This window comes from Kitasatospora phosalacinea, from assembly GCF_000717185.1.
GTDB classification, from domain to species: Bacteria; Actinomycetota; Actinomycetes; order Streptomycetales; family Streptomycetaceae; genus Kitasatospora; species Kitasatospora phosalacinea_A.
Genome location: NZ_JNYE01000002.1, coordinates 109737 through 190915, shown reverse-complemented (window position 1 = coordinate 190915; position 81179 = coordinate 109737). Strand labels below are relative to the sequence as shown.

74 protein-coding genes and 2 tRNA genes (1 of these 76 only partly in view) are annotated in these 81179 nt (G+C 74.4%); 38 read left to right on the top strand and 38 right to left on the bottom strand.

Features of this window, described 5'->3' with window-relative positions:
- Positions 1-127, top strand: a 127-nt coding sequence (locus tag OO57_RS47300) for a hypothetical protein (RefSeq protein ID WP_158714996.1), incomplete at its 5' end; no start/stop codon positions are given.
- A gap of 116 nt (positions 128-243) precedes the next feature.
- On the opposite strand, the gene OO57_RS01930 is transcribed toward OO57_RS47300, so the two are convergent.
- From OO57_RS01930 to OO57_RS01900, 7 genes are all read right to left on the bottom strand, one after another.
- A complete protein-coding gene (locus OO57_RS01930) occupies positions 244-1014 on the bottom strand; it encodes a cyclase family protein (RefSeq protein ID WP_033250424.1) in 771 nt (256 codons plus the stop codon).
- Between the two features lie 18 nt (positions 1015-1032).
- Positions 1033-2256, bottom strand: coding sequence for an FAD-dependent monooxygenase (locus OO57_RS01925; protein ID WP_033250423.1), 1224 nt, complete (start codon positions 2254-2256; stop codon positions 1033-1035).
- Between the two features lie 132 nt (positions 2257-2388).
- On the bottom strand, positions 2389-3156 hold the full coding sequence (locus OO57_RS01920) for an SDR family NAD(P)-dependent oxidoreductase (protein WP_033250422.1): 768 nt from the start codon (positions 3154-3156) through the stop codon (positions 2389-2391).
- A 13-nt stretch (positions 3157-3169) separates the two neighbouring features.
- The gene (locus tag OO57_RS43470) at positions 3170-3472 is read right to left on the bottom strand and encodes an antibiotic biosynthesis monooxygenase family protein (protein WP_051776372.1); all 303 of its coding nucleotides are present in this window, start codon (positions 3470-3472) and stop codon (positions 3170-3172) included.
- A 38-nt stretch (positions 3473-3510) separates the two neighbouring features.
- Positions 3511-5103, bottom strand: coding sequence for a class I adenylate-forming enzyme family protein (locus OO57_RS01910; protein WP_051776369.1), 1593 nt, complete (start codon positions 5101-5103; stop codon positions 3511-3513).
- The gene (locus tag OO57_RS01905) at positions 5096-6070 is read right to left on the bottom strand and encodes an aromatase/cyclase (protein ID WP_051776367.1); all 975 of its coding nucleotides are present in this window, start codon (positions 6068-6070) and stop codon (positions 5096-5098) included. The genes OO57_RS01910 and OO57_RS01905 overlap by 8 nt, the downstream gene beginning before the upstream one ends.
- A 56-nt stretch (positions 6071-6126) precedes the next feature.
- The gene (locus OO57_RS01900; protein ID WP_033250421.1) at positions 6127-6909 is read right to left on the bottom strand and encodes an SDR family NAD(P)-dependent oxidoreductase; all 783 of its coding nucleotides are present in this window, start codon (positions 6907-6909) and stop codon (positions 6127-6129) included.
- A gap of 204 nt (positions 6910-7113) precedes the next feature.
- On the opposite strand from OO57_RS01900, the gene OO57_RS01895 reads away from it, so the two are divergent.
- Together OO57_RS01895 and OO57_RS39050 are read left to right on the top strand one after the other, a co-directional pair.
- Positions 7114-7563 carry a nuclear transport factor 2 family protein gene (locus tag OO57_RS01895; RefSeq protein ID WP_033250420.1) on the top strand — a complete coding sequence of 150 codons (450 nt, stop codon included), beginning with the start codon at positions 7114-7116 and terminating at the stop codon, positions 7561-7563.
- Positions 7547-8356 (top strand): 4'-phosphopantetheinyl transferase superfamily protein, encoded by an 810-nt coding sequence (locus OO57_RS39050; RefSeq protein ID WP_051776364.1) that lies wholly within the window; start codon positions 7547-7549, stop codon positions 8354-8356. Before OO57_RS01895 ends, OO57_RS39050 begins: the two co-directional genes overlap by 17 nt.
- Here the strand turns inward: OO57_RS39050 and OO57_RS01885 are convergent.
- Complete coding sequence (locus OO57_RS01885) at positions 8286-9779, bottom strand: MDR family MFS transporter (RefSeq protein ID WP_051776362.1); 1494 nt, start codon at positions 9777-9779, stop codon at positions 8286-8288. The two genes, OO57_RS39050 and OO57_RS01885, sit on opposite strands and share 71 nt — an antisense overlap.
- A 376-nt stretch (positions 9780-10155) precedes the next feature.
- Between OO57_RS01885 and OO57_RS01880 the strand changes: the two genes are divergently transcribed.
- From OO57_RS01880 to OO57_RS01865, 4 genes are all read left to right on the top strand, one after another.
- Positions 10156-11808 carry an FAD-dependent monooxygenase gene (locus OO57_RS01880; RefSeq protein ID WP_051776360.1) on the top strand — a complete coding sequence of 551 codons (1653 nt, stop codon included), beginning with the start codon at positions 10156-10158 and terminating at the stop codon, positions 11806-11808.
- Between the two features lie 13 nt (positions 11809-11821).
- Positions 11822-12583, top strand: a complete 762-nt coding sequence (locus OO57_RS01875) for an SDR family NAD(P)-dependent oxidoreductase (protein ID WP_033250418.1) — start codon at positions 11822-11824, stop codon at positions 12581-12583.
- A 22-nt stretch (positions 12584-12605) separates the two neighbouring features.
- The gene (locus OO57_RS01870) at positions 12606-12845 is read left to right on the top strand and encodes a DUF6059 family protein (RefSeq protein ID WP_033250417.1); all 240 of its coding nucleotides are present in this window, start codon (positions 12606-12608) and stop codon (positions 12843-12845) included.
- Between the two features lie 184 nt (positions 12846-13029).
- The gene (locus OO57_RS01865) at positions 13030-14088 is read left to right on the top strand and encodes a hypothetical protein (RefSeq protein WP_033250416.1); all 1059 of its coding nucleotides are present in this window, start codon (positions 13030-13032) and stop codon (positions 14086-14088) included.
- Positions 14089-14206: 118 nt separating this feature from the next.
- Here OO57_RS01865 and OO57_RS01860 read toward each other — a convergent pair whose 3' ends face one another.
- On the bottom strand, positions 14207-15433 hold the full coding sequence (locus OO57_RS01860) for an RNA-guided endonuclease InsQ/TnpB family protein (RefSeq protein ID WP_033250415.1): 1227 nt from the start codon (positions 15431-15433) through the stop codon (positions 14207-14209).
- A 157-nt stretch (positions 15434-15590) separates the two neighbouring features.
- Here OO57_RS01860 and OO57_RS01855 point away from each other — a divergent pair, with 157 nt between their 5' ends.
- The 3 genes from OO57_RS01855 (at position 15591) to OO57_RS01845 (ending at position 19487) form a co-directional block, all read left to right on the top strand.
- The gene (locus OO57_RS01855; protein WP_418909864.1) at positions 15591-16208 is read left to right on the top strand and encodes a bacterial proteasome activator family protein; all 618 of its coding nucleotides are present in this window, start codon (positions 15591-15593) and stop codon (positions 16206-16208) included.
- Between the two features lie 107 nt (positions 16209-16315).
- Positions 16316-17605, top strand: a complete 1290-nt coding sequence (locus OO57_RS01850) for a protein kinase domain-containing protein (protein ID WP_033250414.1) — start codon at positions 16316-16318, stop codon at positions 17603-17605.
- A gap of 178 nt (positions 17606-17783) precedes the next feature.
- Positions 17784-19487 (top strand): protein kinase domain-containing protein, encoded by a 1704-nt coding sequence (locus OO57_RS01845; protein WP_033250413.1) that lies wholly within the window; start codon positions 17784-17786, stop codon positions 19485-19487.
- A gap of 14 nt (positions 19488-19501) precedes the next feature.
- On the opposite strand, the gene OO57_RS01840 is transcribed toward OO57_RS01845, so the two are convergent.
- A complete protein-coding gene (locus OO57_RS01840) occupies positions 19502-20587 on the bottom strand; it encodes a phosphotransferase enzyme family protein (protein ID WP_033250412.1) in 1086 nt (361 codons plus the stop codon).
- Between the two features lie 58 nt (positions 20588-20645).
- Positions 20646-21305, bottom strand: a complete 660-nt coding sequence (locus OO57_RS01835) for a response regulator (protein ID WP_033250411.1) — start codon at positions 21303-21305, stop codon at positions 20646-20648.
- Positions 21306-21618: 313 nt separating this feature from the next.
- On the opposite strand from OO57_RS01835, the gene pdhA reads away from it, so the two are divergent.
- From pdhA to OO57_RS01820, 3 genes are read left to right on the top strand one after another with little or no spacing between them, the layout of a single operon-like run.
- Complete coding sequence (gene pdhA / locus OO57_RS01830; protein WP_033250410.1) at positions 21619-22770, top strand: pyruvate dehydrogenase (acetyl-transferring) E1 component subunit alpha; 1152 nt, start codon at positions 21619-21621, stop codon at positions 22768-22770.
- Complete coding sequence (locus tag OO57_RS01825; protein WP_033250409.1) at positions 22770-23744, top strand: alpha-ketoacid dehydrogenase subunit beta; 975 nt, start codon at positions 22770-22772, stop codon at positions 23742-23744. Before pdhA ends, OO57_RS01825 begins: the two co-directional genes overlap by 1 nt.
- 13 nt (positions 23745-23757) lie before the next feature.
- Positions 23758-25188 carry a dihydrolipoamide acetyltransferase family protein gene (locus OO57_RS01820; RefSeq protein WP_033250408.1) on the top strand — a complete coding sequence of 477 codons (1431 nt, stop codon included), beginning with the start codon at positions 23758-23760 and terminating at the stop codon, positions 25186-25188.
- A gap of 96 nt (positions 25189-25284) precedes the next feature.
- On the opposite strand, the gene OO57_RS01815 is transcribed toward OO57_RS01820, so the two are convergent.
- Positions 25285-25548, bottom strand: a complete 264-nt coding sequence (locus OO57_RS01815; protein WP_033250407.1) for a helix-turn-helix domain-containing protein — start codon at positions 25546-25548, stop codon at positions 25285-25287.
- A gap of 293 nt (positions 25549-25841) precedes the next feature.
- Here OO57_RS01815 and OO57_RS01810 point away from each other — a divergent pair, with 293 nt between their 5' ends.
- Both OO57_RS01810 and OO57_RS01805 read left to right on the top strand, forming a co-directional pair.
- A complete protein-coding gene (locus OO57_RS01810; RefSeq protein ID WP_033250466.1) occupies positions 25842-27038 on the top strand; it encodes a M64 family metallopeptidase in 1197 nt (398 codons plus the stop codon).
- A 64-nt stretch (positions 27039-27102) separates the two neighbouring features.
- Positions 27103-28446: an MFS transporter gene (locus OO57_RS01805; protein WP_033250406.1), complete on the top strand. Its 1344-nt coding sequence runs from the start codon at positions 27103-27105 to the stop codon at positions 28444-28446.
- A 4-nt stretch (positions 28447-28450) separates the two neighbouring features.
- Here OO57_RS01805 and OO57_RS01800 read toward each other — a convergent pair whose 3' ends face one another.
- Entirely contained in the window at positions 28451-29278 is an 828-nt protein-coding gene (locus tag OO57_RS01800; RefSeq protein WP_033250405.1) for a maleylpyruvate isomerase family mycothiol-dependent enzyme, read from the bottom strand.
- 158 nt (positions 29279-29436) lie between these two features.
- On the opposite strand from OO57_RS01800, the gene OO57_RS01795 reads away from it, so the two are divergent.
- The 3 genes from OO57_RS01795 (at position 29437) to OO57_RS01785 (ending at position 31974) form a co-directional block, all read left to right on the top strand.
- Entirely contained in the window at positions 29437-30234 is a 798-nt protein-coding gene (locus OO57_RS01795; RefSeq protein WP_033250404.1) for a carbon-nitrogen family hydrolase, read from the top strand.
- Positions 30235-30379: 145 nt separating this feature from the next.
- Positions 30380-31282 carry a GntR family transcriptional regulator gene (locus OO57_RS01790; protein WP_063737474.1) on the top strand — a complete coding sequence of 301 codons (903 nt, stop codon included), beginning with the start codon at positions 30380-30382 and terminating at the stop codon, positions 31280-31282.
- A 44-nt stretch (positions 31283-31326) separates the two neighbouring features.
- Positions 31327-31974, top strand: a complete 648-nt coding sequence (locus OO57_RS01785; RefSeq protein WP_033250403.1) for a hypothetical protein — start codon at positions 31327-31329, stop codon at positions 31972-31974.
- A 139-nt stretch (positions 31975-32113) separates the two neighbouring features.
- Here the strand turns inward: OO57_RS01785 and OO57_RS01780 are convergent, their stop codons facing one another.
- Positions 32114-32899 (bottom strand): SLATT domain-containing protein, encoded by a 786-nt coding sequence (locus OO57_RS01780; protein WP_033250402.1) that lies wholly within the window; start codon positions 32897-32899, stop codon positions 32114-32116.
- Positions 32900-33383: 484 nt separating this feature from the next.
- Here OO57_RS01780 and purD point away from each other — a divergent pair, with 484 nt between their 5' ends.
- The 4 genes from purD to OO57_RS01760 all read left to right on the top strand — a co-directional run bounded on the left by purD (position 33384) and on the right by OO57_RS01760 (position 39227).
- A complete protein-coding gene (gene purD / locus OO57_RS01775) occupies positions 33384-34628 on the top strand; it encodes a phosphoribosylamine--glycine ligase (RefSeq protein WP_033250401.1) in 1245 nt (414 codons plus the stop codon).
- Between the two features lie 449 nt (positions 34629-35077).
- Positions 35078-36565 (top strand): hypothetical protein, encoded by a 1488-nt coding sequence (locus tag OO57_RS01770; protein WP_033250400.1) that lies wholly within the window; start codon positions 35078-35080, stop codon positions 36563-36565.
- A 162-nt stretch (positions 36566-36727) separates the two neighbouring features.
- Positions 36728-38269, top strand: a complete 1542-nt coding sequence (locus OO57_RS01765; RefSeq protein ID WP_033250399.1) for a N,N-dimethylformamidase beta subunit family domain-containing protein — start codon at positions 36728-36730, stop codon at positions 38267-38269.
- A gap of 58 nt (positions 38270-38327) precedes the next feature.
- Positions 38328-39227 carry a phosphoribosylaminoimidazolesuccinocarboxamide synthase gene (locus OO57_RS01760; RefSeq protein ID WP_033250398.1) on the top strand — a complete coding sequence of 300 codons (900 nt, stop codon included), beginning with the start codon at positions 38328-38330 and terminating at the stop codon, positions 39225-39227.
- Positions 39228-39258: 31 nt separating this feature from the next.
- On the opposite strand, the gene OO57_RS01755 is transcribed toward OO57_RS01760, so the two are convergent.
- The 7 genes from OO57_RS01755 to OO57_RS01725 all read right to left on the bottom strand — a co-directional run bounded on the left by OO57_RS01755 (position 39259) and on the right by OO57_RS01725 (position 43844).
- On the bottom strand, positions 39259-39873 hold the full coding sequence (locus OO57_RS01755; RefSeq protein ID WP_033250397.1) for a response regulator transcription factor: 615 nt from the start codon (positions 39871-39873) through the stop codon (positions 39259-39261).
- Positions 39870-41111: a sensor histidine kinase gene (locus OO57_RS01750; RefSeq protein WP_051776353.1), complete on the bottom strand. Its 1242-nt coding sequence runs from the start codon at positions 41109-41111 to the stop codon at positions 39870-39872. The genes OO57_RS01755 and OO57_RS01750 overlap by 4 nt, the downstream gene beginning before the upstream one ends.
- A 46-nt stretch (positions 41112-41157) precedes the next feature.
- Complete coding sequence (locus OO57_RS01745; protein ID WP_033250396.1) at positions 41158-41991, bottom strand: ABC transporter permease; 834 nt, start codon at positions 41989-41991, stop codon at positions 41158-41160.
- Positions 41988-43010, bottom strand: coding sequence for an ABC transporter ATP-binding protein (locus OO57_RS01740; protein ID WP_033250395.1), 1023 nt, complete (start codon positions 43008-43010; stop codon positions 41988-41990). The genes OO57_RS01745 and OO57_RS01740 overlap by 4 nt, the downstream gene beginning before the upstream one ends.
- Positions 43011-43186: 176 nt before the next feature.
- Positions 43187-43259 (bottom strand) — tRNA-Gly (locus tag OO57_RS01735).
- Between the two features lie 42 nt (positions 43260-43301).
- A tRNA-Gly gene (locus tag OO57_RS01730) sits at positions 43302-43374 on the bottom strand.
- 152 nt (positions 43375-43526) lie between these two features.
- Positions 43527-43844 carry a histone-like nucleoid-structuring protein Lsr2 gene (locus OO57_RS01725; RefSeq protein WP_033250394.1) on the bottom strand — a complete coding sequence of 106 codons (318 nt, stop codon included), beginning with the start codon at positions 43842-43844 and terminating at the stop codon, positions 43527-43529.
- Positions 43845-44302: 458 nt separating this feature from the next.
- On the opposite strand from OO57_RS01725, the gene purS reads away from it, so the two are divergent.
- From purS to OO57_RS01705, 4 genes are all read left to right on the top strand, one after another.
- A complete protein-coding gene (gene purS / locus OO57_RS01720; protein WP_033250393.1) occupies positions 44303-44557 on the top strand; it encodes a phosphoribosylformylglycinamidine synthase subunit PurS in 255 nt (84 codons plus the stop codon).
- Positions 44554-45231 carry a phosphoribosylformylglycinamidine synthase subunit PurQ gene (gene purQ, locus OO57_RS01715; RefSeq protein WP_033250392.1) on the top strand — a complete coding sequence of 226 codons (678 nt, stop codon included), beginning with the start codon at positions 44554-44556 and terminating at the stop codon, positions 45229-45231. Before purS ends, purQ begins: the two co-directional genes overlap by 4 nt.
- Complete coding sequence (gene purL / locus OO57_RS01710) at positions 45231-47486, top strand: phosphoribosylformylglycinamidine synthase subunit PurL (protein WP_033250391.1); 2256 nt, start codon at positions 45231-45233, stop codon at positions 47484-47486. The genes purQ and purL overlap by 1 nt, the downstream gene beginning before the upstream one ends.
- A gap of 77 nt (positions 47487-47563) precedes the next feature.
- A complete protein-coding gene (locus tag OO57_RS01705) occupies positions 47564-48376 on the top strand; it encodes a maleylpyruvate isomerase family mycothiol-dependent enzyme (RefSeq protein ID WP_033250390.1) in 813 nt (270 codons plus the stop codon).
- A gap of 22 nt (positions 48377-48398) precedes the next feature.
- Here OO57_RS01705 and OO57_RS01700 read toward each other — a convergent pair whose 3' ends face one another.
- Positions 48399-49247 carry a DUF3152 domain-containing protein gene (locus tag OO57_RS01700; RefSeq protein WP_033250389.1) on the bottom strand — a complete coding sequence of 283 codons (849 nt, stop codon included), beginning with the start codon at positions 49245-49247 and terminating at the stop codon, positions 48399-48401.
- Positions 49248-49409: 162 nt separating this feature from the next.
- Positions 49410-50276, bottom strand: a complete 867-nt coding sequence (locus OO57_RS01695) for a nucleic acid/nucleotide deaminase domain-containing protein (protein WP_033250388.1) — start codon at positions 50274-50276, stop codon at positions 49410-49412.
- Positions 50277-50401: 125 nt separating this feature from the next.
- Between OO57_RS01695 and OO57_RS01690 the strand changes: the two genes are divergently transcribed.
- Together OO57_RS01690 and OO57_RS01685 are read left to right on the top strand one after the other, a co-directional pair.
- Positions 50402-51526, top strand: coding sequence for a nucleic acid/nucleotide deaminase domain-containing protein (locus OO57_RS01690; protein WP_033250387.1), 1125 nt, complete (start codon positions 50402-50404; stop codon positions 51524-51526).
- Between the two features lie 30 nt (positions 51527-51556).
- Positions 51557-52117: an SUKH-4 family immunity protein gene (locus OO57_RS01685; protein WP_033250386.1), complete on the top strand. Its 561-nt coding sequence runs from the start codon at positions 51557-51559 to the stop codon at positions 52115-52117.
- A 72-nt stretch (positions 52118-52189) separates the two neighbouring features.
- Here OO57_RS01685 and OO57_RS01680 read toward each other — a convergent pair whose 3' ends face one another.
- A complete protein-coding gene (locus tag OO57_RS01680; protein ID WP_063737473.1) occupies positions 52190-52975 on the bottom strand; it encodes a hypothetical protein in 786 nt (261 codons plus the stop codon).
- A 141-nt stretch (positions 52976-53116) separates the two neighbouring features.
- Here OO57_RS01680 and OO57_RS39045 point away from each other — a divergent pair, with 141 nt between their 5' ends.
- Positions 53117-54889 (top strand): WD40 repeat domain-containing protein, encoded by a 1773-nt coding sequence (locus OO57_RS39045; protein ID WP_051776351.1) that lies wholly within the window; start codon positions 53117-53119, stop codon positions 54887-54889.
- 68 nt (positions 54890-54957) lie between these two features.
- Here OO57_RS39045 and OO57_RS01670 read toward each other — a convergent pair whose 3' ends face one another.
- Together OO57_RS01670 and fbaA are read right to left on the bottom strand one after the other, a co-directional pair.
- Entirely contained in the window at positions 54958-55383 is a 426-nt protein-coding gene (locus tag OO57_RS01670; protein ID WP_033250384.1) for a DUF3151 domain-containing protein, read from the bottom strand.
- A gap of 127 nt (positions 55384-55510) precedes the next feature.
- Positions 55511-56533: a class II fructose-bisphosphate aldolase gene (gene fbaA, locus OO57_RS01665; RefSeq protein ID WP_033250383.1), complete on the bottom strand. Its 1023-nt coding sequence runs from the start codon at positions 56531-56533 to the stop codon at positions 55511-55513.
- Positions 56534-56801: 268 nt separating this feature from the next.
- On the opposite strand from fbaA, the gene OO57_RS01660 reads away from it, so the two are divergent.
- Positions 56802-57524, top strand: a complete 723-nt coding sequence (locus tag OO57_RS01660; protein ID WP_033250382.1) for a DedA family protein — start codon at positions 56802-56804, stop codon at positions 57522-57524.
- A 141-nt stretch (positions 57525-57665) separates the two neighbouring features.
- On the opposite strand, the gene pyrE is transcribed toward OO57_RS01660, so the two are convergent.
- The 8 genes from pyrE to OO57_RS01620 form a co-directional block, all read right to left on the bottom strand.
- Positions 57666-58202, bottom strand: a complete 537-nt coding sequence (pyrE, locus tag OO57_RS01655; RefSeq protein WP_030905690.1) for an orotate phosphoribosyltransferase — start codon at positions 58200-58202, stop codon at positions 57666-57668.
- A 34-nt stretch (positions 58203-58236) separates the two neighbouring features.
- Complete coding sequence (locus OO57_RS01650) at positions 58237-59118, bottom strand: CoxG family protein (RefSeq protein WP_081973394.1); 882 nt, start codon at positions 59116-59118, stop codon at positions 58237-58239.
- Between the two features lie 417 nt (positions 59119-59535).
- Positions 59536-61257 (bottom strand): hypothetical protein, encoded by a 1722-nt coding sequence (locus OO57_RS01645; RefSeq protein ID WP_081973393.1) that lies wholly within the window; start codon positions 61255-61257, stop codon positions 59536-59538.
- Positions 61258-61336: 79 nt separating this feature from the next.
- Complete coding sequence (locus OO57_RS01640) at positions 61337-61960, bottom strand: DUF2617 family protein (RefSeq protein ID WP_051776347.1); 624 nt, start codon at positions 61958-61960, stop codon at positions 61337-61339.
- Positions 61961-62422: 462 nt separating this feature from the next.
- On the bottom strand, positions 62423-63592 hold the full coding sequence (locus OO57_RS01635; protein ID WP_033250459.1) for a pyridoxal phosphate-dependent aminotransferase: 1170 nt from the start codon (positions 63590-63592) through the stop codon (positions 62423-62425).
- A gap of 219 nt (positions 63593-63811) precedes the next feature.
- Positions 63812-64375 (bottom strand): YbjN domain-containing protein, encoded by a 564-nt coding sequence (locus OO57_RS01630; protein WP_033250381.1) that lies wholly within the window; start codon positions 64373-64375, stop codon positions 63812-63814.
- 167 nt (positions 64376-64542) lie between these two features.
- Complete coding sequence (gene clpB / locus OO57_RS01625) at positions 64543-67146, bottom strand: ATP-dependent chaperone ClpB (RefSeq protein ID WP_033250380.1); 2604 nt, start codon at positions 67144-67146, stop codon at positions 64543-64545.
- A 101-nt stretch (positions 67147-67247) separates the two neighbouring features.
- Positions 67248-68171, bottom strand: a complete 924-nt coding sequence (locus OO57_RS01620) for a LysR family transcriptional regulator (protein WP_033250379.1) — start codon at positions 68169-68171, stop codon at positions 67248-67250.
- A gap of 70 nt (positions 68172-68241) precedes the next feature.
- On the opposite strand from OO57_RS01620, the gene OO57_RS01615 reads away from it, so the two are divergent.
- From OO57_RS01615 to OO57_RS01580, 8 genes are all read left to right on the top strand, one after another.
- Entirely contained in the window at positions 68242-69342 is a 1101-nt protein-coding gene (locus OO57_RS01615) for a C4-dicarboxylate ABC transporter (RefSeq protein WP_033250378.1), read from the top strand.
- A 655-nt stretch (positions 69343-69997) separates the two neighbouring features.
- The gene (locus tag OO57_RS01610) at positions 69998-71173 is read left to right on the top strand and encodes a hypothetical protein (RefSeq protein WP_033250377.1); all 1176 of its coding nucleotides are present in this window, start codon (positions 69998-70000) and stop codon (positions 71171-71173) included.
- Positions 71166-72224 carry a helix-turn-helix transcriptional regulator gene (locus tag OO57_RS46635; RefSeq protein ID WP_033250376.1) on the top strand — a complete coding sequence of 353 codons (1059 nt, stop codon included), beginning with the start codon at positions 71166-71168 and terminating at the stop codon, positions 72222-72224. The genes OO57_RS01610 and OO57_RS46635 overlap by 8 nt, the downstream gene beginning before the upstream one ends.
- On the top strand, positions 72217-73221 hold the full coding sequence (locus OO57_RS01600; protein WP_033250375.1) for a LuxR C-terminal-related transcriptional regulator: 1005 nt from the start codon (positions 72217-72219) through the stop codon (positions 73219-73221). Before OO57_RS46635 ends, OO57_RS01600 begins: the two co-directional genes overlap by 8 nt.
- On the top strand, positions 73214-74170 hold the full coding sequence (locus tag OO57_RS01595) for a LuxR C-terminal-related transcriptional regulator (protein ID WP_033250374.1): 957 nt from the start codon (positions 73214-73216) through the stop codon (positions 74168-74170). Before OO57_RS01600 ends, OO57_RS01595 begins: the two co-directional genes overlap by 8 nt.
- The gene (locus tag OO57_RS01590; RefSeq protein WP_033250373.1) at positions 74167-75120 is read left to right on the top strand and encodes a LuxR C-terminal-related transcriptional regulator; all 954 of its coding nucleotides are present in this window, start codon (positions 74167-74169) and stop codon (positions 75118-75120) included. The genes OO57_RS01595 and OO57_RS01590 overlap by 4 nt, the downstream gene beginning before the upstream one ends.
- Positions 75117-76127 carry a LuxR C-terminal-related transcriptional regulator gene (locus OO57_RS01585; protein WP_033250372.1) on the top strand — a complete coding sequence of 337 codons (1011 nt, stop codon included), beginning with the start codon at positions 75117-75119 and terminating at the stop codon, positions 76125-76127. The genes OO57_RS01590 and OO57_RS01585 overlap by 4 nt, the downstream gene beginning before the upstream one ends.
- Positions 76124-77107, top strand: coding sequence for a LuxR C-terminal-related transcriptional regulator (locus OO57_RS01580; RefSeq protein WP_033250371.1), 984 nt, complete (start codon positions 76124-76126; stop codon positions 77105-77107). The genes OO57_RS01585 and OO57_RS01580 overlap by 4 nt, the downstream gene beginning before the upstream one ends.
- Before the next feature lie 7 nt (positions 77108-77114).
- On the opposite strand, the gene OO57_RS01575 is transcribed toward OO57_RS01580, so the two are convergent.
- The 4 genes from OO57_RS01575 to dnaJ all read right to left on the bottom strand — a co-directional run.
- A complete protein-coding gene (locus OO57_RS01575) occupies positions 77115-77729 on the bottom strand; it encodes a hypothetical protein (protein ID WP_033250370.1) in 615 nt (204 codons plus the stop codon).
- A 591-nt stretch (positions 77730-78320) separates the two neighbouring features.
- Positions 78321-79346 (bottom strand): helix-turn-helix domain-containing protein, encoded by a 1026-nt coding sequence (locus OO57_RS39040; RefSeq protein WP_051776346.1) that lies wholly within the window; start codon positions 79344-79346, stop codon positions 78321-78323.
- Between the two features lie 207 nt (positions 79347-79553).
- Positions 79554-80093, bottom strand: a complete 540-nt coding sequence (locus OO57_RS01560) for a heat shock protein transcriptional repressor HspR (RefSeq protein ID WP_033250368.1) — start codon at positions 80091-80093, stop codon at positions 79554-79556.
- 7 nt (positions 80094-80100) lie between these two features.
- Positions 80101-81179, bottom strand: the 3' portion of a protein-coding gene (gene dnaJ / locus OO57_RS01555) for a molecular chaperone DnaJ (RefSeq protein WP_033250367.1). The gene runs 70 nt beyond the window's last position; the window shows 1079 of its 1149 coding nt (coding positions 71-1149); the start codon falls outside the window, past its right edge; the stop codon is at positions 80101-80103.

Here is an 81179-nt window from a genome sequence, read left to right as displayed (position 1 = left end):
CCGCACCGGCGGCAACGCCCGCCTGCGCCGCGTCGCCCGCCCCGCCTCCTCCGCCCCCGCCGTCGGCTCCGCCAAGCGCCACGCCGCCGAACAGCAGGCGGTCGTGGACGAGGTGTTCGCGTCCTGACCCGGTAGCAGCACCCCGGTGGCAGCACCCCGGTGGCAGCACCCCGGGAACGACGATCCCGCCCGGCCGAACGGCCGGGCGGGATCGCTGTTCTCCGGAACCCTCCGGAGGCGGTGTCAGTCCTCGATCATCGCCACGGCCCGGGCCCACCCGGCGCCGCCACCGGCGAGCTTGACGGGGAAGCAGGTGAGGTGGAAGCCGTGCGGGGCGGGCAGTTCGTCCAGGTGGGCGAGGCGCTCGATCTGGCAGTACTCGCGCTCCCGGCCGGCGAAGTGGGCGGGCCACAGCACGTCGCGGTCCCCCGTCCTGCGGTACGCGTCGATGATGTGGGTGAAGGGCGCGTCCAGGCTGAAGGCGTCGGTGCCGATCACCCGCACGCCGAGGTCCAGCAGGTAGGTGATGCCGGACCGGTCGAGGCCGGCGAACTCGGTGAAGTAGCGGGGCGTGCCGACGTACGCCGAGGCGCCGGTGTGCAGGATGACGATGTCGAGCTCCTCGGGCGTGCGCCCGATTCGGTCGAAGCCCTCCTTGAGGCGTTCGGCGCTGATGGTGCCGGTGCCGACGTCCCGGACGTCGACCACCAGCGCGGGCCGGTGGAACCACTCCAGCGGCATCTGGTCGATGTGCCGGGCCTGCCCGTAGGAGGCCGTGCCGTAGTGCGAGGGCGCGTCGACGTGGGTGCCGGTGTGGGTGGTGAGGGTGACGGTGTCGTTGGTGAGGAACTCGCCGCCCGGCAGGGTCTCCACCGGGAAGTCCAGGTCGAAGTGCTCCTTCATCTCGGACGCCATGTGCCGGGCCCCTTCGGCCGCCGACATCACGGTGTGGACGACCGGGTCGGGCTCCCAGAACCCGGCGTCGATCGGTGAGGACAGGTCCAGCAGGCGCATCTCGGGCCTCTCGTCAGGTCAGGTCGTGGTGAAGCGGTCGGTGTGCACCCGGACGGGCTGCCGGCCGTAGGCGATCCGGCGCAGCAGCGCGTGGTAGAGCGGGGTGCGGGAGACCGCCCGGGCGAGCACCGGGCGGACGGTGTCGGCGACGGGGTTGCTGGAGAGCATCGCCCGGCCCTGCAGGGCCTGCAGTTTGAGCGCCGCCACGATGTCCGGGCGGCGTTCCCGCTCGAACCGGGCGAGCCGGGCGGCGCCGGTGTCCCGGGCGTGCAGGGCGTCGAGCAGGACGGGGTGGAGCAGGGCGGCGTCCTGGACGGCGAGGTTGATGCCCTGGGCGCCGATCGGCCCGTGGGTGTGGGCGCTGTCGCCGATCAGCACGAGGCCGTCGGCGGCCCACGTCGTCGCCTGGCCGGAGAAGACGTCCAGCAGGCTGAGGTCGGAGAGCCGGGTGATCCGCTCGCGGACGGCGTCGGCGTACTGCGGCACGGCCAGCGCGATCTGGTCGCGGACGTGCTCGACGCCCCGTTCGGCGAGGGCGCGGTAGCCGCCGTGCGGCAGGGTCCAGCCGAACTGCACCTGGTTCGGGTGGGAGTGGTAGACGAGCATCGGGTTCCCGCCGGAGCGGTAGACCTGGACGGCGTCGGGCTGCGCCTCGGCCACCGGCAGCTTGAACCAGAGCACGTCCTGGGTGAAGGACTCCACCCGGGCCGCGTCGATGCCCGCCAGCCGGCGGACCTTGGAGTAGCGGCCGTCGGCGCCGACCACGCACTGTGCCCGGACCTCCTGCTCGCCGTCGGGGCCGCTGCCGCGGACGCCGCACACCGCGCCGTCCCGGGTGAGCAGTTCGGTGGCCCGGGTGCCGGGCAGGTGGCGGAAGCCCTCGTGGGCGAGGCAGGCGTCCAGCAGGGTGTCCAGCAGGTGCGGCTGGGGCAGGCTGAGCAGGCAGTTGTACGGGTCGGGCAGGCGGCGGTAGTCCACGTCGAGCAGCACCCGGTCGCGGCTGACGAGTTGGAAGCGCTCGTGCGGGTGGCAGCCGCGCTTGCGGGCGGCGTCCAGCACGCCGAGTTCGTCGAGGACGGCCATGCCGCCGGGCTGCAGGATCTCGCCCCGGTAACTGCGGTCCGTGGAGCGGGACTTCTCCAGCAGGGTGACGGAGACGCCGGATTTGAGCAGCAGGAGGGCCAGGGTGAGCCCGGCCGGGCCACCGCCCACCACGCAGATGTCCGCTGTGCTTGTGTGCACGGGTGCCTCTCTCGGGATGTCGCCGGTCGGCCGGGCCGGTCCCGTCCGGGGCGGGTGGAAGAGCGGCGCGGGGTCCCCGGTCGTGGACCGGGGACCCCGCGCCGCGGGACGGGGTGCCGTGCCCGGGGTGGTTCAGGGCATGAGGCCCAGGCCGCCGTCGACGGTGAGGGTCTGCCCGTGGATCCAGGCCGCCTCGTCCGCGCAGAGCAGGGCGACCGCGTCGGCGACGTCCGCCGGGGTGGTCAGCCGGCCCGCGGGGGTGCGTTCGGCGAGGACCTTCAGCATGGCGGGGTTGCCGGTCGACTCCCCCTTGTCGATCTTGGCGGTGGAGATCGCGTTCACGGTGATCCGGCGGCCCGCCAGCTCCGCCGCCAGGTAGCGCACCAGGCTCTCCAGCGCAGCCTTGGCGAGGCCCGCGTTCACGTAGCCGGGAACGGCGCTGCGCGCCCCCGAGCTGGAGATCGCGACCACCCGCCCGCCCCGCTCGCCCATCAGCCCGGGCAGCAGCGGGGCGGCGGCGAGCAGCGGGGCGAGCGCGGTGGTCAGGTCCTGGCGCAGCGGCCGGGCCGCCACCCCGAGGGCCGAACCGGGGTGCCAACTGGCCGCGTTGTGCACCAGCAGGTCGAGCCGGCCGTGCCGCTCGCCCGCGCGGGCGAGCAGCGCCCGGACCTCGGCGGGCCGGGTGAGGTCGGCCGGGGCCGGTTCGGCCGTGCCCGCCAGGCCCGCCAGGGCCGCGAGGGCGTCGTCCGCCGCGGACCGGGGCCCGCGATGGTTGACCAGCACGTGGCAGCCCGAGGCGCACAGCTTGCGGGCGATGGCCAGACCGAGGCCGCGGGTGGCCCCGGTCACCAGGGCCACCCTCCCCTCCAACCCGGGCATCGGCTTGATGTCCTGGTTCATCGGGGCCCCGGGATCAGTCGGCGGTCGGGGTGTGCGAGGCGATCTCGGTGTAGAGGTCGGCCGTCACCTCCACGTAGGGGCTCATCGCCCGGACGTGGCTGGTGAACTCGGGGGTGCTGACGGCGGCGCGGTGGGCGGCGCCGTCGGCCCACACGCCGACGTTGACGTAACTGCCCGGCTTGGAGAGCGACTTGAGCATCCGGAAGCCGAGGAAGCCGGGCTGCGCGGACATGAACTCGGTGTGCTCCTTGAAGAGCTGCTCGAAGGCCTCGGCGTCGTCGCCCCTGAGCGTGAAGGTGGTGATGAAGTTGATCACGGGGTACCTCCTGGGTGGATTCGGACGGGACGTGCGGTTCAGCGCTGCCGCAGCAGCTCTGCCATGCGGGCGCGCAGCTCCCTGCGCGGCACCTTTCCGTTGGGCGAGCGGGGGATCGACTCCACCGCCTCCAGGTGTTCGAGGTGCTGGTAGTACGGCATCGTGGCGTTGGCCTCGGCGGCCACGGCCTTGAGCGCGCGCTCCGGATCGGCGGCCGCCTGCTCGGTGAGGACGACGAACGCGGTGGCGACCGCCCCGCAGCTCGGGTCCGGGTGGTCCAGGACGACGCACTCGCGCACGTCGGGGTGGTTGCCGACGACCCGTTCCACGGCGGTCGGCGAGACCAGCCAGTTGTCCCGCTTGAAGACGTCCTTGAGCCGGTCGATCAGGGTGAGGCGGCCGTCGGCGCCGATCTGGCCGACGTCGCCGGTGGAGAACCAGCCCTGGTCGTCGATGCTGCTGGGCACCGACTCGCCGGCGTAGCCGAGCATCACCTGCGGCCCGCGGACCTGGACCTCGCCGGCGCAGCCGGTGTCCAGCACCGCCCGGGTGTCGACGTCGACGATCCGGCACTCGGTGTCGGCGACCGTGCGGCCGACCGTGCCCGGGAGCCAGTCCGACAGGTCGTCGGAGTGGGTGAGCGGCGAGGTCTCGGCCAGGCCGTAGCCCTGGATCACCGGGACGCCGAAGTGCTCGGCGAGGCGGTGGGCGGCCGCGGCGGGCAGTGCGGAGCCGCCGGAGGCGATCACCCGCACGGTCTCCAGCCGGAGCTCCGGCAGCCGGTCCGAACCGGCCAGCGCGGCCAGCCGCGGGGGCAGGCTGTAGTAGTGCGTGGCCCCGTACTCGTTGGCGAGCCCCACCGAGGCGGCGGGGTCGGGGGCGGCGCAGAGCAGCTGGGTGGCACCGGCGAGGATCGCCGAGTTCATGTGCATGGGGTGGAAGGTCGGCAGGTGGTTGAGGACCACCGACCCGCCGGAGATCCGGTGGGCCTGCGCGACCTGCGCCGCGTTGACGGTGACGTTGCGGTGGCTGAGCATCACCGTCTTCGGCGCCCCGGTGGTGCCGCTGGTGAAGTGCAGGCAGGCCAGGTCGTCCGGGCCGGCCGCGGACTTCGCCGGCCCGTCGCCGGGCGCGACCGTGCCGATCTCCGCGAGGACCTCGCGCAGGGTGCGGCCGATCCGCTCGGCGCCGGCCGGGCGCGGCCCGAGCACCACGATCTCCCGCAGCGCCGGGAGGCGGTCGCGGACGGCGTGGATGCGGGCGGCGGTGGCGGCGTCCACCAGGGCGATCTCGGTGCCCGAATCGCCCAGGACGTGCGCCAGTTGCTCCTCGCGCAGGAACGGGTTGATCGGGGCGGCGGTGTTGCCGCTGCGCAGCACGCCGTAGTAGCCGACGACGAAGTCGGGCGAGAGCAGCGAGGTCAGCGCCACCACGGTGCCGGGCCGGTCGACGTGGCCGCGCAGCAGGATGGCGCAGCGGCTGACCATGGTGTCGAGCACGCCGTAGGAGATCCGCCGGGCACCGGCCCGGATGGCGGTCCGGGCCGGGTGGTTGGCCGCGCTCGCGGCGAGCATGGCGTCCGCGGGCCCCTCGGGGAAGACGATGCTGGGCCGGCCGTTCGGGTCAGTCACGGGCGGTGCCCTCCGCGTGCGCCTTCGCGTGCATCAGGGTGGCGGTGCTGTTGGTGCCGAGGGCGGTGCGCACGTACGCCTTGGCGTCCGCGACGGTGGTGCCCTCGCCGAGCAGGGCGAGCCGCTCCGGGTTGATCCGGATCGTGTGCTCGGAGGTGGCGGCGACGGTGCCCTGCGGGGTGGGGGTGAGCGTCCAGCAGCCCAGGTGCAGGCTGAGCAGCGGCGGCAGCACGAGCTGCTTGTAGACCAGCCGGCCGTCGGCCAGGGCGACCCGGACGGAGGCCGTGGTGTGGGTGCTGCCGTCCTTGGCGGTGGTGTCCATCTCCAGGTGCTGCAGGCCCGGGGTGTCCTCGCGCAGCACGACTCGGGAGACGTGCGGCAGCCGCTTCTCCCACTCCTCGGCCCGGTACAGGAACTCGCGGACGGCCTCGGCCGGGCCGTCGATCTCCACCGTGTCGGCGAAGGTCAGTTCCAGGCCCTCCGGGTCGGCGGCGCCCGCCGCGCCCTCGGCGGCGCCGCGCAGGGCCGCGAGCTCGGCGTTGCTGTTGCGGTCGACGGCCTGCGCGATCCACTGCTCGGCGTCCGGGACGTCGTCCACGGCCGTGTAGTCGTGGGTCAGCAGGACGGAGGTGCGCCCGTCGGGCAGCGCTTCGAGGATCCACTCGCCGCCCATCGAGGCGACCGGCGACTGGGAGACCTCCTGGCGGAACGCGATGCGGTGCGCCCCGGGGTCGAGTTCGCGGCGGGACACCCAGGTCTTCACCGCGCCGTTGGCCGTGGCCCAGAGCCGGATGCGCTCGGTGCCGCCGTCCAGTTCCAGCTGCTCGGCGTGGACGGTGGGCCCGAAGACCCGGGGCCAGCCGGTGACGTCGGCGACGAGGGCGTACACGGTGTCCAGCGGTGCGGCCACCTCGATCCGGTGCTCGGTGTGGTGCGCCGCGGCGGTGCCGCCGGTCGATGGTTCCATGTCCGGCTCCTTCCTGGTGGGTGGGGGTGCCGCCGCCGGGCGGCGGCACGGGGGCATCAGTAGTTGCCGAGGCCGCCGCAGACGTTGATCGCCTGCGCGGTGATCGACGCCGCCGTCGGGGTGGCCAGGTACGCCACCATCCCGGCGACCTCCTGCGGGGTGCTGTAGCGGCCGAGCGGGATCTTCGCCTGGAAGCGCTGCAGGATGTCGTCGGTGGTGGTGTCCCAGGCGGCGGCGTAGCCCTGGCGGACCCGCTCCGCCATCGGGGTCTCGACGTAGCCGGGGCAGACCGCGTTCACGGTGATGCCGGACTTGGCGAGTTCGAGGCCCAGGGCCTTGGTGAAGCCGATCACGCCGTGCTTCGACGAGGAGTACGGGGCGGCCATCACGACGCCCTGCTTGCCGCCGGTGGACGCGATGTTGATGATCCGTCCGGAGCCCGCGGCGAGCATGCCCCCGGCGGTCAGGACCTCCCGGGTGAGCCGGAAGACGCTGGTCAGGTTGGTGGCGATGACGTCGTCCCAGAGCTCGTCGGCGAGTTCCGCGGTGGGGCCGCCGCCGCTGCGGCCGGCGTTGTTCACCAGGACGTCGACCGGGCCCCACTGGGCGACCGCCTGCTCCACCAGGGACCGCAGGTCCGCGAGCTCGCGGACGTCGCAGGCCGTTCCGGCCGCCTGGACGCCCGCGTCCCGGAGCTCCTTCACCGCACCGGCGACGTCCTCGGCGGAACGGGCGCACAGGAACACCCGCGCCCCCGACCGGCCGAACTCCTCGGCGACGGCGCGGCCGATGCCGCTGGTCGCCCCGGTGACCAGCACGTGCGGGCTGCTGTCGGCCATCGGATCCACCTCTCGGTCGTCAGACGCGGCACCCTGCCGCGTTCTCGCCGCAACCCTGGCGACCGCTCCTCAAGGCGCTCTCGAAGCGGGCTGGAGTCCGCGTCCACCAGCCGTACTCAAGGTGGTCTCTAGGCCGCGGCGGGAGCCTTGGGCCGGCGCGCCGACATCCGTCACCCGTGCCGTTCCGGCAGAGGGAGTTCCCACATGTCTTTCACCAGCAGCCCCGCGTCCTCCGCGGCCGACGCCGCCCTGCAGGCCGAGGTCCAGCAGTTCTACGCGTGGCAGATGCACCTGCTCGACGACGGCGAGGCCGACGCCTGGGCCGAGACCTTCACCGAGGACGGGGTGTTCGCGGCGAACGCCCACCCGGAGCCCGCCCGGGGCCGGGAGACCATCCGCACGGCCGCCGCCAAGGCCGCCGCGCAGCGCGCCGAGGAGGGCATCCAGGTCCGGCACTGGCTGGGCATGCTGGACGTCCGGCCGCAGGAGGACGGCTCCGTCGTCGCGCTGAGCTACGCCCTGATCGTCAACACCCCGCTGGGCGGCAGCCCGCAGGTCCACCTGAGCACCACCTGCCGGGACGTGCTGGTGCGCGGCGAGAACGGCGGCTGGCTGGTCCGCGACCGCCAGGTCAAGCGTGACGACCTGGCCTGACCCGTACGACCCCGTGTCGGCCGGAGCCCTCGCCGGGCTCTTCCGGCCCGCGCGGGTGGAGGTCGCCGCCGTGCGGGTGCGCGCGGCGGACCCGGCCCGGCTGCCGCCCGCCGTGCGGGCCCAGGCCCCGGCCGGGGCGCGACCCGGCCGGCTGCGCACCTGGACGGCGGGTCGGCTGGCGGCCTCGCTCGCCCTCGCCCGGCTCGGCCGGGACGGCTGGCCCGCCCCCGGCTCCCGGGGGCGTCCGTGCTGGCCCGCGGGGGTGCACGGCTCGATCGGCCACACCGGGGACCTCGCGGTGTGCGCGGTCGGCCCGGCGGACGGCCCGCTGCTCGGCGTCGACGTCGAACGGGCCGACCGGCGGCTGCGCCCCGAGGACCTGCTGACCTCGATCTGCCACCGGGCGGCCCGCGACCGCGTCCTCGCCGGACCCGATCCGCGGGCCGCCGCCCTGGCCCTGCTCTGCGCCAAGGAGGCCGTCTACAAGGCGCTGCCCGCGGAGCTCCAGCGGGGGCTGCCGCTCTCGGCGGTCCTGCTGCGCCCCGCGGGCCCCGGCCGGTTCACCGCGGCCGTCGCGGGCACCACCGCCCGGGTGGCCCTCACCAGGACGGACCTGCACCTGTTCGCCGCCGCGCGGACGGGAGGGGTCCGCGCTCCGGGAGCAGCACCGCGCGGGTCGGCGGACGGGAGACCGTCCGCCGACCCGCGCCGTCGTGCGCCCGTCAGTGGTGCGAGGCCGTCCCGGCGGGGCGCCTGGGCAGGGCCAGGGCCGGCAGCAGGGCCAGGGCGCTGAAGCCCAGCGTCCACCAGAACGCGCTGCCGAAGGCGGGCACCAGCTGCTCGGCGGCGTGCGTGCCCGCCTGCACCTCGGTCACCACGGCGCCCGGACCGGCCTGCTGCTGGTAGCTGCGCTGCAGCACCAGGGAGAGCAGCGCGGTGCCGATCGAACCGCCCACCCGCTGCGAGATGTTGACGATGCTGGTGGCGTTGGGGAACTGCGCCCGGTCGAGGCCGTGGTACGCGGCGACCAGGGTCGGGATGAAGGTGGCGCCGAGCCCGAGGCCGCGCACCAGCAGCACCCCGCCGAGCCACACCTCGGAGGTGTCGGACTCCACGAAGGCGTACGGCAGGGTGCCCAGCAGGGCCAGCACCATGCCGACCGGCACGACCTTGCCCGCGCCGTAGCGGTCGGTGAGCCGGCCCGCCCGGGGGGCGATCAGCACGGCGCCGAGGCCCTGCGGGGCGAGCAGCAGGCCGGCCGCCATGGCGTCCTGGCCGCGCAGCAGCTGCTGGTAGAGGGGGAAGAGGAAGAGCGCGCCGAACAGCGAGGCGCCGAGCAGGAAGGAGGTGGCCGCGGAGGCGGCCACCGCGCGGTGCCGGAACAGCCGCAGGTCGACCAGCGGCGCGGTGTTGCGGCGGCGCAGCGCGTGCAGCACGAAGGCGCCGAGCATCAGGGCGCCGACGGCGAGTTCGGCCTCGGCGCGGGTCGAGGAGAAGCCGCTCGGCCCGCCGGCGTCCAGGAAGCCGAGGGTGAGGACGGCGAGGCCGGGGGAGAGCAGCAGCACCGACAGCACGTCCAGCGGGGCGCGGGTGGTGGGCTCGCCGCGGGGCAGCAGCTTCGCCGCGAGGCCCAGCGCGACCGCGCCGAGCGGCAGGTTGACGTAGAACAGCCAGGACCAGTCGAGGTGGTCGACGATCAGCCCGCCGAGCAGCGGGCCGAACACCGGCGAGAGCATGCCCGGGACGGCGGCCATGCCCATCACCCGGCCCATCAGCTTCGGACCGGCGGCGCGCGCCAGGATGGTCTGCGAGAGCGGCAGCAGCATGCCGCCGCCGAGGCCCTGGAGGGCGCGGAAGGCGATCAGCGACTCGGCCGACCAGGCGAGGCCGCACAGCGCCGAGCCGACCACGAACACGGTCAGCGAGGAGAGCCACATCCGGCGCGCGCCGAAGCGGGACACCCCCCAGCCGACCAGGGGTATGACCATCGAGAAGGCGAGCAGGTAGCTGGTGGTCACCCACTGGACGGTGGACAGCGGGGCGGCCAGCTCCTCGCCCATCGACCGGAGCCCGACCGAGACGATGGTGGTGTCCAGGGTCGACATGACGACGCCGAGGCTGACGGCCGCGCCCAGCACGAGCAGGGAGCGCGGTAACGCCTCCGGCGCGGCCCCGGCGTCCTCGTCGTCGCCGGGTCCTGCCGGTTTCGGGTTCACGCGTGACTGATTGGCGGCCATGCGGTGCTCCGCTCCGTGACGGAAACGCGGCGAATTCCGTTCCGCCGCATTTACGGTGGTGTGCCCGGCTTATTCTGCGGAACGTCCGCCTGATAGCGGGCTGATGTCGCGTCACTGTAGCGCACCGGCCCTCCGGTTGAGGAGGGCCGCATTCCCCTCCCCGGGGAATCCGCGACGAATCCGGCCTTTTCCCGCCGGGCCCCGCCACCGCCCCCGCCGGGGCCCGGCGGAGGGGGGTTCCGGCCGGTCTGGAGGCGGTTTCGAGCGGACTTCTAGCGGCGCCCGGCAGGCTCGCCGCGGGTAGGTCGGAGAAGCCGTCGCGCACCGGTGCGGCGCCGCAGCGAGAAGGCGAGCGATGTCCACAGAACCAGTGCACGTCATGGTCGTCGGGGCCGGGCCGTCCGGGCTCACCCTGACTCACGAACTGCTGCGGCGCGGCGTCCCGGTGCGGCTGGTCGACGCCGCCGCGGGCCCGGCGCCGACCAGCCGGGCCCTGGCCACCCACGCCCGCACCCTCGAAATCTACGACCAGATGGGAATCCTTCCGGACCTGATGCCGAAAGGCCGGAAAGTCCAGAAGTTCACGCTCCACCAGAACGGCCGGAAACTCGCCGCGCTGGACGCGGACTACTCGCAGCTGACGACCCGTTACCCGATGACCGTGATGGTTGACCAAGCCATTACCGAACGGGTGCTGCGGGACGCGGTCTCCCGGCTCGGCGTCGAGGTGGAATGGGGCACCCGGCTGGAATCCCTGGAGCACGACGCCGACGGCGCCACCGCCGTCCTCGGCCGCGCCGACGGCACCCGGGAAACCGTGCGGGTGCCCTGGCTGGTCGGCTGCGACGGCGGCCACAGCACGGTGCGCAAACTGCTGGGCCTGACCCTGGTCGGCGACTCCAGCGAGACCTGGCTGATCGCCGACGCCGTGCTCGACACCGACTTGGACGACCGCTCCATTCACTGGCTGCGCACCCGCTACGGCTCGCTGATGGCCGTGCCCTTCCCGGAGCAGGGCAAGTGGCGCCTGCTGGACACCGCCGACGCCTCCTACGACGGGGACGCCGACGCGGTCGGCGAGCGCTTCGCCGAGCGGCTCTCGCTCGGCGTCGGCCGGCCGGTCCGGGTCGAGCGGCCGACCTGGGTGTCCGTCTTCACCATCCAGCAGCGGATGATCCGCTCGATGCGCTCCGGCCGCTGCCTGGTGGCCGGCGACGCGGCCCACGTGCACAGCCCGGCCTCCGGCCAGGGCATGAACACCGGCCTCCAGGACGCCTACAACCTCGCCTGGAAGCTCGCCGCGGTGACCCGCGGCGAGGCCGCCGAGGCGCTGCTGGACACCTACTCGCAGGAGCGGGTGCCGGTCGGCGCCGCCCTGCTCGGCTCCACCAACCGCGCGACCCAGCTGATCCAGCTCAAGCACCCGGTCGCGGCGATCGTGCTGCCGGTGATGTTCAAGGTGGTCACCACCTTCTCCGCGCTCCGCTCGAAGGTCTCCCGGAAGATCATGCGGGCGATGTCGGCGCTCGACCTCAGCTACGCCGACAGCGCGCTCAGCCACCCGGCGACCGCGCCCGGCGGCGACGGCCCGGCCCCCGGCCGCCGGCTCTCCGAACTGACCGAGGCGGACCTCGCCCGGCCCGGCTTCGCCGCACTGGCCGAGGACCTGCGCACGGTCGGCTGGAAGCTGCTGGTCGGCGGCGGCCGCTCCGCCCTCGACGGCACCCTCGCCGGGCTGGAGAAGCGCCTCGGCGACTGGCTCGCGGTGCGCACGGTCGACGACCCGGCCACCGGCCCGGCCGCACTGCCCGACCCGGACGGCGCGCTGCGCCGCCGCCTCGGCCTCACCACCGCGGGCGACTGGGTGCTCGTCCGGCCCGACGGCTACGTCTCGGCCCGCGGCCGGGCCGCGGAGACGGCCCTGCTCGCCACCGCGCTGACCGCGGCCACCGCCGGGCTGGTCACCGACCCGCTCTCCGACACCGGCGCCGACACCCGCGCCCACTGACCCAGGAGCAGAGATGGACTTCGGACTCGCCGGGCGCACCGTCCTCGTCACCGGTGCCACCCGCGGCATCGGCAACGCGACCGCCCGGGCCTTCGCCGCCGAGGGCGCCCGCGTCGCGATCGGCTACGGCAGCGACCGGGCCGCGGCGCAGGCGCTCGCCGAGGAGCTCGGCGCGGCGGACGACCGGGCCCTGGCCGTCCGCTACCGCCTCGGCGAGCCGGACTCGCCGGACCGGGCGGTCGCCGAGGTCGAGGAGCGCTGGGGCGGCGTGGACGTCCTGGTCGCCAACGCGATGATGCCGGGGGCGCTGCGCCCGCGCGGGGCCCGGTTCGAGGACCACGACCCGGCCGAGTGGGCCCCCTTCGTCGAGCAGAACACGGTCGGGACGCTGCGGACGGTGCAGCTGGTGCTGCCCGCGATGCGCCGCCGCGGCTGGGGCCGGGTCGTCCTGGTCTCCTCCGTGGTGGCCCGGCTCGGCAAGCCCGGACGCGAGTACTACGGCACCGTCAAGAGCGGCCTGCACGGCTTCGCCCGCAGCCTGGTCTGGGACCTGCACGGCACCGGCGTGCTGGTGAACCTGGTCAGCCCCGGCCTGACCCTGACCCCCGAGGTCCGGGCGGCCCTCCCCGAGGACCTCCGGGCGGGCGAGCGGGCCGTCACCCCGAGCGGCGCCCTCAACCGCCCGGAGGACGTCGCGGCCGCCGCCCTGTTCCTGGGCTCGGCGGCGAACGGCAACATCACCGGCGAGGAGCTCGTCGTCGCCGGTGGCCGCTGACGAGATGAGAGGAGTACGAGGGGTGTGGAGGATCCTGCGGGCGGTGCTGCGCCGCACGGTCGTCGCGCTGGGGTGGCTGGGCCTGTTCTTCAGCCCAACCCTGCACGCCGTCTGGCTGCCCGGGCAGGAGGTCTCCCCGGCGCCGGAGGAGGAGCCGCCGACCGGCCCGCCGCCGGGGCACCCCGACCGGCAGGGCGCGGTGCGGCTGAGCCGTGAGGAGAACCGGGTCTGGGCCGAGTTGAACGAGCGCCTGGTGAAGTGAGCGGCGAGCGGCGAGCGGCGGGCAGCGGCCGACGGGCAGCGGCCGACGGGCAGCTCCCGGCGGGCGGTGAGCAGTCGGGTCGGCGGTCGAAATGCCCGGAGTGTCCGAGTATGTGAGTCTGGTCACAAGCTGTTCCGCCTCCGCCCGCACCCTCCTGCGGCGGCCGTCGGGAGGACCTGCTTCCATGCTCGCTCGCCGCCGCTCCGTGCCCGCCGCCCGTCCGCTCGCGCTGCGCCGCTGGGCGGCGCTGACCGGCGCGGCGGTGCCGCTGCTCCTGGCCGTCCCGGCCCTGGCCGTCGATCCGGCGACCGCCGCCCGGCAGCAGGCCCAGACGCAGCTGGACACCGCCCGGCAGCAGGCGCGGGCCCAGCTGGACGCGGCGCGGCAGCAGGTGGCGGGGCTCGCGGCGGGGGCCACCGCACTACCGGGGAGCCCGCTGCCGACCGGCCCGCAGCCCGACGGCCCGCAGTCCGACGGCGCACTGTCCGACGGCGCACTGTCCGACGGCGCGATATCCGGGGCGGCGGTGCCGTCGGTCCCGGCCACCGCCACCGCCACCGCCACCCGGGCGGCCGCCTCGCCGGTCGCCCCGCCGCTCCCGTCCGCTCCGGCCGAGCCCGCGCAGTCCGCGCAACCCGCACAGCCCACGTCGTCGCCGGAGCCGTCGGAGTCACCGGAACCAGCTGAGTCGCCGGAGCCGTCGGAGACGCCGGAACCGTCCCCGTCTCCGTCTCCTTCTCCTTCCCCCTCCCCTTCCCCCGCGCCTTCGGCGTCCTCCGACCCGGCCGGGGAGCCGCCCGCAGGTCCCGGGCACGGGCGGCACCAGCAGCCGGTGGTGCCGCTGTTCCCGGCGGGGCCGTGGATGCCGGGTGCGGACGGCGCGGACGGGACGGACGGCGGGCAGCTCGGGGCGCCGGAGCCGGGGGCGCCCGGCTGGGGGACGGGCGAGGACGGGGGCGCGGCCACCGCCCCGCCGAGCACGGACGCGAGCCCGAGCACGGAAGCGGGCTCCGGCCCGGGCGTCGAGCCGGGCGGCCCGGCGGGTCCGGGCGCGGGCGCGGGCGCGGCCGCGGAGGAGTCCGCGGCGGCGGGCGAGGTGCTGGCGGTGGGCCCGGTGGTGCCGGTGGTGCCGCCGCTGCACCACTGGAGCGACCCGTCCGTCCGGCAGCTGCCGCTGGGCGTCGGCCTGGGGCTGATGGGCCTGGGCCTGGGCCTGATCGGGCTGAGGCTGCGCCGTCACTAGCGCGAGCCGGGCCCGGGCCGGGCGGGGCCGGATGGGACGATCGGCGGGTCGGCTTCGTTGGCCACCGTGGTGGACGAAGCATGTGGCTTCCTCCCGCCCGGAAAGAGCGGGGTTCCCCTCAGCCTCGCGGCTGAGCCGCTGCGCGCGTGCGCGGCGGCGGGACTTCTTCCTGCTTCGTCGACGACTGCCCGCCCGGAGTGCTCCGTCGAGGTCTTACACCGTCTCCACAGGCTGCTGCCGCCAGCCCGGCGGCCAGGATGTTGCGTGCCGCGTTGACGTCCCGGTCATGGGAAGCGCCGCAGTCGCAGGTCCACTCACGGACGTTCAGCGGCATCGTGCCGCGGACGGTTCCGCAGGCGGAGCAGAGCTTGGAGCTGGGGAACCACCGGTCGACGGTGATCAGATCACGTCCGTACCAGTCGGCCTTGTACTCCAGCATGGACCGCAGTTCGGTCCACGAGGCGTCCGAGATCGCCCGCGACAGCTTGCGGTTCTTGAGCATGTTGCGGACGGTCAGGTCCTCGATCACGACCGTTTGGTTCTCACGGACGAGTCGAGTGGTCAGTTTGTGCAGGAAGTCCTGCCGCCGGTCGGCGATTCGCGCGTGCACGCGGGCCGCCTTGATCCGGGCCTTCTCCCGGTTCTTCGACCCCTCGGCCTTGCGGGCGAGGTTCCGCTGGGCTCTGGCCAGGCGTTCGCGGTCGGCGCGCTCGAACTTCGGGTTGGTGACCTTCTCCCCAGTGGAGAGCGTCACCAGGCTGGTGAGCCCGGCATCGATTCCCACCGCCGCGTTCACGGCCTCGGGCATCGAGGGTCGGTCCTCGCACAGCAGAGAGACGAACCAGCGCCCCGAAGCGTCCTGCGACACGGTGACGGTGGACGGCTGCGCCCCGGCGGGCAGCGGACGTGACCACACGATGTCCAGCGGCTCCGCCATCTTCGCCAGCGTCAGGGCACCGTCCCGGTAGCGGAACGCGGAGGACGTGTACTCGGCACAGTCGCGAGACTTCTTGCGGGACTTGAACCTCGGGTACTTCGTACGCTTGCCGAAGAAGTTGGCGAACGCCCCCTGCAGGTGTCGAAGCGCCTGCTGCAGCGGAACCGACGAGACCTCGGAGAGGTAGGCCAGTTCCCCGGTTCTCTTCCACGTCGTCAGCATCGCGCTGGTGGCGTTGTAGTTGACCCGTTCCCGGCGCAGCGACCACGCCTCCGTACGTGCCTGCAACGCCATATTGTAGACCTTGCGCACACACCCGAAGGTGCGCGACAGCTCGGCCGCCTGCGCATCCGTCGGATAGAAGCGGAACTTGAACGCCCGCTTCACCGGGCAAGTGGTCACGCTCAAAATTTAGCGCGGCAGCATGTAAGGATGAAATCTCCTGGTCGGAGCACCGCGGCCCGCCCGACGGCGAAACGCAGCCCGCTGCCCCGCTCCACCAGAGGTCCAATTCCTCCCCGCCCTGAAGGACGGGGTTTCCTTGAAGGCACGGGATGAAGGAGCTATGACCAACCCGATGAACGAGCGGTCGCAGCAGGATTCCTACCAGGCGTCACAGGCGTCGGGCGGGAGGTCAGAGGACAGTCCGAAGGTGCTGATCGTCGGGCCGGACGGGATGGCGGTGGGCACCGCGCCGGCCGGCGGGCTCGGGCGGGGCGGCGAGGAGGACGAGCCGCGCGAGCTGCCGGTGACCGAGATGGTCGAGCAGCCGGCGAAGGTGATGCGGATCGGCAGCATGATCAAGCAGCTGCTGGAGGAGGTGCGGGCGGCGCCCCTCGACGAGGCGAGCCGGGCGCGGTTGAAGGACATCCACGCCAGCTCGATCAAGGAGCTGGAGCTGGGCCTGGCCCCGGAGCTGGTCGAGGAGCTGGAGCGGCTGTCGCTGCCGTTCGCCGACGACACCATCCCGACCGAGGCCGAACTGCGGATCGCCCAGGCGCAGTTGGTGGGCTGGCTGGAGGGCCTGTTCCACGGCATCCAGACCGCGCTGTTCGCCCAGCAGATGGCGGCGCGGGCCCAGTTGGAGCAGATGCGGCGGGCGCTGCCCCCCGGTCTGCACGGCGCGGAGGGCGACCTGGAGGAGGGCCCGGGCCGCGGGATCCGTTCCGGTCCGTACCTGTAGCCCTACCCACGGTGGCCTTGCGGGGGCCGCGTTTCGGCGCGGCCCCGAACCGCTACCCTGACCGGTGTCCGGAGTAGTACCGCGCGCGCCGAGGGGGAGCTGGGACGATGACAGAGGGCACCACCGAGGGGCACTCGCTCGGGAACGGCCGGTACGTGCTGCAGCGGCTGCTCGGGCAGGGCGGCATGGCGTCCGTCCACCTCGCCTACGACACGGTGCTGGACCGTCAGGTCGCGGTGAAGACGCTGCACACCGAGCTGGGCCGGGAGGCCTCGTTCAAGGAGCGGTTCCGGCGCGAGGCGCAGGCGGTGGCGCGGCTCCAGCACACCAACATCGTCTCGGTGTTCGACTCCGGCGAGGACGTCGCGCCGGACGGGTCGACCACGCCGTACATCGTGATGGAGTTCGTCGAGGGCCGTTCGCTCAAGGACGTGCTGGACGAGCAGGTCACCGCGCTCGGCGCGATGCCCAACGAGCAGGCGCTGAAGATCACCGGTGCGGTGCTGGCGGCCCTGGAGGCCTCGCACGACCAGGGGTTGGTGCACCGCGACATCAAGCCGGCCAACGTGATGGTGTCCGCCAAGGGCGTCGTCAAGGTGATGGACTTCGGCATCGCGCGCGCCCTGCAGTCCGGCGTCACCTCGATGACGCAGACCGGCATGGTGGTCGGCACCCCGCAGTACCTGTCGCCGGAGCAGGCGCTCGGCAAGAGCGTGGACGCCCGGTCCGACCTGTACTCGGTCGGCTGCATGCTGTTCGAACTGCTCAGCGGGCAGCTGCCGTTCGACGGCGACTCGGCGTTCTCGATCGCGTACAAGCACGTGCAGGAGACCCCGCCCGCGCCGTCCACGCTGAACCGGGCGGTCACCCCCGCGATCGACGCGCTGGTGGAGCGGGCGCTGCGGAAGGACCCGGCGCACCGGTTCCCGACCGCGGAGGCGATGCGCGAGGAGCTGGAGCGGGTCCTGGCGGGGGAGCAGGGCGGCGGCAACACGCCGTTGCAGGCGTCCACCCCGCTGGTGATCGGCGAGGGCCCGCGCTCGGTGCACGCCGCGCCGTCGCTGACCAACTTCCCGCCGGTGCAGCAGCCGTACCAGCCGGTGCCCGGCCCGCCGACCCCGCCGCCGTACGCGGCGCAGACGCCGCCGCCGTTCCCGCAGGTCGCGCAGACGCCGCCGCCGTTCCCGCAGCCGGGCTTCCAGCAGCCGTTCCCGCAGGCCACCACGGCGCCGTTCCCGGCGCAGGCGCACGCCCCGGCGCCGATGCCGTACCCGGCCCCGGCGGCGAGCGGGCGCAACGGCTGCTCGACCGCGGCGATCGTGATCTGCGTGATCGCGGGCGTGCTGCTGCTGGCGTTCATCATCCTGATCGTCGTGGTGGCCAGCGCGAACAACTGACGCCGGGCGCAGTCGCTCGACACGCTACTCGAACCCGCTTCCCCGGCGGGCGCGCAGCGCCCGATCCGACCCCCGCGCGCGTCCTCCCGTTCCACGCCGGAGGGCACGAGACGGTAGCGTGCTGGGGAAGAACCGACAGGGCGAGCGCGCGCCGAGCGGGTGCCCGGGGCGAGGAGCGATGGGTCAGAGCGAACGACCGGACGACGGCGGGGACCAGCGGCGGGACGTGCCGGGCGGGGACGCCCGGGGCGGGGACGCGGGGCGGCCCGAGGAGGCCACCGGACCCACCGAGGTCTTCCCGGCCGGGGCCCGAACTCCCGGACGCGGCAGCGCCGTTCCGTTCCCCACGGTCGGTGAGGGCCGCTACCGGCTGACCCGGCGGCTGGGCCGCGGCGGGATGGCCGAGGTGTTCGCCGCCCAGGACATCAGGCTGGGCCGCACCGTCGCCGTCAAGCTGCTGCGCTCGGAGCTCGCCGAGGACGACACCGCCCGGCTGCGCTTCACCCGCGAGGCGCACGCCGTCGCCGCGCTCAACCACCACTCGATCGTCGCGGTCTACGACACCGGCGAGGAGCAGCACGGCGGGGAGTCCACCCCGTACATCGTGATGGAGCTGGTCGAGGGCCGCACCGTGCGCGAGCTGCTGGTGGACGAGGAGGCGCCGCCGGTCGACCAGGCGCTGATCATCACCGCCGGGGTGCTGGAGGCGCTGGCCTACAGCCACCGGCACGGCATCGTGCACCGCGACATCAAGCCCGCCAACGTCATCATCACCACCACCGGCGCGGTCAAGGTGATGGACTTCGGCATCGCCCGGGCGCTGGCCGGCGGCGCCACCACCATGACGCAGACCGGCATGGTGATGGGCACCCCGCAGTACCTGTCGCCCGAGCAGGCCCTCGGCAAGGCCGTCGACCACCGCTCCGACCTGTACGCGGCCGGCTGCATGCTGTACGAACTCCTCACCCTGCGGCCGCCGTTCGTCGGCGAGACGCCGCTCTCGGTGGTCTACCAGCACGTCCAGGACGCGCCGGTGCCGCCGTCCCGGGTCAACGACCGGGTGCCGCCGCAGCTGGACGCGCTGGTGATGCGGGCGCTGGAGAAGAACCCGGACGACCGCTTCCAGAGCGCCGACGAGTTCCGCGCCCACGTGCAGCACGCGCTGCGGCAGATGCACGGCGCGGCCGGCGCGGGCTACCCGGCGGGCGCCGCGGGCCTGGCGGCCGCCGCCGCGGCCGGGGCCTGGGAGCAGACCCCGCCGGTCGGCTCCGCCTCGCTCACCGAGCCGCTGAACCCGGTGGCGGGCGGCGCCGACCCCACCGAGGCGATGCCGTACCAGGTCACCTCGGCGTACCGGACGCCCGGCCAGCCCTACCCGGCCGTGACCGGGGCGGGCGGCGGCGAGGACGGGGACGGCGGGGAGCCCGGGAAGCCGCACCGGCGCAACCCGTGGGGCTGGGTGCTGGGCGTGGTCGCGCTGGTGCTCGCCGCCACCATCGGGGTCGCGCTGGCGCTGACGGCCAACGACCACGGCCCGGACCCGAAGGACGAGAAGCCGACGGCGCCGGTGCAGACCGCCACCGCCCCGACCACCGACGAGCCGGTCGAGCGGCCCACCACGGCGGCGCCGACCCGCACCCCGAGCAGCACCCACCAGCCGGAGACGCCGAGCAGCACGCCCCCGCCGACCGCCTCCCGCTCGGCCAGCCCGTCCGCCTCGGCCTCGACCGGCACCTCGCGCTCGCCGTCGGCGAGCAGCTCGGCGTCGGGGACCGCGACCGCGAGTGCCAGCAACTCCGTGCCGGCCAGCCCGAGCGCCTCCACGGGCGGGGTGCCGCCCACCCAGGCGTCGCTTCCGGACAACCTGATCCACCGCCAGTAGCCGCCGCGGGCAGGTCAGTTCGCGAAGGCGTCCATGACCTGCTCGTACTCCTGGCACCACCAGGTCAGCTGCTCGGCCGCGGCCGGGAACAGCGGGTCGGCGCGGTGGTCGCGGCGCTGGTAGCGCCACTGCAGCATCCACAGGTCGTTCAGCCGTTCCCACCAGACCCGGTGGACGGCGCGGGCGACCTGTTCGGCGTCCGCGGCGCCGGTGGCGCGGTAGGCGCGGGCCCAGTGGCGGACCCGGGGCAGGTCGAGGACGCCGGTGGTGCGGTCGTTGAACAGCAGGGTGGCGGCCCGGACGGCCTCCTCGGCGACCGGGTGCGGGGCGAGCTTGTCCCAGTCCAGGACGGCGCTGACGGCGCCGTCGCGGTGCAGCAGGTTCAGGCCGTGGAAGTCGCCGTGGGTCCAGCCGGTGGGCGGGGCGTCGGCGGGGCCGGGGCGGCGGTGGCGGTGGGCGGCGAGCAGGTCCAGGCGCTGGGCGAGGTGCTCCTCGACGTGCCGGTCGAAGGCGTCGTAGGGGCGGTGGGCGCGGGCCAGGGCGCGGAGTTCGGCGACGATCAGCGCGGTCTCCGCGGCGTCGGCGCTGAGCACCCCGGCGGGCTGCCGCAGCGGGGCGCAGACCTCGGCCAGTGCGCCGTGCAGGGTGCCGAGCAGGGTGCCGAGCCCGCCGCACCGGGCGGGGTCGAGCTCGGTGCCGTGCCGGTGGTTTCCGGCCACCCACGGGTAGAGCGCGAACAGCCGTCCGCCGTGCGCGGTGACGGTGCGGCCGTCCCGGTCGGCGAGCGGGGCGGGCACCGGGAGGCCGCGGGCGGCCAGCGCGGCGGTGGCGCGGTGCTGGGCGGTGATCGCGGGCCGGTGGGCGGTGGCCGGGTCGACGTAGCACTTGAGGAAGTAGTCGCCGTCCCCGGTGGTGACCCGGTAGCCCCGGTTGAGCAGGCCCTCCGCGACCGGGACGACCACCGTGGGCGGTGGCGTGCGGTAGGCGCGCAGGACCCCGGCCACGGCGGCGTGCGCGACCGGGGGGCTGAGGGTTCCGACGGGGGGAGCGGTGGCGTCCGGGCGGGCCGGCGCGAGGGAGAGGGTCTGTCCGTCCGTCACGCACCGAGCGTATTACTCGGCGTGATGGCTGCTTGACACAGCGTGTGCGAATCTGCTCTCAGTGGTGCTGGTCGGCCTGGCGGCGGGCCACGTAGGCGGCGGCCTGGGTGCGGCGCTCCATGCCCATCTTGGCGAGCATGCTGCTGACGTAGTTCTTCACCGTCTTCTCGGCCAGGTGCAGCTCGTTGCCGATCTGCCGGTTGGTCATCCCCTCGCCGATCAGGTCGAGGATCCGGCGCTCCTGCTTCGTCAACTGCGCGGTCCGCTCGTCCTCCTTCTCGCCGCCGTCGCGCAGCCGGGCCAGCACCCGGCTGGTGGCCACCGGGTCGAGCAGGGATTTGCCGGCCGCGACATCGCGCACCGCGGAGAGCAGGTCGGTTCCGCGGATCGCTTTCAGGACATATCCGGAGGCCCCCGCCATGATCGAGTCGAAGAGCGCCTCGTCGTCGGAGAAGGAGGTGAGCATCAGGCATTTCACCGAGGGGTCCTGGGAACGGATCTCGCGGCACACCTCGACGCCGTTGCCGTCGGGCAACCGGACGTCGAGCACGGCCACGTCCGGGTGGACCGCGGGGATGCGGTTGAGCGCCTCGGCGGCCGTCCCGGCCTCGCCCACCACCTCGATGTCGCCCTCCATGGAGAGCAGGTCGTGCACGCCGCGCCGGACCACTTCGTGATCATCAAGGAGAAACACCCTGATATGTCCGTTATCAGTCATTTGCAAAGCGTCGCACAAATCGATGCCGGTTACCCCCTTTCGCAGCGGCCCGTGCCCGGATACCGTGCGCTGGTGTCCTGACCGGAACGGGTAAGCCGCGTCACACCGCCGGTTTCCCTACGGGAGAACAACTAGGACGTCCTAGCGCAAAGGCGCCGAGGGGCGTCGCTGGGTAACGTTCTCGTGAGGGACGCCGTCGGAAAGGGAACACCGCCCGCCCGCACTGGTGCGCACACCCAAGCGCGCCGGCCGGAAGGGCGATCCGGACCGGCCACCGGCGACCCCGGGCGGCCGGACAGACCGAGGAGTGAACGTGACCGTCAAAAGCACGTCGAGGGCGCGCAAGAAGGCCGCCCCCGGCGTCCCTGACCCCGCCCGGGCCGGCGTCGGCGCCGAGCCGGAGCTCGTCCAGCTGCTGACCCCCGAGGGCGACCGGGTCGAGCACCCGGAGTTCCCGCTGACCGTGACGCCCGAGGAGCTGCGCTCGCTCTACCGGGACCTCGTCCTGGTGCGGCGCTTCGACGCGGAGGCGACCTCGCTCCAGCGCCAGGGCGAACTCGGCCTGTGGGCCTCGCTGCTGGGGCAGGAGGCGGCCCAGGTCGGCTCCGGGCGCGCGATGCGCACCGGCGACCACGCCTTCCCCACCTACCGCGAGCACGGCGTGGCCTGGTGCCGCGACGTCGACCCGCTGAACCTGCTCGGCATGTTCCGCGGCGTGAACAACGGCGGCTGGGACCCGAACGAGAAGAACTTCCACCTCTACACCATCGTGATCGGCGCGCAGACCCTGCACGCCACCGGCTACGCGATGGGCATCACCAAGGACGGCGCGGACGACGCGGTGATCGCCTACTTCGGCGACGGCGCCTCCAGCCAGGGCGACGTCAACGAGGCCTTCACCTTCGCCTCGGTCTACAACTCGCCGGTGGTGTTCTTCTGCCAGAACAACCAGTGGGCGATCTCCGAGCCCACCACCCTGCAGACCCGCATCCCGCTGTACCGCCGCGCCTCCGGCTTCGGCTTCCCCGGCGTCCGGGTCGACGGCAACGACGTGCTCGCCGTCCTCGCGGTCACCCGCTGGGCGCTCGACCACGCCCGCACCGGCCAGGGCCCGGTCCTGGTCGAGGCGTTCACCTACCGGATGGGCGCGCACACCACCTCCGACGACCCGACCCGCTACCGGCAGACCGAGGAGACCGAGGCCTGGAAGGCCAAGGACCCGATCCTCCGGCTGAAGGCCCACCTGGAGAAGGAGGGCCTCGCCGACGAGGCGTTCTTCGCCGGGGTCGAGGCCGAGAGCGAGAAGCTGGGCCTGCGCGTGCGGGAGGGCGTCCGCTCGATGCCCGACCCGGACCCGACCCTGATCTTCGAGCACGCCTACAGCGAGCCGCACCCGCTGGTCGACGAGGAACGCGCCGAGTACGAGGCGTACGCCGCCTCCTTCGAGGGTGGGGAGCACCACTGATGGCAGGCCAGCTCAGCATCGCCAAGGCGCTCAACGAGGCGCTGCGCAAGTCGCTGGAGAGCGACCCGAAGACCGTCCTGATGGGCGAGGACATCGGGAAGCTCGGCGGCGTCTTCCGGATCACCGACGGCCTGCAGAAGGACTTCGGCGACGACCGGGTCATCGACACCCCGCTCGCCGAGTCCGGCATCGTCGGCACCGCGATCGGCCTCGCGCTGCGCGGCTACCGCCCGGTGGTGGAGATCCAGTTCGACGGCTTCGTCTACCCGGCCTTCGACCAGATCGTCTCCCAGCTCGCCAAGATGCACGCCCGGGCGCTCGGCCACGTCAAGATGCCGATCACCGTGCGCATCCCGTTCGGCGGCGGCATCGGCGCGGTCGAGCACCACAGCGAGTCGCACGAGGCGTACTTCGCGCACACCGCCGGCCTGCGGGTGGTCAGCCCGTCCAACCCGCACGACGCGCACTGGATGCTGCGCCAGGCCATCGAGTCGGACGACCCGGTGGTCTTCCTGGAGCCCAAGCGCCGCTACTGGGACAAGGGCGAGGTCGGCGAGGACCCGATGCTGCCGCTGCACTCGGCGCGCGTCGTCCGGCCCGGCACCGACGCCACGCTGATCGCGTACGGCCCGATGGTCAAGGTCTGCCAGGAGGCCGCCCAGGCCGCCGAGGAGGACGGCCGCCGACTGGAGGTGGTCGACCTGCGCTCGCTGTCGCCGGTCGACTTCGCCACCCTGGAGGAGTCCGTCAAGCGCACCGGCCGCGGCATCGTCGTGCACGAGGCCCCGGTCTTCCTCGGCCTCGGCGCCGAGCTCGCCGCCCGGCTCACCGAACGCTGCTTCTACCACCTGGAGGCGCCGATCCTGCGGGTCGGCGGCTACCACGCCCCGTACCCGCCGTCGCGCGTCGAGGAGACCTACCTCCCCGACCTGGACCGGGTGCTCGACGCCGTCGACCGCGCGCTCGCGTTCTGATCCGGGGGACGAGATGACCACTGACGTTCACTCGCTCCGCGAGTTCAAGATGCCCGACGTGGGCGAGGGCCTCACCGAGGCCGAGATCCTCACCTGGTACGTGAAGCCCGGCGACACCGTCACCGACGGGCAGGTGGTCTGCGAGGTGGAGACCGCCAAGGCCGCCGTCGAGCTGCCGATCCCGTTCACCGGCGTGGTCGAGGCGCTGCACTTCCCGGCGGGCGCCACCGTCGACGTCGGCACGTCGATCATCGCGGTGGCCGTCGCGGGCGCCGCGCCCGCCGCCGCCGCGCCTGCCGCCGCACCCGCCGCCGCTGCGCCCGCCGGGGCGGAGCCGGAGCGGCGCGAGGTGCTGGTCGGCTACGGGCCGCGCACCGGCTCGGTGCAGCGCCGGGCCCGCCGCACCAACGGGGCGGCGGCCGCCGTCGCACCGGCTGCGGCCGTACCTGCCGCGCCGGCGGCTCCCGCAGCCCCGGCGGCTCCGGTAGCCCCGGCGGCTCCGGTCGTTCCGGCCGGGGCGGGGGAGCGCCCGCTGGCCAAGCCGCCGGTGCGCAAGCTCGCCAAGGACCTCGGGATCGACCTGCACGCCGTGGTGCCGACCGGCCCGAACGGCGTGATCACCCGCGAGGACGTGCACGCCGCGGCGAGCACCGCCGCCGGGGCGGTCGTCGAGCCGGTGGCGGCGCCCGCCGCGGAGCCGGTCGTCGAGGCGGCGCCCGCGCTGCCGGTGCCGAACGCGGCCGGGGACGTCCGGGTGCCGGTGAAGGGCGTGCGCAAGGCCACCGCGCAGGCGATGGTCGCCTCCGCGTTCACCGCGCCGCACGTCACCGAGTTCGTCCAGGTCGACGTGACCCGGACGATGAAGCTGGTGCGCAGGCTCAAGGAGAGCGGCGAACTCGGCGCCGGGGTGCGGGTCAGCCCGCTGCTGCTGGTCGCCAAGGCGCTGCTCACCGCCGTCAAGCGGCACCCGGAGATCAACGCCAGCTGGGACGAGGCGGCCCAGGAGATCGTCCTGCGGGGCGCGGTCAACCTCGGCATCGCCGCGGCCACCCCGCGCGGCCTGATCGTCCCGAACATCAAGGACGCGGGCTCCCGCACCCTCTCCCAGCTGGCGGTCGCCCTCGGCGAGCTGGTGGAGACCGCGCGGCAGGGGAGGACCTCGCCGGCGGACATGTCGGGCGGCAGCATCACCATCACCAACGTCGGCGTGTTCGGCGTCGACACCGGCACCCCGATCCTCAACCCCGGCGAGGCCGCCATCCTGGCCTTCGGCGCGGTCCGGGAGCTGCCCTGGGTGCACAAGGGCAAGGTGGTGCCCCGCCAGGTCACCACGCTGGCGCTCTCCTTCGACCACCGGCTGGTCGACGGCGAGCTGGGCTCCAAGGTGCTGGCGGACACCGCCGCGATCCTGGAGCACCCGAAGCGCCTGATCACCTGGGGCTGACGCCGCCCCGCCCGCAGGACCCCGCCGGGCCCCGCTCCGCAGCACGCCGGAGCGGGGCCCCGGTGCGCCCGGGGCCGGGCGCGGCGGCCGACGGGCTCAGGGCCGGGCGGAGCGCCAGCTGGCGCCGGCCAGGGCGTGGAAGCCCTCGGCGGCGGGGCGGCCGAGGCCGAGGGCGGTGCAGAGCAGGGCGGCGGTGGCGGGGCGCGGCCCGGCCACGCCGCGTTCGAGGTCGGACAGGGTGCGGATGCCGAGCCCGGCCCGGGCGGCCAGCTCCTCCTGGGTCAGCCGGGCGCCCTGCCGGTGCGCGCGCAGCGCCCGGCCGAACGTCTCGCGCGGGTCGTTCTCCCGTCGGGTCTCCACGGCCTCGTCCCCCCTGTCGTTCCCCCGTTCGGCAGCGTATCCCGTCCGGCCGGGAGCCGTTCGGCGTTCCAACTCGGGTGAGAGCATGCGGAATTGGGAGTTCTGGCGGTGGTCCGGCCGGGGCCGTCCGGGCGTGTCCGGCATTGGGCCGCCCGAGGGAGTTTCGCGCCGCCCCCGCCCGGGCCGGGCCCGCGATGGGTACGTGTGTGCGACCAAGCCGCCCGCGCAGCCAGGCCGGGCGGCCGTCGCAGCGAGGACCCCCGCGTATGCCGACTGGTGCTCCCGGCCCCGTGATGCGTTCTGCGGCCGCCCTGCTCCTGGTGGCCGCCGCCGTGCTGCCCGCCGTGGTGGAACTGGTCTCGCCCGCGCCCTCGACGGCGATAGGGCCGCCGCCCGGCCCGGACCGGGCGGTGCCGCCGGTCTCCCACCCCGACCTGCGGGCCCCCGGCGCGCCCTCGGTCGACCTGCGGCTGACCGGCGACGCGTCCAACCGGATCACCCTGGTGCTGCTCGGCGACGGCTACACCGCGGCCCAGCAGCAGCTGTTCCACGAGCAGGCGGACCGGGCCTGGCGGGCGCTGCTGGAGATCGAGCCGTTCCGCACCTACCAGGGGTTCTTCAACATACGGCGGGTGGACGTGGTCTCCCCCGTCCCCGGCATCGCGGAGACCGAGGGCGCCGGGAAGGCCACCGCCACCCCGCTCGGGATGCACTTCTGGTGCGAGGGCACCGCCCGCCTGCTGTGCGCGGACGAGCAGGCCACCGCCCGCTGGGCCGGGCAGGGCGAGGGGCCGCAGTACCTGATCGCGCTGGCCAACTCCACCGAGTACGGCGGCGCGGGCGGCACCGGCGTCACCACCCTGGCGGGCGGCAGCCCGGACGCCGGGCGGATCATCCAGCACGAGATCGGGCACACCGTCGGCACCCTCGGCGACGAGTACGACTCGGCGCCGGACGACCCGGACTACCCGAACCTGTCCGCGGTGGACGCCGAGGAGATGCTGCGCGGGAAGACCAAGTGGTGGCACTGGCTGGGCGCCGAGTCGCCGGACGGCGGCGGGGTGATCGGCGCGTACCGCAGCGCCAACGGCCTGTACCGGCCGACCGCCGACTCGGTGATGCGCACCCTGGGCAGCGCGTACAACCTGCCCTCCCGGGAGGCGATCATCGAGCAGCTGTACCGCCGGGTGACGCCGGCCGACGCCCCCGAGCCGGCCCCCGGGCAGGTCGACGGGCGGCCCCGGCTGCACGTGCGGCCGCTGGCGCTGACCGGCCCGCGGCAGCTGCGGATCAGCTGGACGCTGGACGGGAAGCCGGTGGAGCCGAGCAGCGCGGACGGCACCTGGCTGGACACCGGGTCGCTGGCGCTGGAGCCGGGCGGGAAGCACACCGTCGCGGCGACCGTCCAGGACACCACCGACTGGGTGCGCGACGAGGCGTTCCGCGAGCACTACATGACCCGGACGGTGAACTGGACGCTCACCGGTTGAAACCGGACGTTCCGCCGACCCCGACCGAAAGGTCAGGTCATGGGATGACTAGCCTGGTTCCACTATGAGCGTGGACCCCGCCCCCACCGCACCGTCCCTGTCCGCCCCCGCTCCCCGCCGCCCGGCCGACGCCCCCGCCGCCGTACCGCCCGCGGCCGTCTCCCACCCGCCGGGCGGCCGGGCCGCCTGGTTCGCCTGGGCGGTCGGCGTCAGCGTCTACGTCCTCGCCGTGGTGCACCGCACCAGCCTCGGCGTGGCCGGGATGGACGCCGCCGCCCGGTTCGGCATCGGCGCCTCGGCCCTGTCCACCTTCTCGATCCTGCAGGTCCTGGTGTACGCCGGGATGCAGGTCCCGGTGGGCCTGCTGGTCGACCGGATCGGCCCGCGCCGGGTGCTGATGCTGGGCGTGGCGCTGATGAGCGCCGGGCAGCTGGCGTTCGCCTTCTCCACCGCGTTCGCGCCCGCGCTGGCCTCCCGGGCGGTGCTCGGCTGCGGCGACGCGATGACCTTCATCAGCGTGCTGCGGGTCGCCGCCCGCTGGTTCCCGGCCGCCCGCAACCCGTTCGTCGCCCAGCTCACCGGCCTGGTCGGCACCGGCGGCAACCTGTTCACCACCGTGGTGCTCGCGCAGGCGCTGCACACCGCCGGGTGGAGCACCACCTTCGGCGCGATCGCGCTGGCGGGCGCGGTGGTCTTCGTCGCCGTGCTGGCCCTGCTCAAGGAGACCCCGCCCGGGGCGCCCGAGCCGGTCCGGCACGAGAGCCTGCGGCTGCCGGTCGGGCAGCAGATCCGGGCGGCCTGGTCCGAGCCCGGCACCCGGCTCGGCATGTGGGTGCACTTCACCACGGCCTTCCCGGCGTCCGCGTTCGGCCTGCTGTGGGGGATGCCCTACCTGGTCGAGGGGCAGGGGATGTCCCGGGCCGGGGCGGGCGGCCTGCTCAGCCTGCTGGTGCTCAGCGGGATGGTCTTCGGCCTGCTGTTCGGCCGGATGGTCTCCCGGACGGCCGCCTCCCGGCTGCCGATCACCTTCACCGTGCTCGCCGTCACCGCGCTCTGCTGGACCGCCGCCCTGGCCTGGCCGCACGGTCACCCGCCGCTGTGGCTGCTGGTGGTGCTGATGCTGGTGATGGGCAGCAACGGCCCGGCCTCGCTGATCGGCCTCGACTACGCCCGCGCGTACAACCCCGCCGAGCGGATGGGCACCGCCTCGGGGATCGCCAACATGGGCGGCTTCATCGGCTCGATGACCACCCTGCTCGGCGTCGGCGTCCTGCTGGACGCGCTCGCCGACCCGGGCAGCGACGGCTACGGCGCGCACGCCTACCAGCTGGCGTTCTGCTTCCAGCTGCTGCCGCTGCTGCTCGGGACGACGATGATCCTGCGGCTGCGCCGCAAGCTCGACCGGTAGGCCCTCAGGGGGTGACCGTCAGGTGGGCGAGCACCCGGGCGCCGAGCTCCTGGTCGCCGATCACGTTGACGATCGCGGTCTCCGGGCGGACCCGGCCGCAGCACAGCCGCACGAAGGTCTGCCAGTCCATCGACAGCCGCACCTCGGGGGCCAGCACCACCGAGTCGTCCACGGTGCCGCGGCCGTCCGGGCCGATCCGCACGGTGCGGTGGAACGGCAGCGCGCCCGCGACGTCGAAGGCCACCGTGGTGCCGATCGGGGCGCCCGCCTGCTTGGCGACCTGCTTGGGCAGCGACTCGATCAGCAGGTCCCGGGTGACCGCCGCGGCCGGGGAGTCCAGGTTGCCCGGCGCCTGGAGCGCGCGCCGCAGGTCCTGCTCGTGCACCCACACGTCGAAGGCCCGCAGCCGCAGCAGCGTCGCGTACGGAACGTCCCGGGCCAGCGGGCCGGCCGGCCAGCGCACCAGGTCCTCCGGCTCGTGCCGGGCGTTGCGCAGCGCCCGGGAGCGGCGGATCACCGTGTACTCCAGCTCGCTGGTCACCTCCACCGGCGTCCAGCAGCGGCGCTTGTCGACCGGCAGCTCCATGTACCGGGTGAACTCGTTCGTCACGTGCCGCAGGTCGCGCGGCAGGGCGTGGATCGGCCGCGGGTCGCCCAGCAGCTCCGACTCGACGCCGATGATGTGCGAGACCACGTCCCGCACCGACCAGCCGGGGCACTCGGTGGCCCGGTTCCACGCGTCGGTCGGCAGTGGGGCGAGCAGCTCGGATATCGACTCGATCGACTGCGTCCACGCGTCGGTGTACGCCTGCACGCTCTGCTTGTCCGTCACGGGTATCTCCGGCCCCTCCGTCGGCTTGCGTCGTCCCACGTCGCCCGGGCTGCCGAGACCTCGCACGGACGCGCATACGGCACGTTACGCTGCCGGGTGAGAGCAGGGCAGCGCTTTCGGGTGACGATCGTAGGACTCTTGCCGTGGACGGTGGTACTGTGCGCGCTTCATTGATCCAACTCGCCGTGTCGGACGCCGAGCCGGCCGCCGAGCGCCGGGCCAGGGCCGCGGCGCTGGCCCGCGCCCAGGACGGCGCCGACCTGGTGGTGCTGCCCGAGCTGTGGCCGGTCGGCGGCTTCGCCTACGACGCCTGGCCGACCGGCGCCGAACCGCTGGACGGCCCCACCGCCGAGGCGATGTCCGCCGCGGCGAAGGCCGTGGGCTGCTGGCTGCACGCCGGTTCGATCGTCGAACGGGACCCGGACGGCCCGATCTACAACACCTCGCTGCTGTTCGCCCCCGACGGCGAACTCGTCCGCACCTACCGCAAGATCCACCGCTTCGGCTTCGACAGCGGCGAGGCCGTCGCGATGGGCGCCGGGCAGGAGATCGTCACCGCGGACGCCCCCTTCGCCGTGCTGGGCCTGGCCACCTGCTACGACCTGCGCTTCCCCGAGCTGTTCCGGGCCCTGCTGGACGGCGGCGCCGAGCTGCTGGTCGTCCCGGCCGCCTGGCCCGCCCGGCGCGCCGAGCACTGGAACCTGCTGGCCCGGGCCCGGGCCGTCGAGGAGCAGGCCTTCGTGCTGGCCTGCAACACCGCGGGCACCCACGGCGGGGTCGAGCAGGCCGGGCGCAGCATCGTCGTCGACCCCTGGGGCCGGGTGCTGGCCGAGGCCGGGCCGGACGAGCAGGTGCTCACCGTCGACTTCGACCCCGCCGAGGTCGCGAAGTGCCGGGCCGACTTCCCGGTCCACCGGGACCGGCTGCTCGGCATCCCCGCCCCCGTGCAGCGCTGACCCGGCGGCATCCGGCGGCATCCGTAGGCAAGGGCACGGATTTTTCCGTGCCCTTGGTCCGGATTGACCATTCCGGGGTACTCTGTGCGCGTTTTGTGAGCCGGGTCCCGGCCGTACGAGGGTGCGGCGCGGAGAGGGGGCGGCCATGACCGCTGCGGGAGCGGGGGGCGGGCGCGCCCTGATCCGGCGCAACAGCCTGCGCGAGCAGATCGCCGACGCCCTGCGCGACGAGATGATGGCCGGGCGGCTCCCGGCGGGGCGCAACTTCACCGTCAAGGAGATCGCCGACATCTACGGCGTCTCCGCCACCCCCGCCCGCGAGGCCCTGGTCGACCTCGCCGCCCAGGGGCTGCTGGTCAGCGAACCGCACCGCGGCTTCACTGTCCCCGAGTTCACCTGGGACGACTTCCTGGAGATCTTCGAGGCCCGCACCCTGCTCACCGACAACGCGATGCGCCACCTGGCCGCCCGCGCCGGGCACCGCTACGACTGGTCCCGGCTGTCCTCGCTGCGCCGCCGCGCCGACGCCGCGGCCCGGGCCGCCCGGGCCGGGCAGCTCGACGTCCTGGTCGGCTGCGACCTGCGGTTCTGGCAGGAGGCCGCCGCGGTGCTGGGCAACGAGCGGATCGCCGACCACCTCGGCTGGCTGCGGATCCAGTCCTGGATGTTCGCCGCCCCGCACCTGCGGGCCGCGGGCGGCGACCTGGCCGGCGTCTGCTGGGACCGGCACGGCGAGCTCGTCGACCGGATCGAGGCCCGCGACCGGTACGGCGCGCACCGGGTCGTCAACGACTACAACCTGTTCACCGTCGAGTTCCTCGCCCGGCGGCTCGGCCAGTCGCTGGAGGGCGTCGCCGTGCTCCGGCTGCTGCGCGAGCCGGTCGGCCCGCCGCCCGCCGCGACGGTGGCGCAGCCGCCCCCGGCCGGCCCCCGGCCCGCGTCCGCCTCCGTCGGGCTCGGCCGGGTGCCGATGCCCCGCTTCGTGCCGCCCGGGCGCTTCGCCCGGCCGTTCCGGCCGGGCAGCGGCGAGCCCGCCACGGGCCGGTAGGGTTGGGGCCCGTTGCCCCGTCACCCGAGAGGATGAGCCGGCCCATGGCCTGCGACCTCTGGCTCGTCCCGCTCGTGGACGTGCTCTCCCACAGCCCCGAGAACCCGTTCCGCGAGGACCTCGACCGCTACGACGCGGTGCTCGCCCAGCACGGACTGCCGCCCGTCCCGGTCCACCCGTACGTGCCGGGCTTCTCCGGGGACGTCGAGGCGATAGCCGCGTTCGACTACGACTCGCTCCACTTCCTGCGCCGCGCCTACCTGTTGGGGCTCACCGGGTTCGAGGTGACACCGGTGGACGCGCTCGGCAGCGACTACGAGCAGCTGCTGGAGATGTTCGAGGCCACCGCCGAACAGTCGCACCTGGTCTGGCACTTCGACCACGCCGGGGCGTACCTGCCGGTCGACTTCCACCTCCCGCTGGTCGCCGACGAACTCCTGTCCGCGGGCGGGCCGTTGGGCTCCTCCTACGGGCTGCTGCGCGAACTCCAGGCGGTCGCACCGCTGTTGGGCATCGACCCGCTCGACCCCCCGCAGCCCACCCGCCCGCTCGGCCCCACCCAGCTGGAGCAGCCCTTCGGGCCCCCGATCGACGACTTCCACCCCTACGCGAGGGAGCGCCACGCCTGGGCCGGGCTCTACACGGCGGCGACCCGGAGCGTCACCCAGGGCTCGATGATCGTCTTCGCCTGACGCGGAACCGGGGGCGCGGGGAACACGTCAGCAAGATCGCGGGGCGGTGCAAGCCCTCGTCCCGTGTCGCGGTCCGGCTGTGCGTGCTCGGCCGGCCGCGCAGTTCCTCGCGCCCCCGACTCCGCCTCCCGGCTCCGGCCTAGCGCAGCGGGCCCTCCGGGGGGCGCTGGCGGGGCATGGTGGGCCGGGTGCCCGGCGGGGGCAGGACGCGGACCTGGGCGCCGGAGCCGCCCTCGTTGCGGCCGCCCCAGGCGCCGGGGGCCTGGGTGGGGAGCTGGCTCATGCCGGCCCGGAACTCCAGCATCCACTCGGAGGTCTCGGTGCGGACCATGTCGGAGACGTCCTCGCAGAAGCGGCGCAGCACGCCGAGGCAGCGCTCGGCGGCCTCGCCCGCGGTGCCCTCGGTGGGGCCGAGGACCTCGCGGACGCACTCGGAGGCCCAGTCGAACTGGAAGGCCTCCAGGCGGCGCTGCAGGGCCTGCGAGGTGGAGACGTCGCGCATCCAGCCGGAGGTGAGCCCGAAGGCGCGGTCGGCGAGCACCGAGGCGGCGGCGAGGGCGAGGCCGGTGTAGCCCCACTCCATGGCGTGCGGGAACTCGCGGGCGAGGGAGACCAGCGGGGCGGTGACGCCGCCGACGGTGAAGACCGCGGCGGAGAAGCGCAGCAGGCGGGCCCAGCGGCGCTTCCAGACCCGGTCCCGGCGGTACCAGTCGATCGCCTCGACGGCCCGCTCCTCCGACCAGCGGTAGAGCTCCTCCAGGCGCTCGGCGGGCTCGCCCCAGTCGCCGAGCGGGAACTGACGCGCGCTCAGGTCGGCGCGGCGGCGGGTCGGGGTCCGGCCGCCGACACCCGGGACGGACTGGTCGTCGTCGGCGACCTCTTTGCCCCAGGGGCTCTCCTCGGGCTGCATTTCCGGCTGGCTCACCTGTGGCGCTCCCTGTGGCGGGGTGACTGCGGAGGCCCGGCGGGCACCGGGACTGAACGGTACGGGGGCCGGCCGTCCGGGGGGACGGGCGGTCGGCCTCGTGGATCTGGCGGTTCGTGGCACGGCGGTGCGGACCCGTGGCGCCGAGCGCGGGTCGCAGCCGCCCACGGTGCCGTGCCCGGCGGTGCGGCCGGGTCCTGGTCCAACAGCACTTCTTACCGCCAAATGGCTGACCGTGGGGGCGCTTCCGCAGTGATCGTTATGTGATTTCACCTCCGGAAGCCGAGGTGGGAGGGTTGCGGCGGCTGGCCGGATTTCACCCGTCCGAGCGAGGGCGGGCCGGGTCGTCGGCGTGACGGCACGGCTGTTCGGGGAAGTTCCTGTGTCTTCCTACGAACCCGGGAGGGGGGACGGCCGCCGGGTTCGGAGCTTCCGCCGGAGCCGCCGACGGCGCGGAACCGGCCACCGACTAGGCTTGGCAGGCGTGAAGGTCCTCGTCATCGGAACCGGCGCCCGCGAACACGCCCTGTGCCGCTCACTGTCCCAAGATCCCTCCGTCGGCGAGCTGCACTGCGCCCCGGGCAACGCCGGGATCGCGCGGGTCGCCACCCTGCACCCGGTCGACCAGCTGGACGGCGCCGCGGTCACCGCGCTCGCCCGACAGCTGGGCGCCGACCTGGTGGTGATCGGCCCGGAGGCCCCGCTGGTGGCCGGCGTGGCCGAGCCGCTGCGGGCGGCCGGCATCCCGGTGTTCGGCCCCGGCAAGGAGGCCGCCCAGCTGGAGGGCTCCAAGGCGTTCGCCAAGGACGTGATGGCCGCGGCCGGCGTCCCGACCGCCCGCTCCTACGTCTGCACCACCGAGCAGGAGGCCGCCGCGGCGCTCGACGCGTTCGGCGCCCCGTACGTGGTGAAGGACGACGGCCTGGCCGCCGGCAAGGGCGTCGTGGTGACCGGGGACCGGGCCGCCGCGCTGGAGCACGCCGTGGCGTGCGGCCGGGTGGTCATCGAGGAGTACCTGGACGGCCCGGAGGTGTCGCTGTTCGCGATCACCGACGGCACCACCGTGCTCCCGCTCGTCCCGGCGCAGGACTTCAAGCGCGCGCTGGACGGCGACCAGGGCCCCAACACCGGCGGCATGGGCGCGTACTCGCCGCTGCCCTGGGCCCCCGAGGGCCTGGTCGCGGAGGTGCTGGAGAGCGTCCTGCAGCCGACCGTGGACGAGCTGCGCCACCGCGGCACCCCGTTCTCCGGCCTGCTGTACGCGGGCCTGGCGCTGACCTCGCGCGGCACCCGGGTGATCGAGTTCAACGCCCGCTTCGGCGACCCGGAGACCCAGGTCGTGCTGGCCCGGCTGCGCACCCCGCTGGCCGGGGTGCTGCTGGCCGCCGCGAACGGCACGCTGGGCGGGCTGGAGCCGCTGCGCTGGTCCGACGAGGCCGCGGTCACCGTGGTGATGGCCTCCGAGGGCTACCCGGCGGACCCGCGCACCGGCGACCCGATCGCGGGCCTGGACGCGGCGGAGGCCGACGGCACCGCCTTCGTGCTGCACGCGGGCACCAGGCCCGGCCCGGACGGCGAGGTGCTGACCGCGGGCGGCCGGGTGCTGTCCGTCACCGCCGTCGGCGCGGACCTCGCCGAGGCCCGGGCCAAGGCCTACGCGGGCGTCGCGGAGATCTCCTTCAAGGGCGCCCAGCACCGCACCGACATCGCGGCCAAGGCCGCGCAGTAGGCGCGGCGGCAGCCCACTAGCAGACCGCTCCCGCGGGGCGCTGTGCCCGGACCGACCCGTCCGGACGCAGCGCCCCGCGGCGTTTCCCGAGGTCGCGCCGGTCAGCTCGGCGCCCGGAAAACCAACCCTTCGGGTGATGACCCGGGCATCCTGCTGACGGGGCGCGAGCGCGGGCCTTAGGGTGCGCTGCATCGCGCCGGGACGGGGGCCCGGGTGCGGACGCGGCTCGTCGACCCGGCGCGCCGGGGGGATGCTGGGAGCGGTGGCGCACCCCGCCGCGGTGTCACCAGGACGGGTGGAATCGCCGGAGTTCCGGAACACCCGCCCGCACCGGGGCGTCGAGACTGGCAGGAGAGCGCCACGCGAGTCGTACCACCGGGTTCGGCATCCGCCGCTTCCCGTACCGGAATTGATCGAGTCGAGTCGGCTGCGAAGGGGGTGCCGCGGCGATGACTGCAGTGGACACCGCACGCGCACGGGCCCAGGCCGTCCTGCGTCTGCGCGGACGGGCCGTGGCCGCCGCCGCGCTGCCCGCCGCCTGCGCGGCGGTGCTGCTGGCCGGGCGGTTCACCGGGCACATAGGCGCCCCCGGGGCGCCGGACGCCCCGCTCTGGGACGGCATCCGCTGGGCGGTCTGCGCGGTCGCCGCGCTGACCCTGGCACTGGCCGCCCTGGTGGCCCGGGCGCACCGCCTGGCGGTGCCGCCGGTCACCCCGGCGGTGGCGCTGGCCCGCACCGAGGCCCCCGAGCTGTACCGGCTGATCGAGGAGCTCGCCGAGCGCCTCGACGTCCCGGCGCCCGCCGCGATCGCGCTCACGCCCGACTGCGACAGCTGGCTGGAGGAACCGCACCGGCGCGGCCGCCCCGGCCCGGCCGCGCCGGTGCTGGTGATCGGCTCCCCCTTCCTGTGGTGGATGCGGGCCGGGGAGCTGCGCGCCCTGCTCGCCCCCGTGGTGGCCGGCACCGCCGCGGCCGCCGACCCGGACATCGCCGCCGCCCGCCGCTGGGTGCGCACCCTGGACGCCTCGCTGGCCGAGCGCCGCCGCGGCCCCGCCGCCCTGGTCGGCCTGGTCGACCGGCGGCTGCTGGGCGCCTGCCGCGAGTACTCCGCCGAACTGGAGCACGCCGTCGCCGCCCGGGCCTCCGAGCAGGCCAGGGCCGTCGACTACGGGCCGCGGATCGCCGCCCAGGCCCAGGTCGGCCTGGCCTACGCGGGCTGGGACCGCCTGCTCACCCGGGTCGCGCTGCCCGCCTGGCGGCTCGGCCTGCACCCCGCGCACCTGAACGCGGGCGTGGTCTCCGCGCTCACCGAGCTCTCCCGCCGCGACCGGCTCGCCGACGGCTACGAGAACCGGCTCGGCGACCGCCCCGCCTGCGACCTGCTGGAGGAGCCCGGCCTGGTCGACACCCGGGTCTCCCGGCTGGCCGCCGAGCTGCTGCACGAGGAACCGGCCGCCGGCTGGCAGCCGCTCGACTGGGAGGACTACCCGCAGCAGGTCGTCGACCGCGGCTGGCGCGCCCAGGCCGCCGCCCTGCAGGCCGCGCTGGGCGACGAGCACCCGCACACCGGCCCGGCCCTGGACAAGCTGCTGGCCCGGCTGGCCGCGGGCGAGGCCGAGGAGCTGGCCGCCGCGCTGGCCGGCCGGGTGGCGCGCGCCGCCGAGGTCGCGCCCCCGCTGCCCCCCGTGCGCAGCGGCCGTGACCTGCTGGTCGAGCACCTGGTCGCCACCGTCTGCTGCGCCGCGGTGGACGCCGGGACGGCCACCGCGGGCCTGGACTGGCTGGACGGCCCGGTGCTGCTCTGCCCGGCCGCGCCCCGGGCCGAACTGGCCCCCGCGGTGGCGATGGCGGTCGAGGACGGGCAGGACGGCCCGCTGCGCGGCTGGCTGGAGCGGGCCGGTGTCCGGGTCGAGCGTCCGGTGCGCCTTTCGGGCTGAACCGGGACGGTTTCGGACTGTCCCGGGAAACCCGGTTTCATTCGTACCAATTGCTACGGTGGGGTGACGCTTCGTCGTCCAACTGTGGTGTGCTGGTCCGCACGCACATCCGCATGGCAAATGCCAACCCTCGGTGGATGGGCGAAGGGTGGGGAGGGGCGTGTGAGGACGGAGTCCAACCGCCGGTGGGAGTCCGGCACGTTGGCGCACGGGGTGTCCGACCCGTTCGGGCAGGGCCCGCTGCCCTGGCTGCGCAGCCCCGACCACTACCTGGCCGACGCCGAGGGCGTGGTCCCCTGGTACGTGAGCGTGGACGCCCCCGGCCAGCGGCCGCTCGACGGCCAGTCCCGGCCGCGCCCCGCGGTCAGCGGCCCGCGCAACGCGGACGACGTGCGCCGGCAGATCAAGGGCTTCGCCTCGGCGGGCCTGGCGCGCCCCGGCGGCTCGGTGGACTTCCGGGTGACGGTCAACCCGCCGCAGGAGTTCCAGGTCGACGTCTACCGGATCGGCCACGACGGCGGCGACGGCGCCCGGCAGGTGTACTCCAGCCCGCTGATCTCCGGCCTGGCCCAGCCCGCGCCGATGGTCGCCGACCGCACCGTCTCCTGCCACCACTGGTGGCAGTCCTGGCGGCTGCAGGTGCCCGCGGACTGGCGCTCCGGCGCGTACGTCGCCGTGCTGACCACCGCCGACGGCGGCCACCGCAGCCACATCCCGTTCACCGTGCGGGACTTCGGCCCGGCCGACCTGCTGCTGGTGCTGCCCGACGTGACCTGGCAGGCGTACAACCTGTTCCCCGAGGACGGGCACCACGGCGCCAGCCTGTACCACGCCTGGGACGGCGCCGGGCAGCTGGTCGGGGAGGGCGAGGCGGCCGTCACGGTCTCCTTCGACCGGCCGCACGCCGGGGCCGGGCTGCCGCTGCACGTCGGGCACGCCTACGACTTCATCCGCTGGGCCGAGCGCTACGGCTACGACCTGGGCTACGCCACCGCGACCGACCTGCACGCCGGGCTGGTGGACGCCTCCCGCTACAAGGCGCTGGTCTTCCCCGGGCACGACGAGTACTGGTCGGAGCCGATGCGGCGGGCCGCCGAACGGGCCCGGGACGGCGGCACCTCGCTGGTGTTCCTCTCCGCGAACAGCCTGTACTGGCGGGTCGAGCTGTCCGCGGGCCCCGACGGCGAGCCGTCCCGGCTGCTGAACTGCCGCAAGCGCCAGCGGGTCGCCGCCGACCACCCCGCCGCCGGGGTGCCGGGCGCCGCCTCCGCGCTGTGGCGGGACGCCGGGGAGCCCGAGCAGCACCTGCTGGGCATCCAGTACGCGGGCAGCGTGCCCGCGCCGGTGCCGCTGGTGGCCCGCAACACCGGGCACTGGCTGTGGCAGGGCACCGGCCTGGCCGAGGGCGAGGAACTGCCCGGCCTGGTCGCCGGGGAGGCCGACCGCTACTACCCGAAGGTCCAACTGCCCGCGCACACCGAGCGGGTGCTGCTCGCGCACTCCCCATACCGGGACGCGGCCGGGCGGACCACCCACCAGGAGACCTCGCTGTACCGGGCCCCCAGCGGCGCGTACGTGTTCGCCGCCGGGACGTTCGCCTGGTCGCCCGCGCTGGACCGGCCCGGGCACACCGACGAGCGGATCCAGCGCGCCACCGCCAACCTGCTGGACCACCTCTGCAAGGAGGGGCGCACCGGCGGCTGAGCGGGCGGGCGTGAAAGACTCGGCCGCAGAGCCCCCCAGCTGTGAGGACTGACTGAGCGTGAGCGGATTCGTCACCAAGCCCGAGCCGGTCCAGGTGCCCGGCCTGGTCCACCTGCACACCGGCAAGGTGCGCGACCTGTACCGGGACGCCGACGGGAACCTGGTGATGGTGGCCAGCGACCGCACGTCCGCGTACGACTGGGTGCTGCCCAACGAGATCCCCGACAAGGGCCGCGTCCTGACCCAGCTCTCGCTGTGGTGGTTCGAGCGGATCGCCGACATCGTCCCCAACCACGTCGTCTCCACCGAGCTGCCCGCGGGCGCCCCCGCCGACTGGGCCGGGCGCACCCTGGTCTGCCGCAGCCTCGACATGGTGCCGGTGGAGTGCGTGGCCCGCGGCTACCTGGCCGGCTCCGGCCTGGAGGAGTACCGGGTCTCCCGCACCGTGTGCGGCGTCGCGCTGCCCGAGGGCCTGGACAACGGCTCCGAACTGCCCGGCCCGATCTACACCCCGGCGCTCAAGGCCGAGGTCGGCGAGCACGACGAGAACGTCCCCTACGAGGAGACCGCCCGCCGGGTCGGCGCCGAACTCGCCGCCACCCTGCGGCAGACCACCATCGCGGTGTACTCCCGGGCCCGGGACATCGCCCGCGACCGCGGCCTGATCCTCGCCGACACCAAGTTCGAGTTCGGCCTGCTGGACGGCGAACTGGTCATCGGCGACGAGGTGCTCACCCCCGACTCCTCGCGCTTCTGGCCCGCCGACGCGTGGGAGCCCGGCCGCGACCAGCCGTCCTTCGATAAGCAGATCATCCGCGACTGGCTGACCTCGCCCGCCTCCGGCTGGGACCGCAAGAGCGAGAACCCGCCGCCGCGCCTGCCCGACGAGGTCGTCGCGCACACCCGGCAGCGCTACATCGACGCGTACGAGAAGCTCACCGGCCTCCCCTGGAAGTGAGCCCCCCGGGCCGGCTGTGGCGGACCGACCGTCACAGCCAGCCGTGCTCGCGGGCGATCCGGACCGCCGCGTGGCGGTTCTCCGCGCCCAGCTTGCCCGCCGCCGAGGACAGGTAGTTGCGGACCGTGCCCGGCGAGAGCGCGGCCCGCTCGGCGATCTCGGCGACCGACGAGCCGTCCGCGGCCAGCTCCAGCACGTCCGTCTCGCGCGGCGTCAGCGGGGAGTCGCCCGCGCTGATCGCCTCCGCGGCCAGCTCCGGGTCCACGTAGCGGCCGCCCGCCCGGACGGTGCGGATGATCCCGGCCAGGTCCGAGGCGGAGACCGTCTTCGGCAGGAAGCCGCGCACCCCGACCTCCAGGGCCCGCTTCAGGTAGCCCGGGCGTCCGTGCCCGGTCACGATCATCACCCGGCACTCCGGCAGCCGGTGGCGCAGCTCCGCGGCCACCTCCAGGCCGTCCAGGCCCGGCATCTGCAGGTCCAGCACCGCCACGTCCGGGCGGTGCGCGGCCGCCATCGCCAGCGCCTCCGGGCCGGAGGCCGCCTCGGCGACCACCGCCAGGTCGTCCTCCAGCGCGAGCAGCGCCGCCAGGGCGCCGCGGATCAGGTGCTCGTCGTCCGCGAGCAGTACCCGCACCCGGTCGGTCATTTCTCGAACTCCACGGTCTCGATCGGTAGTTCGGCGGTCAGTCGGAACCGCCCGGGGCCGCCGCCGGCCGTGCTCAGGGTGCCGCCGTGCGCGGCCAGCCGCTCGCCCAGGCCGCGCAGGCCGCTGCCCGCGCCCTCCGCGCGCGGCGGCGGCACGGCCGGGACGCCGTCGTTCTCCACCTCCAGCAGCGCGGTGCCGCCCGAGACCCGCAGCCGGAACCGGCAGTTCGCCGCCTCCGAGTGCCGCAGCACGTTGGTCGCCGCCTCCCGCACCACCCAGCCCAGCACCGACTGCGCCGCGGCGGGCAGGCCGTCCGCGCCGGACAGCTCGGTGCGGCAGTCGACGTTCGCGGCGCGCAGCACCGAGGCGGCGCCGGACAGTTCGGTGTGCAGCTCGACGGTGCGGTAGCCGCGCACCACCTCGCGCACCTCGCGCTGCGAGTCCTGCGCGATCCGCTGCACCTCGGTCATCTGGTCCACCGCCTCGGGCCGCCCGCGGTGCGCCAGCTGCACGGCCAGCTCGCTCTTCAGCGCGATGGTGGCCAGGTTGCGGCCCAGCACGTCGTGCAGGTCCCGGGAGAACCGCAGCCGCTCCTCGGCGACCGCGAGGCGGGCCTGCGCCTCCCGGGCGGCGTCCAGCTCCCACACCACCTTCGCGTTCCAGGCCGAGCCGCGGGCGGTGCAGGAGGCGATCGCCGCCCCGAACAGGCAGCCCACCGACATCCCGGCCACGGACCCGGGGGAGGCGCCCGTCAGCAGCAGCGGCAGCGCGAGCAGCAGCAGGCCCGCCGCGGCCGCCACGGCCGTCTCCAGGGCCGGGAGCGCGACCGCGGTGGTGGCGATCCAGAAGACCATCGTCAGGAGCGAGACCGTCAGGGGGAGCGAGCCGCCCGCCCCCTCCAGCGGCGGACCGAGCAGCAACGCCGCCGCCGAGACGGCCACCGACACCGCGCCCGCCACCACCACCCGGGCGTAGGGGCGGGGCCGCCGACCCAGGTAGGCGTCCAGCCCGCCGCGGACCAGCACCGCGTTCAGCGCCGCCGCCAGCAGCGAACCGGCCGCGCCCGCCGCCAGCTCCGCCTCCGACACCTCGCCGCGGCCGACGCTCCCGCCGACCAGGCCGAGCGTCGCCACCGGCTGCATCACCGCCACCGCGTACAGCGACCAGCGCACGTACAGCTCGTTGCGCTGCGGCTTGGACAGCGCCCGCCAGCGGCGGATCGGTCGCGGCCTGCTCATCCGCACGGTGCGGCCCCCCGTCGTTCCCGGTGATCGTCGGACGAATCTAGCGGCGCGGCTCCCAGCGGAACCAGCGGCGGGCCGCCCAGGCCGCCGCGCCCGCCCAGGCCGCGGCCAGCAGCAGCGGCAGGGCGGCCTCGCCCCACGTCCCGGCGAAGCCCGCGGACGGGCCGGTGCCGTCGGTGCCGAGCCAGCCGATGTGCAGGAGCTGGAGCGCGGGGGTGGTCGGGAGCAGGCGGCAGAGGTTCGCCACGGTGTCCGGCATCGACTCCAGCGGGACCATCAGACCGGAGCCGAACTGGGCGGCCAGCATCAGCGGGAGGGTGGTGATGCCGGCCGTCTCGACCGTCCTGGTGACCGCGCTGGACAGCGCGGCCAGCGCGGTCAGCAGCAGCGCGGACAGCAGCAGCCCGGCCAGCAGCAGCAGCGGGTTCGCGGGCGCCCGCAGGCCGTCGAGCAGCACGAGGCCGCCGACGCCCAGCAGCAGGCACTGGAGCAGCGCCAGCCCGATCGAGGGGACGGCGGTGCCGAGCAGGACCTCGCCGTCGGCGGCCTCGCCGGTGCGCAGCCGCTTCAGCACCAGCTCGTTGCGGCGGGCGGTGTAGGCGGTGGTCAGGTTGGTGTAGACGACCACCAGCAGGACGATGCCCATCGCGCTGGTGACCAGGTTGCCGTCCACGTCCAGGCCCGGGGTGTGGTCGGCGGCGGCCCGCAGGATCGAGCGGAGCGAGCCGACCAGGGCGAACGGCAGCACCAGGGCCAGGAACACCGCGGTGCGGTTGCGGCGCAGCAGGGTGGTCTCGGCCCGGCCGAGGGCCAGCAGCCGGGAGAGCGGGGTGAGGGCGGCGGGAGCGGCGGCCGGGGCGGCGGGGGCGGTCATGCGGCACTTCCGAGGGTCTCGGGGCGGGCGGGGACGGCGGACGGGCCGACGTTCGGGCCGGCGGACGGGTCGGCGTCCGGCCCGGACGCGGCGACGGCGAGGAAGGCCTCCTCCAGCGAGGCGCTGCGGGCGTCCAGCCGGGCCAGTTCGACCCGGTGGCGGGCGGCCCAGCCGAGCAGCTCGGTGAGGGTGCCCTGGAGGTCGGGGGTGCGCAGCAGCACCCGGCGGCCGTCCAGTGCGGTGCTGGTGCCGGGCAGCGGGGGCAGTTCCAGGGCGGCGTGCGCGCCGGTGCGCTCGGGCAGTTCGAAGGCGATCCGGGCGGGGTGCGCGGCCAGCACCTCGGCGACGGTGCCGCCGGTGACCACCCGGCCGTGGTGCATGATCGCCAGCCGGTCGGCCAGTTCCTCGGCCTCCTCCAGGTAGTGCGTGGTGAGCACCACCGTCGTCCCGGCCGACCGCAGTTCGCGGATCAGCCGCCACACCGCGGCCCGGGCCTCCGGGTCCAGGCCGGTGGACGGCTCGTCCAGGAACAGCACCTCCGGGCGGCCGAGCAGGGCCATCGCCAGGTCGAGCCGCCGCCGCTCGCCGCCGGACAGCTGCTTGACCCGCACCGCGCGCCGGGGCAGCAGGCCGAGCAGGTCGAGCGCCTCGTCCACCGCCCGGGCGCCGGTGGTCAGGCCCGCCCAGCAGCGGCCGGTCTCGGCGAGGGTCAGTTCGCCGGGGAAGCCGCCCTCCTGCAGCATGATGCCGATCCGCGGGCGCAGCGCGGCCCGCTCCCGGCGCGGGTCCAGACCGAGCACCCGGACCTCGCCCGCGCTCGGCGCGGCCAGGCCCTCCAGCACCTCCAGGGTGGAGGTCTTGCCCGCGCCGTTGGTGCCCAGCAGGGCGAACAGCTCGCCGGGGGCGACGTCGAGGTCCAGGCCGCGGACGGCCTCGAAGCCGCCGGAGCCGGACGGTCCGTAGCGGCGGTGCAGCCCGCGGGCCGCGACGGCGGGGCGGGGACGGCTGGTGTCGGTCATGGCTCCAGCCTCCCGGCGGCCGGGGCCCGCCGGTAGTGCGGGCCGTCACCGGGCGCCGGTGCGGCCGCACGGGTCGGCGGTGACAAATGTCATCGGCCCGTGCCCCGGGCCCGCGCCGCGCGGTGCCGCGGGAACGCCGAAGGCCCCCCTCGGTGGAGGGGGGCCTTCGGGACCGGAGCGGACGACGAGATTCGAACTCGCGACCCTCACCTTGGCAAGGTGATGCTCTACCAACTGAGCCACGTCCGCAGGTATGGACTTGTACTGCAACAGTCTTTCACGCTGACTGCGAGCGGACGACGAGATTCGAACTCGCGACCCTCACCTTGGCAAGGTGATGCTCTACCAACTGAGCCACGTCCGCACGGTGCCTGAGCACCGGCCGCCCCGCTCGGGTTCCCCCGGTTGCGGCGACGAGAAATACTCTACAACATCGATCGGCCTGCTCGCCCCACCCTTCCCCGGCGGCGTGGCCGGGGAGGGGCGGCGGGCCCGCGACGGGCCCGTGGCGACAGGTCAGTTCTCCTCGGCGAACGCCTCGTACACGTGCTTCGGGATGCGGCCGCGGGCGGGCAGCTCGTGCCCGTTGGACTGCGCCCACTTGCGGACGGCGGCCGGGTCCGGGGTGAGGGCGGTGCGGCGGAAGGACTTTCCGCTGCGGCTCTGCCGCCGGCCGGCGGCGACGAACGGAGCGAGGGCCTCCCGGAGCTTTTCCGCGTTGTCGGCGGACAGGTCGATCTCGTACGACTTCCCGTCCACGCCGAAGTGAACGGTTTCCGCGGCGGTGCCGCCGTCCAGATCGTCGGAGAGCGTGACGACTACACGCTGAGCCATGGGTGTCAATCCTCTCGGGCAATTCGGCCGTCGGGGGTCTCGGATGCCCCGCCGGTCCGCTGGGCCGGGACCGCGGCATCCGCCGGCGGGCAGGGGAGCCCACGCCGAGATGCGGCGCGTTCGGCTGCCGGTCGCCCTATTCTGCACCCGAGGGACGGTGAAATCGTAGAGTTGGGGATTCCTTTTTTCCGGATATTCACGGGCTTCCCCCCGGTGCCGATACCCGGACCCATAGCCAGGTCCATAGCCGGGCCCATACGCCCGTTGATACCCGCCCGTTGCAGACGGGATTAAAGCGGCGAAATCGGATGCCCGGGAGGGGAGTCGGGGGCTCGGGACCCTTGGGGCGTAAGGGGTGTGGGTCTACGCGCGTTACCACTGGTGGCCCGCAAGGCGGCCCCGGGGCCCAGGTAGTCTGGAGTTCCCCCGCCTTCACGCAATCACCACCGGGAGTGCCAGTGGCACGCGTCGTAGTCGACGTCATGCTCAAGCCGGAGATCCTCGACCCCCAGGGCCAGGCGGTGCAGCGTGCACTGCCGCGTCTCGGGTTCGCCGGGATCGCCGACGTCCGCCAGGGCAAGCGTTTCGAACTGGAGCTGGAGGGGCCGGTCGACGACGCCGCGCTCGCCCGCATCCGCGAGGCCGCCGAGACCTTCCTCGCCAACACCGTGATCGAGGACTTCACCGTCCGCGTCGAGGAGGAGGGCAAGTGACCACCCGTGTCGGCGTCGTCACTTTCCCCGGTTCCCTCGACGACCGCGACGCCCAGCGCGCGGTCCGCCTGGCCGGCGCCGAGCCGGTCGCCCTCTGGCACCGTGACAAGGATCTCCACCAGGTCGACGCGGTCGTCCTGCCCGGCGGATTCTCCTACGGCGACTATCTGCGCTGCGGTGCCATCTCCCGCTTCTCCCCGGTGATGGACACCGTCATCGAGCAGGCGAAGCTCGGAATGCCGGTCCTCGGTATCTGCAACGGCTTCCAGGTGCTGTGCGAATCGCACCTGCTGCCCGGCGCGCTCACCCGGAACGACTCGCTGCACTTCATCTGCCGCGACCAGAAGCTCCGCATCGAGAACGCCGGGACGGCCTGGACCCGGGATTACTCGGCCGGCCAGGAAATCGTCGTTCCGCTGAAGAACGGCGAGGGCCGGTTCGTCGCCGACGAGCGCGTCCTCGACGAGCTGGAGGCGGAGGGCCGGGTCGTGGCCCGGTACCTGGATGTGAACCCGAACGGTTCGTACCGCGACATCGCCGGCATCACCAACGCGGCAGGCAATGTCGTCGGCCTGATGCCGCACCCGGAGCACGCCGTGGAGCCGCTCACCGGCCCGACCACCGAGGGCCTGGGCTTCTTCACTTCCGTCCTGAAGCAGCTGGTGAACGCCTGATGAGCCTCGACACGGTAAAGAACGCCGAGCAGACCCCGGACGCCGGTCAGCCCTGGGCCGAACTCGGCCTCAAGGAGGACGAGTACGCGCGGATCCGGGAGATCCTGGGCCGCCGCCCGACCGGCGCCGAGCTCGCCATGTACTCGGTGATGTGGTCGGAGCACTGCTCGTACAAGAGCTCCAAGGTCCACCTCAAGCAGTTCGGCGAGAAGGCCCCCGAGAACGACGCGATGCTCGTCGGCATCGGCGAGAACGCCGGCGTCGTGGACGTCGGCCAGGGCTACGCGGTCACCTTCAAGGTCGAGTCGCACAACCACCCGTCGTACATCGAGCCCTACCAGGGCGCGGCCACCGGCATCGGCGGCATCGTGCGCGACATCCTGGCGATGGGCGCCCGCCCGGTCGCCGTGATGGACCCGCTGCGCTTCGGTGCGGCCGACCACCCGGACACCCGGCGCGTGCTGCCCGGGATCGTCGCGGGCATCGGCGGCTACGGCAACTGCCTGGGCCTGCCGAACATCGGCGGCGAGGTCGTCTTCGACTCCTGCTACCAGGGCAACCCGCTGGTCAACGCGCTCTGCGTGGGCGTGATGAAGCACGAGGACATCCACCTCGCGCAGGCCTCCGGCCCCGGCAACAAGGTCATCCTGTACGGCGCCCGCACCGGCGGCGACGGCATCGGCGGCGTCTCGGTGCTCGCCTCGGAGACCTTCGACGCGACCGGCCCGGCCAAGCGCCCCGCCGTCCAGGTTGGCGACCCGTTCCAGGAGAAGCTCCTCATCGAGTGCACCCTGGAGATCTTCAAGGAAGACCTCGTCGCGGGCATCCAGGACCTCGGCGGTGCCGGCCTGTCCTGCGCGACCAGCGAGCTCGCGAGCGCCGGCACCGGCGGCATGCGGATCGAGCTGGACACCGTGCCGCTGCGCGACCACACGCTCTCTCCCGAGGAGATCCTCATGAGCGAGTCGCAGGAGCGCATGTGCGCGATCGTCGAGCCCGGCAAGGTCGACCGCTTCCTGGAGATCTGCGAGAAGTGGGACGTCATCGCCACCGTCATCGGCGAGGTGACCGACGGCGAGCGCCTGGAGATCTTCTGGCACGGTGAGCTGGTCGTCGACGTGCCGCCGCGCACCGTCGCCCACGAGGGCCCGACGTACCACCGCCCGTTCGCCCGCCCGTCCTGGCAGGACGCCCTGCAGGCCGACGCCCCGACCGCTTCCCGCCTTGCGCGACCGGCGAACGGCGCGGAGCTGAAGGACGCGCTGCTGAAGGTGGCCGGCTCGCCGAACCAGGCCTCCAAGGCGTGGATCACCGACCAGTACGACCGCTACGTGCTGGGCAACACGGTGCTCGCCACCCCCGAGGACTCCGGCATGATCCGGATCGACGAGGAGACCAACCTCGGCGTCTCGGTCGCCACCGACGGCAACGGCCGCTACACCAAGCTGGACCCGTACGCGGGCGCCCAGCTGGCCCTGGCCGAGGCGTACCGGAACGTCGCGGCGGGCGGCGCCAAGCCGCTCGCGGTCTCCGACTGCCTCAACTTCGGCTCCCCCGAGGACCCGGACGTGATGTGGCAGTTCGCCGAGGCCACCCGCGGCCTGGCCGACGCCTGCCAGGTGCTCGGCACCCCCGTCACCGGCGGCAACGTCTCGCTGTACAACCAGACCGGCGACGTCGCCATCCACCCGACCCCCGTGGTCGCGGTGCTCGGCGTCATCGACGACGTCACCCGGCGCACCCCGGTCGGCTTCGCCGAGGAGGGCCAGCTGCTCTACCTGCTCGGCGACACCGCCGACGAGCTGGGCGGCTCCGCCTGGTCGCAGGTCGTGCACGGCCACCTGGGCGGCCTGCCGCCCAAGGTCGACCTGGAGCGCGAGCGGCTGCTCGGCGAGATCCTGATCGCCGCCTCCCGCGACGGCATGGTCGACGCCGCGCACGACCTCTCCGACGGCGGCCTCGCGCAGGCCCTGGTGGAGAGCTGCCTCAAGGGCGGCAAGGGCGCCCGCGTGGTCGTCCCCGAAGGCACCGACCCGTTCGTGTTCCTGTTCTCCGAGTCCGCCGGTCGCGCCGTGGTGGCCGTCCCGCGCAGCGAGGAGCTCCGGTTCAACGACATGTGCGGCGCCCGCGGCCTGCCCGCGGCCCGGATCGGCGTGGTGGACGGCGAGGCGCTGGAGGTGCAGGGCCAGTTCACCGTGACCCTGGCCGAGCTGCGCGACGCCCACACCGGCGTCATCGAGGCGCTGCTCGCCTGACGGCTCGTCAACCCCGCGGGGCGGTTGGTCCGGTGCTCCCGGACCACCCGCCCCGCCGGGTTTTGTACGCTGCGGGCATGCCCACCGTGAAGCCCCGAACCCACGACCCGGTGAAGGTGCGCGCCGCACTCGCCGGGCAGCTCGACGCGATCGCCGCCGCCGTCCGCGCCCTGGACGACGCCCGGTTGGCCCGCCCCACCCGGCTGGGGGAGTGGCGGGTGCGCGAACTCGTCGCCCACCTCGGCATGGTGGCCAGCTGGGTGCCGCTGCACCTGCACGACCCGCTGCCGCCGCAGGCCCCGATCACCCCGCTGCACTGGGCCGCGAACACCCGCACCGCGGCCGCCGCGATCAACTCCACCGCGGTCGAGCTGGTGGCCGAGCAGTTCGCCGGGGACGCCGCCCAGGTGTCCGGTGAACTCGACCGGCAGATCGGCGAGTTGTGGAAGGCCCTGGACAGCGACGAGGGGCGGGAGCCGGGCCGGGTCATCCCGATGCGGTTCGGCCCGATGCCGCTGGCGGACTTCCTGGTCACCCGGCTGGTCGAGACGGTGGTGCACGCCGACGACCTGGCCGCCGCGCTGGGCCTGGACGCCTTCCCGCACGACCGGTTCGCGCTGGCCTCCACCGCCCGGCTGCTCGCCGACGCCTTCGCCGTCCAGGTGCCGGGCGGCGCGGTCGAGCTGCGCGTCCCGCCGTACGCGGTGGTGCAGGCCGTCGAGGGCCCCCGGCACACCCGGGGCACCCCGCCGAACGTGGTGGAGACCGACCCGCTGACCTGGATCCGGCTGGCCACCGGCCGCCTCGCCTGGGCCGACGTGCTGGACACCGCGCTCACCGCGAGCGGCGAGCGCAGCGACCTCTCCGGGTACCTGCCGGTGCTGGGCTGAGCGCGGGACTCCGCGGGGTGCCTCAGGGGACGGACGGGCCCCTGAGGTACGTCCCCTTCGCGTCGTAGGGCCAGGCGTTGGCGGTGCAGCCCTTGAGGCCGTAGATCTGCTGCATCATCGCGGGGGCGGGCTTGCCGGGGCCCGGGCAGGTCTCGTGGCCGTGGCCGATCCGGTGGCCGACCTCGTGGTTGACGATCAGGGCCCGGTAGTCGTCCAGGCTGCCGTCGAACTCCGGCGAACCGGTCAGCCAGCGCTTGGCGTTGACCACCACCTGCTTGCCGACGTCGCAGTTCACCTCGCCGCGGGTGTCCAGGCCGCCGGTCGCGCAGATCGCGTCGGCGGTGTCGGGGGAGGCGATCTTGACGGTGAAGTCGTAGGTGCCGGAGGAGACCAGCTGGAAGCTGTCCCGCCCGTCGGTGGTCCAGCTGCGCGGGTCGGACAGCACGGCCTGGACGGCGGCCGCGGCGGTGTTCGGGTCGATGCCGATGCCGTTCTCCACCTCCACCCGGTAGCGGCGCAGGACGCTGCCGGTCCCGACCCGGCCGCCGGAGGCACTGGCGGTGGTGAAGCTGCCGTCGCCGTGCTCGACGACCTCCGGCGGGGCGCTGCTCGGCGGCGCGGTGGACGGCGGGGCGGTGGACGGCGCGGGTCCGGACGCGGCCGGGCCCGGTGCGGCGGACTGCTCGGTCAGCGGCGGGACGGCCCGGGCCTGGGTGGTCGGCCCGGCGGAGGCCGTCCGCGGGGCGTCCGGGGACAGGGCGGCGTACCCGCCTGCGCCCAGGACGACGAGCAGCGCGGCGCAGCCCAGGACGACGGCCCGCTGCCGCCGTCGGCGGGCGGCCCGGCGGGACGACCGGTCGGTTGCGCGCATCTGGACTTCCTCGGGACGGCGGCGGGGCGGTACCGCGGTGCGGCGGCGCGTTCGAACGAACGTGCCCACCGTGAACATACGCGGTATGGCCCGGCGTGGTTCCCGGAACGTCCCGATCCGGAACGGTGCCCGGCCGGGGAGCGCCCAGAGGCCGCCGTCGGCTCAGTCGTTGCGGGCGGTGAGCGCCTCGGCGAGCTCGCGGATGCCCTGCTCGCGCTCGGCGGCGGTGTCGCCGTAGTCGTGGCTGTGGGTGAACGAGGCCCGCGGGAACGTCCGGGCCATCCACACCGAGCAGTAGTGGCCGGGCATGAAGCAGGCCTGCAGCTCGGTGTAGACCTCGACGACCTGCTCGCCGTCGACGCCCAGGGCCCGGGCGCGCTGCCAGAGCGCCTCCTCGGCGTGCAGGGCGAGGCCGCCGTCGGCGGTGAGGATCTGCGCCTCGCCCGCGGGGTCGAGGAACTTGAAGGCGGCGTAGCTCGGCACGCCGCGGGTGTGCCGGACGTCCTCCAGCACCCGGGGCCACCACAGCTCGTCGTCCTCGAAGGCGCGCAGGTCGGTGGCGCGCAGCCGGCTCTCGACGGTGCTGAACTCGGCGAAGACCTGGTCGGGGTCCTCGGCGGCGGCCAGTGCGGCCAGGGTGCGGTCGAGTTCGGCGAGCGAGGAGAGGAAGGCCTCCAGGCTGGTGTTCACCAGCACGGACGGCTCCTCCAGGTCGACGAAGACCGACCAGACGCGGCCCTGCGGGTCCAGGCACAGTTCGGAGCCCCGGTCGGTGCCGAGCCTGGCCCAGCGCTCCTCGCCGTTCCGCGGGCCCGGCCGGCCGCGGCCGACGGTGAGGTCGCCGAGGGCGAGGGCGTCCTCGGCCGCGGTGCGGAAGTAGGGGCCGACCTGCACCGGGAGCCCGGTGGCGGCCAGCAGCGCGGCCGCCTCGGCGGGCGCGTCGGTGCGGGCGAACTCGGCAGCGTCCGGGCGGCGGAGGCCGTCGGGGCCGAAGCGTTCGATCAGGCGCTGGGCGAGTGCTGCGGTCATGGCAGCAGTGTATGCGCGGGGCGTCGGGTCGGGTGCGGGCCGGTGACAACCGGCGGATCGGTGCGATGATGCGGTGGGCGCCCGTTTCCGGGGCGGCAACTGCGCTGAGCAGGACGGGGGTTGACGTGAGCGACATCGTGCACGACTACGACAGTGTGGATCGGGCCGCGGCCCACCTCGAACAGATGCACACGAAGCTGAGCTCCAAGAAGCGCAAGCTCGGCGACGGCCACGCGCGGGCGAAGGCGGCCGGGCGCGGCGACCGGCTGGGCGAGGTGGTCTCCAGGGCCGCCAGCACCGCCCTGCAGAGCGTCGAGGGCGCCATCGACAAGCTGGCGGAGCACGCCTCGCAGGCCTCCAAGGGCCTGCGGAAGACCAACCAGAACCACCGCGAGCACGACGAGCGCCTCGGCCAGGAGCTCCAGCGCCTCACCGCCCGCGGGAGCACGCCGGGCAGCCCCGGCGGTCCGGGCGGTTCGGACCGCGGCCGCCCCAAGTACTACATCCACGACGACGGCCGGGTCCAGGAGATCAAGAACGGCAAGCTCCACGACCTGGACCCGAAGGACAAGTCCGGCATCCACGACCTCGTCGACCCCAAGACGGGCAAGGCCAAGGGCCCTTCCAAGGACAAGATGGGGAAGGACTACAACGCCAGCGAGGACCCGTCCAAGCCGAACGAGAAGGTCACCAGCAACAAGATCAGCGCGCCGACCGAGCTCTCCAGCGCGGTGGAGGAGGCCCGGCGGGCCGAGAAGAACTACGGCGGCAAGAACTACGCGTCGCTCCACTACCAGGACACCAAGAACGACCACGACTTCATCCTGGTCGGCCGCAGCAGCAACCTCCGCAGCCACTCCGAGCGGTCGATCGGCAAACCGCTGCTCGACGGCAAGGAGGGGAACGTCCAGGCGCTCTACACGGAACGGGCGCCCTGCCAGGCGACCGCGAACTGCGAACGCTGGCTGGAGCGCCACTTCACGTCGAAGAACTCCGACCTGGCGGTCTCGCACGGCGTCGAGTACGACAGCGGCCTGCCGCAGAAGGACCGCGACTGGGCCCACAAGGCGTACCTCGCCCAGCTGAAGCAGGACCACGCGGCGGGCGACTACGGCGGCACCATGGGCAGTCACGACTTCGACGCGCAGGGCCAGCAGAACAAGGCCGCCGCCGAGGCCGCCGCCGAGGCGAAGGCGAAGCAGGAGGCGGACGGCGAGCGTCCGCCCAAGCGGGCCCGGAAGGGCAAGTAGAGTCGGTGACCCGGACGGGAGGAGCGACAAGTGCTGGTATCGGTTGACTGGGAGGGCATCGCCGAGGAGGCGACGCCGGGCGACCTGCTCCGGCTGCGGCCGGACGCCGCCGCGCGGATCTGGCCGGACCCGGAGGACGCCCGGTTCGCCGTGCGGTTCGGAGTGCCGTACTCCGACGGGCTGTTCCGGATCCTGCCCGACCTGGCGGAGCGGGACCCGGCGAGCCCGGAGACGGCCTTCGCCGAGGAGGTCGGCCCGGAGCCGGTCGACACCCCGCACGGCAGGATGCAGCCGCTGGGCGAGCTCTACCAGGCGGACGTCTACGTCCGGCTCGACGACGGCACGATCTGGGTCTCGGACCCGGACGCGGAGGTCGAGTACGAGCTGATCCACCAGGACCTCTCCTCGCTGAGCTACCTGGTGTACAAGGTCGCCGTCGAGAAGCCGCTCCCGGAGGAGGACCCGACGCCCCACGACTGGGCCGAGGTCGAGGAGATCATCCGCGAGGACGTGACCGCCTGGGACCGCCTGCCGTTCGAGAGCGGGGCGCAGTTCTGGAACGCGTACATGGAGTCCTACCCGATGCTGTGACCGCGGTACGGGCCCGGGCCCGAACCCGGGCTCGGGCTCGGGCCCGGGCCCCGCGCGGCGCCCGACGCGCCGTCAGGCGCCGCGCGGGGGCGGCACGCTCCCCGACGGGGCCGCGCCGTGGTTCGCGGCCGCCCCGCTCACCACGTTCTGCCCGAACTGCCGGGCGGCGCCCGCCGGGTCGTCGGCGTAGCCCTTCACCTGGTCGACGGACTGCTGCACGCCGTCCTTGAAGCCGTCCACCCCGGCCTTCGCGGTGCGGTTCAGGTCGATCCCGTCCTGGGCGCCCACCGCGTTCATCGCCAGCTGCACCACCAGGTCCTGCGCCATGGTGCCGAGCGCCGCGAAGACCGGGCCCTCGACCAGCGACATCAGTTCCGACAGCAGCTGCTGCTCGGCCTCCTTGAGGAGGCGTTTGACGATGATCCTGGTCGCCTGGGTGGCGCCGACCGCGCCCAGCTCGGACAGCCCGAGGGTGAACGGCGCGGCCGCCTGGGCGGCGATCAACTCGGCCGCCATGATCCCGAGTTGGACGATGGCGGCGATCTTGGCGCCGGTGATCACCACCGCCGCGCCGTCCAGCCCGAAGGCGAACACCTCCAGCGCCTGGCCGACCTGCGGCAGGTGGGTGCCGACGACCTTGTCGAACTGGGCCCGGAACGCGTCCGCGGCCGCGCCCTGGTTCAGCTCCATCAGGCCGCCCACCGCGCTCGACAGGGCGTCCCGGTCCTCGGCCAGCGAGGAGGCGAGCTCGCGGAGCTCGTCCGCCATCGCCCGGTACTCGTCCTCGTCCACGTTGGGCCAGTTGATCCCGATCAGGTCGAGCACCCAGGCGAGCTCGTCCGGCAGTACGACGCCCATGCGTCCCCCTCTCCCCGTTTCCCGGTGACGACTATTCAGGCTGCGACGAGATCCGGTCAACTCCCTTGCCCCGGCGGGCCCCGGCGGTGGGTAGGCTCCGGAGCGGACAGCGACGAGGACAGGACGGGACGGGGGCCACGGATGGAAGAGCACCGGATACCGCCGCTGCGGGCCGGGCGCAGGGCCGCGGGCGCGGCCCTGCTCGGCTGGCTGGGGGACGCGCGGGCGCCGCGCCTGTGCCGGGTCACCGGCTCCCCGGGCAGCGGCCGCACGCACCTGCTGGCCTGGCTGGTGGCGGGCGGCACAGACCCCGCCGCCCCGCCGGGCCGCCGGGTCAACGCCTTCCTGCCCGCCGAGGGCTGCGGCGTCCGGGCCGCGGTCTGGCAGCTCGCCCGGCAGCTGGAGGTCTCCGCCCGCACCCCCGGGGAACTGCTCGACCGGCTGGCCGCGGACCCGCGGCCCACCGTGCTCTGCGTCCCCGACCTGGACCGGGCCGCCGACCCGGCCCGGCTGGTGGCCGAACTGCTCGACCCGCTGCTCGGGCTGCCGCACCTGCGGCTGGTGGTCGAGGCGACGGCGGACCTCGCGTTCACCGCGGTCGCCGAACCCGCCGAACTCGACCTGGACGACCCCCGCTGGACCGACCGCGCCCGCTGGGACGCCTGGTGCGGGCGCGAGGGCCACGACCCCGCCGGGTACCCGAACCCCGGGCGGGCGCTGGGCGCCGCGCCGCCCCCGCCGCCCGGCCCCGCCGAGCTGCTGGCCCGCGCCCCGCGCACCGCCACCGGCGCGCCCGACCTGCCCGCCGCCGGCCCGGAGCTGCTCACCGGCCTGTGGGCCGCCGCGGCCCGCTCCGGCGACCTCGGCCCGCTCGCCGCCGACCCGCTGCTGTACGTGCTCGCCGAGCCGGTCGCCGTCACCACCGCCCTGGAGGCCGCCGCCCCGGGCGCCGCCCCCGCCGCCCTGGACGCTGCCTGGCGGGCCGCCGGACCGGCCCTGGTCGACACCCCCGAGCCCGCCGTCCGGGCCCACCAGCTGCGCACCCGGCTGCTCGGCACCGAGCCCGCCGACCCCGCCGCGGCCCTCGCCGCCGACCGCCTCGCCGCCGCCCCCGGCCGCTGGGCCGCCCGCTGGGCCCGCCGCGGCCCCGCCCCGGCCGCCACCGCCCCCGGCGCCGGACCGCTCCGCGGCCGCTGGCTGCTCGCCGACGCCACCGGCGCGGTGCACGCGCTCTCCCCGGCCGACGGCGCCGTCCTCGGCCGGATCGCCGTCCCCGGCCCCAAGCCGCTGCGCGCCCTCGCCGCCACCCCCGGCGGCAGCCTGGTCCTGCTGGACGCCTGGGGCGGCACCGAACTGCTCACCCCCGGCCCCACCGGCCCCGGCCTGGAGCCGTACGCCCTGGACGAGGCGCTGGCCCGGCTGGCCGCCGCCGTCGACGGCGAGGCGCTCGTGCTGGCCGCCTCCCCCGACCTGCCCGACGCCGCCCCGGCGCTCGGCGACAGCGGCGGCGGCGTGCACTGGTACCGGCCCGGCGGCGGGGTGCTCGGCGAGAAGCTGCACACCGGGCCGGTCACCGCGCTGGCGGTCGGTACGGCGGCGCCCGGCGTCCCGCTGCTGGCCAGCGGGGGCCTGGACGGCGCCGTCCGGCTCTGGGGGCCGGGCTCCGCGCCGATGCCCGAGCCCGCCGACCACCGGCCCTGCCCGGTCACCGCGCTCGCCCTCGACGCCGGCCCGGACGGGCCGGTGCTGGCCGTCGCCTGGGCGGACGGCCTGGTCCGGGTCCGCCGCCCGCAGCGGCCCGACGGCGTGCTCGACCTGCGCCTGGGCTCCCCGGCCACCGGCCTCTCACTGGCCGGCGGCGTCCTGCTGGCGGGCCTGGACGACGGCCCGGTCGCCCTCGACCTGCGGGACTGACCCGCCCGGACACGCGGACGGGCCGCCCCCCGCGCGGGGAGCGGCCCGTCTCGTCCGGGCCCTGCGTCCTAGTGCTCCTGCTTGAGCACGGTGTACGCCTCGGCGCTGCTGTCCTTCAGGAACTGCCAGCAGCGGGCCTCCTCCTCGGTCTCCTCGATCGCCCCGGCGGCCCGGGCGAGCGCCGCCAGGCAGCGCAGGAAGCCGCGGTTGCCGCGGTGCTCCCACGGCACCGGGCCGTGGCCCTTCCAGCCGTTGCGGCGCAGCGCGTCCAGGCCGCGGTGGTAGCCGGTGCGGGCGTAGGCGTAGGACTCCACGGTCCGACCGGCGGTGAAGGCGTCGTCCGCCAGCATCGCCCAGGCCAGGCAGAACGTCGGGTACTCCGCGGCGACCTGGGTGGGCGAGGCCGACTCCTCGGCGAGCATCCGGTACGGCTGCTCCTCCTCGGGGAGGAGGGTCGGCGCGGGGCCGTCGAGCAGGTTCTTGTGCATCTCCATGGTGTGCCAGTCTGCCATCCGGGCCCGCGGGACGGCCGGGGGCGGCCGGGGGCGGCCGGGCCCGGACGTGCCGGTGCCCCCGCACCCGGGCGTTCCGGGGGCGGGGGCACCGTGGAGCGGCAGCGCCCTACTTCATGCGCTTGCCGGCCGAGCGCAGCTGCTGCGCGGCCTCGGTGACGCGGTGGGCCATGCCGGCCTCGGCCAGCTTGCCCCAGGTGCGCGGGTCGTAGGTGTTCTTCTTGCCGACCTCGCCGTCGACCTTCAGCACGCCGTCGTAGTTGCGGAACACGTGGTCCACGACGGGGCGGGTGAAGGCGTACTGGGTGTCGGTGTCGAGGTTCATCTTGACGACGCCGTTCTCCAGCGCGGTCAGGATCTCCTGCTCGGTGGAGCCGGAGCCGCCGTGGAAGACGAAGTCGAACGGGTCCTGCTTGCCGTACTTCTTGCCGATCTCGGCCTGGAGGTCGGCGAGCAGCTCCGGACGCAGCACCACGTTGCCGGGCTTGTACACGCCGTGCACGTTGCCGAACGAGGCGGCCAGCAGGTAGCGGCCCTTCTCGCCCAGGCCGAGCGCCTCGGCGGTGCGCACCGCGTCGGCGACGGTGGTGTACAGCTCGTCGTTGATCTCGTGGGTGACGCCGTCCTCCTCGCCGCCGGTCGGGGTGATCTCGACCTCGAGGATGATCCTGGCGGCGGCGGCCTGGGCCAGCAGCTCCTGGCCGATGGCCAGGTTGTCGGCCAGGGTCTCGGCCGAGCCGTCCCACATGTGCGACTGGAACAGCGGGTTCTCGCCGCGGGCCACGCGCTCGGCGGAGACCGCCAGCAGCGGGCGGACGTAGCCGTCCAGCTTGTCCTTCGGGCAGTGGTCGGTGTGCAGCGCCACGGTGATGTCGTACTTGGCCGCGACGATGTGCGCGAACTCGGCCAGCGCGACCGCGCCGGTCACCATGTCCTTGTTGTGCTGACCGCCCAGGAACTCCGCACCACCCGTGGAGATCTGGACGATGCCGTCGCTCTCGGCCTCGGCGAAGCCGCGCAGCGCGGCGTGCAGGGTCTGCGTCGAGGTGACGTTGATGGCCGGGTAGGCGAACTTGCCTGCCTTGGCCCGGTCGAGCATCTCGTTGTAGGCCTCGGGAGTTGCGATGGGCATGCGGATCCGCTCCTGTCGGTGTGGGGCGATCGGACGACGCTGTCCGAAGGCTCGATACGCCTGTGGTTCACGACATCGGTGCGGTACGAGCGAGAGAGGGTGGCAGCTCGACCGCGGGCCGGACACCTCGGCCATCCTCCCAGACTCCCCCTCGGGACACACCCAGCGGCCCGCCACTTGGGACGGCGACCCCTCCGGCGGCCCGGGACGGGACGGTTCGGGCCCATCTGTTAAGGCTTCGCAAAGCAGTACGGGCTATCCTGCGCCCGTGGACCAACACCTCCAGCTCGCCGTCAACGTACTCAGCGCCAAGTCGCTCATCGCCTCCGTCGGCGTCATCGGGATCCTGGCGATCGTCTTCGCCGAGACCGGCCTGCTGGTCGGGTTCTTCTTCCCCGGTGACTCGCTGCTGATCCTGGCCGGCGTCGCCTCCTCCAGCGCCGCCGCCAAGATCCTCGGCGAAGACGCCCAGTTCAGCATCGTCGCCCTGTTGATCGGCGCCCCGCTGTGCGCCATCGCCGGGGCCCAGCTCGGGCACCTGCTCGGCCAGAAGATCGGCCCGCGGATGTTCGACAAGCCGAACTCGAAGATCTTCCGGCCCGAGTACGTGGAGAAGGCCGAGGAGTACTTCGAGAAGTTCGGCCCGGCCAAGGCCGTGGTCATGGCCCGCTTCATCCCGATCGTGCGGACCTTCCTCAACCCCGTCGCCGGCACCCTGCAGATGCCCGCCCGGACCTTCTTCCTCTGGAACGTCGTCGGCGGCGTGCTGTGGACCGAGGCGATGCTGCTGATCGGCTACTTCGCCGGTGACCAGCTCGCCGGGGTGATCGACAAGTACCTGCTGCTCGCGACGGTGCTGATCGTCCTGCTCTCGGTCTCGCCGATCGCCGTCGAGGTGATCCGCGAGCGGCGGAAGAAGAAGGGCGTCCCGACGGACGGCCCCGGCGCGGACAGCGAGCCGGTCTCCAGCGGCCGCCACCGCAAGAGCTGAGCACGACGGAGAGGGCCCCGACCACCGGGTGGTGGTCGGGGCCCTCTCCGTCGTTCCACGCGGGGTTGTTCCACGCGGGAGCCGTCGTTCCACGCGGGAGCCGTTGTTCCACGTGGAACGGAGTGCCGCGGACTCAGCCGCTCACAGCCCCAGGTCGTCCAGGGTGTACGCGGTGACGTACGGCAGGCCCGCCTCGGCGATCGCCGGGGCCGCGCCGCGCTCCACGATCACCGCGACGCCGACCACCTCGGCGCCCGCCTCGCGCAGCGCCTCGACCGCGGTCAGCACCGAGCCGCCGGTGGTCGAGGTGTCCTCCACCGCCAGCACCCGGCGGCCCTTCACGTCCGGGCCCTCGATCCGGCGCTGCAGGCCGTGCGCCTTGCCCGCCTTGCGGACCACGAACGCGTCCAGCTTCCGGCCGCGGGCCGCCGCCGCGTGCAGCATCGCCGCGGCCACCGGGTCGGCGCCCAGGGTCAGGCCGCCCACCGCGTCGAACTCCAGGTCCGCGGCCGCGTCCAGCATCACCTTGCCGACCAGCGGCGCCGCCTCGGCGTCCAGCGTGATCCGGCGCAGGTCCACGTAGTAGTCGGCCTCCCGGCCGGAGGAGAGGGTGACCTTGCCGTGCACGACGGCCTTGTCCTTGATCTGCGCCAGCAGGGCGTCGCGGTCGTTGCTCATGGACAGCCAGCTTAGTGGGTGCCCGGCAGGCCGCTCAGCGCCGCCGCAGGGCCCGGACCAGCACCACCGCGCCGCCGATCAGCGCCACCCCGCCGCCGATCATCCACGGCAGCGCGCTGCGGTCGCCGTGCGCGCCCGGCAGCAGCGTCGGCTCCGCGCCGCCCCAGCGGGAGGCGGCCCGGGCGCGGGCGCTGTGGGCGGGCAGGGCGGGCGCGTACCGGCCGTGCGGCGGGGCGTGGTCGACCTCCTCGGCGGAGCGGCCGACGATGCTGCGCCGCACCGGGGCGCCCTCCTGGTCGTACCCGGCGGGCTCCGGGCGCGGGGCGGCCGGGACGGGGGCGGGCAGGTCGTCCGCGTCGTCGAAGGAGATCAGGTCGGACAGGTCGTCGTCCAGGTCCTGGCCGCGGTCGCGGTCGTCCAGGAAGACCACGGTTGCGCCCTCCGCCGGGTCGCCGTCCGACTCCTCGTCGTCGTCGTGCTCGGCGGGCTCGGACAGCTCGGCGACCAGCGCCGCCACCGCCCGGTCGATCAGCCGGCGGCCGGTCGACTCCAGCGCCTCGTCCTCGAAGCCGGCCAGCCGCCCGGACGCGGTCAGGGCGGCGGTGAAGCGGATCGCGGTCTCGCCGGTCCGCTCGGCCAGGGTGATCCGCAGCTCGGCGGCGACCGGGGCCGCGCCGCGGATCTCCTCGCCGCTCAGCCGCAGGTCGAGCGCGTCGCCCTGCCAGACGCCGACGGTCAGCCGACCGGCGAAGGTGATGGTGGACCCGGCGATCCGGACCCTGAGCCGGCTGTCCGCCTCCGCGGACGCCGACGCGACCGCGCTCAGCCCCGGCACGCAGCGGGCCACCAGCTCGCGGTCCACCAGCGCCTCCCGGACCACCTCGGCGGGCACCGGGACGACAACCTCATGCTCCATACCGGCGAGCCTACCGACCGCCCGCCGCCGTGCCGAGTCCTCCACGCGAAGCCGGGACGACCAACCCGCCAATGGACGCACCGCGCACCCGGAGCACGGGCCCCGGCCCCTCGCCGCCCGCACCGAACTCCCCGGCGCGGGAAGCGCTTTCAGGGCCCGGACGGGACGGGACGGGACGGGAGGGGCGGGGACGGGCGGCGAGCGGCCGGGCGGCCGGGCGGGGGCGTCCCGGGGGCGGGGAGCGCTCCGGGGCCCCGGCGCGGGCCGGGACGGTCGGCCGTCGGCGAGGTGCCGGGCCCGGGCGTCCGTCCGGGGCTGCTCCGGTCGGGCCCGCCGTCGCCGGTGCGGGCAGGGGCGGTCGTTCCGCTCGGCGGCCGGGTGCCCCGTGGGTGCGCGGGCGCGCGGGGGCGGGCGCCGTCAGGGGCCGAGCAGGGTGTGCGGCGGCGGCAGCGGGGACGGGCGGGCGGCCGCCAGGCGGGCCCCGGAGGCCCGCAGGGCGGGCACGGTGAGCGAGCGCGGGGCCGGGGCGTCCGGGGCCAGGTCCAGGACGGGGACGGCGCGGGCGGCCAGCAGGAACGCCGGGGCGGGGCCGGGCCGCCCGCAGTCCGCGGCGGCCGGGGCGCCGCCCTGGTAGGCGACGGCGGCCAGGCCGACGGCGCCCAGGCCGGACTCGGCCGTCCACAGCCCGTCGTCCGGCGCCCCGGCCCGGACCGCCAGCCGCCCCGCCGGGGCGAGCCGCCGGGCGGCCAGGCCGAAGAACTCGCGGGAACGGTACTTGCCGCCCTCGGCCGCGCCGTCCAGGTCCGAGACGATCACGTCGAAGCGGTCCGCGGAGCCGCGCAGCCAGCCCATCGGCTCGGCCCGCAGCAGCCGCACCCGCGGGTCGTCGAAGGCGTGCCCGGTGAGCGCGGCGAGCGCGGCGTCCCGGCGGGCCAGCGCGGGCAGCGCCGGGTCGCGCTCGACCACCAGCACGCTGCGCACCGCCGGGTGGCGCAGCACCTCGCGCAGCGCCAGGCCGTCGCCGCCGCCCAGCACCAGCACCCGCCCGCTCGGCCCGACGGCCAGCGCGGGGCGCACCAGCGCCTCGTGCTCCCGGTACTCGCCGGGGCCGCAGACCGCCAGCCGGCCGTCCAGGAACAGCTCCAGCGGCGGGGCGGTGCGCTGCCGGGGCACCCGGGGCGCGTCCTCGGCGGAGGGCTCCCCGGCGGGGGCCTCCCCGGCCGGGGCCGTCGGGCCGCCGGTCAGCACGATCTCCTGGTAGCGGCTCTGGGCGGCGAACCGGATCGGGCCGCCGTACAGCGCCTGCCGGGCGGCGCGCTCGATCGCGCCGGTGCAGGCGGCGGCCAGCGCGAGCAGGGCCAGCACCAGGCCGCAGCCCGTCCACAGCAGCAGGCGGGTGCGCGGGGCGGGCTCGGCGCGGAACAGCCAGAGCACCACGACGGCGCCCGCCACCGCGTTCACCGCGCCGGTCAGCAGCGCCCCGGCGGTCTGGCCGAGGGCGGGCAGCAGCACGAACGGGAAGGCCAGGCCGCCGACCAGCGCGCCCACGTAGTCGGCGGCGAACAGGTCGGCGACGGCGCGGCCGGCGTGCTCCCGGCGGATCCGCTGGATCAGCGTCATCAGCAGCGGGATCTCCGCGCCGATCAGCAGGCCGATCAGCACGGTGGCGGCGATCAGCGCCACCAGGGTGGCGCGCGGCTGGTGCAGCCAGGCCCAGCCGCAGTACAGGGCGAGCGCGGACAGGCCGCCGACCAGCGACAGCGCGTACTCGACCAGGGCGAAGGAGGTGGCCGGGCGGCGGGTGAGGCCCTTGGCGAGCAGCGAGCCGACGCCCATCGCGAACACCATCACCGAGAGCACCACGGAGGTCTGGGTGACCGAGTCGCCCAGCAGGTAGCCGCCCAGGGCGACCAGTTCGAGCTCGTACACCAGGCCGCAGGCCGCGCAGACGAACGCGGCCAGCAGGACCAGCACGCGGGCCGGGCGGGGGGCCAGGGCCAGCGGTACGGCGCCGCCGGCCCGGACCGCGCCGCCGGGGCCCGCGGCGCGGGGGGCGGTGGGCCGGGGGGCGGCCGCGGGCGGGGGAGCGGTGGCGTCCGGAGCCGGCTGCGCGGGCCGTCCGACCGGGTGGTTGATCATGAATGAACGCTAGGCGAGAGCCCGGGTGAATGGCTGCACCCATCCGGGGGACAGGCCGGGGTGCCGGGTTGACGCCGGCTCACCACCCCACCTGCGCCGGTGCGGCCGCTGCGGTGGCCGCGGCCGACGCGGCGGCGCCGTCGGCGGCCCGGGAGGTTTCGGGGCGGCCGGTGCCGGGCAGCGAGAGCGAGGACCGGGTGCACACCAGCCGGCCCTCCTGCGGGTAGGCGTGCCAGGTCCGCCAGTGCACCCGGCGGTCCTCGCAGTGCGCGACCAGGGCGGTGAAGGCGCTCGGGTCGCCCGGGAAGACGCCCGCCAGCGCCCGCGGGTGCCCCTCGACCAGGGCCAGCAGCTCCTGCGCCCGGGCCGCGAACACGTGCGGCGGCAGCTCCTCGATCCGGGCGGCGAACTCGTACTCCCAGCCCGCCACCTGCTCCGCGACCCGGGCGGGCAGCGGGGTGCGGCGGCCCGGCAGGCAGGCCACCGTCTCCAGGCAGTCGCCCGGGCCGGCCGCCAGCACCACCTGGTGCGAGGCGCCCAGCAGCCGCAGCTGGAGGGTGCCCCGGAGGCCGTCCGGGGCACCGCAGGCGCCGTCGAGTCTGAGGTCGCGGACGGCCAGCGCGGGCAGCGGCTCGCCGCCCAGCTGCCAGGCCAGGTCGCCGGCGCGGGTGTCCGTGTAGGAGGTCTGCAGGGTGGTGAGCATGCTCGGCTCCGCGTTTCAGCTCCGTGCGCGCCCCCGCTGCGACCGGAGTCCGCCCTCATCCGTGAGGCTGTTCGAGACTGTCCGATCCGGGGCGCGGCCGACCGTGGAAGGAAGGATTCCGGCTGGAGATTCAGCAGCAGAGAAGCACGAATTCTCCGGGTCCGTCGGGGATTTACCCATGTTTGCCACTCATTCACCGTTCTGGGGCCCGTGTCCGACTGGGTGTGATCGGTCCCGAGTTGCACTCTGCCCACCGCGCTCTCCCGCGCCGGTGTCGCGCGCCGTGCACGCCGGTGTCACGCCCCTCGCGCGCCCGCGCCCGGCCCTCGCCGTCCGCCCCTCCGCCGGTCGGCGCGGAGCACCGGCGGGGCTCTTCGACCACCTCGCCGAGGGCAGCCCGGTGCCTCCGGTGCCGTCGGCCTCGGAGGGTTCCGCGGAGGGCCGACCGGCGGCCCGGGCGGGTCAGCCGGTGCGCAGGGCGTGCAGGCGGGAGACCGCCTCCTCCAGGACCTCCACCCGCTTGCAGAAGGCGAAGCGGACCTGGCTGCGACCGGCCTCGGCGTCGTCGTAGAAGACCGCGTTGGGGATGGCGACCACGCCGCAGCGCTCGGGGAGGGCGCGGCAGAACTCCAGGCCGTCCTTCTCGCCGAGGGGGGTGATGTCGGTGGTGACGAAGTAGGTGCCCTGGGGTTCGAAGGCCCGGAAGCCGGCCGCCGTGAGGCCGCCGACCAGGAGGTCGCGCTTGCGGTGCAGGTCGGCGCGGAAGTCGGCGTAGTAGCTGTCGGGCAGTCGCAGGGCCTCGGCGACGGCGTACTGGAACGGGCCGGCGCTGACGTAGGTGAGGTACTGCTTGGCGGTGCGGACGGCGGCGACCAGTTCGGGGGTGCCGGTGACCCAGCCGACCTTCCAGCCGGTGAAGGAGAAGGTCTTGCCGGCCGAGGAGATGGCGACGGTGCGCTCGCGCATGCCGGGCAGGGCGGCCAGCGGGTGGTGGGTGCCGGTGAAGACCAGGTGCTCGTAGACCTCGTCGGTGACGACCAGGAGGTCGTGTTCGACGGCGAGTTCGGCGAGGGTGGCGAGTTCCTCGGGGGTGAGGACGGTGCCGGTCGGGTTGTGCGGGGTGTTGATCAGCAGGAGGCGGGTGCGCGGGGTGATCAGCGAGCGCAGCTCGTCGAGGTCGGGGCGGAACGAGGGGGCGCGCAGGGTGAGCGGGACGCGCCGGGCCCCGGCCATCGCGATGCAGGCGGCGTAGGAGTCGTAGAACGGCTCGAAGGCGATCACCTCGTCGCCGGGCTCCAGCAGGGCGAGCAGCGCGGCGGCGATCGCCTCGGTGGCTCCGGCGGTGACCAGCACCTCGGTGTCGGGGTCGTAGGTGAGGCCGTAGAACCGCTGCTGGTGCTCGGCGACCGCCTGCCGCAGCTCGGGGATGCCGGGCCCGGGCGGGTACTGGTTGCCGAGGCCCGCGCGCAGCGCCCGCACCGCGGCCTCGCGGACCTCCTCGGGCCCGTCGGTGTCGGGGAAGCCCTGGCCGAGGTTGATCGATCCGGTGGCGGTGGCCAGGGCGGACATCTCCGCGAAGATGGTCGTTCCCATGCCCGCCAGACTGCGGTTCAGCAGCGGCCTCGTGCTCATCGGTGGCTCCTCGCGAAGGGTGTCGGAGGCCATCATCCAGGGGCCCGCGGCGGCCGTCGAGGGTGCCTCACCGGAGGGGAGGGCGCGGCGGGCCCCGGCGAGGGAGTGCCCGTCCGCGATCCGGTCGGCCCGCCGCACCGGCCGGGCACGCGGACGGGCCCGCCCCCCTGCACGCGGCAGGGGGGCGGGCCCGTCGGGCGTCGCGCTGCGGGGAGGGGCTCAGGCCTCGTCGGCCGGGCCGCCCTCGGCGGGGGCGGCGTCGCCCTCCGCGGGCTTGGTCTCGCCCAGCTGCTCGGCCATCCACTGCTCGAAGCCGACCGCGGCCTGCGTCCAGTTCGCGGTGGTGCCGACGAAGTACTCCAGGTTGACGCCGTTGCCGACGATCATCTGGGACTCGCCGATCAGCCGGACCACGCCGTCGTCGTGGGTGTGGGTGTAGACCTTGGGCCACAGGGTCTCGCGGTTCCACTCGTCGATCAGCGCGAGGATCTCGGGCTTCTGCTCCACCGAGAAGGAGCGGTCGTAGAACGCGCGGACCGCGAACAGCTCCTTGTGGTCGCCGCGGAACATGTAGTAGACGCGGAAGTTCTCCCAGGGGGCGGTGAGGTCGCCCTCCTCGTCCACGACGTGCTTCAGCTGCATCTGGTCCAGCAGCTGGGCGACCAGGTCCTGGTTCGGGACGATCACCGGCGGCGGCCCGGCCGGCGCGCCACCGGGCTGGCCGCCCCCCTGCGGCGGCTGGGGCAGGCCGAAGGACGGGATGGACGACGGGTCGATGCTCACGGGGATGTCCCTTTCACGGTGCACGGTCGGCTGCCGATGGGGGGCCGCCTCTCCTGGGTCCATCCTGCCTCATTAGGCGGCCGCGGCACAGGGTGCACCCCGCTGCGTGAGCATGTCCCTGCAAGCCGTGGTGCCCCCGCCCGCGGGCGGGGGCACCACGGCGGGGCTCACTCCGCGAGCGGGGGGCGCGGACCGACGCTCAGCCGGTCGGAGCCGCTCTCGTGGTCGACCACCACCGTCGAGCCGTCGTGCACCCGCCCGGAGAGGATCTCCCTGGCCAACTGGTCGCCGATCGCGGACTGCACCAGCCGGCGCAGCGGCCGGGCGCCGTACGCCGGGTCGTAGCCGGTGAGCGAGAGCCAGTCCCGGGCGGCCGGGGTGACCTCCAGGGTGAGCCGGCGCTCGTGCAGGCGGCGGGCGAGCGCGGCGACCTGGAGGTCGACGATCCGGCTGAGCTCCTCGGTGCCCAGCGGGTCGAACACCACGAGGTCGTCCAGCCGGTTCAGGAACTCCGGCTTGAAGGACCGGCGGACCGTCTCCAGCACCAGCTCCTTCTTCCGCTCGTCCGGCGTGGTCGGGTCGACCAGGAACTGCGAGCCGAGGTTGGAGGTGAGGATCAGGATCGCGTTGCGGAAGTCGACCGTGCGGCCCTGGCCGTCGGTGAGGCGGCCGTCGTCCAGCACCTGGAGCAGCACGTCGAACACCTCGGGGTGGGCCTTCTCCACCTCGTCCAGCAGGACGACGCTGTACGGGCGGCGGCGGACCGCCTCGGTGAGCTGGCCGCCCTCCTCGTAGCCGACGTACCCGGGCGGGGCGCCGACCAGGCGGGAGACCGAGTGCTTCTCGCCGTACTCGCTCATGTCGATCCGGACCATGGCGCGCTCGTCGTCGAAGAGGAAGTCCGCCAGGGCCTTGGCCAGCTCGGTCTTGCCGACGCCGGTCGGGCCGAGGAACAGGAACGAGCCGGTCGGACGGTCCGGGTCGGCGATGCCGGCGCGGGTGCGGCGGACCGCGTCGGAGACGGCGCGGACGGCCTCGTGCTGGCCGATCAGGCGGCGGCCGAGCTCCTCCTCCATCCGCAGCAGCTTGGCGCTCTCGCCCTCCAGCAGGCGGCCGGCCGGGATGCCCGTCCAGGACGCGACCACGTCGGCCACGTCGTCCGGGCCGACCTGCTCCTTGACCATGGTGGTGCTCGGCTCGTCCGCCGCGCGGTCCTGCGCCTCGGCCAACTCCCGCTCGGCGGCCGGGATCTCGGCGTACAGCAGCTTGGAGGCGCGCTCGAAGTCGCCGTCGCGCTGGGCGCGGTCCAGGGCGCCGCGCAGGTCGTCCAGCCGCTCCTTGAGCTCGCCGACCCGGTTGAGCGACTTCTTCTCCTGCTCCCAGCGGGCGTTGAGGGTGCTCAGCTGCTCCTGCTTGTCCGCGAGGTCGCGGCGGAGCCTGCCGAGCCGCTCGACCGAGGCCGGGTCGGACTCCTTCTCCAGCGCCAGCTCCTCCATCCGCAGCCGGTCGACGGAGCGCTGCAGCTCGTCGATCTCCACCGGGGAGGAGTCGATCTCCATCCGGAGCCGGGAGGCGGACTCGTCGACCAGGTCGATCGCCTTGTCGGGCAGGAAGCGGGCGGTGATGTACCGGTCGGACAGCGTCGCGGCGGCGACCAGGGCGGCGTCGGTGATCTCCACCTTGTGGTGCGCCTCGTAGCGGCCCTTGAGGCCGCGCAGGATCGCGATGGTGTCCTCCACGGTCGGCTCGCCGACCATCACCTGCTGGAAGCGGCGCTCCAGGGCCGGGTCCTTCTCGATCCGCTCGCGGTACTCGTCCAGCGTGGTGGCGCCGACCATGCGCAGCTCGCCGCGGGCCAGCATCGGCTTGAGCATGTTGCCCGCGTCCATCGCGGAGTCGCCGCCCGCGCCCGCGCCGACCATGGTGTGCAGCTCGTCGATGAAGGTGACCACCTGGCCGTCGGAGGCCTTGATGTCGTTCAGGACGGCCTTCAGCCGCTCCTCGAACTCGCCGCGGAACTTCGCGCCCGCAACCATCGCCGCCAGGTCGAGCGCGACCAGGCGCTTGCCGCGCAGCGACTCCGGCACGTCGCCCGCGACGATCCGCTGGGCCAGGCCCTCGACCACGGCGGTCTTGCCGACGCCGGGCTCGCCGATCAGCACCGGGTTGTTCTTGGTGCGCCGGGACAGCACCTGCACCACCCGGCGGATCTCCTGGTCGCGGCCGATCACCGGGTCGAGCTTGCCGTCCCGGGCGGCCTGGGTCAGGTCGGAGCCGTACTTCTCCAGGGCCTTGTAGGTGCCCTCCGGGTCCTGCGAGGTGACCCGGGCGCTGCCCCGGACCTCCTTGAACGCGGCCAGCAGCGCCTTGGCGGTGGCGCCCTGCTGCCCCAGCAGGTCGCCGACCGGCCCGCCCTCGGCGGCCAGGCCGACCAGCAGGTGCTCGGTCGAGACGTACTGGTCGTCCAGGTCGGCGGCGCGCCTGCCGGCCTCCTCCAGCACCGCGAGGGTGTCGCGGGCGAGGTTCGGCGCGGCGACCGTGGAGCCCTGGGCGGCCGGGAGCGCGGCGGCCTGCTGCCGGGCGGCGGCGGCGACGCGCGCGGCGTCCGCCCCGACGGCCTCCAGCAGCGGGCGGGCCAGGCCCTCCGGCTGGTCGAGCAGGGCCAGCAGGATGTGCACCGGCTTGACGTCCGGGTTCCCCGCGGCGCTGGCCTGCCGGATGGCGGAGGACAGGGCCTCCTGCGTCTTGCTGGTGAACTTACTGGCGTCCACTGCGGGCATTCCCCTCTCGGCTCGGGACTGGTGCGGGTCTGCTGACTACAGCATGCACGAAGTTGAGTCTATTCCGCTCAGGTTTTACGAAGCCTTCTCACTCAGTTCTTCCGGGGGCCGCCGGCGGGTGCCCGGGTCAGCCCCAGCAGCTCGCGGGCCGGGCCCGCCGGGCGCTGCCCGGCCGGCCAGACCGCGCGCAGCGGGCGCTGGAGCTCCAGCCCGTCCAGCGGCACGGCCACCAGGCGGCGGGTGGCCAGTTCCTCGGTCACCGCCAGCTCGCTCAGGCAGACCGGGTCCGCGCCGGTCATCGCGGCCGCCTTCAGCGCCGTCGAGGAGGCCAGCTCCAGCCGCGGCGCGGCCGGGCCGCCGTACGGGGCGAGGGCCTCCTCCAGCACCTCCCGCGTCCCGGAGCCGACCTCGCGCAGCACCAGCGGGGTGGCGGCCAGCTCGGCGCCGGTGACCGGGACCCGGCGGCGGGCCCAGCGGTGCTCGGGGGAGACCACCACCACCAGCCGGTCGGCGGCCACCACTGCGCCGGACAGGCCGGGCGGGGTGGAGGTGCCCTCGACGAAGCCGAGGTCGGCCTCGCCCGCCAGCACCTGGGCGGCGACGTCGTGCGAGTTGGCGGTGCGCAGGGTGACGGCGGTGCCGGGGCTGGCCTCGTTCAGAGCCAGCAGCCAGCCCGGCATCAGGTACTCGGCGACGGTCAGGCTGGCCACCACCCGCAGCCGGGCGTCCCGGCGGCCGCGCAGCGCGTCGATCCCGGCGTCCAGGGCCTGCGCGGCCTCCACCACCTGCCGGGCCCACTCGACCACCAGCCGCCCCGCCTCGGTGGGCCGGGAGCCGCGCGGCGAGCGCTCCAGCAGCGGCACCCCGATCTGCCGCTCCATGCCCTTGATCCGGGCGCTGGCGGCGGGCTGGCTGACGCCCAGTTCGGCGGCGGCCCGGCCGACGCTGCCCAGCCGCGCCACCGCGAGCAGCAGCTCCAGGGCGCCGAGTTCCGGGACGTGCGGGGAGAGGGCCATAGGCCCAGGCTATGTCCTCATAGCGGACGTCCCACTACCCGCGCCCCCCGCGGCGGCTCAGGGTGGGGCCATGGCAACCCTCCTCGCGCCGCGCGCCACCCTGCGCAGCCCCGACCTGTCCCGGCTCGGCCCCAACTGGTACGCCACCGTGATGGGCACCGCGATCACCGGCAACGCCGCCGCCGCCCTGCCGGTGGACGTGCCCGGCCGGACGGCCTTCGCCGAAGCGGTCTGGACGCTCTCGCTGCTGATGCTGGCCGCCCTGCTGGCCGGCCGCGCCGTCCACCTGACCCGGCACCGCGAGCAGGCCCGGCGCACCCTGCTGGAGGACCCGTCCGCCGCCGTCTTCTACGGCTGCCCGCCGATGGCCCTGCTGGCCGTCGGGTACGGCGCGCTGACCGTCGGCGGCCCGCTGCTCGGCGCCCGGGGCGCCCTCGCGCTGGACGCGCTGCTGTGGACGGTCGGCACGGCGTACGCACTGGTGGTGGCCGCCGGGCTGCCGTACCTGATGATCACCCGGCACCGGCTGTCCGCCCTGGCGGCCGACCCGACCTGGCTGCTGCCGGTGGTCGCGCCGATGGTGGCCGCCGCGTGCGGCCCCGCGCTCGTCCCGCACCTGCCCGAGGGGGCGGCCCGGCAGGCGCTGCTGTACGGCTGCGCGGCGATGCTCGGCGCCAGCCTGCTGGCCACCCTGGCGCTGCTGCCGGTGGTGCTCGGCGGGCTGCTGCACAACAAGCTGCCCGCGCTGGTGCTGACCCCGTCGCTGTTCCTGGTGCTCGGGCCGCTCGGCCAGTCCACCACCGCCGTGCAGAAGTTCGCCGACGCCGTCCCGCTCGCCCTCCCCGGCGCCGGGCCGGGGGCGGTGGCGGTCGCCCGCGGACTGGCCGAGGTGTACGGCATTGCGGTCACGGGATTCGCGCTGCTGTGGCTGGCGGTGGCACTGGCTGCCAACCTGCGGGCACTGCGTGCCGAAATGCCGTTCGCGATGACCTGGTGGGCCGCCACCTTCCCGGTCGGAACGCTCGTCACCGGTGCGACCGGACTCGCCGCCCACACCGGATTCGCCGGATTCACCGCGCTCGCGGCCGCGCTCTACCTGCTGCTGCTCGCCGTCTGGGCGGTGGCCCTGGCGCGCACCGCGGCCGGCCTGCGGGCGGGCCGCCTGCTGTGACCGGCGCCGCCGCGGGGCCCGCGGTCGCGGGCGGCCGACCGGCGGCATTCGGCGGAGGCGATTCCGGATCGGTGGATTCGGCGGAGGATTGCTGAATTCCGTTCCGGGGCAGTGACATTCCGAGCCGCCGCGACGCCCCCGGTCCGGGCGCTCCGGCCCCGCTTCCGAATGGTTGTTCGGAAGAGGGGGGCAAGGCCGGAAAAGCGTTATTCCGGACACCGCGCCGGGGAGTTTGCTGCAGGTTCCTGCACTTGCGGGAACCTGCAGCCGGAGAGCACTTGTTCGGAGTACGCCGCGCTGTGAGGGTGTAGTCACGCCAAGTCGTCCGGGGCAGCCGCAGCCCGAGTCGGCGACTTGCTCTTCGCGTGGGGGCGACAGGTGCGTTCGTATCTGCGCAACGGGGGGAAGAGCACCGGCCGGCACGCCACGTGTGGTGGTGGCTGCCGTGACCGGATCGGTGAGGCGTTGCTGCTCCGCCTCGCCGAAGCGCCATGACGCTGGCGTAACACGAGCGGGTCCCCCGGGGTCCGGGTGCCGACGGCACCCGCCCCGGGGGACGCGCCCGTAGTCGCGGGGGTGACTCCCGCCGTCGAGCCCGACGGCCCTGCTGGGATCATCATCCGCAAACGGAGGAACACGGCAGGGAGCGCTCGACGTGGCAGCGGACCACCCGGAGTCCGAACCGGACACCGCACCGTCCCACCAGGACACCGCACCGTCCCACCCGGACGGCGGGCCCGCGGACCAGGACACCGCACCGTCCCGACCGGACGGCGCACCGTGGCGACGGGGCACCGCACCGTTCCGGCGGGGCACCGCACCGTCCCACCCGGACGGCGCACCGTTCGACCCGGACACCGGCCTGCCCGAGGAGGACGCCGCCCGGCTCTACCTGGCCGTCCTCGCCGCCGGCGGCCGGATCCCGCTCGACGCCCCGCCCCAGCCCGGCAGCGGCCTCACCGCCGAACGCCAACAGGCCATGCTGGAGCAGCTGGTGGCCGTCGGACTGGTCCTGCTCAACCGGATCGACCACTGCTACGTCGCGGTCAGCCCGCGCGCCGTCGCCGACCGCCTCGGCGCCGACCTGCGCGCCCGCGCCACCCGCCTGCTGCTCGACGCCGACCGGCTGCCCGCCGCGCTCGACCCGCTCGCCCGCGCCTACGACGCCGTCCCCCGGCCCGCCGACCGGACCAGGCAGGCCGTCTACGTCGACGGCCAGGAGGACATCCGGCTGCGGATCGCCCGCCTCGTCTCCGACTGCCGCCTCGAACTGCTCAGCGCCCAACCCGGCCTGCGCCCGCCCGCCGTCCTCGAACTCGCCCACACCCAGGACCGGCGGATGCTCGGCCGCGGCGCCACCCTGCGCGCCCTCTACCAGCCCGTCGCCCTCACCGAGGACAGCGCCGTCCGGCACGCCACCGCGATGAGCGAGCACGGCGCCCAACTGCGGGTCCTGGACGAGCCGTTCCTCCGCCTGATCGTCATCGACCGGCGGGTCGCCGTCATCCCCGCCACCGAGGACCACAGCCGCGCCGCGTTCGTCGAGGACCCCGCCGCCATCGCCTACCTGGTGGCCGGGTTCGAACGCGACTGGGCCCGCGCCGAACAGGTCCACTGGCAGCACCTCGACCCCCGCGCCCTCACCCGCAGCATCACCCACCGGGTCGGCCGCCTGCTCGCCCAGGGCCTCACCCAGCGCGCCGTCGCCACCCGCCTGGGCCTGTCCGAACGCACCGTCGCGGGCCACATCTCCCGGCTGCGCGACCTGTACGGCGCCGGCACCCTGTTCCAACTCGGTTGGCTGATGAGAGGCGGCGGCGGCCGTGGCTGACCCGACCCCCCCGACCGTCCCCGTCCCCGTCCCAGCCTCCGCCGCCGCCGCGGTGCACGGGCCGATCGACGAACGGGCCTGGCGCCTCTACCTGGACGTGCTCGAAGCCGGCGGCCGGATCACGGCCGCCACCGCCACCGGCGGACCCGACCTGCCCGCCACCGGCGGACCCGGCCTGCCCGCCGCCGGGCAGCCGCAGGCCCTCGCCGAACTGCTGCGCACCGGGCTGCTGGAGCGCGACGGCATGGACGGCTCCTACCTGGCCGTCAACCCCCGTTTCGTCGCCGACACCCTCAGCACCGAGATGAACGCCGAGGCCACCCGCCTGCTCAACCGGGCCGAACGCCTCACCGCCGAGCTCGACCCGCTGATCGCCGCCTACGACAGCGTGCCCCGGAGCACCGAACCCGCCCCCGCCGACCTCCAGGTCACCGGACGCGAGCACATCCGCCAGCGGATCGCCCAACTCGGCTCCACCTGCCGGGAGGAGGCGCTGTCCGCGCAGCCGGGCCAACCGGTTCCCGCCGCGCTGGAACTGTCGCTGCGCCAGGAACTCTCGGTGCTGCGCCGCGGCTGCCGGAGCCTCACCCTCTACCAGCCCGCCGCGCTCACCGAGCCCGCCGCGATCCGCTACGCCGCCACCGTCACCGGGGCCGGCGGCGAGGTCCGGCTGCTCGACGAGCCCTTCCGGCGCGCCCTGGTCTTCGACCGCACCACCGCGGTGGTGTCCGCCACCGACGACCACAAGCGGGCCGCGATCATCTCCGACCCCGCCACCGTGGCGATGATCGTCGCCAACTTCGACCGCGACTGGGACCGGGCCGAACGCGTCTGCTGGAACAGCCTGCTCGACAGCGCCCCCGCCCAGGCCACCGCCGCCCAGATCGGCCGCCTGCTCGCCCAGGGCCTCACCCAGAAGGCCATCGCCACCCGCCTGGGCCTGTCCGAACGCACCGTCGCGGGCCACATCTCCCGCCTGCGCGACCTGTACGGCGCCGACACCCTGTTCCAACTCGGCTGGCTGATGCGAAGGGGGAAGCACGATGCCTGACGCCCCGCCGCCCGCCGCACCCCCGCCCCGCCCCGCCGCCCGGCCGGACTCCGGCCCCTCGTACGCGGTGCCGCCCGGCCCGGCCGAGAAGGAGCTGTACCTGTCCGTGCTGCGGTCCGGCCGGGTCTCGCTGCGGGAGCTGATGGAGCAGGACGCGGCGGCCGCCACCCGGCTGCTGGAGCTCGGCCTGCTGAGCCAGTACGCCTACCAGGAGTGGGTGGTGGCCGTGAACCCGCGCATCGCCACCGCCAAGCTGGCCGCCGCGCTGCGGGCGGGCGCGGGCGACCTGCTGGCCCGGGCCGAGACCGCGGGCGCCGGCCTCGACGACCTCACCGACTCCTACGAGGCCACCCGGCAGCACACCCGGATCGCCCACGTGTTCGGCCAGGCGCAGATCCAGCAGCGGCTGCTGGCGATCGAGTCCGACCACTGGGACGAGGTGCTGGCCGCCCAACCCGGGCCACGGGCACCCGAGTTCATGGTCGAGAACCCCCGGGTCCGGGCCGCGCTGGCCCGCGGCGCGGTGACCGACATCCTGTACCAGCCGGTGGCCCGACGGGCCCCGCACACGGCCGCCTACGCGGCGGCGGCCACCGACTGGGGCATGCGGCTGCGGGTCCTGGACGAGCCGTTCGCCCGGATGATGATCTTCGACCGGCGGATCGCGGTGATCGCCACCGTCGACGACAACCGCAGCGGCGCGGCGTTCATCGGGGACCGCGCGGTGGTCGACCACCTGGTCCGGCTGTTCCAGCGCGACTGGGAGCGCGCCGTCCGCGTCCCGTGGTTCGACGAGGTGGGCCGCGAACTGCCCGAAGCACTCCGCAGAGTAGGCGAGTTGCTCGCCCAGGGCCTCACCCAGCGGGCGGTCGCCTCCCGCCTGGGCCTGTCCGAGCGGACCGTGGCCGGGCACATCGCGCGGCTGCGCGAGCGCTACGACGCCGAGACGCTGTTCCAGCTCGGCTGGCTGATGCGGGACGGCGGCCGGCATGGCTGAGCCCGTCATCGAGCAGCCGCCCGGTGCGGCCGAGAAGGAGCTGTACCTGTCCGTGCTGCGGGCGGGCGGCCGGGTGTCGGTCCGGGAGGCGACCGAGCAGGACGCCGCCGCCACCGCCCGGCTGCTCGCGCTCGGGCTGCTGGTCCACCACGACGAGAGCGAGCAGCTCACCGCGGTCAACCCGCGCACCGTCAGCGTGCGGCTGAGCCGGGAACTGCGCCAGGCCGGCACCCGGCTGTTCGAGGCGGCCGAGCACGTCCCCGCCGAACTCGACGTCCTCACCGACGCGTACGACAGCGCCGCCCGGCGCGAGGGCCACGGGCAGCAGATCACCCACGTGCTGGACGTGGACCGGATCCGGCACCGCCTGCTGCAGATCGAGGCGGACTTCCGCGAGGAGGTGCTGGCCGCCCAGCCCGGTCGTCGCCCCGTGGTGTACCTGGAGAAGAGCGCCCGTACCGAGAAGGCGCTGGCCGGCGGCGCCCGGATGGACATCTTCTACCAGCCCGTCAGCAAGTCCGACCCGGCGGTGATCGACTACGCGGTGCGGGCCACCGGTTGGGGCATGCGGCTGCGCTCCCTGGACGAGGACTTCACCCGGATGCTGATCTTCGACCGCCGGGTGGCGATCATCTCCGCGTCCGCCGACAACCGCACCGCCGCGTTCATCGAGGACCCGGCCGTGGTCGACCACCTGGTAGGGCTCTTCCTCCGTGACTGGGAACGCGCCGAACGCGTCCCCTGGCACGACCTCGCGGGCAGCAGCGTCTCCCCGGTCGTCGAACAGGTCAGCCGCCTGCTCGTCGCCGGCCTCACCCAGAAGGCGATCGCCACCCGCCTGGGCCTGTCCGAACGCACCGTCGCCGAACACCTCGCCCGGCTGCGCGAGCGCTACGACGCGGTGACGTTGTTCCAACTGGGCTGGCTGATGCGGGAGGGCGCCCGGTGACCGCGACCCTCCTCGACGAGGACGACCGGCAGCTCTACCGCGAAGTCCTCGCCCGGGGCGGCTCGGTGGCGTTCGACGAGGCGGTGCAGCAGGCCCCGGACGCCACCCTGCACCTGATCCACCTGGGCCTGCTGGTGCACTACGACTCGGACCGGTCGCTGACGGCCGTCAACCCGAGGTCCGTCAGCGACCGACTGAGCGCCGAGCTGCGCGACGAGGCGGTCCGGAAGCTGGTCGGCTCCCAGCAGACCGGGGCCCGCTTCTGGGACTTGATCCAGGCGTACGACGCCGCGCCGCGCCGCCCCGACAGCGAGCGCGCCGTGGAGCGGGTGACCGACCGCCAGGAGATCCGGCACCGGATCCTGCAGATCGAGTCGGAGATGCGCGAGGAGACCTTGGCGGCCCAACCCGGCGGCGCCCGCCCGGTCGGGGCGATGGGCCAGGCGCTGGAGCGCTCGCTGGGGTTCCTGTCCCGGGGCATCGAACTGCGCACCATCTACCAGCCGGGCGCCCTGGCCGACCCGCCCACCACCGACTACGCCGCGACGGTCGCCGCCGCGGGCGAACGCCTCCGGGTCCTGGACGAGCCGTTCCGGAAGATGCTGATCTTCGACCGCCGGGTGGCGATCATCAGCGCCGCCCCCGACGACAACAGCGCCGCCTTCGTCGAGGACCCGACCGTGGTCGCGACCCTGGTCGCCCTCTTCGAACGCGACTGGGCCCGGGCCACGATCGTCGACTGGCACGCCTTGGCGGGCCGCCCCCGCGAGAGCGGCGTCCCCCCGGAGCTGACCGACCTGCTCGCCGCGGGGCTGACCCAGAAGGCGATCGCCTCCCGCCTCGCCCTCTCCGAGCGCACCGTGGCCGCCCACCTCGCGCGGCTGCGCGAGCACCACGGCGCCGACACCCTCTTCCAGCTCGGCTGGCTGATGCACGGAGGCGCACGATGACCGCCCGGTTGCCGAACGAAGCCGAGCGCGCCCTGTACCGCGAGGTGGTCGCGCAGGGCGGCATGGTGCTGCTGCGCGAGGCGATGGAGCAGGACGCGGACGCGGCCCTCGGGTTGATCGAGCTGGGGCTGCTGCTGCACCACGACTACGGGCAGATGCTGACGGCCGCCCACCCGGGGGCGTTCGCCGAGCGGGTGAGCGCCGGGCTGCGCAGCGCGGCGTCGGGGAAGCTGGCGCAGGCCGAGCGGGTGGCCGCCGAGCTGGGCGACCTGACCCAGGCGTACGACGCCGCGCGGCGCCGCGGCCGGACGGGTCGGCCGCTGCAACTGGTGGCGGGGCAGCAGATCGCGCACCACATCGCCCGGATCGAGTCGGAGATGCGCGAGGAGACCTTGGCGGCCCAACCCGGCGGCGCCCGCCCGGTCGCGGACATGCAGCAGACCCGGGCCCGTTCGCTGGGTTTCCTGGCGGGCGGCATCGAGCTGCGGTCGATCTACCAGCCGGGTGCCTTCGACGACCCGCCGACCGTCGGCTACGCGGCCGAGCTGACCGCCGCGGGGGAGCGGTTCCGGGTCCTGGACGAGCCGTTCCGCCGGATGGTGATCTTCGACCGCCGGGTGGCGGTGGTCTCGGCCGCGCCGGACGACCGGCAGGCCGTGCTGGTGGAGGACCCGGCGGTGCTGGCCGTCCTGGTGGGCCTGTTCGAGCGCGACTGGGCGCGGGCCGAGCGGGTCGACTGGCAGGCGCTGGCCGGGTGCCCGCGGGAGAGCGGCGTCCCGCCGGAGCTGGTCGAACTGCTCGCGGTCGGCCTGACCCAGCGGGCGATCGCCTCCCGCCTGGGGCTCTCGGAGCGGACGGTGTCCGGTCACCTCGCCCGGCTGCGGGAGTTCTACGATGCGGAGACCCTGTTCCAGCTCGGCTGGCAGCTGCGCGGGGTGTCCGGACGACCCGCCGTGCCGCCGGGGCAGGACCCGGGACGGGCGGCCGAGAAGGAGTGGGACCTGTGAGCGAGCCGAACGGAGCGGCCCTGCCGAGCGAGTCGGAGCGGCGGCTGTACCAGCAGGTCCTGGACCAGGGCGGCCGGGTGTCGTTCCGCGAGGCCGTCGAGCAGGACCCGACCGGGGTGCTGCGGCTGATGGAGCTCGGGCTGCTGGTGCACGACGCGGCCGACCAGGCGCTGACGGCGGTCAACCCGCGCGCGGTCAGCGACCGGATCAGCGCCGAGCTGCGCGCCGAGGGCACCCGGATGCTGCTGCGCGCCGAGGAGATGCCGACGCTGCTGGAGGACCTCACCCACGCCTACGACGCGACCCCCCGCCGGGCCGACCGCTCCAGCGTGGTGCAGCATGTCGACCGGACCGAGCAGATCCGGCACCGCGTCCTGCAGTTGGCGAGCGAGGCGTACGAGGAGGAGCTGTCCCTGCACCCGGGCGGCGCCGGTCCGGCCGACCTGCTGGAGCAGGCGCTGGAGCGCACCCGCCGCTTCCTGGAGCGGGGCGGAACCATCCGCACCGTCTACGAGCCGACCGCGCTGCTGGACGGGACGACGGTCCGCTGGGCGGAGAGGGTCACCGGCTGGGGAGGCCGGTTCCGCACCTTGAGCGAACCGTTCAGCAGGATGTTGATCTTCGACCGCCGGGTCGCCGTCGTCCCGGCCTCGGCCGACAACTCGAGTGCCGCCTTCATCGAGGACCCGGCCGTGGTCTCGTTCCTGGTCGCCGCCTTCGAGCGGGACTGGGAGCGGGCCGAGCGGATCCAGTGGCGCTCCGCCGAGCACGAGGGCGAGAGCGTGGTGCCGGTCCACGAGCAGGTGGGACGACTGCTCGCCCAGGGCCTGACCCAGAAGACCATCGCCTCCCGGCTGGGCCTCGGCGAACGCACCGTCGCCGCGCACATCTCCCGCCTGCGCGAACTCCACGACGCGGAGACCCTGTTCCAACTGGGCTGGCAGATGCGCGGAGCCGGGGCGCAGGACGCCGACGACTGACCGGGCGTCAGCCGGTGGCGATCTCCGGGGACCAGAAGCCGTACGGTCCGGTGCCGGTGTGCTCGCGGCGCGGCCGCGGGAACTGCTCGCCGGGCGCGGTCCAGAAGCCGCCGCGCAGCGACAGCGCCATCCCGGCCCAGTCCAGCGCGGTCTCCACGGTGTGGTGCAGCGCCTCCTGCGACCAGGTGTCGTCGAACACCAGCGGCAGCACCGGCGAGACCTGCTCGATGGTCGCGATCAGCGGGTTGTGCGTGATCGCCTCGTCCACCAGCAGCACGATCGGCTTGCGCAGCGCCGACGCCCAGCCGAGCTCCAGGCTGACCCCGGCCGACAGCGGCGCACCCACGTACGCGAACACCAGGTCCGCGCTCTGCATCGCCCGGAAGTCCGACGGCACCCGCTGCTCCGGCGCCCGCCCCGCCACCGTCCACGCATCGCTGTGGTGCGCGCTGTACACCGCGGCCCCGCTGTCCAGCAGCGTGCTGCGCAGCGTCGTCAGCCTGGTCCGGCTCGCCAGCGTCACCACACTGTCCGCCGGCCCGGTGAGCCGCATCAGCGGCGCGGCCAGGAAGACCCGTGCGCGGCGCCCTTCGGCGCGGTGTTGCAGGTGGGACTCACTCATGTCGACTCCGGAGGGAGGGCCTGCTCGGAGTGTGGGTCCGGACAGGCAATTCAGTGGTTGGGAATGCCGCTGTGCATCCGCTATCGTCTCGATCAAATTGGCACGGCCATGCCATTTGCTGGTTCCCTCACGTGGCCGGACACGTGCCTGCTGATCGATGGTGGACTGATCGTCGCGGTCACGGGGTCCGACCGTCCACTGCTGCCAGGTGTCATCTCACTGCATGGCAGCGAGATGACACGGTCCGCCACTTGGTCGCGAACGGGTCATATGCGACAGTTGCCGCTGGAGTTCTGACGGGATATGGCAAGGCTTGACCGGGCGTCATAGTCTATGGGGCGTCAGTGAGGAGTCGGCCGGGGCTGACGGCTCAGCTCGTGAAGGGGAGTGGCGTTATGCGTAGAACGTTCAGGTTCGTGGTCGCGGCTGCGCTCATGATGGCGACAGTGGTGATCGGTGCCGTCCCGGCCTCTGCTGACGTGTTGTGGACCGTGTCCAAGTCGACTGTCGCCGTCGGCGTCGAGTCGGAGCCTGTTGTACAGACGTCACTGGCTTCCGACGTGCTCTGGACGTGACCTGGTCGCGTCGGGGTCAGCCGTCGATTCCCTCGGAGTCGAACAGCGGCATGGTGCGATGTCCCTGAGCGAGTTTCCAGCCCAGTTGGAAGAGTGTCTCTGCGTCGTATTCCTCGCGCAACTCGGCGATATGGCGGGCCAGAGTGCGTTCGCTCAGTCCGAGGTTTCTTGCTATGACTCGGTGTCCCATTCCCTGTAGTAGGAGTCGGATGATGTTCTGCCGGAGTAGGGAAACGACTTCGGGTGGCACTTCGTTTCCGCCGAGGAACGGGATGGCACGTTCCCAGCAGATCTCGAAGGAATCCACCAGGTAAGCGACCACCGCCTCGTCCCTGACAATGGCGGCGCGTTCGTTGTCGTTGTCGAAGGGGATGATGGCAATGGAGCAGTCGATGACGATCAGCCGGGTGAACGGTTCACCCAGGGTGCGTACCTCTCCTCCTTCTTTGGTCATCGCCGCCACGTACTCACGGGTCGGCGCCGAATAGCGGGTGCTGGGTTGGTAGATCGTTCGTCGGGCCACACCGCGTCGCAGCATGTCGGCATCGAGGGCGATGGCAGCGGCAGGTGAGAAGGAACGGGCGCTGCCGCCTGGCTGAGCGCTCAGGACTTCCTGGGAGGCCTGGTCCATGAATTTCGACAAGCGGCGGTTGATCTCGGTTTTTCCGGTGACGTGTTCGATGCTTCCACCGGTCTGGTGGGGTGCTGCGCTACCCGTGTAGGCCAGAGTCAGATCATGGAGGTCCGCCGAAATGCTCGCGGCCCTGGTCATCAGTTCGAGGGCGTTGCGCTGCCAGGCATTGCTCAGGCCGACCGCGAGCTGCTGCGGGTCGACCACGACGAGCACGTCGGGGGCGTTGATGTCGGGTACCAGCAGACCGATGTCCACCAGCTCTTGGAGCGCATCGTCAGGGTGAAGCCCAGCCGCCTCGGGCGATAGCCGTCCGCCCGAGGCGAGGGCCACCTTGTAGAGATCGCGGGCGGCGGCTGTCACCATGCCGAGCCCTGCGCTGGTGAGGCCCGGCACCTGATCCTTGCCCATGTGTTGCCCCCTGACCTAGCTCGAACGACAGCCACGAACCTTGCGTGCGGGTGATCCTAGGCGGTGCACCCCGATCGGTGAGCCGTTGTTCCGCCGTTCAGCAAGCAACCGCCGGGGCATGCCTGATGAACTCTCTCAGCACGTCGGCGCCGCCGACACCCCCCGGATGACAGGGGTGCCGACGGCTCGGTGCTTTTTCGGCCGGGCTCAGCGCTTGGGCCGCCAGACCACCAGCGCGCTGGACTGCTGGACCTGCTGGTAGGGCACCAGGTCGCGGCGGTAGGAGGCGTGGACGGCGGCCTCGCGCTGCTGGAGGGTCGCGGCGGCGCCCTCCAGGGCGTCGACGAGCTCGGCGACGCGGGACTGCAGGGCGGCGACCTGGTTCTCCAGTTCGATGATCCGCTTGATGCCGGCCAGGTTGATGCCCTCGTCCTGGGAGAGCCGCTGGACCTCGCGCAACTGCTGGATGTCCCGGGCCGAGTAGCGGCGGCCGCGCCCGGCGGTGCGGTCGGGGCTGACCAGGCCGAGGCGGTCGTACTGGCGGAGGGTCTGCGGGTGCAGGCCGGAGAGCTCGGCGGCGACGGAGATGACGTAGACCGGGGTGTCCTCGGTGAGGACGTACGGCGGGGCGGCGGCGCGCGGGCGGCCGCCGCCGGGGAGGCCCTCGCCGAGGCCGGGACCGGGGCCGATCCGGCCGGTGACGCCGGGGCCGCCGTCGCCGTGGCTACTGTCGGGGTGGGGGCTCATCGGGGTCTCACGCTCCCTCCGCCGCCTTGAACAGGGCGGCTCGCGGGTCGTCCGAGGCGGTGGCCTCGCGGTACTGCTCCAGTGCGGTCAGCGCGTCTCCGGTGACGTGCTTGGGCACCGTGACCTCCACGGTGACCAGCAGGTCTCCGCGGGTGCCGTCCTTGCGGGTGGCGCCCTTGCCGCGGGCCCGCATGGTCAGGCCGTTGGCGCTGCCGGGCGGCAGCTTGAGCTTCACGGCCGGGCCGTTCAGGGTCGGCACCTCGATGGTGCCGCCGAGCGCGGCCTCGGGGAAGCTCACCGGCACGGTCACCGTCAGGTTGTCGCCCTTGCGCCCGAACACCGGGTGCGCGTCGACGTGCACGGTGACGTACAGGTCGCCGGGCTGGCCGCCGCGCTCGCCCTGGGCGCCCTTGCCCTTGAGCCGGATGCGCTGGCCGTCCTGCACCCCGGCGGGGATGCGGACCTGCATGGTGCGGGCCGAGGAGGCCCGGCCGCTGCCGTGGCAGACGGTGCACGGGTCGTCGACGATCATGCCGCGGCCCTTGCAGTCCCGGCAGGGCTCGGAGAGCGCGAAGGCGCCCTGGCCGCGGCTGACGGTGCCCGCGCCGACGCAGGTCGGACAGACCCGCGGGGTGGTGCCGGCCTTGGCGCCCGTCCCGGCGCAGGCGCGGCAGGCGGCCTGGGAGGTCATCCGCAGCGGCACGGTCGCGCCGTCCACGGCCTCCTCGAAGTTCAGCGTGACCTCGGTCTCGACGTCCGCCCCGCGGCGCGGCTGGGCGGTCTGCCGGCCGCCGCGGTTGAACAGGCCGCCGAACACGTCGCCGATCCCGCCGCCGCCGGTGCCGCCCCCGCCGTTGAACAGGTCGCCGAAGTCGAAGCCCCCGGCCGCGCCCGCCCCGCCGGGCCGGAAGCCGCCGCCCGCGAACAGCGAGCGGGCCTCGTCGTACTCCTTGCGGCGCTTCTCGTCGGAGAGCACGTCGTACGCCTCGGAGATGTCCTTGAAGCGCTCCTCGGCCTTGGCGTCGCCCTTGTTCGCGTCCGGGTGGAACTCGCGGGCCAGCTTGCGGTAGGTCTTCTTGATCTCTG

Bases quoted from the DNA above. Each gene is read 5' to 3' on its own strand.
- OO57_RS01930 (WP_033250424.1), bottom strand. From the start codon at position 1,014: ATGCGCCTGCTGGACCTGTCCTCACCGATCGACGCCGGGTTCTGGGAG.
- OO57_RS01920 (WP_033250422.1), bottom strand. From the start codon at position 3,156: ATGAACCAGGACATCAAGCCGATGCCCGGGTTGGAGGGGAGGGTGGCC.
- OO57_RS01905 (WP_051776367.1), bottom strand. From the start codon at position 6,070: ATGGAACCATCGACCGGCGGCACCGCCGCGGCGCACCACACCGAGCAC.
- OO57_RS01900 (WP_033250421.1), bottom strand. From the start codon at position 6,909: ATGGCCGACAGCAGCCCGCACGTGCTGGTCACCGGGGCGACCAGCGGC.
- OO57_RS01895 (WP_033250420.1), top strand. From the start codon at position 7,114: ATGTCTTTCACCAGCAGCCCCGCGTCCTCCGCGGCCGACGCCGCCCTG.
- OO57_RS01880 (WP_051776360.1), top strand. From the start codon at position 10,156: ATGTCCACAGAACCAGTGCACGTCATGGTCGTCGGGGCCGGGCCGTCC.
- OO57_RS01875 (WP_033250418.1), top strand. From the start codon at position 11,822: ATGGACTTCGGACTCGCCGGGCGCACCGTCCTCGTCACCGGTGCCACC.
- OO57_RS01865 (WP_033250416.1), top strand. From the start codon at position 13,030: ATGCTCGCTCGCCGCCGCTCCGTGCCCGCCGCCCGTCCGCTCGCGCTG.
- OO57_RS01855 (WP_418909864.1), top strand. From the start codon at position 15,591: ATGACCAACCCGATGAACGAGCGGTCGCAGCAGGATTCCTACCAGGCG.
- OO57_RS01850 (WP_033250414.1), top strand. From the start codon at position 16,316: ATGACAGAGGGCACCACCGAGGGGCACTCGCTCGGGAACGGCCGGTAC.
- OO57_RS01845 (WP_033250413.1), top strand. From the start codon at position 17,784: ATGGGTCAGAGCGAACGACCGGACGACGGCGGGGACCAGCGGCGGGAC.
- OO57_RS01835 (WP_033250411.1), bottom strand. From the start codon at position 21,305: ATGACTGATAACGGACATATCAGGGTGTTTCTCCTTGATGATCACGAA.
- OO57_RS01825 (WP_033250409.1), top strand. From the start codon at position 22,770: ATGGCAGGCCAGCTCAGCATCGCCAAGGCGCTCAACGAGGCGCTGCGC.
- OO57_RS01820 (WP_033250408.1), top strand. From the start codon at position 23,758: ATGACCACTGACGTTCACTCGCTCCGCGAGTTCAAGATGCCCGACGTG.
- OO57_RS01810 (WP_033250466.1), top strand. From the start codon at position 25,842: ATGCGTTCTGCGGCCGCCCTGCTCCTGGTGGCCGCCGCCGTGCTGCCC.
- OO57_RS01805 (WP_033250406.1), top strand. From the start codon at position 27,103: ATGAGCGTGGACCCCGCCCCCACCGCACCGTCCCTGTCCGCCCCCGCT.
- OO57_RS01790 (WP_063737474.1), top strand. From the start codon at position 30,380: ATGACCGCTGCGGGAGCGGGGGGCGGGCGCGCCCTGATCCGGCGCAAC.
- OO57_RS01785 (WP_033250403.1), top strand. From the start codon at position 31,327: ATGGCCTGCGACCTCTGGCTCGTCCCGCTCGTGGACGTGCTCTCCCAC.
- OO57_RS01770 (WP_033250400.1), top strand. From the start codon at position 35,078: ATGACTGCAGTGGACACCGCACGCGCACGGGCCCAGGCCGTCCTGCGT.
- OO57_RS01755 (WP_033250397.1), bottom strand. From the start codon at position 39,873: ATGACCGACCGGGTGCGGGTACTGCTCGCGGACGACGAGCACCTGATC.
- OO57_RS01750 (WP_051776353.1), bottom strand. From the start codon at position 41,111: ATGAGCAGGCCGCGACCGATCCGCCGCTGGCGGGCGCTGTCCAAGCCG.
- OO57_RS01745 (WP_033250396.1), bottom strand. From the start codon at position 41,991: ATGACCGCCCCCGCCGCCCCGGCCGCCGCTCCCGCCGCCCTCACCCCG.
- OO57_RS01740 (WP_033250395.1), bottom strand. From the start codon at position 43,010: ATGACCGACACCAGCCGTCCCCGCCCCGCCGTCGCGGCCCGCGGGCTG.
- OO57_RS01725 (WP_033250394.1), bottom strand. From the start codon at position 43,844: ATGGCTCAGCGTGTAGTCGTCACGCTCTCCGACGATCTGGACGGCGGC.
- purL (WP_033250391.1), top strand. From the start codon at position 45,231: ATGAGCCTCGACACGGTAAAGAACGCCGAGCAGACCCCGGACGCCGGT.
- OO57_RS01705 (WP_033250390.1), top strand. From the start codon at position 47,564: ATGCCCACCGTGAAGCCCCGAACCCACGACCCGGTGAAGGTGCGCGCC.
- OO57_RS01700 (WP_033250389.1), bottom strand. From the start codon at position 49,247: ATGCGCGCAACCGACCGGTCGTCCCGCCGGGCCGCCCGCCGACGGCGG.
- OO57_RS01695 (WP_033250388.1), bottom strand. From the start codon at position 50,276: ATGACCGCAGCACTCGCCCAGCGCCTGATCGAACGCTTCGGCCCCGAC.
- OO57_RS01680 (WP_063737473.1), bottom strand. From the start codon at position 52,975: ATGGGCGTCGTACTGCCGGACGAGCTCGCCTGGGTGCTCGACCTGATC.
- OO57_RS39045 (WP_051776351.1), top strand. From the start codon at position 53,117: ATGGAAGAGCACCGGATACCGCCGCTGCGGGCCGGGCGCAGGGCCGCG.
- OO57_RS01670 (WP_033250384.1), bottom strand. From the start codon at position 55,383: ATGGAGATGCACAAGAACCTGCTCGACGGCCCCGCGCCGACCCTCCTC.
- fbaA (WP_033250383.1), bottom strand. From the start codon at position 56,533: ATGCCCATCGCAACTCCCGAGGCCTACAACGAGATGCTCGACCGGGCC.
- pyrE (WP_030905690.1), bottom strand. From the start codon at position 58,202: ATGAGCAACGACCGCGACGCCCTGCTGGCGCAGATCAAGGACAAGGCC.
- OO57_RS01650 (WP_081973394.1), bottom strand. From the start codon at position 59,118: ATGGAGCATGAGGTTGTCGTCCCGGTGCCCGCCGAGGTGGTCCGGGAG.
- OO57_RS01645 (WP_081973393.1), bottom strand. From the start codon at position 61,257: ATGATCAACCACCCGGTCGGACGGCCCGCGCAGCCGGCTCCGGACGCC.
- OO57_RS01640 (WP_051776347.1), bottom strand. From the start codon at position 61,960: ATGCTCACCACCCTGCAGACCTCCTACACGGACACCCGCGCCGGCGAC.
- OO57_RS01635 (WP_033250459.1), bottom strand. From the start codon at position 63,592: ATGAGCACGAGGCCGCTGCTGAACCGCAGTCTGGCGGGCATGGGAACG.
- OO57_RS01620 (WP_033250379.1), bottom strand. From the start codon at position 68,171: ATGGCCCTCTCCCCGCACGTCCCGGAACTCGGCGCCCTGGAGCTGCTG.
- OO57_RS01615 (WP_033250378.1), top strand. From the start codon at position 68,242: ATGGCAACCCTCCTCGCGCCGCGCGCCACCCTGCGCAGCCCCGACCTG.
- OO57_RS01600 (WP_033250375.1), top strand. From the start codon at position 72,217: ATGCCTGACGCCCCGCCGCCCGCCGCACCCCCGCCCCGCCCCGCCGCC.
- OO57_RS01595 (WP_033250374.1), top strand. From the start codon at position 73,214: ATGGCTGAGCCCGTCATCGAGCAGCCGCCCGGTGCGGCCGAGAAGGAG.
- OO57_RS01585 (WP_033250372.1), top strand. From the start codon at position 75,117: ATGACCGCCCGGTTGCCGAACGAAGCCGAGCGCGCCCTGTACCGCGAG.
- OO57_RS01575 (WP_033250370.1), bottom strand. From the start codon at position 77,729: ATGAGTGAGTCCCACCTGCAACACCGCGCCGAAGGGCGCCGCGCACGG.
- OO57_RS39040 (WP_051776346.1), bottom strand. From the start codon at position 79,346: ATGGGCAAGGATCAGGTGCCGGGCCTCACCAGCGCAGGGCTCGGCATG.
- OO57_RS01560 (WP_033250368.1), bottom strand. From the start codon at position 80,093: ATGAGCCCCCACCCCGACAGTAGCCACGGCGACGGCGGCCCCGGCGTC.